This is a genomic window from Salinimonas sediminis, from assembly GCF_003429285.1.
Lineage (GTDB): Bacteria > Pseudomonadota > Gammaproteobacteria > Enterobacterales > Alteromonadaceae > Alteromonas > Alteromonas indica.
On record NZ_CP031769.1, the window covers coordinates 4,242,501 to 4,357,843 of the forward strand.

The window sequence follows — 115,343 nt, forward strand, 5'->3', positions numbered from 1 at the left end:
CATGTGTTAGGCCTGCCGCCAGCGTTCAATCTGAGCCATGATCAAACTCTTCAATTAAATATATCGAAAACTTTTTTATGAATCTTCGGTTGACACTCTTAACGAGTGCCCACACAGATTGTCTTGTTTAAATTGTTAAAGAACAGTGCGAGGTGTTACCCTTCGCTGCTTCGTTTCTCCCCGAAGCGGGATGCGCATTCTACGCGTTTCGTTTTCTGCGTCAACACTTTTTTGAAAGTTTTTTCTAAAAGCGTTTGAAGCTAAAAACCGTTACCAGACTTGCTCTGAAGCCTTTGCTGATAACCCTTCTTCAGTGCTGGCCGTTGGCCTGTCCCGTCGAAGTGGAGCGCATAGTACGCTTCTTAAAATTTTGATCAAGTACTAATTTAAAAAAAATGACATTTTAGTGACTGTTCGCTCAATATGTGTGCGATCAGCTTATTTTTTGTATAAAAAGGCTGTTTTGTGGGGGTTACAGGTAGGTTTCATAATACGTTTAATAGCAGTTTCAGGCATTGATCATCCCTATCGATACGCATAAACAAGGGTTTCACTGTTATTCCGCTGTGTTCCTTACAATAGGACTATTTAGTGCCATTGAGTATAGGTGAAATATCAGTGCTCTTATTAGGTGGTATATAACGCTGCCATACCGCCTAAGTTAACCGCCCAGCTGTCGTCCTGTTTTATAACGTAGCCAATTGCAGACCAATAGCGCCTAGCACTACGGCGTTGAGACGGTTGAACCAACGCCAGAATTTAGGTTCGCGCATCCAGTTTGCACATAACGACGTTAAGGTGCTTAAACCGACGAACCAAACTATCGAGGCAGCAATCGCTCCGGCCACGAACCACCATTTGTCTGCATGCCATTGGCTGGCGAGGTTGCCCATGAGCAATAGTGTATCTAAATAAAAATGAGGATTTAGCCAGGTAACAGCTAATGCAGTCAGTATAGCCCGCCTAAGAGGCATCGGTTGGCTACTTAGTTTAACAAGCATAGCGTCACTGGCCATAGAAGCTTTAATTTTCTGGGCGGCAAACAGAAGTAAAAATACCACGCCCGCCCACTTAGTTGCCGCGATAAGCAACGGATACTGTTGTAGTAGTAAGCCAAAGCCCAGGGCGCCCAACGTAATACCGGCGGCATCACTGACGATAAACAACACAACAAACATAGCAGTCCACTGTTTCTTTAGCGACTGCTCTATCAAAAAGCTGTTTTGCGCGCCTATTGCGATAATCAGTGTACCGCCCATCAAAAATCCACTTATTGCAGCTAACATAGCTCTCTCTAACTTACTTACTTTTTGAAACCTCAGAATTAGCTTGATCATAGAGCGAACAATCGAATAAATTAAATTAATCTTATTTTGTTTAAAGTAATTATTTTAATGTTGGATTATTCAGGTTTGCACTGTTTAAGCGAGGTGGTCCGTTATGGCAGCTTTGAAAGAGGCGCCCAGGCGCTGAACCTGACGCAATCGGCGGTATCGCAAAAAATTAAACGCCTTGAACATAAAGTTCACGGGCCGGTTCTAGTCCGTGCTAAACCGCTGAAAGCGACCGATTTAGGTGCGCAACTGCTCGCTCATTACCAAAAGGTGTGTGTTCTGGAAGAGCAGTTAGCCGGACATACCGGCCTGGCAGAAGAAGTGTCTGCACTCAGTGTGGCGGTAAACAACGATGTGTTGGCGACCTGGTTTAGTGAGGTAATGGCGCAGTTTACAGCTGAAAAATCCAATCCAGTACATATTTACAATGCTGATCAATCTCAAACCCGCAGTTTATTACAGCAAGGTAAGGTTATGGCATGTATCAGTCAGACTGGTCTTGCGGTAGCGGGGGGGCAATCAGTGCGCTTGGGCACTATGGATTATCAATTATATGCGTCGCCCGCTTTTATTGAGCAACATTTATCTCAAGGGATTAACCCAGAAACAGTTAACCGGTCGCCCGGCTTAATTTATGACGAATATGATGTTGCTTTATTGAGCGACTATCAGCAGCAGTGTATGAATGTCGCTCCCTCAATCAATAACTGCCATTGGTATCCTTCGTCACACGGCTTTGTCCAAATGGCGGTATCGGGTGCCGTGTGGGCGCTACTGCCTGCGCTGCAGGTAAAAGCTCAAACCGCCGCTGGACAACTGGTAAACTTATTTCCGGGCAAGCAGCTAAGCGTACCTTTGTTTTGGCACTGGTTTGATCTTGAATCAGCGGCGTTAACCGCCTTGACGCAGGCAGTTAAGCAGGTCAGTAAATACCAGTTAAGCCGATAATTACTTAATTTAGTACGCTGGGGATATTAAATGTGGGTGTAATCAGTAAACTCTTTTAACTGTAACGAAGACAAAGTAATCTTATAGACCTCTGAATAAAGCCCGTTCGATTTCTAGAAATATCAAATAAAAACGAAGGAATTCTAGTATGAATTTATTTTACTGAATCCCACATGGACTTAGCAAAACCCGTATTTCATCGAGATGTTTTTGGTGTCTCGCGATACTTAACTACTGAAAAATTCGTGGTTGAGCCAATCATCTGGAAAGCCCATAGGAAATTTTGGAACTTCGGGGTGAAGTGTAACTAGCGCTTTTACTTTGTTATGCCATTGACTATCTGGACTAACCTGTCTCATTAGGTGGCCTAACATAAGTAACACCATATAAATACGACGCTTAGGCTGAACTTGGCTGGGCTCAAGTCTGTCTGGTAACTGCCAATTATCACCATTTGGAATCTTAGGCTGAACAGACAGTTCTCGATTCCAAAGTCGACTATGATGTGCGCAACAATTCCTCACAAAGTTTAGCGTATGCAACCAACTTTCAAGAACCTCTTGAGGTAAGTTAAATCTTCTAGCGATGTCTTTACGGTCATTATCTTTTGCTAGCCCTCGATATAGGTGAGATATACTCCCAAGAGTTAATTCTTCCACCATCGCCCAACCTGGCATTAGCTTAGGAGAATCATATGTATGTTGGTAAAAGCGGGCGTAATTCTCTCGGACTCTTCTTTCAATCCGCCGGTCTTTAATTTCGGCAGAAACGGAAGTTCGTTCAATCTTTTTTACATCTCTCTGAAGATCGTTGGATTCTTTTGATTGCTTGTCTTCGATTTCTTTCAACAGTCGTTTGTGCTGGTATGAGGATTTAAATAATGATTCATTCAAGTACCAGTGAGAGCCACTACATACATCATCAGTTTGATGCTTGTTAGCCATAACGTTATTCAAGGTAGCTCGGATTGCAACTTCTACTCTCTCAATAGCGTCCATAATGAGCAGCCGCAATTCTCTATCAAAAGCGTACAAGTCCACTATTTGTTTAAATTCAGTTCCATCTTTGAATTGATGATCTACAACTTGTTCGCTTATATTCTTTTGGAATGGTCGCATATATGCGCTGAGGCGAAAATAGCTTATTACTTCTAAATATCTTCCCGCACGCTCTGGATTTTGAATGGCTAGACCGCGATGCTGAAGAATCCCGATTTGTTCTGTAATACTAACCGCGGGTTTGTTGAATTGATTCATTATGCCTTATCTTCCATGGCGTAGAATTCAGGCATAAAAAAGCCCGCACAATTTGAGCATTGTTAAGAGGCTTGGCGGGCGTGTTACTTATAATAGTAGTGATACAAATGCCGCCCGTCAACCACATTCATCTATTCTCTTAAAAGTATTAACTCACAACACAACGAAAATTTCAAACATAACCCCATGTATATTCGAGCAAAACAGCAAGACCTATTCAGCGATAAGAATACTGAGTTTAAAGCCAGATTCCATGGATGCGGATGTAGGTAATATCAGTGACTCAGTATTTGTTCGGTGTAGATAATGATACGGCTTTTAAGGCAGCTTGAACTCAAAGCATGCAAAACTCGATAGGACGTTAAGTAAAAAACGAAGGCAGAATTTAAAGCTTATCTATCAATGGTTAAGCCTATTAAGATGAAATTTAGCTTAGAGGTTGTCTTCGCTCTAATTTCATCTGTCTTCGATTTAATTTGCTTCGTACATCAGACGTGTTGTCCGGCTACCCAACCAGAACTCCAGGCCCACTGGAAGTTGTAGCCACCCAACCATCCTGTCACATCTACCACTTCACCAATAAAATATAGTCCAGGGGTGTTTCTGGCTTCCATTGTTTTAGAAGACAACGCATTGGTGTCGACGCCCCCAAGGGTTACTTCAGCCGTTCGATACCCTTCGGTTCCCGCTGGTTTAATCTGCCACTGATGCAGCTGGTCGGCGATGGCCGTGAGCTGTTTTTCGTTAAGCTGCTTTAACGGTACATTTGGCAATGCAAGGATATTGACCAACGTTTCAGCCAGCCGTTTCGCAAAACAGGTCGCCAGATAATTTTTTAACGAAAGATTCGGTTGTTGCTCCCTTGCCTGAACCAGGGCCTGGTGTAAATCTGTTTGCGGGCTAAGATCGATGTCTACGGCCTGCCCTTCCCAGAACGAGGAAATTTGTAAAATGGCCGGGCCTGATAAGCCCCGGTGGGTAATCAGCATATCTTCAACAAATGCGGTATTGTTGCACTGTGCTCGCACAGTTTGTGAGATACCGGAAATTTCGGCCAGCGGGGCTTTTATTTCAGGTGGCAAGGTAAAAGGTACCAGGCCGGCACGGGTGGGCAATACCGGAATACCAAATTGCTGCGCTACTTTGTATCCAAAGGGGGTTGCGCCCAATTTAGGCATGCTCAAGCCGCCTGTAGCAACCACCAGCGATTCACACTGATACTCACCCAAACTGGTGTTAAGATAAAAACCCTGGTCGTTTTTTTCTACCTGCAGAATTTCGCAACGCGTGGTGACCCTAGCATTCGCTTTACGGCACTCGCTCATCAATAAATCAACGATCTGCGAGGCACTATCATCACAAAATAACTGGCCCAGGGTTTTCTCATGGTAGGCGATACCATAGTCGTTCACCAGTGCAATAAAATCCCACTGGGTGTATTGATTGAGAGCAGACTTACAAAAGTGAGGGTTTTCAGAGAGGAAATTTTCGGCGCTGGCGTACATGTTGGTAAAATTGCACCGTCCCCCGCCAGACATTAAAATTTTTCGTCCGACTTTTTTAGCATGGTCCAATACTTCAACATTTCTGCCACGTGCAGCTGCCTGTGCTGCACAGAATAATCCCGCAGCACCTGCACCTATAACAATTACATCACGCTTGTTCACCCGATTCCCCACTGAAAATTTGCCCGGCGATTATACGCGCGGCTTTCAGCGAATGAAATAAAGCTTGTCAACAACCCGCGTTATAATTGCTCGTTCATAAAGTTTTGTGACCAAGACAGCAGTTCAATCCGGTTCCGGGATTGCGTTTTACGGAAAATACTGTAAATGTGCGTTTTTACGGTATTCACACTAATATGCAATTGATCTGCAATTTCCTGGTTTTGTGACCCTTTGGATACCAGCTCAATGATGGTTATTTCCCGCTTGGTCAACTTTGGATGACTACCACCCTGTAAAGACATTGTTGGCCGTTTAGCACGCAGCGCTGGTCGACGGGCATACTGACGCATGCGCCGTAATGCTTCGTTAATCGAACCGCGTTTAAACCACACATCCATTTTACTTAAGCGACGCACGCCTTTGAGCAACAATTCTGGTGAATCGGATGCATAAAACGTCCCCTCAACCCCAGCGATAATGGCTTCACACTCATCCAGTTCACCAGGTTGAAGATTAAATAAAATCCAACGTGCATTACCATTGCTGCCATAAAAATCTGATAGTTTGTTAGAACTACCAGCAGCATCATAAAACACCAAATCCTGGTTAGACGTTTCTGGAAGCGCTGCTGCACTACCCAGAAGATTCACCTCATAACCGCAGGTTTGTAATAAATTTTTAAAAAGGTTTACGTTCGGATCCTGTTTAGCGTCGCTATAACAGGATGGGGAAATTAGGTATACATTGAACTTTTGGCTCTTTGCCATAAGAACAACCCTCCATGGCCCAGCGAAAAGAGGAACGTCATCTCTTCCTGTATGACTCGAATGCGCACTGGGTAACGGTTTACAATACGTGAAGTACTGCTTTATCTTCACCGCTCTATTTTTGTTTTACTGGCTTGAGTGTAACAGACTCCAATAAGGCGTACAGCCCTAAAAGATTAAATTTGTTACAATTGCGACAAACGTATGAGTTTTGCCTAACCACACTGTCATACGTTGCCGCAGGGGGAGATAGATCGTTTTTATAAACTATCGAGCATAGTTTGTGCGTCGCTCACTTCAAAGCGGCCCGGATCTTCAATATTTAATTTGGTCACTACGCCGTCTTCAACCAGCATCGAATACCGCAGAGACCGCGTCCCACCGAAGTCTCCGGTGTCCATGTCCAAACCGATATTTTTAGTAAATGTGGCATTGCCATCCGCTAGCATGGTTATATGCTCAGCGTTTTGCGTCTGCTTCCACGCCTCTAACACAAACGCGTCATTAACCGAAATACATACAATATCGTCGATGCCTTTAGCTTTAATTTTGTCCCCGATGGTAACGTAACCGGGTAAATGAGCAGCCGAGCAAGTAGGGGTGAACGCGCCCGGAACAGCAAATACCACGACTTTTTTGTCCCCGAAAATGGCATTAGTATGAGGGTTGGTCATTTCTCCATCTACTAATCTTCCAAATGATACTTCAGGTAATGAACTACCGATGCTAATCATGACATTCTCCTTGTTATTGGTGAGTAAGGTACACATCAAAACGATGCTTTTTACTGGTAATGGCCATAGACGCTGGCGTATTCGCCAGGTACGGCGCGCTATTGGGTCGTTTTACTACCACTCGCTTTTGGGCCAGTGCTAATGCCGGTGAAAGTAGTTCATCGGCATCCGAGTCTGCCCCTAACAGGGCCTGAAACACCTTCATTTCCTTTTTAACTAAAGCAGATTTTTTGCGATGTGGAAACATCGGGTCTAAATAGACGGTGTGAACTTGTGTATACGGCCAGTTTTGCAGTACATCTATACTGTTTCCATGCACCAGCGTAAAGCGGGCTGCCAGCTCATGATTGTGCGCGTGTAACCGCCGGATACCATCTTCTAGCAAGGCGGCAACTATAGGAGAGCGTTCTATCAGGTACACTTGACACCCCAACCCCGCCAGCACAAAAGCATCGCGGCCCAAACCCGGAGTAGCATCAATGACCACCGGTGCGGTTAGCCCTTTTAGCCCAATTGCCTTGGCGATAGGTTCTTTTTTACCACCGCCATGCGCGCGTCGGTATTCGCTGGCACCAGATAGAAAATCTACCATAACCCCTTGCTGTCTGGGTTCGGCAAAATCCATTAACTGTAAGCAGTCGTCCTCCATAACCAGCCCCAACCCAGCGGGCGCGCTGGTGACCAGTGAAAACCCCCAGCGCGCGGCCAGCTCGCTGGCTTGCGGTGACGATTCAACCACATAAAAAGGAAAATCAGGCATGTCCATACTGCTCCTTATAGCCCACCCAGCGGTTAATAATGGCTTGGGCATGAGACGGGTACTCCTGCCACAGGCGTTCTGCAATATCCTGCACCTGCGGGATAAGACGGGCGTCGCGTACCAAATCGGCAATACGAAGCTCGGCTATACCAGTTTGCCGTGTTCCCATTAGTTCACCGGGTCCACGGATTTCCAGATCGCGCTGGGCAATATAAAATCCATCGCTGGATTCTCGCAATACCGTCAGCCGTTGGGTGGCGGTTTTTGATAACGGGCTTTGATAAAGCAGCACACATTGGCTTTCTACGGCACCCCGGCCCACCCGGCCGCGTAGCTGATGCAGTTGCGCCAGCCCCAGCCGTTCAGGGTTTTCAATAATCATAATACTGGCGTTTGGCACATCGACCCCGACTTCAATAACGGTGGTGGCCACCAGTAGATCAAGTTCGCCGGCTTTAAACTGGGCCATTACCCCAGCCTTTTCCGCTGGCTTTAACCGCCCGTGGACTAACCCCACTTTTAACGTGGGCAACGCTGTGCGTAATGTGATGGCGGCATCTTCTGCCGCCTGGCACTGCAATACTTCAGATTCGTCAATCAGGGTACATACCCAGTAGGCCTGACGCCCGTGGTTTTGGCAGGCATCCAGTACCCGGCTAATAATATCTTCGCGGCGGGTATCGGGAATAACCACCGTAGTGACCGGCGTTCGCCCGGGCGGCAGCTCATCTATTACGGAGGTATCAAGGTCGGCATACGCTGTCATGGCTAATGTCCGGGGAATCGGCGTGGCGGTCATGATTAATTGGTGCGGAAAGCGCCCTTGCACTTCCCCCTTTTCACGCAATGCTAAGCGCTGATGGACCCCAAAACGATGCTGCTCGTCAACAATAACCAGGGCCAGTTGCTGGTAGGTAACATTCTCCTGGAAAATAGCATGGGTGCCGACCAACATTTGAATATGGCCACAAGCTAGTTGTTCAAGCACCTGCGTGCGGGTTTTACCTTTTAGTTTGCCGGCCAGCCAACCGACTTCAATACCTAAGGGGGCCAGCCACTCACGAAAGTTATTAGCATGCTGTTCAGCCAGCAGTTCGGTGGGCGCCATCAACGCGACCTGATACCCTGCCCCAATAGCTGACAACGCCGCTAAGGCGGCCACCAGGGTTTTACCAGAACCGACATCGCCCTGGACCAGGCGCATCATCGGGCGGCTACGCTGCATATCGTTTTGTATTTCACTGACGACGCGTTGCTGCGCTCCAGTGGGGCTGAACGGCAAGGCCTCGAGTAACTGGCTAACTAACCGGTTATCGACTGCAATGGGTATACCTGGCTGAGCATCAGACTGCTGACGCACTTTTAGCACACTGAGATGATGCGCCAACAACTCTTCCAGGATCAGCCGCTGCTGGGAAGGGTGACGACCTTCCTCCAGCAGGGTCAGCCCGGCATCAGGTGGCGGCCGGTGAACTAAATGTAGCGCTTCGGCCAATGACACCTGCTGGGCATACATTCCCTCGGGTAATAAATCTGTTAGTGCCCCCTGGTCTAGCAGCGCCAATGACTGGTCGGTCAGGTTTCGCAGGGTCAGTTGTTTGACCCCCTCGGTGGTAGGGTAAACCGGCGTGAGGGCATCTTCTTGTAAGTCGCTGTCTTCGTCGATCAGCGAAAACTCAGGATGCATCATTTCCAGGCCCCATTTGCCGGTGCGAATCTCACCGAAGCAACGCACCTGGTTACCGGGGCTTAACATCGTTCTTTGCAATGCGCCAAAATGGAAAAACCGTAACGTAATAGTGCCTGTACCGTCACTAACCTTAACTGCCAGCATGCGTTTTTTGCCATACTGAATGTCCGCGCTTTTCACTTCACCCTGAATACTCACATGGGTAAACGGCTGGCAACTGTCGATACTGTAGATACGCGTTCGGTCCTCATAACGCGAAGGCAAATGAAACAGAACATCCTGAATAGTGGCAAGACCTATTTTTGCCAGCTTCTGCGCCACCTTGGCACCAACACCTTTAAGTGTGGTGATAGGAGTTTGAGCCAGAGACTGCATGGTATTGTTGTTGTCCTAATAAAGTAACGCTGTTGCTGCGAGTGTAAACCACCCGCATAGCAATGGCGAGTAGCGTCCGCCACCAGGCACATTTCAACCTGTAACATGTCCTGAGTCGTTGCTATTTTTAACACTTTATTTACGATTTACCATACTGCTATTGTACCTTTTTGCAGCACCTTTAAGGTAAACACATCTTTTTTCACCTTCGGTACTATCATGAAAAAAACCTTACTGGCCATCGCGGTTAGCCTTAGTTGTGCAGCGTGTAGCAATAGCGTGTCTTCTTCTGGAACGTCCTCCCCAGCCGACGCTACTTCGCCGTCTTCCAGTGTTTATCTGGATACGTCTGTAGATATTCAAACCAGAGTAAAAGACCTGGTAGCTCAAATGACGCTGGAAGAAAAAATCGGTCAGATGTACAACGATGCGCCGGCTATTGAGCGTCTTGGCATTCCTGCCTACGACTACTGGAATGAAGCATTGCACGGCGTGGCGCGAGCCGGTAAGGCTACCGTATTCCCACAAGCTATTGGTATGGCAGCAATGTGGGATAAAGAACTGATGCACTCTATCGCTACTGCGATTTCTGATGAAGGCCGGGCAAAACACCACTTTTATTTGAACGAAGGGTTAAGCTACCGGTACACCGGCTTGACGTTTTGGTCGCCTAATATCAATATTTTTCGCGACCCCCGTTGGGGCCGGGGCCAGGAAACTTACGGTGAGGATCCCTATCTGACCGGTGAGCTAGGTGTTGCCTTTATTACCGGCTTACAGGGAGATAACCCTGATTACCTGAAAACAGCTGCCACTGCTAAACACTTCGCGGTACACAATGGCCCGGAAATCAGCCGCCATTCCGACAACTACGTAGTATCAGATAAAGACTTGTATGAAACTTACCTGCCGGCCTTTGAAAAAGCGGTGGTAGAGGCGGATGTAGAAGCGGTGATGTGTGCCTACAACCGGATTAATGACCTGCCCGCCTGTGGCAGCGACATGCTGCTTAAGGATATTTTACGCGGCCAGTACAAGTTCGACGGGCATGTAATGTCAGACTGTGGCGCCATTCGCGATTTTTACGACCCCGAAGCGCATGACGTAGTCGACGCGCCCGCTGCGGCAGCAGCCTGGGCGGTTACCAGTGGCACCGATCTTAACTGCGGTACGGGGCGACTAAGCACATTTGCCAATTTGAATTTTGCTGTGCAAAAAGGCCTGATAGACGAGCGCCTGATTGACCAGGCTGTAGAACGCTTATTTATGACCCGTTTTAAACTGGGTATGTTTGATGATGCCAGCAAAGTGGAATATGCCGGTATATCAATGGACGTGGTTGGCTCATCTGAGCACCAGGCCCTGACTGAAAAAGCCTCGGCTGCATCAATGGTACTGCTGAAGAACAACGGGGTATTACCGCTTGATAAAAACCTGAAGGTAGCGGTGATTGGCCCTAATGCAAATAATGAAGACGTCCTGTTGGGGAATTATAACGGCCTGCCGATAAACCCGGTGACGCCTCTTGAAGGCCTGCAACAGTATCTGGGTAAAGAGCAGGTAACTTACGCCGCAGGCAGTGCGGTTATTGACGATATTTACGGCCATGCAGAAATTCTTGATAGCCGGGTGTTATTTCATGAAGCAGACAATGGCAAGCTGCAGAGCGGCCTGCAAGGCAAGTACTACAAACTAGCCAGTAGCCCGATTACCGACTTTACCCAATTGTCTTTTCCCACCGAGCTGAGCGGCGACCCGGTACTTACCCGTGTCGATAATGCCATGGACTTTTACTTCGACCGTTCGCCGGTTGATGACACCGTTTTAGGTAATTTTGGTGTAGTCTGGGAAGGTGTTATCAAACCTGAGCGCAGCGGGCAATACCAGTTCGACAGTCAGGCACAGATCAGTATCGATGGTAGTGCGGTTACCGCACCGGTCACCCTCAAAGCAGGCCAGGCCTATCCGATTAAAATCACCATGCATTTTGCTGATGACAAAATCAGTAATACCTCCGCCATTATGCGGCAGCAATTTACCGTGCGTTGGGTAAATACCAGTGAAGATTTGCAGGCCCGCGCGCTAGCCAACGCCAAAGAGGCCGATGTTGTCGTGGTCATGGCCGGTATCACCCCGCGGATCGAAGGCGAGGAAATGCCTGTTAAGCTTGACGGTTTTAACTATGGCGACAGAACCGACATCGATTTGCCGGATGAACAAAAGGCTTTGCTGAAAGCGTTGAAGAAAGCTGGTAAGCCAATGGTATTGGTAAACTTTTCCGGTAGTGCAATGGCGCTAAACTGGTCGAACGATAATGTGGATGCCATTGTGCAGGCATTTTACCCTGGTGAGGCAACCGGTACGGCGTTAACCAAGCTACTGTACGGCGACATTAATCCGTCCGGCCGACTTCCTGTTACCTTTTACCGTAACTTAGATGGTTTTGCCGATTTTGATGATTACGCCATGCAAAACCGCACCTATCGCTACTTTACCGGTGAGGTACTTTATCCGTTTGGCTATGGTCTGGACTATAGCAATGTTACCTACACAGACTTACAGTTACCGAAAACTCTGAACGTGGGCGAGGATTTGTCTTTCTCTGTGACCCTGAATAACAACAGTGAGCACACCGCAGGACAGGTAACACAAGTTTATTTGCATATGCCTGATGCACCGGTTCGCGTTCCGCAAACTGAGCTCAAAGGGTTTAGTCATGATGAGGTAAAAGCCGGTAGCAGCACCACCCTTAACATGACAATAGCCGCCGATACCTTAGTGTATATTGATGATAACGGGGCTAAACAACCGTATACCGGCACCCTGGAAGTATCAGTGGGCGACGGGCAGCCTCAGTACGCCAATGCCGATAAGGTACAAAAGGCCAATATCACTATTCGTCGCTAACCAGGCGTTTCGCGCCCTACCGTGCCGCGAATAACCAGCGGACTGAAAACCACAAAGGCCAGCATAATGCTGGCCTTTGTAATATACGAATTAGTGCGCAATAACGTTAGCTCATTCGGGCAGTTCCATAATGCCATCAATTTCAATTTGCGCGTCCTTCGGTAATGCCTTCACGCCAATCGCCGCGCGGGCCGGATACGGTTTATTAAAGTAACTGCTCATGATGTCATTAACCATCGAAAAGTAAGATAAATCTATAAGGTAGATATTTACTTTTGCCAGGTCGTTGATAGTCCCCCCAGCAGCTTCACATACCGCTTTGACATTTTCAAACACCTGACGGGCTTGTGCTTCAAAGTCATCAGACACCATTTCCATGGTCTCTGGTACCAGGGGAATCTGACCTGACAAATAGACTGTAGTACCGGCTTTTACCGCCTGGCTATAGGTGCCAATTGCCTGAGGCGCCTTATCGGTCTGAATAATTGCTTTTGACATGAGAGAATCCTGTATAAATTGAGAAATTAATGCCTTGACTGACTGTGTCTTGAGACTTTTTGAACTTCAGGCATAGTACGAATTTTACGCATTATTCTTGCTAAGTGAATACGATTATGGGTAGTCAGTTCAATATCAATAAAATAGATATTGCTTTCTTTTTCCTCGGTCTGCAATCCAACAATGTTGGAGTCGCAACCTGATATCATATTCGTTAATGTCGCCAGTGTTCCTTGATGGTTATACAGCTCAATGCGCAACGAGGCTTTAAACTCACCCTGAGGTTTATCGTCCCACTGCATTGGCAGTACGCGTTGAGGTTCTTCTTTGGTTAGCTTACGAATATTGTTACAACCAGTTTGGTGGATAGTCATCCCCCGGCCGGGGCTCAGTACCGCTACAATTTCGTCATCAGGAATCGGATGACAACACCGCGCGTAATGAACCAATAAGCCTTCTGTGCCGCGAATGGCAACATTTCCTTTGCGCTCGGGCAACTCCTCGCTTTCGCCCAGTAAGCGGCGCGCTACAATAGCGCTTAGTTCATTACCCAGGCCAATATCTACCAGCAAATCGTCAAAGCTTTTGTGTTTGGTTTCCGCGACCACGCGCTCGATATCGCTTTTTGCAATATCGTCGAGCTTGGCATTACCCAGCGCATGGCGCAACAACCGGTTGCCCATATTCACCGCTTCTTGCGAGTGCTGTTTACGCAGATACTGGCGAATTCGTGTACGGGCGCGGGCGCTAACCACAAAGTTTAGCCAATTGGCATTGGGCTTAGCTTTGGGCGAGGTTATTATTTCCACCGTTTGGCCGTTTTCTAAAGGCTTACTTAAACTGTAGTTACGCCTTTCTACTCTCACACCTACACAGGTGTTACCAATATCTGAATGCACCGCATAGGCAAAATCTACCGCGGTGGCGCCCATAGGCAGCTCAATAATACGACCATCCGGGGTAAACACGTAAATTTCGTCTGGAAACAAATCGGTTTTTACCGATTCGATAAATTCAAACGAAGAGCTGGCGCTTTGTTGCAGTTCCAGCAGGGTTTGCATCCACTTACGGGCGCGCAGCTGTGCGGTGGTATCACTATCGCCAGGGGCTTTATACAACCAGTGCGCGGCCACCCCTTTATCGGCCATTTGATCCATAGCATGGGTTCTGATTTGCACTTCTACCGGAATCCCGTGTGGGCCAATTAGCGACGTATGCAAAGACTGATAGCCGTTAGTACGCGGGATGGCGATATAATCTTTAAAACGGGTTTCGATGGGCTTGTACAAGCTATGCATGGCGCCCAGTGAGCGGTAGCAGTTATCGACTGTTTTTACCACAATCCGAAATGCATAAATGTCCATAACTTCATTGAACATCAGCTCTTTATTGCGCATTTTGCGGTAAATAGAGTACAGGTGTTTTTCCCGGCCAATTACAGTGGCCGCAATACCATACTCGTCTAAACGGGTGTCCAGTTCCTGCCGAATGTTTTCGATAATTTCTTTACGATTGCCCCGGGCCTGTTTCACTGCCGACTTTAATGCCCGATGTCGCATAGGATACATTGCCAGAAAACCTAAATCTTCCAGCTCGTTTTTGACATCGTGAATACCTAGCCGATGGGCAATAGGCGCATAAATTTCTAGGGTTTCGCGCGCAATCCGGCGGCGCTTATCCGGGCGAAGGGCGCCCAACGTGCGCATGTTGTGGGTACGGTCGGCCAGCTTAATCAGAATAACTCTGATATCCTGCACCATTGCCATCATCATTTTACGGAAGTTTTCAGCCTGAGCTTCCTGCTTATTACTAAATGCCAGCTTATCCAGTTTGCTCACGCCTTCTACCAACTCCGCCACAGTATTACCGAAGGCGCCCGCCAGATCTTCCTGGCTAAAGTGCGTATCTTCAATAACATCGTGCAGCAACGCTGCCATCAAGGTTTCGTGATCCAAGTGCATGTCAGCCAAGATCCCCGCCACCGCGACCGGGTGGGTAATATAGGGATCGCCGCTTGAGCGCATCTGACCATCATGGGCCTCATGGGCAAGCACAAAGGCATCTTGTACCAGCTGTACCCGATCCGGCGACAAATAGTCAGAAATTTTCTGTTTTAAACCCTCGAACAAATACACGGTTTTATGCTGGTTTCCAGTAGTAAAAAGATGAGTTTACAGAATACGGGGAATTGGCCTTGTTGCCAATGGCAAAACGCCAGTGAACCCAAACAGGCCACTGGCGCTTTTAAAAACAGACTATCCGGGATGCTTACTGATCAGACAGAATATTCGCTACAGAAGAGAAATCTGTACGTTCCTGTTGTTCCTGATCGCGCATTTCGTCCTGCTCCAGAGTGGCAGGGGTAACCAGGCCTTCTTCGATTTCCCGAAGGGCAGTTACCGTCGGTTTGTCGTTAGCCACATCAACCATGGCGTCTTTGCCTTCGGTTGCCAGCTGGCGAGCACGACGGGCTGCAATCAGCACCAGGTCAAAGCGATTACCAACCTTATCTACAGCATCTTCTACGGTTACGCGAGCCATGTATATCTCCGACAATCAATTTAGCAAGTATTAAAAAACGGCCGCGAAGTATACCCCACAACCCGTTTTCGTCATAGTATTTTGTGCGATTTTACACCATTTATTCGGCGGCGTCAGTGCTTTGATCGCCCAATAGATCCCGCAGCAGATCCGGATAGCGCATTTTCTGTTTAACTGTACGCTGGCGCTGGCCGCGTACAATCGCTTCCAGATCGGCCAGGGCAGTAGCAAAATCATCGTTGACCAATACAAAATCAAACTCTGCGTAATGCGACATCTCTGAGACTGCCTCTAGCATGCGGGCGGCAATTACTTCTTCGCTATCCTGACCACGTTTGTTCAGCCGCTCTTTGAGCACTTGTGTAGACGGCGGTAAAATAAATATGCCCTGGGCGTCAGGTAACAGCTTTTTGACCTGGCGGGCGCCCTGCCAGTCGATGTCTAAAAAAACATCTATTCCCAGGTGTAAGGTTTGCTCAATAGTTACCCGCGAGGTGCCATAATAATTTCCGAATACCTCGGCCCATTCAAAAAACACCCCTTGTTCGATGAGTTTTTCAAATTGGTCGCGGCTGACAAAATGATAATGTACGCCGTCTTCTTCACCCGGTCTGGGCGCCCGGGTAGTATGTGACACCGATACCTGCATAGGGTAATGGTCGGCGCTTTGGTGTTTTTCCAGCAGGGCTTTGATCAGACTGGACTTGCCGGCACCAGAGGGCGCGGCCAGAATAAACAGATTTCCTAATTGAGCTGCCATAATCGTTGTTTTTTAACTATCTGGGTGGTGGTCATTTTAACCTGCAATGGTAGCATAAACAGATTCATGCCGTAATCTTTACCTGTGGACAGGCAGATCGCTTGTCGGCGTATCAGTGTATTTAGTTAAGTAAGGTGCTTATGTCCCAAACTCTATTACCATTTGTTGAAGTTAATACCGGAGAAAACCCACAGGCCTGCGTTATCTGGATGCATGGACTGGGCGATTCTGGCCATGGTTTTGCGCCTATTGTGCCGGAGCTTAAATTACCCGCCAGCCTACCGGTGAAATTTTTGTTCCCTCATGCACCCACCCGGGCCGTAACCATCAATAACAATATGCAAATGCCAGCCTGGTACGATATTAAGTCGCTGGATTTTAATAGCCGTGCCGACTTAACCGGTGTAGAGGAAAGCGCAGACAGTATTAAAGCCTTATTTAACGCTCAGCTTGAAGCTGGTTTCAAACCGGAAAAAATCATTCTGGCTGGATTTTCTCAAGGCGGCGTTATTGCGTATCATTTAGGCCTGCGATTATTCCAGCGTATTGGCGGTATCATGGCGCTGTCCACCTATATGTGTGAGCCGGATTCACTAGCCCAACAGGCCAGCGACGCGAACCGCTCAGTGCCCCTGTTTGTGGCCCATGGTGATCAGGATCCCGTAGTACCTCCTATGCTTGGCCAAATGGCGGTGGACACCCTTAAGCAGAATGGTTACCAACCTGAATTCCATCGCTACACCATGCAGCACAGTGTGTGTCTGCAAGAACTCGAAGATATTAGTGCCTGGCTGCAACAGCGGCTAAGCTAAACTATAGTCACCCCGGGGCTTAGCACCATGCCTGGTAGCGGGCCCGTTGATTTATTAACCACAGGATTAGAATAAGTATGTCTGCTGAAAATCGTACTATCCGCATTGCCACCCGTAAAAGTGCATTGGCCATGTGGCAGGCAGAGTATGTGCAGTCACAGCTGTTACGTCATCATCCCCACCTTACGGTGGAGCTTCTTCCCATGAGCACCCAGGGCGATAAAATTCTGGATACGCCGCTGGCTAAAATTGGTGGCAAGGGCTTGTTCATCAAAGAGCTGGAAATAGCCATGCTCGAAGGGCGCGCCGATATTGCCGTGCATTCAATGAAAGATATTCCGGTAGAGTTTCCTCATGCCTTCGGCCTGCACGCAATCTGCCCGCGGGAAAACCCGTTTGATGCTTTTGTGTCTAATAGCGTAACTCAGCTGGATGATTTGCCCCATGGAGCGGTGGTCGGCACCTCCAGCCTGCGCCGGCAAAGCCAAATTCGTAAGTACCGCCCGGATTTAACCATTCGTGATTTACGCGGTAACGTAAATACCCGTTTAGCCAAACTGGATAACGGTGATTATGACGCCATTATTTTGGCTGCTGCCGGACTTATCCGTCTCGGAATGCCACAGCGTATAGTGCAACAATTACCGGCAGATATTTCATTGCCCGCCGTCGGCCAGGGTGCAGTTGGTATCGAGTGTCGTAATGATGATGATGAACTTATCGCTCTGTTGCAGGCACTGAACGACCCGCAAACGCATTTACGGGTAAGTGCAGAACGGGCCATGAATGCGCGCCTGGAAGGCGGTTGCCAGGTGCCTATTGGTAGTTTCGCCACACTGGATGGTGACACCCTGACCATTACCGGTATGGTCGGCAAACCAGATGGCACCAAACTTATTTATGCTTCTGCTACCGGTAAAGCGCATCGGGCAGAGGGTTTGGGTATTGAAGTGGCCGAGGCTTTATTAGCTCAGGGGGCTAAAGAAATCTTGCAGGCATTATACGAATAGCTATGTACCTACTCACCCGGCCAGCTCCTGCTCTGGCCCGTAGCGAGCAGGCGTTTGCCGCCCACCAGTTGAACGTAAGTGTACTGGGGTTAGTCGATATAACGTATCACCGCGCCCCGGTAGACGCACTACACCAGCAATTAACGGCGGGCCAGGTAGATATATTAGTAGTCACCAGCCAATATGCGGTAAAAGCTTGTACACCGGCAATCCGGCTGCTGCCCTGGAAGGTGACGGTACTGGCGGTAGGGCAAGGTACCGGGCGCGCTTTACAACAGCTCGGTCTCAACGCGATAGTGCCGGCTCAGGCTACATCTGAAGGGCTATTGGCATTAACCCAGTTAAAAGATGCAAAAAATAAGCAAATCGTTATTATAAAAGGAGTTGCTGGTCGAACCACTTTGGCTGATGCGTTGAACCGGGCGGGTGCTCATGTCACCTCCCTGGCGGTGTATGAGCGCACTATTCCCAACGTTTACCAGCAAACAAACTATTGGCAATGGTCTGACGTAAAAGGCATTATCGCCACTAGTGAAGAAATGGCCAGGCAATTGTTTGCCCGTTTGAATAATAGCAAGCTAACCGAGCAGCGCTGGCTTACTGTTAGCGCTCGGGTGGCAGATGTGATTCGCGCTTTTGGAGTCACAGATGTTGAGGTTGCCACCGGTGCCAGTGACGATGAACTGGCGCAGTGGATAAAGGATAATTGGGAGTAAACATGGCGGATAACAAACATCAGACTCAGGGCAATAGTACCCCGGGCAATAAATCGGGCACACCTGCGCCAGAAACCAAGCCTGCAACAGCATCAACACCTGTGCCGGATGACAAGCCGACGGCGAAAACAAAGCCGACAGCCACACCGCCCACGGGGGGCCGCAGTGGTGCAGCAAAAAGCACACGCCGAAACCCGAGATCGTCCACCAAAGGGTTGTGGCTGGTCGTTATTATTATTTTCCTGCTGGTATTGGCGCTTGCCGGCGCCGGTTATTGGTATTGGCAACAGCAAGGTGCTCAGCGCGCCCAGATAAACGCCCAGCTAAATGAACATCAGCAAGCCCAGTTAGATCGGCTGAAGACGGTAGAACAGCAAAATCGGGAACTGCAACAACAGCTCGCCCAATTAGATGAAAGCCGCCAGCAATTAACGAGCGTGGTTGAACAGCTGTCTAGTAAGACACAGCAAATTCAACGTCAAAGCCAGCAAGCCCTGGCCGAGCTCGATAATATAGAAGGTAAGCGTCCTTCAGATTGGCTATTAGCAGAAGCAGATTACCTGGTGCGTATGGCGGGCCGTAAAGTATGGCTTGAAAAAGACATTCGCACCGCCACTATGCTGCTGCAAAACGCCGATACCCGGTTAAGTGAACTGGCTGACCCGTCGGTCATCCCGGTGCGCGAATTGCTGGCAAAAGATATCCAAACCTTGCGTCAGATTAACCCGGTATCGCGTACCTCCGTGGCATTAGCTGTTTCTGGCATGCTGGCGCAGGTAGACAATTTACCCCTGGATACTTTTGAGCAACCGGGTGGCGAGCAAAGTTCTGAGTTATCCGATTCTATTGATGAATGGCAGCAAAATTTAAAACAGGTTTGGCGCAATATTGTAGATGACTTTATTTCGGTCAGCCGCACTGATACGCCAATTGAACCAGTAATGAGTCAGCAACAGCAGTGGCTGAACCGTGAACAGCTGAAATTACAACTTATGCAAGCGCAGTCAGCCGCGGTAGGCGCCCAGCAAACCTTGTATGAGCAGTCGCTGCAGAACGCCCTTAAGCAGCTTATTAATAATTACGATATTGAAGATGCCGCAGTAAAAGGGTTTGTAGATAGCGTTCAAAACCTGCTGGAGACCGATGTAAGCCAGCAGTTACCCGAGTCTTTGCAAAGCACTCAGCCGTTACAGCGTTTGCTTGAACAGCGGGTACAGGGCGCGTTTGGTCAGGGAGACCGCGCATCATGAGACGCCTGATTGTAGCAATTGTACTAATTATAGCGTTACTGGCGGCCTTGCTGGTGGCCCCCCAAGTGGTGGGCGATAAAGGCTATGTGCTTATTAGCATGGGCTCGATGCTGATTGAAATGACCGTAGTAAGCCTGGTGATTTCGCTACTTCTGGCTGCCTTGGTACTGTGGGTAGCGATACGGTTAATAAGCCGCCTTAAAGGCTGGCTTACCGGTTCTCGCCAATGGTTTGGCAGCCTGAGCCGGCGTAAACGTCAGCGTAATTTCTATCGGGCCATCCAGGCCTATGCCCAGGGCGACCTAGCCCTGGCTAACAAAGCATTTAGCCATACCCTGGATGGAGATTTTGACGGCGTAAACCTGTTATTGGCGGCGCAGGTTGCCCATGACTTGGGCGAACAAAAGCGCGCCGGTGAATTGTTGGAACATGCCAGTGATTATCCCCACTGTGTTAGGGCTGCCCGAATCCAACAAGCGCGTGTGTTACTGGCAAACCACCAGCCTGAAGCCGCTTTGGCTACGCTTGAACGGCTGGAAGACAAAGACGCTAACCATAAACAGGTGGTGCAATTGAAAGCCGATTGTATGGCCCGGGCTGGACAATGGCAGCAAATTCAAACCCAGCTACCACAGTGGCGCAAAACGCTTAAAGCTGATGCTATCCCACTGGCGCAACGTGCCGCCAAAGGTAAATTTGCTGAAATTGCCAGTAAACAGGGCGCCAATGCATTAAAACAATATTGGCAGGAGCTGCCGCGCAATAAGCGGAACGACAAAGCATTTCAGGCGGCTTATGTGGAACAGCTACTTGAACAAGGTATGCATCATGATGCGCAGGATTGTTTAGTTCAGTGGCAAAGTAATGGCCCGGATACTACCTTAATGCCGTTCTTCAAGGACCTGCGTATGCCGAACCCGGCGGCGTCAATTAAGCTGCTTGAAAGCTGGATAAAACAGGATAGCAACAACCGTCAGTATTACTCTTTGCTCGGCCATGTAGCATTTAACGCAGGTGATTTAAGCCTTGCGGAGCGAGCGCTACTAAAAGCCATTAAGCTGAAGGAAGACCGGCAAGACTTACTTATGCTGGCGCAAATTAGCGAGCGCCAAAACGATGATGGAAAAGCCTTGGCATTTTACAAACAGGGAATGACCCAGGCTTAAAATCAAAATACCCCTACCCTTGCTACCAAAAAGCCGCGTATTTAACGCGGCTTTTTTTAGTCTAGCAAAGTGCCAGGTGCTTGGTTTACATAATTAAATTGACCGCCACGGCAATAACATAGGCAAGTAACCCATAGGCCACATACAGCCCCCAGGCCAGCTTATTACTGCCGGTTTCCCCTTTAAGCATGGCCACCGTGGCTACACACTGAAGGGCAACGACATAGAACAGCACTAAGCCCAGTCCCGCGCTAAGGGTCAGGCCGTCAGCCTGAATTTTTTCTGAAAGCCCGGCTACGTTGTCATCCGCATCGTCCATACCAAACAGGGTTCCCAGCGCACCTACAAATACTTCACGGGCTAAGAATGACATTAAAATAGCAATACCATAGCGCCAGTCGAGTCCCATAGGAGTAAAAACCGGCTCAATAAACTGGCCTATCTGGCCCAGCCATGAGGTTTGCAAATTGCTGTTAAGGGGGAAATAGCCCAGCACCCAGATACCTACCGAAACCATAAAGATAATGGGCGCGGCGCGGCGGATAAACGCTGTCCCACTGCCGAGCACCCGGTGCATCAGTGGTTTCCAATGTGGCATCCGATAGGTGGGTAACTCCAGAATAAATGGCATGTCAGAGTCTTCCAGATCCCGCGGCATAGCTTTGTTCAACACCTGGCTAACAATCAGCGCGGTTATAATTCCGAAAAAGTATAGGCCGAAAAACGCGGCGCCCTGCAAGTCGAAAATACCTAAGAAAGTACCGTCACGTGGCACCAACACAGCCACCAGCAATGCATAAACGGGTAAGCGTGCAGAACACGACATTAATGGAATCGTCATCATCGTAATCAGACGTTTATGCGGCGACTCAATTGTGCGGGCTGCCATAATCGCGGGTATCGCACAGGCATGTCCCGATAAATAGGGAATAAAACTACGCCCGGATAATCCAAAGAAACTTAGCGGCCGATGGCACATCAGTGCCGCCCGGGCCAGGTAGCCACTGTCTTCCAGCAACCCGATAATCAGGGTCAATACCATAATTTGCGGTACAAACACTAAAAACGAGCCCAATCCGCCAAAGATGGCGTCGTTCATGAAGTCAGCAAAAATCCCCACCGGGGTAACTGCACTGACTTTTTCCGCCACATCCGCAATTAAAAACTCCACCCCATCCATTAACGGGGTAGCCAGGGTGAAAATACTTTGGAACAAAACAAACATCGCCGCCAGAAAGGCGATACTGCCGGTCCAGCTATTTAATAAAAAACGGTCAACGCTATTTTGGTTTTTCAGTACGACATCCAACTGCATGCCGAATTGGTTTGCTAGCTGGTGGCTACGTTTGGCTGCCAGTTCACCTTCTTGTAGTGAACGTGTGGGCAGAATTGACTGCGGATCAGCCGCGTAGCCCAACATGGCTTGTTTAAACTCGTGAAGGTTTTCCAGGGTGCGGGCCGACAATGCCACCACCGGGCTGCCCAATTCGGCGGACAAGGCATCGGTATCAATACTTTCGCCTACCCGGTGTACCTCATCAATAAAATTAAGGGCAAACAGCACCGATTTATTGCGTTCACGAGCCAGCTTTTGAACCTGTAAACCCAACACCAGGCTACGCTCAAGGCGGGTGGCATCCAGCACACATAGCACCAGCGCAGTATCGTCCCGGTCTATGGCACCTTTAATTTCCTGTACTGCAATCTCTTCATCCCGGGACAAGCCCCTTAATGTATAGGTGCCCGGTAAATCGACAATTTCATAGTTCTGGCATTGGCCGCGTTTAACTTCAACCGTTACCCCAGGGTAATTGGCGACCTTTTGTCTTAGTCCGGTTAACTGATTAAACAGTAAGCTCTTACCGGAGTTGGGTTTCCCCACCATTAAAATGCGTTGCATGAAGAAATAAGTTCCTGCGTGTCGGTGTATTGGGTAAGTGTTATGCGTGAGGGGCGACTTCGATCTTACTTGCCAGATCCTGCTCTATCGCGAAAATACTGCCGCCAAGTTGCAGCACCACCGGCCCACCGAGCGGTCCTTTGCGGACACACTGCACATCACGACCCTCTTCCACGCCCATCTCGCTAAGGCGTTCTATAACATTGGCGTAGAGATCGTTGTGGATCTTGGTGATCACTGCCAGCTTTTTGCTTGGTAAATCCCACAGAGTCATAATACTTCTCTTGATGCGTTGGTTTTATGGTTATCCGTCAGGCTTTATACCCCAGCCCAAAAGCTGCCGCCAGAGAAATTAACTATAAAACTAACTGAAATAACAATCATTCCTATTCAGACTACCAGAATCTCGGCTTTATCACTAGCCCGGCCGGGTGGTTGCCGCTATTTTAATCTTATTATTAATATGTTTTAGCCTGTTACAGGGGTTGATGTTAACGCCGGTTTGTTCTTATACTGAAAGCCAACTTCTTGTCGGAGTGCTCCATAATTATTTGCTACGGCCTTTAATTATGAGCTGAGACCGCAATTGCGGGATCCGTTGAACCTGATCAGGCTAATACCTGCGAAGGGAACAAGACCAGTTTACGCCAGCCATCGTCGTATTGTTTATTCGACTACTTTTCGCGCTATGGTGTAAACGTCTTTTTCAACTACTCCTGACAAGCATTTTTTTAACCCTGAATGTAGGAATAAAATGCTATGTCACACCGTCGTCAACAACGCCAGCAGGCGCAAGACTTTATTCGCCAACTCGCCGGCGAAGCCTATCCGAACGCTACCCGTCAATACCATACCGGCTCCCGCGCTGATATCCAGGTGCCCATGCGCCATATTCAGCTAAGCGACACCCGTATCAGTGATACCGAAAGCGAGCCGAACTGTGCAGTGCCGGTTTACGACACATCAGGCCCGTATGGCGATCCTCAGCAGCACATAGATGTAAATCAAGGTTTGGCCGCGATGCGCCACGGCTGGATAGCCGAGCGTGGTGATACCCATACTATGGCCGGCGTAAGTTCCACCTACGCCCAGGCTCGCGAACGGGATATCAGCCTGGATGAGCTACGTTTTTCCCGCCGCCGGGCCCCGCTTGTAGCCCAACAAGGCAAATGCGTAACCCAGCTACATTACGCTCGCCAGGGAATAATTACCCCGGAAATGGAATATATTGCTATTCGGGAAAATATGGGCCGGGCCAGCGTTACCGACCCCATGCTGACCCAACAGCACCCCGGCGAAAGTTTTGGGGCGCATTTGCCGCCACAAATAACGCCGGAATTCGTGCGCCAGGAGGTAGCTGCCGGCCGTGCGATTATCCCCGCCAACATTAACCACCCTGAATCAGAACCGATGATTATCGGCCGCCATTTTTTAGTAAAAGTGAACGCCAATATTGGCAACTCAGCGGTAACCTCCTCGATTGAAGAGGAGGTCGAAAAGCTGGTGTGGTCCACCCGCTGGGGCGCCGACACGATTATGGATCTGTCTACTGGCCGCAATATCCATGAAACCCGTGAATGGCTGCTTCGTAACAGCCCGGTCCCGCTGGGGACAGTCCCCATTTATCAGGCCCTGGAAAAAGTGGGCGGGGTAGCCGAAGCGCTCACCTGGGAAGTGTTCAAAGACACCCTCATAGAGCAGGCTGAACAGGGCGTAGACTACTTCACGATTCACGCCGGGGTGCGCCTAGCCTTTGTGCCAATGACCGCCAAGCGGGTGACCGGGATTGTGTCGCGGGGGGGAGCGATTATGGCCAAATGGTGCTTAAGCCATCATGTAGAGAGCTTCTTGTATACGCATTTTGCGGAAATTTGTGAACTTTGCGCCCGCTATGATGTGTCGCTTTCGTTAGGCGATGGCCTACGGCCCGGCTCCGTGGCCGATGCCAACGACGAAGCTCAGTTTGCTGAGTTGCGTACCCTGGGTGAGCTCACCAAAATCGCCTGGGAACACGATGTGCAGGTAATGATTGAAGGCCCTGGCCACGTGCCAATGCACTTAATCAAACAAAATATGGAAGAGCAGCTCAAGCACTGCCACGAAGCGCCCTTTTATACATTGGGGCCGCTTACCACAGATATAGCGCCCGGTTACGACCATATTACCTCCGGCATCGGCGCGGCAATGATTGGGTGGTATGGCTGCGCCATGTTGTGCTACGTCACCCCTAAAGAGCATTTGGGCTTGCCGAATAAAGAAGATGTTAAACAAGGCCTGATTACCTACAAAATTGCAGCGCACGCGGCTGATTTGGCCAAAGGCCACCCTGGCGCGCAAATTCGCGACAATGCTATGTCTAAAGCACGTTTCGAATTTCGCTGGGAGGATCAGTTCAACCTTGCTCTGGACCCACATACCGCCCGCGCCTACCACGATGAAACGTTGCCCCAGGCGTCCAATAAAGTGGCACACTTTTGTTCAATGTGCGGACCTAAGTTTTGTTCCATGAAAATATCCCAGGAAGTGCGCGATAGTGCTGCCCAGCAGGCGCAACAAGGGATGGAGCAAATGGCGGATACGTTCAATAAAACCGGAGCCCGATTGTACGTGGATGCCAGTGAGGTAAAAGCGTGACTGCCCACCCCGCCGTTATAGGGTGTATTGGTGGGATAGATACCAGCGGGGGCGCGGGCCTGGCCCGCGATGCTATTACTGTGGCCGGCTTACACGGGCAGTGCTGGCAGGTGCCTACATTGGTTTCGCAACAATCCCACCAGTACCACCATGCTACATATGCACTGGACTGCCAGGTCTTAGCGCAGGCGCTGAGTATACTGGTGGATGCGCTACCTGCGGCCATTAAGCTGGGCGCTATCGCCAACGATGCCCAGGCGCAGTGTATTCTTGATCAATTAACCGCAATACCGGCCACAGTACCGGTAATCTGGGACCCGGTGCAGATTAGCTCGGCGCATGGCAGGTTAGGCCAATTAAGCCAGTCGCTTATTAATACTTTATTAACCCGCTGTACGTTAGTTACCCCCAATCTACCGGAGCTGGGCCTGCTTAGCGGCCAGTCCGATAGCACGCTGGCGCTTAGCTGGCTGCGTGCTAACGGGCCACAATACCTATTGGTAAAAGGAGGCCATGCCCAGCATGCCCAGGCCACCGATATATTGTATAGCCCGGCACACACCTGGCACTTTGCCGGGCCACGGGTGCCGGATATTGATATGCGGGGCAGTGGATGTATTACGGCAACAGCCATCGCCTGCTTTATGGCAAAGGGGTATAACTGTGAAGATGCGGTCTGCCTGGCTAAAGCCGTACTCTCGGAGAGTTATCATACGGCCCGGCCCGTTGCAGCAACACAGGCGCTGGCCCCGGCCCCCCACTGGCCAGAAAACGCCGATTATTTTCCCGTAACCCAGCGCAACACCGCACTCGCCTCCTCTGCTACTGGCTTTGGTCCCTTAGACCAGCCGTACTTTGGTTTGTACCCGGTGGTAGATTCTATCGACTGGTTGCAACGTGTATTAGCAGCGGGCGTGAGTATTGCCCAGTTACGCATTAAGGCCACCAATCCTGACATACTTCACCAGCAGGTTCATCAGGCGGTGGCTCTGGGCCGGAAATACCAATCTCAGGTGTTCATTAATGACCACTGGCAGCTGGCTATAGAGGCTGGTGCCTATGGCGTGCATTTAGGCCAGGATGATTTAACAACCGCAGATTTAGCCGCTATCGCCAATGCTCGTTTACGCTTAGGCGTATCCACTCACGGCTATGCTGAACTGTGCAGAGTACTTCCGTTAATGCCTTCGTATATCGCCCTGGGCCATGTTTACCCTACCTCCACCAAACGCATGCCATCGCAACCCCAAGGCCCGGCCAGGTTGGCGGCTTACCAGGCCCTATGTGGCAGTATACCTACGGTGGCTATCGGGGGCATTGGGCCGGCACAAATTCCCAGCGTACGCGCCGCCGGTGTGCATAATGTAGCGGTGGTCAGTGCCATAACCCGGGCGGCAAATCCACCCGCGGCGATAGCTCAGTTGCAGGAGGCCCTGGCAAATGTCCAACGTGCCTGATGCACCTCAGCAGTGGTACTCCCGCTACAGCCGTCATTTTCTGCTGGAAAACTTTGACGAAACCCATCAGCAACGTTTGCAGCAGAGCCACTTGACCGTGATTGGTATGGGTGGTTTAGGCACTACCGCTGCACAGCACCTTGCTGCCAGCGGCGCCGGTACACTCAGTCTTGTGGATGCTGATACCGTATGTATCAGTAACCTGCCCCGCCAGTTGTTATACAGCGAAGCGGATATCGGCCGCCCCAAGGTGTTTGCCGCGCGCGAACATCTGCAGGCCAATAATCCAGGCTGTATTATTGAGACCCATGTTGGCCAGGCCTCTTCTTGCGAGCTGCCGGGTCTATGCGGCCAGACCGACGCCATTTTAGATTGTACCGATAACATTCAAACCCGTTTGGCCCTTAGTCGGTATGCCCGCAGCGCCGGGCTACCTCTGTTCAGCGCCGCGGCGGCGGGCTATAGCGCACAGGTAATTGCATTTAACCCCGCGCCAGGACATTGCTGTTATGGCTGCTTATATGGTTTGAATGCTATCGCTCCCCAGCACTGCCTTAGCCACGGCGTACTAGGACCGGTGGTAGCGAGCGCTGCGCTGTTTCAGGCCTTGCAGGTACTCTATTTTGTTACCCGCCTTGCGCCTGTGAGTTGGGGTAGCCTGTATCGCTTTGACGCGCGCACCCTGCAGTGGCTGAATCATCAGCTGCCGGTTAATTTACATTGCGAGGTATGTCAGTCATGACCATGACCATTTATGTTAATCAACAACCCTTGCCCTGCCCGATGAATACCTTGCTGGCAGACGTGCCCGCGTTGTTGCAGCTGCCCGCGCAACATCTGGCTTTTGCGGTCAATCATACTATTGTACATCGTCAGCAATGGGCTGATTTTGCACTCAACCACGGCGATCAGCTCGATGCCTTCACACTGGTCGCAGGAGGGTAACCCCATGCTATGTATAGCAGAACAAACCTTTACCTCGAGATTATTCACCGGTACCGGAAAATTCTCTAGCCCCGCGGTTATGCAACAAGCGATTGAGGCCAGCGGCAGCGGATTAGTGACCCTGGCAATGAAACGCATAAACCTTCACCAACACAGCGACCCCACGGTTGAACACCTGCAACAACTCGATATTCGGTTACTGCCCAATACAGCGGGGGCCAAGGATGCCGCCGATGCTGTGTACGCTGCACAATTAGGCCGCGAATTATTGGGTACCCATTGGGTAAAACTTGAGGTGCACCCGGACCAGCGTTATTTGCTGCCCGATCCGATAGAAACGTTAAAAGCCGCAGAGCAACTGGTGGCCCTCGGCTTTGTAGTATTGCCTTATTGCAGCGCCGATCCGGTATTGTGTAAGCGGTTAGAAGAAGTCGGCTGCGCCGCTGTAATGCCCTTAGCGGCCCCCATTGGCTCAAATCGCGGGCTGTTAACCCGGGAATTTTTACAGATCATTGCTGAGCAGGCAACAGTGCCGGTGGTCGTGGACGCCGGTATCGGCAAACCAAGTGAGGCAATGGCGGTGATGGAGATGGGCATTGATGCTGTGCTGGTGAACTCAGCCATTGCCAGTGCCCGCCAACCAGTAACCATGGCGCGCGCATTTGCTCAGGCTGTGGCCACCGGCAGAATGGCGTTTGAAAGCGGCCTTGGCCCGGTCCACCGCCACGCGCTGCCATCCAGCCCCGACGCTGACTTTCTGGAGCATTTATGACACCGGTAGCTGATGCTTTACAACGCATGGACTGGGATGACTTATCTTTACAGGTCTACAGCAAAACGCCTCAGGATGTCGAACGCGCGCTGGCGGCCGAAACGCTGCAGCTGGATGATTTTATGGCACTGGTGTCGCCGGCGGCGCAGCCCTATCTTCCGGCTATGGCGGCCCGCGCAGGACAACTTAAGCGGCAACGGTTTGGCAATACCATCAATATGTTTGTGCCGCTGTATTTATCTAATTTATGCGCCAACGAATGTACTTACTGCGGCTTTACCATGAGTAACCGCATAAAACGTAAAACACTGGACATGGCAGAAATTGAATCTGAAGCGCGGGCTATTAAAGCGATGGGGTTTAACAGTGTATTGCTGGTCACCGGCGAACACGAGACCAAAGTCGGTATGTCGTATTTTGTTCAGGCCGTGACTCTGCTGCGTGGCTACTTCGACTATGTGATGATGGAAGTGCAACCATTGCCCACTGAAGATTATGGAAAACTACGCCAGGCAGGGGTTAACGGGGTACTGGTGTATCAGGAAACCTACCATCGACGCACCTACGCGCAATATCATTTGCGCGGCAATAAGCAGGATTTCGACTGGCGTTTACAAACCACGGACCGGCTTGGCCAGGCCGGTATGGATAAAGTCGGTATCGCGGCTTTACTCGGCCTTAATGACTGGCGTGTCGATAGCATTATGACCGCCCAGCATGCCGCACTTCTACAAAAAACCTATTGGCGCTCGCGGGTCTCGGTGGGGTTCCCCCGTTTACGGCCCTGCGCTGGGGCTACAGATAGCAGCCCCCAGACTGACTTTATCAGTGAACGGCAGCTGGTTCAGCTGATATGTGCCCACCGGCTGCTGCATCCTAATATTGAGCTGTCTATCTCAACCCGAGAGTCGGCTTATTTTCGCGATCACATTGCAGCGCTAGGTATTACCAGCATGTCAGCGGCATCGCAAACCCAACCTGGCGGTTACAGTAACAAAGATACTGCCTTAGCGCAGTTTGATACGCAGGACAATCGCAGTGCCCGGGAAGTAGCCAGCGCCTTGGCGCATGCGGGGCTAGAGCCGGTATGGAGCGACTGGTTACAGGGTTTTTCCGGCTAACCGGGTAAACAAATACTGGGGCCGGTGTAATCTTTATCTTTTCACTTACGGTAATCATTTAACACGGGTGTTTTATGAATTAATTTTAACCTTGCCGGGATGCGTACATGGCAGAAAGCAGAATTTATATTTATCTTCTTATTGGGCTAAGTCTGCTTGTTGCGGTGGGCGTACAGCGGCGATTAGTGAATACACTGATTCCTTTCCCACTTATTTACATTTTAATCGGCTGGGGGGTGTTTAGCCTGCCCATTAACCTGCCTGCCATCGACTTGGCAAATAATACTGCTCATGCTACCGGCGCTGAATACCTTACCGAATTTTTAGTGATTGCTTCATTGAGCGCTGCGGGGATAGCCATTGATCGGCCCTTTTCATGGCGCTGCTGGAACCAGGTGTGGCCCCTGCTACTCATAACCATGCCGCTGAGCATTATTATGGTGGCATTGTTCGGCTGGTATTTTATGGGCCTGACAGTGGCTTCGGCTATTTTTCTGGGTGCAGTACTTAGCCCCACCGACCCCGTACTGGCCAGTTCTGTACAGGTAGGGCCTCCGGGCGAGGAAGCGGAAAGACACGATATTCGGTTTAATCTTACCGTAGAGGCCGGGGCAAACGACGGGCTGGCGTTTCCGTTTGTTCACTTAGGCATTGCTGCTATCGGCATGACTGCGATGGGAAGCTGGGCCACCCATTGGTTACTTGAAGATCTTGTCTGGCGAGTAGCGGCCGGGGTCGGCGCCGGTTTGCTGGTCGGTAAGCTGGGTGGATGGTATGTGTTTACCTATTTAGCAAAAGGCGAACAGACTGAGCATGCGAAAAAGAAACCCATGTCTTACACCAGTGAAGGTGTGGTGGGACTGGGCGCCATTTTTTGTGCCTATGCGCTGGCGGAGATCATTCACGGTTACGGCTTTCTGGCGGTATTTATCTCTGCAGTGGTGGCTAAACAAGCCCAGCCTGACCACGATTATCACGCGTTTTCCCACCATTTTCTGGAGCAGGTAGAACGCGTCATGTTGATTGTGTTTTTACTTATACTGGGCGCGTACCTGGCAAACGGCATTTTAGATGCGCTTACCTGGTCCGGTGCTTTGTTAGGCATATGTGTGGTGTTTTTGATTCGTCCCCTCGCTGGTTTAATGGGATTAGCCGCTTGCAAGCTGCCCCTTTACGGCAAATTTACCATGGCGTTTCTGGGGGTGCGCGGGGTGGGTTCGCTGTATTATCTAACCTATGGCGAAAACCATGGCGAATTTGGAGATACGACGGCGCTGTGGTCGGCCGTAATGTTTACTATTCTATTGTCGATTGTAATTCATGGGGTGATGGCACCGGTTATGCTGCGCAAAGCCGAGGAAAAAGCTGCTCACCAGCTATCTGATGACAAAGACGTGCAGTAGTTTGGGTCTTTGCGGCAGGCTGAATCCATTGGTTTACCTGCCGTTAACAGATTATAAAAACTAACCCAAAAATAGTAAATTTGTGCATTGTTATTGTTTACTATTACCCCTACAATCCGCCTGATTTTTAATCGCTTCTAAACTAGGAGCCTGGCATTGTGAGTAGGTTGTGGACACCCGTGAATTTATCCAGATACGCAAATTTATTGTTAAGCTGGGCAAGATGTTACACCGTTATGGTACCCCTGCGTTCCGGCTTGAAGCCTATCTGACCGAAGTCGCTACCTACCTTGGCGTGCGGGCGTCTTTTATTTCCACTCCCACCTCACTTACCTTTGTATTGTGGAGCGATAAGCACGAAGAGGAATACAACTCTGCGGCTCGTCTGCAACCGGGAGATCTTGACCTTAACGCCCTGTCGCGCACCGATGAACTGGCTATGCAGTTACTTAACGGCCAGCTTACGTTGAGTGAAGCTGACCAGCAGCTGGACGAGATTGATGCTATGCCCAGCCTGTACGGTAAGCTAATTACGCTGGTGGCATTTGGGCTGGCTACCAGTGCTTTTGCTATGTTGATGGGGGCCAGTGTAAATGAGATCATGTGGTCAGGTGTACTGGGCCTGGTAACCTATATCTGGGCGGTCTGGGCAACCCGCTCAAAGCGTGTGAATCTGATGCTGGAGCCGGTGACCTCGTTTGGTTCAGGCTTGCTGGCCTGCGCTATTAGCCGTTATCTGGACCCAGGTATCAACATCCCGCTCATTGTTCTGTCTTCGGTAATTATTCTGGTGCCGGGCCTTGCTCTGACTATGGGCCTGGCTGAATTAGCCTCCCGCAATATGGTGTCAGGCACCGCCCGCATCATGGATGCACTGATGCAGTTATTTAAACTGTACTTTGGGGCTTTCTTAGGTGTCGCCATCGGCTTTACCCTGTTTGGCGAGAACCAATACCAACCTGCCGTATCGTTGCCTTACTGGGCGACCTGGTTATCAGTACTATTACTGAGTATTGCCTTGGTCGCTATTTTTCGTACCCGTCCCAAACATATTGTATGGGGAATAGCGTCATCTTTTGTGGCTTATGGCGCCACTGTGGGCTCATCGTTACTGATGGACCAAACCCTGGCCACCTTTATTGGCGCCTTTGTGTTAGGTATATTTTCTAACCTGTTTACCCGTATCGCTAACCAACCTGCCACGATTGTAAGTATGCACGGCTTAATTGTGCTGGTGCCTGGCTCTAAAACCTATATTGGTTTGAACTCGTTTATTTCAGGCAAAAATTTCGTTCAGGCCGATCACATTGGCCAGGAAGTGTTTCTGATATTTATGTCCTTGGTGGCCGGCCTTATTTTTGCCAATGTGGTGATGCCAACGAAAAAGGCCCTTTAACGCAGTAAGCGAATAAGCGTTCTACCCAACCGGACATTAAGTGCACCCGCGGCGACGGCCTCGGCGGAATTTTCCACAAAGCGGGCGGTAAGCGAACCACTAATTTGATTCGCAATCTCATCCGTGGCCAGGTCGAAAATGCTTTGCGCAGCAAGATTTTGGGCTAACAAGGTAAGCAGTTTCCAGTTCCCTGCGGTAGCAGGGCGCAAACCAAATACCTGGGCTACCCGGCGCACTGTCCTCAGGCTTATCCATAAAATGGTCAGCGTTTGAATGAGATGATTGGGGCTCACAAATGCCAAACTTCCACTGATCAGCGATTCGCTTTTTACCACACTATGCGCTTTTTGAGCGACCGGTTCGGTAACCGTACGCTGGTATAGCCGAATGAGTTCCGCTGCGCTCATATCAGCGCTGCGGGTTTGCTTAAACTGACGATACTGGTGGGCGGCAAAACTGCCCTTGGAAAACGTCGCTGCATGTTTGTCCAATGCCTGGATAACCATGGCGGGCGGCTGCTTTTCCAACGTTTCTACTACCACACTCTTTTCCAGATACTGGTTCACAGCGGTAAAGCCGCGAACCTCACGGCCGATTAACCAGACTAAGCAGAACGTAAACAAGCTCAGTAAGCCTGCCAATACCACCGTACTGATTGGCGCGCTGGCAAAGCGCTCAAGCAAATAACGGGTTGCTTCTACAATACTGAACGCAAGATAGGTCATCACTCCTAATAGTAAGGTCATAGTAAATAGCGACAGACGGGCGCGCTGCTGTTGGGCTTGCCAGCGCTCAGTATTTACCTTTTGGGGCATAACCTGGGTGGGCGGTGCCTCACTTACTTCGCGCTGAGTTATCTTTGCTTTATACCCTTCAACTGGTTCGTTCATGATGATGGTCCTAACAGAAACTGGAATAGCCGGTCCAAGCCGCGGCCATTCAATATACGCGGCAAATAATCTTCAGGCACCTTTGCTGGTAACACCGGAAAGTGCTCATCAGCCGACATCGCAGCAATGCTTTCAGGTAAAGGGTCGAAGTCGGCTTCAAGATACTTATTGTCGGCATTCCGATAGCGCAAACTGGTCGCACTGCTACCTGGATCGGTAGCCTGAATGGCGCTAACCAGAAAGTGTTCAAATGTGACAGGTTTATCGGCAAACCGCGCTACTGCGCCAGCGGTCACCTGTTTCAACAGCCTCAGTAAGGGTTCACGATGGGCCTGAGGAATTAAATCGGCTTTGGCAGCAACAAACGCAACTTTACTGATGTTTTGCTGGCGTAGCACATGGCGAGCTACCCACGAATCATCGCCGTAGGTGAAGGTTTCCGCCAAATGGCTCATGGTTTCTTTAAGCTGATAAAGATGCTGTTTACTGTGGTTTAGCCCTTCAAACAGGTCGATTAGAACAATTTGCTTATCAGCCTGCCGAAAGGTTTTACGTTTAAGCGGTTGCAACCAATGCTGCTGAAAATGTTTGAAATTGTTGCTAAACAGTACCGTCCACGGGTGCGTAATATCACTGCTGACGCTAGACGGTAAGGGGGTAAATCCGTGCTGTTGCCAGTCATAGCTGTTATTTCCCAGCAAAAAACTGCCCGGTTGCAGCAACGTTATGCCATTGTCTTTGGCATGCTTTAAGTAGTTACGGTACAAACCCACCAGTGTAGCTACATTTTGCGAAGTGGGCGCGGCGTCAAAATCAAATGCTTCTACGCCTTGATGCCAGGCATGGGCATAATCGCGCTGCGGACGGTTCATTTGTTGCGCCCAGGAAGAGTCAGACCACTGGGCGTACTCCCGATTCAACAGCGGCAAATCGGTTAGCCACTCACCAGGATAATCGATAAACTCAAAAACAACGTCGGTATACGGTAGTAAGTACTTCTTAACCCCACTGATCTGCTTTAATCGAATAACCAATTTAAAGCCATATACATCTTCGGTTGGAGTGGGCCATTGCCCCTGGTGCAATGTTTCGAGGTGCTCTTCCACCGGGAACATGTTAAACCCGTCAATAGGTTCTACCCACATATGCTCAACCAAATTCATCGGCAAATGTTCGAGCAACGGCAGACATTCGTATTGCCCTTCACTGCGGTATTTAAGCATTGTCATTAGGCTGGTAAACAGCATAGATTTCCCACTACGGCTTAAGCCGGTAATGGAAAATCGGTGACGTTCTTTTAAAAACCAATTTGCCCAGTGATTATGCTGGGCAGGCGTAAACCATTGTTGTATCAAAGTCGCCTCGGGCTAAAACCTGTTCTTTATGATGTGGCCTTATTGCTGGCGATTTCAATACTATTACAAACTTTGTTACATCTAAGGAGCCGGCTTACCCGTTCATACACATTACTAAAACGGGCAAACCGGCTGCATTTAGCCTGTTACTGGGGGGCCGGGGTAGGCGAGAATACGTACTCTTCATTTTCACTGGCAGCCAGCTCGGGAATCTGGCGCTGATCAATAGAGAAGCCCAGCTTACGTAAGCCGGCAAGGACTTCTGAGTTCGCCATAAACGCCTGCCACAATAAACCGCTGCGATGGTTTTCAATCATGCCTACTATGGGGCCCTGATCGATGGCCAGATAGGTATACCGAACCTGCTGTTGAGGGTCTTGCGATACGCTGGGGTTAAGCCCATCATAAAAACCCATTTCGCCAAACAGATGTTTGCCGTAATTACGGTATAAATTGCGCAGTACTGATAAGGATTCACTGGGCGTATAGGGCATGGAAGATAGTGCCGCAGTAGGTTGTATGGTCCCGTGGTCGCGCTGGGCACCGGGGGCATGGGCAGTATAGCCAGCCGGTACCATGTCGCCAGCAGAAAGCCCCCAAAGCTGCTCGCCATAGCCCTGCCAGCCGTATGGGTTATCGATACAATAGGCCCGGTTTATAAGGGTATGGCGCTTGTTTTGTTCCCAGTAATTCGCGTAATCATCACGCAGGCCTCGAGGATCAAGCCCCATAAAGCTGTAGTGGGCAAAAAAGAGCGGGCCACCTTTGGTAAGGTGCTGTCCCAACGGCAATGCCATACCGTAATAATCCTGATAATTTCTGAAAGTATCAGCCTCCCAACTGGCCCAGCCTTCATGGTAAACCTCAGCCGAAATAGGATGGGTGGGTGACGACGCGGCCAGGATGTACACAATCAGCGCTTCGTTATAACCGGTAATTTTATGATTCATCATCCAGTCATAGTTTTTCGACCAGTGCCAGTACAGTACATTCTCTCCCTTGGTGTACCAGTCCCACTCCATGCCTTCCCACAAGCGGGTGATGGTATTACGCAAAGCGGTTTCTTCCGGTGTTTGCTGATTGAAGTATTCACGCGCGGTCAATAACCCCTGCGCCATAAAGGCCGACTCAACGATGTCACCGCCATCGTCAAACGAGCTGAAGTTAAACACCTCGCCGGTATCTGCATCGTACCAATGCGCCCACATACCATGAAAACGTTCCAGCCTGTCCAGGGTGTCGGTTATTTTGGTAATCCGCCCTATCGCTTGGGCCCGGGTGATCCAGCCGCGCTGTGCGCCGGTGATAATTGCAGCAATCCCGAAACCGGTCCCGCCGGAGGTTACAATATCAACAGTGGGCAAACGTGGCTTACGTTCTCGTGCCCACCCGGTCTGCGGCTCAGCATATTCCCAGAAATACCTGAACGTGTACTTTTGCACCATATCCATAAGTTCATCGTCGCTGAAGTCGCGGATTTGTGCAGAGCCGGTGGCAATCACCTTGGCGGGGGCATTGTCCTGTAATAACTTTAAGCGATACTGCAAAGAAATGTTGCTGCCCATTTCCCGCACAAAATCCAAAACCCGGGTATCATGGGTGGTCAGCCTATGCTCCCAGTTCTCGCCATCCAGGCTGGCTTCTACCTGATATTGATTGCCTTCACTATGCAGTTTTGGCCAGGCCAACTCTATATGACTATCGTAGCCAGTCAGTTCGAACTCGCCCTGCGCCCACGCACCGGACATGGTAAAAACAAACAGGGTTAGTGCTTTGAGGAGTGGTTTAAACATAATTATCGACTTTTATTGGGTAAACAGAGTGTTGTCTGGCGCCCGGCCAGACAACTTTAGAATGTAATGAGGGTCAGCCCCATCTTAGAATTGCCAGCCCGCTGACAATTTAAGCTGACGCTTGCCTCCTTCGGTGGAACTGTTCAGATTAGCCTGCTCGAAATTATCCTGATTAGGGTCAAGATAAAAATCGCGGTAATTGGTGGCGTTAAATAAATTCTGAACATCAAAGCGGACCCAGAATGTGGAGCCATTCATGATGTAGTCAGTGGCAAAGTCTTTGCTTAAGGCTAAGTCAAACCGGTGATAATCACTGTCTTCTGGCTGGGTGCGTTGATAGCTACAGCTATCGTCTGCACATACCAGGTTTTGGTAAGTGCGGGGAGATGACCAGGTAAACTTACCCGTAGCAATGATATTCCAGGGCAGGTCATAGGAGCCGGTAATAACTACGCGGTGGTCAGACACACCAGAGGCGTCGCTCCATCCGTAGTCATCAACGGTTTCATAATCCAATGCGAACACTTCGTTATAGATACGGTTTTCTTCGGCATCGGTGAACGTGTAGGCTAGATTAACGCTCCATCCATCTTTGAAGCCCCGGTTAAGTTTGAAGTAAACATTGTTAGCCCGGGTCTGGCCGTCATTTTCAGCCAGCAATAAATTACCCCACCCTGGTACGCCAAAGCCCCACGGCGAGCCCCAATCGGTGCCCGGTTCAAAGAAACTGCCATCTTCGCGACGATTACCCAGTACCCAATTGAAGCCGTTTTTGCTTTTTATATGAGCAATGCTGAGCTCAGAGTTCCAATCACCCCAGAAGCTGCGTACACCGATACTAAACTGGTCTGAATACGGCACTTCCATATCGTTTTTTAATAAAAAGCGCTCACCTTTCACATCGATATTGCTAATCAGTCCATCCAGCCCCTGCTGGGTTAAATAAGATGGATCCCAAGCCAGACAAGAAGGTGAGGCAGAGTCACAAGGGTTAGCCGCGTCACCTTCAAACAAATAGCTTACCGCAGCAAACGAGCCGGCACTTTGCTCGAGCTGTAAAAAATCGAACTGGTTGCGATCGTAGGAGCGGCCATACCCACCAAACAGCATATGGTTTTCAGCGTCATCCATAATATAGCTAAAGCCCAGGCGAGGCTGCCAGGCGCCGGTGAAGTAGTCCCGTTCACTGCCGGTGCTGATGTAGTCTTCTATAGCATAATTAGCATTTTCAATATTTGGCCAATCGCGGAGCGCCTCGACCAAATCTGGCGGTGTTTCAAAATCTTTATAGGAAGGAAATTCTTCATAATCCCAGCGTACCCCAATGTTAAGGGTCAGCCGATCAGTTACCTCCCAGTCATCCTGCAGGTAAATACCAAACTGGCGGGTATCGGCGACGACAGCTCCGCCGACCGAACCGGTAGCCGGAACGCCCCACTCTACTCGGTAAGGCTGCACCACATCGAAGGCGCCTGGGCCATTAAATTCCACATTGTAGTAATATTGAGGATTGTAAGGTTGCTGTTGTAACGTGCGCAGCTCAATATCTTTGTATTTAAAGCCAGCTTTGATGACATGGTAACCATGCCATTGCAGATCCAACCAGGTAAAATCGTTTTGAATACCCCAGCCCTTTTGTCCTTTATCCTGAAAATCCCGGCCACCGCCCAGGTTCAATATGCTTTCCTGCGCGGCAGTTTGTAGCACAATACCTGGCTCCAGCGAGACCGGCCGTGGGCTCCAGGATGAGTCTTCATACGTCATTCTGAATTCGTTTTGCCAGGCATCTTGGGTAAACGTGTGCTTTAAATGGTAGCGATTGTCTTCAACCTCACGGTTTACCCCGTAAGACATTACACTGGCGCCACCAAACCCGGAAACATCCGACTCGTCACGTATTTTGGCCGACAGCTCAAGCGCCTGGTCCTGGCTTATTCTCCAGTCGAGCTTGCCGAAAAACAGATCTTCTTCAAAGCCAGAAGTAAACCGACCTAATTGCTGGGCGTATTCGCTGGGTACCGAAACAAAATCAATACCATTGCCGCCGTTCACATCAAAGGGTTGGTCGATGGTTTTGCGTTCAAATGCGGCAAGGAAATGCACCTTGTCTTTTAATATTGGGCCAGCCAGCGTTACGCCGGTATGTCGAATCATAGACGGTGATTTACCGTTCACTTCATTAGGTTCTGCTTCGCGCAGCCCCTCGTCGGTATAATCGACGAACACTTCGCCTTCAAACTCATTGGTACCAGATCGGCTAACCGCAGTAATTGCTGTACTGCCAACCTGATCGTATTCTGCTTTATAGTTCTGCGTGATGACTTTGTATTCACCAATGGCGCTTTGCGGGAACGGGTTGCCGCGGCTGGAGTCCTGTCCGGTTACCCCACCTTTAAGCACATAGTCTTTTTGACTGACGCCATCTAAAAATACGTTAACGTTACGCTGGTGCTGAGCCCCACCGCGTAAGCTAACGCTGCCATCGGCACCGGTATTAACCTGTACGCCTGGTGCGAGATCAGCAAATGCCAGAAAGTTTCGGTTGTTCTGGGGCAGGCGCTTCATTAACTCAGGGGTAATATTGGTACCAACTTCACCGCCAGTGAAGTTTTGAATTCTTGAGCCCGAGACAGTAATGCGCTCTACGCTATCCGGGGCCTGCTCGTCTAAACCAAAGTTGAGCTTAGCGGTTTGCCCTACCCGTAGCGTTATGGTTTCTGTTTGTCCATCTACTGATACTTCATAAGTTCCCGGCTTCAAGCCTACAAAAACATAGGAACCGTCTTTGCGGGTAGTGGTTTTGCTAACGTAACCACGCTTGCTGTCTTTGGCGGTAACTTGCTTACCCTGGGGGGCAGCGGGCGCGCTGAGTTTACCGCGTAGGGTAGCCCCCTCTATTTGCCCATAGGCCGGAATACTCGCCACCCCAGCGGTGGCAAGAGCTAAGGTTAATGCACTTCTTTTGAGCCACGCAGAACTTGTTTTCATCTGTATCTCCAGTGTCCTTGTGGCGCTGCTACCCCACTATTGCGTGGTTTTACAGGCGACATGCCACAACGTTGGTTATTTGTTTTTATTAGCAGATCTTAACGCCTGCTCGATGAAACCGATTTCCAAATTAATGTAATTAGACTAAAGTGCAAAGTCAATAACAAACCATTAACGTTTTATTGGCAAAATTGAATATATGGGTTATCTGGTTTGATGAAATGGGTTACATTCTTTATTTATCAGTTAGTTATAAATTTAGAAATGGCGCTAAAAAATCAATAAATTTTTTGTATTTAACTAAATATTTTTACATTTATGAAAAAAAGAGAATATCCGAACTATGGCCAATGAAACCGATTTCCACTATCATGCCTGTTAATGCTTTAGCGGGGTGCGTGGCATCCACGTTTATGAATATGAACAAGAGGCAAATATGGCAGTAAAAAGCCTTAACGATGCAGTGGCAATGCAAGATATTGCCCGCCGTGCCGGGGTTTGCAAAGCCACCGTATCGCGGGCTCTGAACAATCCGCAGCGGGTGTCTGCTAAAACACGGGATAAGGTGTTGGAGGTCGTAGCGGAACTGGGCTATACCCCGAACAAGCTGGCCTCAAGTCTGCGACAGGGTCGCTCCAAACATATCGCCGTGATGCTACCCGATATTACTAATCCCTATTTTGCGCCAGTGGTGCGAAGTATTGAACAAACCGCAATGCGGCGGGGTTATTCGGTTATTTTGAACGATACTCAGGACAATCCTGACCTGGAACGCACCTTCGCCGCAATGGTGCATACCCGGCAGGTAGATGGCATTATTACCAATTCAGCCCGTATCCCATTTGATTTAGCCAGCGTGGGGGGCGATGTGCGCCGTTTACCACCCATTGTGAATGCATCAGAATTTTGCGACCTGCCAGAAATTATTAAAGTGGGCGTGAATAATTATCAAATTGGCAAACAAGCTACGGAACATTTATTGAACCTGGGGCATACCCGCATTGCCGCATTGGCCGGTCCGGGTGGACTGGATAGTAGCGATCAGCGTATGCGGGGCTTCACTGATGCATTACAACAACAGCAGTTAACGGTTAACACCAATTGGGTTTACCACGGCGACTATTCAATGGCGTCAGGTGATCTGGGCGCCCGCGCCCTGATGCAGTGGCGCGAACGACCAACCGCGATTTTCTGCTTTGGCGATCTGGCCGCGTTTGGGGCATTGCATGCACTGCGGGAGTTAGGTTATCAGGTGCCGCAGGACATTTCTGTGATCAGCGTGGATGGTATAGCTTTGGGCGAATATACCTCTCCGCCCTTAACGACGGTGGCACAACCACTGGAACAAATCGGTAGCACTGCTGCAACCTTACTGATAGACCTGATTGAAGGCGAGCGCCCCCCTAGTAATGAAAATGTGCTGGCCCATCGGCTGATTATACGTAAAAGCACCGGTAAGCCAGCTTAGTCTGTCCCTGGATAGAAAAGCGGGGCCAAGGAGTGCACTAGACCTGGCGGGTAAGGGACTGCAACCGCTGTCCCGTCCGCCCAGTGATGAGCAAGACAGTAACTATAAGCGCGACCAGCGCAGCCAGTGCGCTTATGATAAAGGTAAGCGCCGGCCCCAGGTGCCAAAGATAGCCAGCCAGCGCAATACCTACAGCCTGGCCGGCAGCTGCACAGCCGCCGGCAAATAATGCCTGCCCCCGCCCTTCAAGGGCGCCGCTAAACAATTGCTTAAACAGCAAGATACCCACGCTGTGAACCCAGCTAAAAGAAAAACCGTGTAATACCTGTATAAAGGCTAATGCCCACCACGATTGGGGTTCTCCTGCCATGACCGCCCATCGAAGCACCGTCATAGTGAGGCTGATTAACAAAATATGACTATAGCTGAAGTGCCTGAGCATCAGTGGCATTAAGGCAAACATGGCCAGTTCAAATACCACTGCCACTGACCATAAATTGCCAATTGCGCCCTGGCTATAGCCCTGTTCTTCCAAATAAAGACTGAAGAAACCGTAATAGCTGCCGTGGCTCAGATTAGACAGAAAAAAGATAGCGATGGCCATGACCACCAGTGGCTGGGCTAAATGCGGCAATAAAGCGGGTGGCTGCGAAGCGCTCAGCCTGACCTCGCCGCCGTAATTAACCAATGCCATACCCAGCAGCAAAACCATTAACAGCAAAATAATAGCGGGCAGTAAGTCGATGCTCGCCCACTCCAGAAGGTGTCCCGTACCCCAGACACTCAGTACAAAGCCCACCGAACCAACCAGTCGGATTAAACTGTAATTAGCTTTGAACCGGCCAAGATGCCGTAAAGTGATAACTTCAAACTGCGCGTTGACGCCTTGCCAGAAAAAGCTACTACCAGCCAGTATCAGCATGACTCCCAGATAGTGATCGGCAGCCCAAAAAATAGCGGCAAAAACCATTACCGCAAGTAACACGCCAATTCTTACCATCGTTAGCGGTTTGCCTGTCTTGTCGCTCAAAGCGCCGAACACGTACGTGCCCACCACCGTCATAATAATCTGGGCGGAAGTCACGCTACCAATTTCTACCGCGCTATACCCTTTATCCCGCATCCATAAAATCCAGTAAGGCAACATTGCTCCGTACAAGGCGCAGCCAAAAAAATAATAGGCAGACAAGCGGGTATAGGGAACAGGTTTATTTTCAATAGATTGCATTACGCTGGACACAGTACGGCTACAACATAATGGCAGTGTATAGTTACCGATTGATAATTCACACCCCCTTTACGTTTAGCCATTGCAAATACTGTCAAACAGGTTAGTTTATTGGATATTGGCATGGGCGTTGCCGCCGTAACTGTTTAGGAATACGTTGTGAAAAAGTTTGGAACAGGGATTGTATTGGGGTTTATCGGTTTATTGCTGATCATGCTTATACGGACATTCTTATTTACGCCGGAGGCAACCGATACCGTTACCACCCGCCAAGTCTCAGTACCCGAGCTTCCCCAGGTTCTCGCGCATCTATCCGAAGCCATACAAATAAAAACATTATCTACCGAAGAACCTGACTCCCAAACCCGGGCTGCCTTTACGGCCTTTGGTAAGTGGCTACAATCCAGTTATCCATTGGTGCATCAACACGCCCAGCTTACCCGCCTCAATGAATTTACGTTACTTTATCGCTGGCCCGGTAGCGATAAATCCGCCCAGCCCGTGCTGCTTTCGGCGCATTATGATGTAGTGCCGGTTAACCCTGACACACTCAGTCAGTGGCAATATCCCCCTTTTGCCGGGACGGTCACCGAACAGGCAGTATGGGGGCGCGGAGCGCTTGACGATAAGGGTTCAGTAGTGGCCTTGATGGAAAGTGTAGAGCACGCCATCAAAAATCATTCTACGCCTGGCGCAGATGTATACATCGCGCTAACCCATGATGAGGAAGTCGGTGGTGAACGGGGCGCAAACGCGGTCACTGATTATTTCAGGCAAAAACAAATTAAGCTGGCCTGGTCGCTGGACGAGGGGTCGTTTGTGTTGGCTGGCTTGGTACCGGGTATCGACAAACCGGTGGCCAGCATTAATGTAGCAGAGAAAGGCTTCTTAACCTTGGAGCTGGTGGCTAAAGGTGAAGGTGGTCATAGCTCTATGCCTCCTAGCGAAACCGCGGTAACGCGTTTAGCGCAAGCAATTATCAATGTCCAACAAGCACCGGTACCCGGCGCGCTTGAAGGAGTCACCGCCACGATGTATTCCAATATTGCCCAGCATATGGATTTTTCTAAACGGTTCTTGTTCGCCAATACCTGGCTATTTAAACCCGTAATTGAACACGTGGTGAGTAATGGTGCCAGCGGTAATGCGATGCTGCGAACCACTACCGCCGCCACTATGTTAAAAGGCAGTATAAAAGCCAATGTTTTACCCGATACTGCCACGGCGAAAATTAATTTCAGGCTTCACCCCCGTGACTCCGTCGACAGCGTAGTGCGGTGGGTGACGCAGGCAGTAAATGACGAATTGATTACCATTAACATTGAAGAAGCGTTTGAACCTTCTACTATTGCCAAGGCGGACGGTCCAGGATTTACGGCATTACAGAATGCTACAGCCCAGGTCTTCCCCCGCGCTATCATTACCCCGGGCCTGACTATTGCCGCTACTGATAGCCATTATTATTCTACCATTACCCAATCCTACCGCTTTACGCCAATGGTAATTACCCCTGAAGACTTAGCTGGTTTTCACGGTATGGATGAGCATGTCAGCCATCAGAATATGCGTAGCGCAGTTACTTTCTATAGTCATCTGCTTCAACAGCTATAGTCAAAAATAGTGGCTGGGTACCGGCGACGATGAGCACTGTTACAGTAACATACGATAATTATAAACACTGGAGTCGATAGCTAACAGAGGCCACGGCATGTTACTGTAACAACGCAGTGCTTTTGCAATGTTACAAATAACATTTCGCTGGCAAGATTGGAATGTTACCTGTAACATTCAGGTTTTCCTTTTTGTTGCTCTATTATGTCGACCACCCCTTCAGCGCGGACTAAACGCGTTTCTCTACAGGATATTGCCACGCAGGTGGGAGTCACCAAGATGACCGTCTCACGCTATATGCGCAATCCCGATTCCGTGGCACAGGCAACCCGGCAAAAAATAGCGGAGGCCATCGACACCCTTGGGTATATTCAGAACCGAGCGCCGTCAATGCTCTCGCGCGCCTCAAGTAAGGCAATAGGTATTGTTATTCCGTCGTTATCTAACCAGGTCTTTGCCAGCCTGGTTCAAGGTATTGAAAGCATTACCGGGGAGCGCGGCTATGATACTTTGCTTGCCCATACCGGCTATGATGCTGCCACCGAGGAGGAAAAAATTGCCACCCTGTTGTCTTATCAGGTTGATGGATTGATCCTAACCGAAACCCACCACACCCCACGAACCTTACAAATGCTGGCCCAGGCAGGCATTCCTGTAGTAGAAGCCATGGAACTTCCGCCCGCACCTATTGATATGGCGGTAGGGCTAGATCACCGCCAGGCGGCTTATACTGCGGTTAACCGTTTAATTTCCAGCGGTTGTGAGCACATCGCGTACCTGGCTGCGCGCTTAGATACCCGTACCCTGTTACGCCGCGACGGTTATCATGCGGCCATCAATGAAGCAGGTCTTACGGCGATGGTTATCGAAACCAGTGCGTCATCCAGTTTCTCGGTAGGCCGCGACCTAATGAACGAATCTCTGGCGAAATACGGTACCACCGATGGTATTTTTTGTACGAATGACGACCTGGCTGTAGGGGCAATGTTGTGTTGTCTGGATTATGGTCTGCAAGTACCACAGGATATTCGCATTATTGGCTACAACGGGCTGGATATCGGGCAAACCGTCACACCCGCATTGACCAGCGTGCGTACCCCACGTTTCGACATAGGCCAGCATAGCGCCCGGTTGCTGCTGGATACCCTGGCGGGTCTACCGATTAAGCAAAAAACCATTGATGTAGGGTTTGATTTCACAGCAGGAGACTCGGCCTAAAGACGCTATATACTTTATTTACCGCATGGAAGCTGACCGATAATTTGCGCCACCAACTGCTCGACCGGTTGCGCGATATTAACCTGAATAAAGTCAGTTTCATCCGCCGCTGGGGTTTCCAGTGCTGCAAACTGACTGGCCAGCATATCAGGCTTCATAAAATGTCCCTGACGCTGCTGCATACGCTGGGCAATTAACGCCGCATCACCTTCAAGAAATACAAAAACCACTTGGCGGTTATCTTTTCTAATCGCGTCCCGGTAACGTTTTTTAAGTGCTGAACACACCACGACCCCGGTTTCGTTTTTGCTGGTAAAGCTAAATACGGCATCATTAATGCGCTCCAGCCAGGGTGCCCGGTCATCGTCATTTAGTGGCTTGCCCGCCGCCATTTTTACTATGTTTGCTCGCGGATGCAAATCATCGCCATCAATAAATTTTGCCGACAACGCTTTAGCTAATGCCTCGGCCACGGTACTTTTTCCTGAGCCACTCACGCCCATTACCACAATACTGCAGTGTTCCATGTTAAGCCCCTCAATGGTTAACCTTTTGATAAACTCAGCCAATACTGTTAAAAAGATGTTTACGTATGCGCTGTTATCGGTAACATGTTACCGGTAACTTAACAGATTGTGAATTCATAAACAGGATAATTCATGGATGCAATAACAATTAGTCAGGCTCCTACTGCGTTATTAATGCTGGGCGCAGGCGCCATTGTGGCGCTAATGGTGCTGATTATTTCTTTCAAAGTGCATGCCTTCGCTGCGCTCACACTGGTGAGTCTGGGTACCGCGCTGGTGGCAGGTATATCGCCGGAAAATGTGGTACCGACCATGATGTCGGGTTTTGGTTCTACGTTGGCGGCGGTGGCGTTGCTGGTGGGCCTTGGCAGTATGATTGGCAAAATTCTGGAACAGACCGGTGGGGCCCGCGTGCTGGCAGACACCCTGATAGCCCGATTTGGCGAAAAACGGGCGCCACTCGCTCTTGGTATCGCATCGTTAATGTTCGGTTTTCCGATTTTTTTTGATGCCGGGTTAATTGTACTTATGCCTATTTTGCTTACCGTTGCTAAGCGGGTGAACGGCTCGGTACTCCACTACGCCCTGCCCGTCGCGGGCGCGTTTGCTGTAATGCACGCATTTGTGCCCCCGCATCCAGGACCCGTGGCAGCCTCTGATTTATTGGGGGCGGATATGGGGCTACTGTTACTGGTGGGGTTAATTATTGCAGTAATCACCTGGTACTTAGGGGCCTACCTGTTTGGCCTGTATGCCGGCAACCGTTTCAATATTCCGCTGCCTGCGCTGTTTGACTCTGCGGATAACTCACCAGATGATAATACGCCGCCTCCGGCATTTGGTACGGTACTGGCAATATTACTGGTACCAGTATGTCTGATTTTTCTAGATACCGGTCTGAACAGTTTACAGGTGGCTGGCTATCTTGAAGGGGAAAGTGGCTGGGTAGAAACATTGCGTATGCTAGGCAAAACTCCGGTGGCCCTGCTTATCACCCTGCTGCTGTGCCTAATGCTATTTACGCGACGCTTCGGCAAGCAAAAAATGGAACAGCTTTGTACCGACTCGCTAGCGCCGATTTGTGCTGTAATCTTGGTAACCGGCGCCGGGGGAATGTTTGGTGGTGTGTTACGGGCATCCGGTATAGGCGAGGCGCTGGCTGAGCTGCTTTCTGCTTCGGGGATGCCGGTGATTGTGGCAGCGTTCGTCATTTCTACCTGTTTGCGGGTAGCGCAAGGCTCAGCTACCGTGGCGCTCACCACGACCGCCGCGCTGATGGCGCCTGTAGTCTCGGCCACCAGTGGACTGTCAGAGCTTGATCTGTGCTTTATCGTTATTGCTATCGCCGGTGGTGCTACCGTCCTTTCGCATTTCAACGACTCAGGGTTCTGGTTGGTTTCAAGGCTATTAGGGATGGATGAAAAAACGACCCTGAAAACCTGGACGGTAATGGAGACCCTGCTCGGTTCAATTGCATTTATTCTGGCGGCAGGGCTAAGTATCGTTTTTTAAAATTGATTATCTAACGCTATTGGCCTGCAAAGCAGGCGAATGGCGATAAAGCAGTGAAAAACAATAGCCTACAACCAAGCTCATAATGGCCATTTCACCGCCGTCTTCGATTAGGGCAAACAGGCTTTTACCCCATGGTAAAGCCACATGCAACATATCCACAACAATGCCGAAAAAAGCAATGCCCGCCACCAGTAAAAGCAAATAATGGGTTACCCGGCGCGCGGTAGGCGAAGCAAAGTAATAGGCAAGAAATAAGAATGAAAATAGAACCGCGGCGACTAAACCGGTAATAAGTAACTCGCCAATATCCTGCGCGCGCAGCCCAAACACCGGTTGCAACTGATAACTACGCGTCAATATGCCACCCACCATTTCATGAATGCGCATTGAGTCATCCGCCAGCATATATAAAAAGATAAAAGCCCAGGCTAAATAGATTACCGCTTTTTCCCGAACAGCAATTAGCAGTAGCAGGCAGACAATCCAGAATTCTTTGAGATATTGGTACACTTCGGCATAGCTGCCATCACGGTCGATAGAAAAATGCGGGTGGCTAAGATAATTAAATTTATACACCACATGAACCAGCGCAAAGCCCAGATCAGCCATTAGCAACAGCGCAAATAGGACAGTAACTGGGTAAGTAAATTTCCACTTTAACAGGTTCACGGGTACTCCTTTACATAAACAATCTGACGGCAGCCCTCAGGCTGTCACAAAACTTTAACCAGATTGACATATAAAAAGATCACTGGGCAGCGAGCTTTTTCTCTCTCATCATGGTGGCAGTACGCTCAAAGGTTAGCGACAACCGTTCAAACACCCCTTCAACCATATTTAAATTATGTTGCGCCTGACAATCCTGACGCAGTAGTGCCAACACCCGGTCACAGGCTGGCTGAAAGTGTGCTGGATTGTGGCCTTTTGCAGCCTCCATGTAGGCATCGGCCAGGGCAAATTGCCAGTCTTTTAACACCTGGGTCATATCGGTTTCGGTAAAACTTTGTACCAGTGGCCGAAACCGTATAGACACATGCCCAAGGTTAAGCCCGGTAAGCCCCAGGTCGGTCAGCACCCTGGCCTCACTTACCATTCCCTGGTCGTAACTGGCTAAGCGTAACAAGCGATCGCCCATGCGGGCATTAAACCAGTGTTCAGGCGCTTTTCTGCCTATAAGACGCTTCAGATCGCGTCGGGTAGCAGCAAGCAACCGGGCCTGTAGCATAACCACCCCGGGGCCGGTAATAATACGAAAAATCCAGTACAAAATGCTTACGCCCAACAAAATCGCTATAGCACTGCTTAAGGTATAATCGACAGAAAATGGCCGGCTCATATCGTTCGATGGCTGCACCAATATGGTAAAAGGTATGCAAAAACCCATGCCATAAGGCAAGGTGGACCGGTCGGCAATAGGCATCAAGCCAAGAAAATATGGGCCGGCAAGAATCATGATAAGCAAGGCAAAATCGCCGGAGCTCTGAGCTAACAAATTCAATGCAAAGAAGATTGCCACAGGAATTGCCACACACACACCCACCAGCATTTTCTTCAGTGCTCTTTTCACTTCAATAGAGGGAAGTCGGGCAAACATAATGGAATAGATAACAGGCAGTATCATCAGCATAACGGCTGCTGGGGAGCCGGTGTGCAGCCAAATAAAAGCGCCAACACTAAACACCAGCGAGGTACGTAAACCCGTAGCAAGGCCAATAAGGGGATCGCGATACGGCCGCTGCTGAGGGGCTTTCAATAACGATTGTTCGTTGCTGCTTAGCGCGTTAAATGCTCTTAACACCAATACCAGTTCCGCCACCATATGTTGCGCGGTCTTAAGCAGGCGTGTTTCCAGTGGCGTAAGGTTATCTTCATCCTTAGTACTACGCAGCAAGCTACGCCGCTGCTTTTGCGCCAATTCATAGCAGCGTTCAAAGTCACTGGAGACGGCGATATGTTGAAGATCGGTACGCAGTAGGTCCAATAACCGGGACAAACGCGGCGTAATAATATCTGCATGATTACGCTGCAATCTGCCAAATATCTGAATCACCGCCACCAGCGAAAGAATCTTATTACCGATAACGGTAGCCGCCCGCGAACGCCCCGGCCCATAGGGGCCTTCATAAGTAACCGCACTGGCATCATCATTGAGCGCAGCGAGGGATTCCAAAATAGTATCGATACGTTCATGGCGGGCTTCATGGGAGCCATTGGGGTCCAGTTCTAAAACCAGGTAATCCATTGTTTGGTTGATCGCCGTTCTGGCCTGAATTTTTAGCTCGGTCTGAACGCGGCGCGGCCATACCAGCATACTGACGGTCATGGCACACAACGAGCCAGCAATAATCTCGGTCACCCGCGACTGAGCAATTTCGAAAATAGTAAAACTGGATACTGCTTGCGGCTTAACCATGGTTAGTAAAACAATAATACAAGGTGTAACGCAGGCCATAGCAAAAAAATAGATAAAATTAACCCGGCGCACCATGGCTGATAATGTCGAGTTTAGCCCTAACCAACAGGCCAGCGCGGCCATCGCCGGGATAGGGGCAGCATGCAAATAGTTGAGCACAAACATACCATAGGCCCCGCCAATCAAGGTTCCGCTGATTTGGCTAACGGTTTTTTCCACCACCATGCCGCCCTCAGGCCGGATTTGCAGAAAGACTGCCGAGACTACCGCCCAATAGGGTTTATCAAGGTCAAAATACAGCGCGATATACAGCGCCATGACCATGGATAACACCCCTTTAGTGGCAAAAATCAACGCCTCTTTGGATGGTTTTATGTAGGTCAGTGCTAACGGATGCAGTCGCACAAGCGTTATTCTTTATTCAAATGTACCGACACCGTCGACCCTGCGACCAGTCGAATATCTTTGGGCACCGGATCAAGTTCAATATCCACGGGAATTCGCTGGGCTAACCGTACCCAGTTAAACGTTTGCTGAATTTGCGGAAGTAACTGTTCATTGTGCCCGATACTGGTATCGGCTATCGCCTGTCCGATACTCACCACCCGTCCGGTAATATTTTTCTCGCTGCTCATCAGTTTTATGGTGGCCCGCTGCCCAATATGCACCAATGGCAATTTTGTTTCTTCAAAATACCCGGTCACATAGTAAGAGTCGCTTTTCACTATGGCTAATACCGGGCTGCCTTGTTTCACGTAATTACCTTCACGTAAATCCAGATTCACTACCGAGCCGGTGTGTGGTGCTTTTATGCGTGTACGGCGTAAACTTAATTCCAGCATATGCAGCTTAGCGACCGCCTGGTTGTAATCTGCTTTAGCGACTTCCGCGTTAATCCGTCGGCTTTCAAGTTGCTCGGGGTCCACGGCCTGGTCGCCCTCTTGTCCGCGGCGACGTTCATATTCATGCCTGGCCAGCTCCCAAACCTGCTGTTTATGCTCGATGGCCGCCTGCTGCTCAGCTACCGCACCCTGATAACGGGCGTCGTCGATAGAAAACAGCACATCATTTTTACGTACCTGCTGATTGTTTTTCACTGCCAGGTTAGTCACCCATCCAGCCACATCGGGGGCAATAACCGTAATGTCTGCTCTGACCCGGCCATCCCGCGTCCACGGCGAATACAGATAATGATCCCACACCCAGCGCCCTGCCAAAACGGCCAACCCCACCACCAGCAAGGTTATAATAATCCGTATCACGGTACCCATATATAGATTAACTCCCCGCTATAAAAACCACTGCCGCCAGATAGCAAACAAACAACGCCACTTCGAACCAGGCCGGACGCCAGATTCGCTGGTAAAGATCTGTTTTATAAAGCCCCAGCCGGGTAATGACAGATAACAAGAACGCAATTGGAATCAACACGACCAGCGGGCTGAATAACATGCCGCCAAGTGCAACTTCTTCAAACATAATGATTGGTGAAAAGAAAAACCTAATAAGAGATTAGCCTACAACGGCTATAAGGATCATTCACTATATTTTCCCGCGGCCGATAGAATCGCTATAGGCCCTGTCTGGCCAGCCTTGCAAGCTGGCCAGACCATTTTAACCTGGGATTCGACCGTGAGGCTTATTAAGCAATAAGGTCGTGAATATAGTTAATTGAAGGTAGCTGGAATTCCGGCTGATAAAACAATCTGTTTAAACGCCCCAGAAAATTCACATGGCGGCTCGGATCATGCGCTTTAACCCGGCGTTCACTAGTGGTTTGCATAAATTCCCAGGGTTGCAGGTTCATCTGTTCAATTTCTTCAGCGCTACTACCCAGGCCCATCACGGTGGATAGAATACGCTCTGTTTTGCTCTCCTGCGACGGAATGATATGGGGATGATAATGCTCATCCAATGGGCTACCTACGGCCTCTAACGTATAGTTAATAGCATGCCAAATCTCGTCGTGCGACAGGTAGGCATCGCAGGGGGCGTAGTAACCGTTTATTTCCCACTCCAGCTCGGCATTACTGGCCGCAATTGAACTTTGAGCTTGTTCGCTATAAGACAAGTCAGGCCGGGCGCCAATATTGTAAGCATCAACGGATAGCGCTACACATATAGCAATATCACCAAGTGCAGCCGGGTTATAATAAATGGCTTCGAACGCTGCCCGTTTCACCCCCATCCAGCCATGCACCCTGGCAGGTTGTTGTACGAACTGGCGTACCTCGAGGGGTAAGTCTTCCCCGTAGCGCTCAATGAATAAAGGCAATGGGTTCTGCATAGGATCGTCATCCGGCATCCAGACTTCGTATTCCAAACGATTATCTGCCTTACCCCGGCTTTTTATACCAAACGATAAATTCACCGGTCGGCAAATACTACGGTCTTCATCTACTCGGTGAAAATACTCTGAGCGAAGCCGTTTAATAAACGGGGCATCGGTGCCTGCTAATGCTGCGGTGGGATATCGATAACCCACGTCACTATGCGGTACGTCGGTGAGCTTCGGCACTGCGCGCTTAAGTACCTGGCGCACATCTTTAAGCGTATCCAGCTCTGGTAGTACAATGCTGCGTTCTGGCTCCACCGTGAGGCGTTCACCGTTTGGGCCATAAAACTTGGGGGTTTTATGGAACTGATAACCGCTTAACCCCATTTGGGTGATAGCCTGATCGCGCAGGCTGGCCAGTTCAGTAAACAGCAGCGAATGGTCATGTATATGTTTTAATAATGGGCGTTGCGACATCGACGAGGGGATTCCTTTTGCCACGGTTAAAGCCAGTGTGCCACAGCAGTTTAGGTTTGCAGAAGCATTTTTAACCCTGGGGTTGCACCAGGCACAAGAAATACTGCTGTCATATTGTGTAGCACTTTTTTTTCAGACAACCGAAAGGTCTATACTGGATATCCGCGAAATTGGTTTTGAATAATAGTAAGCAAACACCGATAGCCCTATTACCGAGCCTGCGTTGTAGGCCCTGCTACTGATATTCTAGGGTTCAAAAATGCTCAATACTAAAAACTTTGCGCAATTGCTGGGCCTGACGTCGGCTTACTTCTATTACACTGCCATCTTTTAAAAACAGGCTGAATGTACCCGCAGCCATACCCTCTTCAATACGGCTAATACTATTAATACGCACGATATCGCTACGGCTGGCTTTAAAGTAAGCAGAAGGATTAAGACGACTTTCCACTTTGGATAACGAGGCATGTATATACGACTTGCCCGCCGAGGAATAAACCGCCACATGATTACCGATAGACTCAAATCGGCTGATCTCTGCCAGCCTTACAATATTAAAGTCATGCCCGAATTTAAGTAACAGGCCATGGTCGTCGGGCAAATAATCGGGCTGGGGTTGGGGCTGCACAGGCTGGACGCCGTGTGTAAGCCGGGCTTTATTAATAACCGCTTCCAGGCGGGCCGGCGCCACCGGTTTTACAATATAATCGAAGGCATTAAGTTCGTATGCCTGTACAGCGTGCTCACTATAAGCGGTGCAAAATACAAAATGGACCTTGGGATCTACTGCCCTGGCGAAGGCCAAGCCATCTAGCTCAGGCATTTTGATGTCAACAAAGACCAAATCAACAGGGTGCACCTGTAATGCGGCTAGTGCCTCGTTGCCGTTGGCTGCCTGGGCGGCAATCACGACGTCATCAAACTTCCCCAGCATACGCTCAAGCTCCATCCGGGCGAGCCGCTCATCATCAACTATCAGGACTTTTAACATACGGCAACTCCATTAGAACTCGATACTGCTGATTGTCGTCTTCGGTCGTAAAGCGACTTTGGCGCCCATAGACTAACTCCAGGCGTTTTTTAACATTATGCTGGCCCACCTGGGTGCCCGGCTGTCCCGGGCTATTAAAATGCGAGTTAGCCACTTCCAGACACCAACTGTGGCTGGCACTGAGGTAACTGGTCAGGCGAATATAACCGGGCCGACTGCTTTGGGAAATACCGTGTTTCACAGCATTTTCAGCTAACGTAAGCAAAGTTAGCGTAGGCACTTCCTGGCCTAAAGTGGCAGGTGCTAAATCGACCTCAAGCGTTAACCGCTCATCAAACCTGACTTTCTCAATTTCCAGATACTTACCGGTAAGTTGCCATTCTTCTCCCAGGGTGGAACGGGTTTTTAGCTGTGAATGCATCTGGCTACGCAGCAAGTCTGATAACAGCGTCAGTACCTCCGCTGCGCGTTCCTGATCAGCAAAGATAAGAGCGCGGATACTGTTGAGGCTATTAAACAAAAAGTGCGGACTAAGCTGATTGGTTAATTGCTGAATCTGGCTTTGGTTTATCTGGTGTTGCAACTCACGTTTGTTCTTCTGAAAATGCCATACCAGATAGGCTACACTCCATAAACTTAACGTAATTAACGACTGGGCGCTGCCCATTACTACCATGGCAATAAAACCTAATTCCCGTCCCATCTGCCCTGACTGTACCTGGATCTGGCTCATATCGGTGGCGGTCAAAAAATCTAACTTACCTAATGAGTAAGAGATATAAAAATAAACAATGGAAACCGCCATTAAATAAAACACACAGAGCGTTATGGAAGTGGCCTGTAAATTCGTGCCTACCAGGTTCATCCGTAAATACGGGCGTACCAGAAAATGGCAGACTGCAATAAACAACGTGGCTTCCAGTAAGGCCCGCGCAATCACCGCATTCACGTACTCGCCGGTACCGGCCAATAGCGACTGCATAGCCGCCCAGGTTAGAATAAAGTGCAACCCAAATAGTAACAACATTACTACCCGATAAGGCTTACTGGTGCCTACCGCGTACGTACCAAACTGGCGTAACCAAGATGGCGCCCAGGCCAGGTTATTCACGGTGATACCCCGGGCGATATAGGCTCAGGCTTAACCAATTGTGCGCAAGTATCATGGCAAAACCTACCCCGGCGGCAATACTGGTCAAAATCCCCCATAACGCTTCTTTTACAGGAATAGCCAAATGCGGACTGCCAGGAAACCACCACCGCAGCGCCAGGCTGCTGCCATAGACTACGGCAATACCGGTTATTGCCGCGCACAGAGTGACACTCGCTGCCTTCACACCCAGCTTTAGCGGTCCGTCAACGCTATGACAAGATTTTGTTAAGCCCGCAGGTAATCTGTACTGCCATGCTGAAAGTCGGATAATCTGCATAATAGCAAGGGCTCCGGTAAGCCAGCACAACCCGCCCGCCAGCATAATCAACATCTGTTTTATACTGTGGTGATGTTTTGCATGTGAGTGCTCTCTGCCGGCGGTGGAAATAAAAGACGGCGGGATAGCCTTATTGACAGTATTCAGCGGCGACCCTTTTGATAGCGTCAAAGGTGTATTCAGGCTTTGCAGATTACTGTTTTTTGAGGCGCGAAACAATGCAGTATCCGCTTCATAACGACGGTGCCTACGCGCTAACGTTAGCCCCTTATGAGCCAGGTTCAGGGCAAGTGTGAACCCAGCCTTTGCCGGTAACGGATAACTCATAGCAATACAAATGTGAGGTTGTGAGGGCCAGTACGTATGCCCTGTTACTGGCCACACCATCCCCTGCCATGGTACATCGGGGCTCTTCAGGGGCGCACCAACATGGGTTAGCGCCCCGGCCAAACCGGCACCAACAACTGCCAAAGGACACCAAAGCCATACGCCTTGCATAATCAGATAACCGCCCGCGATAATACTTCGCCAATGCCATATTCGCGTTTTTATCGCCAATTTACCGCCAGTCCTCTTAAATAAACATAAGCAGTAATGGTTACAGCGGTGTTTATCAACGCGATAGAAACGATGGCGAAAGTACGATAAACGGCTACCCGCAATAGTGTTGAATTAACGATGGGGTTTACTCATGTGGCGATTATCCTGCTCAGGCAATACCTGCCCACGCTACAGCTAACATAGCATAGGGGATTGCCGCAAACACAATACTGGCAAACCAGCTAACATGCAGACACCGATGTACCGCTGTAGCGACCAGTCCGAGACTCCAAAAATGAAATAGATTAATTTCACTGGCCAAAGGGTATAAGGCCGTATGGGGGTCTAAATGCAGGAACAGCTGATTTAATGAAGCATACTCCAGCATCGACAACGGCAAATTATGATCTGCCGCACTTAGTGTTAATAGAGCCAAGCCCAGATAGTTGGCTATCCAGGGTAACTGGCACACAATCACGACATTAACCCATTGCCACAAAGTGAACTGGGCCTGGCGCAACATAAACGATTGCAATAGCCAATAGGCCAGCCCCAACAATAAAATTTGCGATACTATCGCCAGCACATTACTGATGCCCATATATATGCCGGTGTACGGTAATAGCGACTTAAGCATGGCTTCAACCTGGGGGCGCTCGCTGGCACTTAAATAGCCTGCCTGGGCCATTTGCTGGTCTAACAACCATTGCGATGACATCATACTGAAAAAATAGATATTACTAAGTAGCACCACGGCAAATAACATCACTGCACCCCATTTAGCCCAGGGTAAACTGGTTTTAAACCGGGCAAAAAGTTCTGTCGGGGCCACGAAAGTATCGATGAAGGCGTGTCCTGGAGAGTAAGACGAAGGCGTAGTTTTCATGTCAAGGCATCCTTTTTTTAACAGCATAAGCCTAACGAGATCCGATCCAAGCTGGAATCAGAATGTGAAAAACGGAAGAAATGGGTGATTTTTGGTGTAGGCGAAGGATAAAAAAAGCCCTGCAACAATCCGTGTTGAGGGCCTTGCGTGGAGCAAAAGTCTTACAGTGGTTGGAACACATTGTCTACCTGGTCTGCACCTGTTTGATGCCGGCAAGGTAAAATTCGTTTATGGTGCTATTACTAACTCAATATTGTTAATTCGCGTCTAACTTCATAGCAGTGCAAGCGAGCGAGCATGTTCATAGGCCATCGACCGCACCAGATTTGATCCCGAACTAAAGCCGTACTCCTGCAATGTGGCGAGTTTGCCTTCCGGGCTGTCATGCATTGCCGTCATCGCTTTCACTGCTTTAACCCGGTCTTCTTCAATAATACTGTTACGCGCCATATTTTCTAAAAACTGCTGCCCTGCTTCACCGCCGCAGCGCGCAATGAAATGCATGGCAGGCTCGGTAGAAGAATTCGATGTTGCCGTCGGCCGCTCTATCTTCGTACACTGCGCATTAAATACATACTGCGGCTTAAGGTGAGCAAACATATCTGAGGGCATAATATTGAGCGACACAGATAACTCATCCGCCGGTAACTGCTTGTGGACATCTTTGTGCGCCCGGTACAGCATGATTTGTTCAGGCTGCAACTTTTTGCGTTCAATAAAACGCAAATCTACTGGCTCGCCGGGATAACCTTCCACGTTATAAAAGTCATATTCGTAATAGTCACTTTCATAACCTGACCCCAAATAGCCGGCAGTCAGAAAATTGAAATTATGATCGTGCGGCACATGATAAAAAAACGACTTTTCCCCCGCCAGCTGTAGCATAGGATCATCTTTAGCCAGCCAGATATTGGCTCTGATAAAAAAATTGGTTGCGCTATTTGGCGCTTTTAGCAACAGTACCTGCGGTGTGTACTGATTATGCTGGCCGGCGAGTTTACTGGTGCCCGCTAGCTCATCTATCAGGGTCTCGGCCAAAAACGTTTTGTTGTTGTTCAACTTTTTCAGTAGCGGCGCAACAGCTAGAAAGCTTTCCTCGTCAGCCGGATCAAATTTACTTTCAATGAGCAACTCATAACATTCGTCTAATGAAATAGACTCGGTAATATGGTCAAGATTCACACTAACAGGCATGCTCATACCCTTGCTGTTGAATCATTAATAAGGTTTCTTTAGCAGCCTGTCTTACTTCCTGGTGCGGGTCGCGGGTAGCCATATCGGCCAACTCGCTTAGTGCTTCAAGGGCGTCCAACGCTAAAATTTGCTGCATTGCATACCACCGAATAAAGTGTTGCGGGTGGTCTAAAAACGTTTTTAGTGTCGGTATTGCTTTGACATAATCAAGTTTGGTTAATATCGCCATGCACAACTGAATACGTGAGTCTGCCTCGTTAGAGGGGTTTTGAAACCGCAATGTATGGTCTGCAGCACTAAAAATCAGGCTGACCGGTAACATAGCGCGTTTAATTTCCAGGGTCATAATAACCGCGCTACTGGATGCGTTATCAAACATAAAAGTCTGGTTGTTCTGGCAATGCACCACATCACCATCGGTAAGGGTCTGCTGTTCTTGCAGTTGGCAACGCATGCCCTGTAAATCAGTAATTGCTTTAGGATGGGTCCACTTACTAATGGTCATATCGCCAGCATGAATAAAATAACTCAATGTTTCGCGACCAAAAAAGGTAATACCGCGCTGTTGTAAATTAGCTTTGCTTTGCGCTTTGTATTTTTTAAGCAACGCCGGGTCGATAAAATCCAGGCTTAGGTCATAATCTGCGGTGCTTTTTATAATGATCCGGTGAGCAAAATAAGTTGAGTGGCCGGCCATCGGCAAAAAGTAAAAGCTATCCTCACTCATATGCTCAATAGTGGTTGTAGTTAGGTACGCTAAGGTGTCGGTTGAGTGCGTGGCCAGTAGCGTCTTTAACGTTTCCGGCTCTGGGGCGACGGCGCCGTCGAATGCTTTATTTAACGCTGCTACAATAGGTAACCTGCCATTACGTGTACGTATACTTTCGACCCGTTCCTGGCTGCTTTTACGCGCTGCATGGTGGCGGAAAAATTGTTCTATTTGTTCATTTTTTTTCATTATTTTACCCCCCACGTCGTAACTTGTCGGTCAGCCCTTTGGTTCCAAAAGCAGGCGCAATGTTAAACGCCCCCTTCGCACCGGGGCTGACCGGCAGACTTCGTTTTACGTTATGCCGGTATAACTATCATCACTACACAAATTGGGCCGCCAACCACTTGTAGCTGCGCAGTGCCAGCCATGCCAAATGGGGTTTTAAGTGCTGCTGTCTGGGTAACTTTCATCTTGTAGATCCTTTTTAAGTTGGTTTCTTACCAGGGTTATTTCATCTTTTAAATGAATACTGGCAGCCAGGTAGTTGTTAACCCAATTCCATTTATTACCAAGCGCTCTAGCAAACAATGTCAGACCGCTTAACCGAAAATCATTTTCGTGTTTAAAACTGTGGCTGGTACAAAACTTTTTTTGTTATTAATTACAGATGCCGGGCTGTGCGCCCTGACACCAAATTCATACTAATAAGGCTAGTTTTTATTGGGAGGATAAAGTGAAATGCGGTCGTTAGACGTGATTAATGGTCTTTAAATACGATAGCGAATGCGGCGTTGTAGAAAAACACAGCTGGTCTGACCGGCGAACGGGCTGAACCGATGTATAAACCGCATAAGCCTCGCTAACCGGCCATTTTTATTTTCTTCCAAATACGGTTCTTCGCCGCATGCCAATGGTTTTTTGGCAGTACGGGTGCATTGGCAATAATGGTTTCAAAAGGTATTTCCTGCACATCGAGCGGAGATACATGGGCACAAAACAAAGTGTTAGCTTTAAGCTGTGACACTTTTAATAAAGAACGACGATACTGATTAGGGTGGCATATGGGGTACGGCGGGTGTAATTGCCCTTTCACCCGCACTAATAAATCGGCTATGTACAGTTCACCTGTGGGCAGATGATGCAGCGATAAATCATGGTCAGTATGCCCGGGAGTATAAATTACCTGCCAGTTAGTAAAGCCGGGAAGCGGTTGTTCATCGGTGAGCAAAATATCGGGCGTTAAAATCGGCGCATACCATGCTTTACGACGGGTTTTGCCGAGACGCTGGGCCACCCAGTACATTAAAGCAACATCAATAAGATGCGCCGTGCGTCCCGCAATACCGGCGTACCAGACAGCGGCTTTTGGGTGCGCCGCCAACGTCGCCCCGCTTAACCTACGAAGCCGATGCGCCCCGCCAGCATGGTCCGGGTGCATGTGGGTAACCACAATGAGTTTCAGATCGGTAAGGGGCCTGCCCATATCGTGGGTAATAAACCTACATACCTTATCTACATCTGCCCGGCTACAACCGTCCAGAAGCAATAGCCCCTGCGGCTCTTCAACCAGAAAAATGTTTTGTATATACCCTTGCAGCGTATGGATGCGCATAACGTCAACATGATTATTAACAACATGTTAACGTTAGCAAATTATCATTGGTTAGACCACTAAAACCAGTTGGCTTATTGGGCTGACACTACCTCCAGCTCTCCCAACATCATGCTGATATGGCCTGGGTAAGAGCAAAAGAATGTATATGGCTGGTCAGATTTTAAGGTATCGACATCAAAAGTGACAGAGGCCTCTTCACCGCTGCCAATAACCTTGGTGGCAGCGATAACCCGCTTATCGTCAGCCACCAGATAGTTATTGGCGAGCCCTGCACTGATCCCATCAGAGGCTACCGCATGCGCCTGATCAGGTTGGGTTAATACCCAGTTATGCCCCATTACGCTTTTTGCCAGGCGGCCAGTATGTTTTAGTGTCACAGTAAATGCTTTGCAACTGGCAGGCACGGCAATATGCTTGGTATCATATTTCATCGCGTCGGTGGCCAGCACCGTTGTTTCACACGCTTGACCAAACGCCGTACCCGACAGCATCAGCACCCCAAGCGCCGATGCTATTTTCAATACTTTCATTATCCTACCTTCATAATTAACGCTAGGAACAAGGGTAAAATATAATGAAATATGAGCGGTATTACCCGCCGGTTTTTTCGATATTGCCAAGCGGATAATACGATTACCCCTTACCGGGCAGGCCTTGGGGTTAGGATAGCGAAACGCTATTTAGCGGCTTTGCACGCCTGCGTAATTTCATCCCACTGGCCGTCTTTCACCCACTGTGGTTTAACCACCCAAGTGCCGCCCACAGCAAATACATTATTCAAGGCTAGATAATCTTCATAGTTATCACCTGAAACGCCGCCCGTTGGACAGAATCGGGTATCCTGAAACAGGCTTTGAACGGCTTTCAAGAAAGCTGGCCCGCCAGCAATACCTGCTGGAAAGAACTTCAGTTCGCGATAGCCATGCTCGCGCGCCACGATGATTTCAGCCACACTGGCCACCCCGGGTAACGTAGGAATTTCACTGCCGGATAAAATGTCCAGCAATGCCGGACTGAACCCTGGTGTAATAATAAAATCAGCGCCTGCGTTTACCGCTTTTACGTAACTGGCTTCATCTACCACCGTACCTGCACTGACAATCATCTCGGGCACGTTTTGCTTGATGGCCGTGATGACCTGCGCAGCACGCTCGCTTCGTAAAACCACTTCGACTGCGTTAATACCGGCCGCATGAATGGCTCGGGCAATATTAAGACCTTCGTCTTCGTTATTGGCCTGTATGATAGGCAGTACACGCTGCTCCCCCATCATGGAAGATATTGTATTCATAGGTATCCTTTACAGTTAAATAAACAGAGGCACAGTGCTTATGCTTGACGCAGCTGTGCAACAAAAGTCTGGTACTGAGAGGCGTCGACAATGGCACCGCGATGCTGAATAACAAAACCGGCACATGCTGCGGCCTGTTGGGTTGCCTGTTCCATTGTAAAACCGCTTAGCCTGGCCCCCAGATACACGCCGTTAAATGCGTCACCTGCAGAGGTGGTATCAACAACCTTTTTTACCGGCTCAATAGTCACGGTGCGCGCGGAATCATCGCCATACAAATGTACTTCCTGAGCACCATTTTTTAAGACAATCTCGGTCGCTCCACCGGCCTGGCAAAAAGCCATAATGTCGGGCAGTTTTGTCAGTTCAAACAACTGGCTGAAATCTTCCACGCCGGGCAACAGAATATCGGCGTATTCAATACCGCGTTTTACCGATTGCTGCGCTTCTGTACGATTGGTCCACAAGGCTGGCCGATAATTTATATCAAAGACCAGTTTTACATTGGCCTGCTTCAGGTTATCTAACAAAGCCCACAACGCTTCGCGCTCTGGCGGCGGCAATATAGCAAGAGTAATACCGCTAAACATCACCATATCCATACTGCACAATGCGTGTTTGGCATCCTCATTCATCAGCGATAAGGTTTGCCGCGCCGCAGAGTTACTACGCCAGTAGGTAAACGAGCGCTCCCCTTGTGGGTCGGTATGTATTTGATACAAGCCAATGGTTAGCTTATCGGTTCTGCCAATAAGCTCGGTACCCACCTGCTCGGCAGTGGCGCTATCTAACATCGCCTGGCTAATACTGTCGGTGCCCAGGCCACTAATAAACTGTACATCACACTGGCTAAACGTGCGTTTTAAATAGACCGCGCTGTTGTAGGTATCGCCTGCAAATGCCTGCCTTAACAAGCCGTCGCCGGCTTGGCTCAGCTCGGCCATGCACTCGCCTATAAATCCTATTTTCACGGTTGTTTCTCCGAATTAGTTTCGTCTGCGCGAGTATCCACTGGCAACGTTCCTTTAGGCCCTACCGGGCGAATGGGGCCAGCTATAAACCATACCGCAAACAGCATCAGCGGTACCAGGCAAGCGCCCAGAATAAAGAACGGTGGGTAATACGTACCGTCCCGGGTAATAATAGGTATAAGCTGAATCGCCGTGATAACACTAATAACCCCCACTGCTCCGCTTATCCCAGCGAGTGAAGCCACACTGCGGCCAGTGAAAAAGTCGCTGGGCAATGTTTGAATATTATTAATGGCTACCTGAAAGCCAAATAGTATGACGGTAATAAGGGCAATAGCGACCCCTGGGGTGCTGGCTACTGACGTAGCAATAAGTGCCGGCAACATGGTAATTGCGCCCAGTGAAATAACTGCACGCCGTGCTTTAGTGACACTCCAGCCTGCGGTAAGAAACCGGCCCACTAGCCAGCCACCAAATAAGGCTCCCACGGCAGCGCCGCAATACGGTATCCAGGCAGAGGCGCCGATAGCTTTAACATCAAAGCCAAATTTGTCGTTCAGGTACAATGGCAACCAGGCAACAAACAACCACCAGATTGGTTCAATGAAGAAACGCGCACCGATTACTCCCCAGCTTTGACGATGTGACAATAGCTGTTTCAGCGTAGGAACGTACTCGTCGTGGGCTTGTGCAGACTCTGCAATCTGGCCTTTCAATATATAATTGCGTTCGTCTTCAGTGATCCAGGGATGGCTATCTGGGCCGCTTTTTACCAAAATAACCCACGGAATTATCCATAAAGCACCTAAACCAGCAATAATCATAAAGGTCGCTTGCCAGCCATAAAAAGCATATAAAAAGGCTATAAGCGGAGGAGCGATGATGCTTCCCATAGATGCACCGGCACCAAATATCCCCTGGGCTAGGGCACGCTCTTTTACCGGAAACCACTCGGCATTCGCCTTGGTCGCGCCAGGCCAGTTACCCGCTTCACCCAAGCCAAGTAATACCCGAAAAATGGCAAATGAGGTAACCGAGGTAGCCACCGCGTGCAGGGCAATGGATACCGACCACACAACAATCGATAGCACAAACCCCAGACGGGTGCCGATAGCATCAAAGATACGCCCAAACAGCGCCTGGCCAACCGCGTATGCGACCAGGAAAACGCTCATAATATTGGCATAATCTGAGCTATCCATCCCCAGATCATCCGCTATTCCCGGCCACATTACTGAGATTGCCGTACGATCGATGTAGTTAATTATGGTCGCCAGCGCAACCAGCGATATTACGCACCAGCGTAATCGACGTAATTTCATGGTGTCACTCCTTAAGGAAGTCTTCTCTGGCCGGGCTAAATGTATCAATCAGAATGCCACCGGTAGGACATACTGCACCGTGATCTTCATGGGGCCGAACAAACAAGCTATCGCCCGGGCCCACTGTCTTGGTTTCACCATTTACCATCACCTGGAACTCGTCCACTACCAGCGAGGCCTGTGAATGACGGTGAGCGTGTACGTACCCTTCCGCCCCCGGTGCAAACCCAATCTTTACTGCTGTTAATTTATTGTTGTATCCCAGCATTTGACGCTTAAGGTCGTTACCCCGGTCTTCCACCGGAGGGGCGCTGGCAAACCTACATAAGGCACTTTGTTGCTGCGTCATCCGTGTTGTCCTTATTTAATGTTCTTGAACAGCTGGGCATGCTTGGTAAGTGTGTATTGCTGACCGTTCACTGCAAAGCTAACCTTGTTGGCAGCCTCTGCGGTGCGATAGGCCAACATATGCTGCTGGTCATCTTTTAACGTAATTTGCACCCAGCTTACGCCGTTGTTTTCACCATAAGCGACTGAGGCAACGTCTGGCGTACTAGCCACCGTCTGTTCTTTGGCGGCATCGTAACTACCATGGGGTTCTAATACCGAGACGACCCGGGCAGATTGTCCGCGCTGGCGTACGATTACCGCTTTTTCATTGCGTAGATTAAAGTTGGGGTCGCCCGCTCCAATTTGGGTAAACATGACTTTGCCTTGCAGGGGTGCGGTGGTCAGCGTATAGAATTTACCATTGTCATTTAGCCAGCTAACTTGCGCGGGCTGATTTTCAAATGGCGCTTCTCCTTGTAACCATAGATGCTGATAACCATTCGCATCGCCCAGCGCAGACATGGTTTTGCTGTAGCTATTTACCGCTTGGTTGATATACGTCAACTGGCCTTGATAATGCAGGGGAACATCGTATTGATGTTCAGACGGGCTATTCCCGCTAATAATATCTACTGCCAGCGTCTTACCTGGAGCAACCGTTACTAACGCGATAACCCGTTGCAACATCGTATCTTGGTAAGCGGTATCGATATTGGCCGCGGCTATCTGAAGGTCATCGCCATGCTGGTCAAATAACAAGGTGGGCGCATAGCGGTCAGCCACATTTACTTTGCCATTGAAATGACTGGTTTCATCCACCACCATCGTGTTGTGGGCAATCGACTGTTTGCCGTAAGACGTGTTTTCAGGTAAATAGCGCCCGCCTTCTTTTGTTACCACGTTTAAAAAGCGTACCGCACCATAGTCACTGACGATTTCATTGCCTTTGTCGTAAAACTGCCAGGTTAATTTGTCGAAATGGCCGTGGCCCATACCCTGCGAGGTAGCTTTAAACACAACCGCGGGTTTATCTTTGGTATGTGCCCGCAATACTGCCAGCGCACCTTGCTTTCCGTCAGGCCCATCAAGATATACGCGAGAGGGCATGGTGTAGGCAGTCGCTTCGTTATTATCCAGCGCTTGACTGACCGCTAACCCGGCAGGAGTAAGTAATACGGTGTCCTGTTGCTTCGCAATATCCAAAAAGCGCGTATCGCCGGTTAACTGATAGGCCAGCGCAACGCCGTGCACTAGCTCTATCGTACTGATACCTTTAGATTTGATGGCATCATTCAAGGGGAAAAACAAACCGTTGTAGCTTAACTCGATGGTGGTTTGAATGGCCTTTTCCAGAATGCCGTTCCGGTACTCAAAAATCTTACGCTCGGGCTCGTTTTGTTCAATGGCACTGGCAAAGGTTACAAACGGCATTAACGCATAGCGCTGGTAATAAGGCCCCTCTGTGTAATAGCCGTCTGGCGAAAACAGCTGTTGAAGTTGCTTAAGGAAGCCGCCCTTACCGGATTCGTTCAAATCGTACAACGCCCATTCAACCCATTTAGGTTCGCCTATCACATAACCTGTCATGCCCACCGCCGCGTTGGCCCAGGTGCCATGATTATGTACTTTGTTGAAGGTATGGGGAGACTCTACCGACAAAAAGGTAGCCACCGGCCGCAGGGCACCTTTTTCAATAGTCTGGCGCTGTGCCTCGCTCAGAGAGTCCTTGATAAAATCGTATGCCTGGATGGTGTGCACCAACCACACCGCTTCATTCAATCCTTGCCAGAATAACTTGCCTTCATTGCTGCTTTTACGTTGAGGGTGACGAGGTAGCGTGGGATAGAGTGCCGCATAGTCCAGCAACATTTTGGTGACATAATCAGCATATTTTTTATCGCCACTCAGTAAATATAACTGCCCGGCTTGATACATATTCTGATAATTACGTTTGTGCTGCTCATGGGTATAGCCGCCACCTGCGTCTACTGGCACAGGAACATCTGTAGGTTGTGCTATCACCTTATCCATTTGCTTACGCAACTGCTGATAAGCCTCGGCAAACCGACCTGATTGGCCAGCCGCTTCACGCATCGCTTTGACATCCTCATTATCAATTAACACGGTGGCTTTTGCCTGCCAGCTAAGCACACCACATAACATAAGCAATAAGAAAAAATTGATCACCGCATTTAGCATTGTCTTAGGCTGTTTCATTATTTGCCCCCTGCGGTAGCTAAAAAGTTAATGACTTCGGGCTGACCTGTTTGTTTAAAACTATTTTTACTCAGCTCGGTGGTTGGTTCGCCTACCGTTTCCTCTACCCGTAGCGCCGCCGCCGATACAAAGTTATTTTGTTTAACCATCGCTTGCTGCACACCGTGAAAATATAGGCTGGCCTGCGCTTTGTTACGCTTGCCGTGCCCCACATTCGTTAACGTATTCTCGGTTATATGAACCTGCGGCCCGAATGTGCTTTCATCAGTGCCACCGCGATAAACTAACGCCAAGGCCCCCTGTATATCGGTAAATTCAGACCCGGTTATGGTGAGCTGCTCAACATTATATATGCCCAGATCATCCTGCTCCTGATTCAAGCGCAAAACGTGGCCGGTAATATTCTCGAAGGTACTGTTTTGGATATCGATTGAGGTGGCAAAGCTGCGCGCGCCGGCCGCAAAAAAATCAAAGGAGTGATTAATGTCTAATGCTTTTACTGTGGTGTTTTTCACCACCAGCCGGTAGTTTTTCAACATGCCCCATTTGAGCGTGCGTATCAGGGTATTGCCTGCGCTATCGGGGGCATTTTCTCCGGTAAGGGTAAGACCATCGATGGCAAGGCTACCGCCATTGTCAATTTCAAATAATGTGCCGCGGGCAGGCGCAATAACGACCTCCTCTCCTTCGGCGGCGCGGATGGTCAGCGTCTTATTTACAGGGATGATTTTTTCTTCATTAAAATGCCCTGCTGACAGAACTAACACATCCCCATCAGCGGCACGTTCTACCGCATCGAACAGCGCATTTTGCCCCGGCGTTACAGTGTGGCTGGCGCCACTGTCAAATTCGGTCTGCGCAGCGGGCTTGGCATACCACGACGGGCCAACTTCATCTTTGTGCATGGCTTTGGTATCTGCACTGGCACCCACCTGCTGACGATTTACCGACTGAGCAGCCGGCCATCCTTTATTGGGAGCATCCACTTCAACCTGGGTGAATCCCTGCGCAAAAGGTTTAACTGGCTTAAAGGTTGCCAGATTGTCAGCGAAGGTAATGCCGCTAACATCATCAAATGCTGCAAATTCGGTGGTGGCATCATCTGCGACGACCAGATTGTGGGTAAATTTACTGCTTACCGGCACGGCACTGCGCTCATCGTCAGAACCGGCAGCAAACTGTAAATTGCTTACGTTATAAAAGGTATTGTGATGAATATTGGCATTTTCTACCTGATGGTAACGGTTGATGGGTGAATCTGGCACTCCATTCATGACGGTTAATGCGCTTCCAAAACGGTAGCCGGTCACCCCTACAAAAACATTGTTGGCAACTTCCTGGCCTTTATTAATCACCCGTACGCCTCCGGTATTGGCCACCCCATTGCCCAGGAATACGTTGCCGCTAACCGTATTATTGTTGCCATGGCGTAGCGTAAGCGTGCCACGCGACTCAATAAACGTGTTGTTCAGCAGTTTATTATCACCAGATTTCACTGAAATAATTTCCACTTCACCATTACACCGGTCGAACACGTTGTTCTCAACGGTAGTGAACGATGATGTAAGCGAATAGTGGCTGGTCCCTATACGTAAGGTTTCCCCTCCATTCGAACCTAGCTCCGGCCGGGGGCCAAAGTAATTATGATCAATACGGTGATAATTCTGTTGGCTTTGTTCACTGTTAAGACGAACCGCTACCGTTACGCCCTGGTTGCGTTTACCCGCCAGATGGCTGTGATCAAGACGATTATGCTTGCCATAAATTCCTACCCAGTAATCTGACTCAAAGCGATCCGGGTTAGAAAAGTTGTCGATGACCAGCTCAGTCACTCGCACATGATTACTAACGGTATCTTTATCTATGCGGAAAGAAACCACCTCACTGGTAGGCGAATGCCCTTCGGTAAACACCAGTCCTTTAATAATCAGATGCTCGCCGCCAATACGCAAATTCGACACACCTTTGATAAGCACTTTACCAGGCGTTTGCGCCGTAAGAGTAATAGGGGCATCAGCAGTGCCTTTGGCTTCAAAGCGGGCTTCAAAGTCTTTCCAGTCGCCATCTGCCAGAATCATGGTATCTCCAGGCTGTAACTGCTTTTGCTGCTGTCTGAAGTCTTGTGGATTGTCGACCAGATAGTCGGCGGCCATCACAGTATTTGAACCAAATGCTGTGGCCACACTCATCGCGACTACCAGTGGTTGAAACCATGCTCGCATAAAATGTCTCCCTGAAACCCTTGCGCACCGAATGGTGCAAATTCAAATGCGGTAGGTGGTGGAAATTGGCATCAGCACCTACCCGAATAAATAACATGTGTGTTACATTCTCTACATACAAATCTAACCAATGAAATTCAACAATACAACCAATTTCTTTAACTTATTTTACAATATGTGCTATATCTGTATTACCAATTTGGTTTATCGCATGGGCTTAGCTATTAGAACCCTTGCCTGACCGCGCTTTGCGCTGGTAAAAGGTTTCGGACTACAATTGTAGAGAATGGTTATGACCACCGGTTTTTAAGATAGGTATTTAGCATGAAAGCGCGTCGGCTTTTCTGGTCCATCGTAGATAATTTAGAAGCAATGATTGATGCTGGCGTGTACCCCGTTGGCAGTCGATTACCCCCTGAGCGGGAATTGGCCGAGACCAATAACGTCAGTCGTCCCACAGTTCGTGAAGCGATTATTGCGCTGGAAGTGCGAGAGCGGGTGGAAGTTAAAACCGGCTCGGGCGTGTATGTGCTCAAACAGAAGAAACCTGACCACTTAAGCAAACCAATCAGTGCGTTTGAGTTAACCCAGGCCCGGGCATTAATCGAAGGTGAAGCGGCCGCGCTGGCGGCCACAACTATTCAGGATGGCGAGCTTAAAGCGCTACATCAAACCCTGGTTGAGATGAAAAACCCGAAACTGGCAGATGCCGCTGATCAGCGGTTTCACGAGATTATTGCAAATGCTACGCGTAATAATGCGCTACTTAATAGCGTTGAAAATTTATGGAATCTACGGCGCAATGTGCCGCAAATTGTGAACTCTTATGACGGCGTATGCTCGCAAAGCAGCGAACAGCGTATGGTAGAGCACACCCAGATTTACGATGCCATAGCCAGCCACGATTCAGCGGCCGCTCGCAAAGCTATGCATAATCATTTTAATCGTCTCATCAATGCTTTATTTGACGCTAGCGAAGCTAAAGCGCTGGAAGAGATTAAACGGAAGACGGATGAAACCCGCGGCTTGTATTCTATTTCACACTTACGGTAATACGATAAGAACAGGTGTACCTGTTTATCTGGCTGTAAATAATAACAAGGCGGGTATAAGCGTAGTATGGGGTTTAGAACAGGCATAGTGCATCACCGGCGCCGCAATAAACGTCTCAGACTCCATTCTCTGCTGCATTTAAGCATATTCAATACAATAGCGATGTAGAAATAAAACGGGCTTCCTGTAGGAAGCCCGTTGCTTACGTAGGGTACTTCTATGAGTACTATTTTTTAATTTCGCTATTATCTAGTGGGTATCGCTTGCTACCTGTGCGTCACTGCGCATAACCTAATTATCGCTAAAATACATATAGCCGCTTTTTCATTTGCGCGTAATGTGCGCGACATAACAGGAAATTACAGCCAATGACGGCCATAGCCTGTTAGCATTCCAGCTCAAAGCAAAGTCAGTATCAATGTCAATAAGTCAGTGAGCATGCTGTAACTGTATAGCCAATTTAATAATTGGGCGACAATTTGTCAACCAATTTCACATTAATAATATTACCAATTATGCGGCGAGTATAAAAAAGCCCTTCTGAAATAGAAGGGCTTACTTCACACGAAATTGCAGGGGACACCTGCATTACACACTGCCTGTTGTTGAGCCGATGTTAAGAGAACACCAGCCCGCCATTAATGTCGATATTGGCACCCGTAATATACGAGGCTTCATCGCTCAATAGAAAGGATACCAGAGAGGCCACTTCCGAGGCTTCGCCTTCCCTTTTTAAAACCGTGGCCTGGGCCACATTTTTACGGACTTCATCGGGGGTAAAGGTATCGTGAAAGCCGGTACTGATCATGCCAGGACACACGCTGTTAACCCGAATATCTGGGCCTAACTCTTTTGCCAGCCCGCGTGTAAATGTCATGATTGCGCCTTTAGAGCTAGCATAGGGAACTGCCCCGCCGCCGCCATCACGTCCCGCCTGCGAGGCAAACGTGACAATACTGCCTTTGTTCGAAAGATGCGGGATTACCGCTTGCGACATTAAGAACAGAGAGGTCATATTAACGTCCATTACATGACGCCAATGCTCCAGGCTCATTTCAGTAATTTTCTTTCTGGCAATCAAGCCACCCGCGACATGTACCAAGCCATCTATTTTATTAAACAGCTCCAGTGTTTGTGCTACGCAACTGGCCACCTGTTGCGGGTTGGTCAGGTCGGCTTGAATCGCTTCTGCCTGGCCGCCACTTTGTTTGATGTTATCGACTACCTTATTCGCACCTTCGGCGCTGGCGTGGTAGGTAATTAACACTTTCGCGCCTTTTTTAGCAATGTCATAAGCACAGGCGGCGCCAATATCACGTCCACCGCCGGCAACAATAATGACCCGGTCTTGTAAAATCATAGCGGGATCTCCGTAATGAAATGATGGAGCAGCATGTATAAGCCACCATGACTGCTTAAGTTAAACATAACCAATACGCCCCGGTTTCAACCGGGGCGTATACTTATCGCGGTTAATAGCGATACTGTATGCCAGCAAACATCCGCGGCCCGTAGACATTCACCTCAGAGAAATTCTCCATTTGAGGATTGTATTGACGACGTGGCTCATCAAACAGGTTGATTGCTTCCACAGACACTTTTAAGTGCTCGTTAATACGGTATGACATACGCGCTTCAAATACGCCGGTATCCCCTACATAACGCAAGTTGCCGGGGGTTGATATAAATTGCTGGAAATACTCGCTACGGTACTTGTAGTTCAGCGCGGCACTAAATCCACCCATCTCGTAATACACCTGTGTAGACAGGACATGTTTGGAGAAACCGAATAGGTTTGCCGGTGGCACAATACCGACGCGTTCCACTTCCGTGTCGCCGTCGTAAACAGATGAAGCTCCAAACTGGGCATCTTCAAACTCAAAGTCTGAATCTGAATAGTTGTAGCTAATCTTGGCACCGAAGCCACGTAGCCAGCTATCTAAATAGCTAAGTGAATGAGAGGCGGTAATTTCTACGCCATAGATAGTACTGGTGTCATCATCTTTTTGCTGCGTAGTAACGATGGTATCGATGTCCTGCCCGTCAACGGTAAAAGTTTCCACCGCAGAGGTATTTTCAAAACCACCTTCAAAGCTTTTGTAATAAAGCCCCAAAGCCAAAATAGTATCGTCATTGGCGTACCATTCAACGGCGGTATCCGCATTCCACGATAACAGCGGCTCTAACGATGGGTTACCGTTGGCCACTGCCAAGCCTACTGCATCATTTAACGAGTCGTTTGCGCTATCAGAGCTTAACCCAGAAAAGCTACGTCCATAGCCCAAATCCGACGGGCTCGGTCTGGATAACGCACGGTATAGAGCACCACGCACAATAACTTCTTCGGTTAAATCGACAACTAGGTTAAAGCTGGGTAAAAACTCGCTGTAGTCGCTTCCGCCTTCAATCCGGGTCAGTTCGCTGCCGTCTTCCACAATATCGCTTAACCCGCCTTCATCATCATACACCGCGGTCAGCGCACCACGTAAGCCTGCCGAGTTAACTTCAGTCTGCACATAACGCACCCCGAAATTACCTCTAACGCCATAGCCTGAAATAAAGGTGTCGTAGTCAGCCTGTAAATACACAGCAAACGTATCTTCTTCAACCTCTACATTTTCTATAGTATCGCGCGGGGCAGGTACTGAAGGATCATCGCCAAGCAGGTTACTGGCAAGACAAAGCGGGTCAAACGTGGCATAGGCATTACCGGTACCCTGCTCAATGACATTGCCGCTTTCATCCACGTTGGTAATTAGTGGCTGGCCACCGGAAACTGCCGATAAAAAGCCTGATTCAGGGAAACTGCTGTTACGGCATGCTTCACTGGCACCAGCGATGGCTTCATCATCAAAAGTAAATTCATCTCTTACCCGCGGCACACTTTCATATTCCAGTTGTGAATAGCGCAACCCCCCTTTTATGCTTCGTAAGAAATCAATGTCGGGAATGTAGTCAAAATCGGTTCTAAAGGCGTCAATTTTGTTATTTCTAAACTGGTTTAAATCTACCCGGGTGCGCGCTGCATCTGCAAATAAGTCAGCGTTAGTTACGTCAAAGTTCTGTACAGTGAAAGTAGGTATCAGCGCACCGTTTTGCATAATATCCGTGCGGGTTTCTACTCTGCCATCATCGTCAGCGCCTACTACCTCATTGCCATAAATATCAATAGGCTCTGATTGCAAACGGGTTTGAATGATGTTCTCTCGACGTTCCGTTTTAGACGTAGAAAAGTCGGCCGATACGCGCAGTACATCACTTACATTGTATTTAATGTTGATGCCGCCGCCGGTGTATTCTTCCAGCCTTTCTTGGTAATGACTGTGCGTTTCAATCCGTTGCTCGTTGGTAAAGCTACGCAATGCTCCGCCCTCAGTTACCACCAGATCACCGGCAATATGGTCTTCAGCGGCGACATTGGGGGCATCAATCCGACGGCTTTCAGCAAAGACTAAATCATTTCGTACTTCGGTGAACACCCGGTCGGAGTACTCGCCATCAATATTGATTTCCAGTTTATCATTGGGCCGCCACTGCACCGCGCCAAACAGTGACTCACGGTCATCATCTGTAATATTCTGACGGTACGAATACGAGCTGGGCACAAATACATAAGGCGTATTAGCATCGGGTGCTACGCCGGTAGCCGGATCGACTTCCAGTGCTAGGTCGCCCGCGCCTGAGTCACAAGTGCCAGTACTGTAGATCCCCTCTTCAGATGCCGGGTCAAAGCGGCAGTCGCGCCAACCACTGGTGGTTCGGGCTTCTTGCTCAGGATTGGTGGCCAGATTTTTCTGAGCTCCGACTGAAATGCCGATTTCCCCAAACTTAGCAGATTCATACTGGTCAATAAAACTGGCCGTAATACGAGAGCCTAAATCGCGCTCTGGATCTTCTAAGTCTGAGTTATCCGGATTCCAATTAGCTTTATATTCAAACTGAAAACTGCGCTTGCCATAGTCTAATGGTTTAACCGTTTCCAAGGCTATCTGACCCGACACACCACCCTCAATCAGGCTGGCTTCCTGCGTTTTATAAATCGCAATTTTGTTGAATAATTCAGAAGGAAATTGGGAAAAGTTAACCGAGCGATCTCCGCTACCATTAGAGGCTTCACGGCCGTTAAATACGGTACTGCCTAAATAGGGTCCCAGACCACGAATAGATATTTCGGTGGCACCGCCCTGTTCCCTATGCGACGACGCACCGGTAAGGGTTTCAAGTGCCTCACCAATAGACAGCGCGGGAAGATCACCAATATCGCTGGCTGAAATACCATCCACAATAGTGGTAGATTCGCGTTTAATGTCGATCGAATCCTGAATCGTACTTCTAATGCCTTTTACTTCAATAATTTCTGTAGTGTCTTGATTGGCCTGCGTTGACTCATTTTGCTGTTGCGCGTAAACCGCCCCGCTGGCCAGCACTGTGGTAGTGCAAAACGCAGAAGCCAATACAGGCTTCCAATAGGCAAGTTTAATCGCTTTGTAGAGTTTATTTTGTTTTATTTGTGTTTTCATAGTCCCTTTCCAAATCACAAGCTTAAGTAAAGATCTTGTAAGTTTTATGTAAGCAACTATCCAGACCAGAGTCAACGAATAAATTTGACCAAATAAAGATTTAATACATTACCAATAAATTTAAATTGGTATAACAAATGAAATATTCTATATAATTTATAGTAACTTAGCGTATATCAGAAGTTTATTAATCTGAGTTACATTATTTATACATTTTTGTAATAAGCTATGCTATCCGCACTAGAACGAGATAAAACGTATTGACCAAAAGTATAATATTACTCGCAAAATGGATGACCAATTGTTTGACTATGGCCCAGGATGGGTTTATTGGGGAACGCTTCTTGTGGAAGGGGGCGGCTAAGAAAAGACTAAGAGAAGGCTAAAAAAGGGTAGCGTTTATAAAGGGTAGAATACTGGTTAATGCAGGCCAGCGATAGATAGCTGGCCTAACGGTTAGTATGTTGCGTTCATCCTACGCTTAGCGTTCCTTTCATCATGCTAATATGACCAGGAAACGAGCAGAAGAAAGTGTATTCCTTATCGCTGGATAGTTTAGCCACCTCTACGGTTACCGAGGTCTTCATACCACCTCCGATAAGTTTAGTCGCGGCTAATATCCGGCTGTCGTCCGGTTTTAAATAGTCGTTGTCTATGCCTGCGGTCATGCCGTCGGTGGCGACAGCCTGCGCCTGGTTCTTTTCACTCAGTACCCAGTTGTGGCCCATAATGTCTTTGCCCATTTTACCGCTATGGGTAAGTGTGACAGTAAAGGTTTTGCAGCTTGACGGTATAGACATAGCGCTTTTATCAAACAGCATACGATCAGTGCTATCGATTGTGCTTTCACATTCATTAGCCAGCACTGGATTGATGCCGGATAACAAAAACAGTGTTGAAATTAACTGTTTGTACATGGTCGCCTCTTATTTTTATTAAAATTTTGTAACATTTCAATATACCGTATAACCGCCTGTGAGTACGCTTTTTTCTGCGAAATCGGGAGTGGTCGGAACACCAAAAAATAGACCTATGACATAGAAAAAACCCGCGATACTGGCCGCGGGTTTTATAATTTTTTAGGTGTTGTCTTTTAACTTGCGCCGCAAAATTTTACCCACCCCGGACTTTGGCAGTTCGTCTACAAAGTGAATTTCTTTAGGTACTTTATAGGCGGCCAGGTTTTCCCGGCAAACCTGAATAATAGCTTCTTTGGTTACACTTTCTTCCTTACGCACCACAAACACCCGTACACGTTCTCCCTGATGGGGATCGGCCCCGCCAACGCAGGCTGCCTCAAGCACCCCATCATGCTGACAAACAGCATTTTCCACCTCATTGGGATACACGTTAAATCCTGACACCAGAATCATATCTTTTTTACGATCCACAATGTGGTAGTTATCGTTGCTGTCTTTAGTGCCAATATCGCCGGTTTTGAAAAAGCCCTCGTCAGTGAAGCACTGAGCGTTGGCCTCTTCATTTTGCCAATAACCTTGCATTACCTGGGGGCCGCGCACGGCAATTTCTCCGGGTTCGCCAGCAGCTACCTCATTATCTGAGTCATCCAACAGTTTAAAGACAGTATGAATTACCGGTTTACCAATTCCACCGTTTGGCTCACCACAATTTATTGAAACCACCGGCGCGGTTTCCGATAGACCATAACCTTCAAATAAAGTGACGCCGGTCAGCACTTGCCAGTTTTTAGCGGTGGAAGACAACACGGCGGTTCCGCCCCCGATAGCCAGATTAAGCGAGTCAAACGACAAGGCGCGGAACGGCTCGAAGTTTATTAATGCATTAAACAGAGTATTAACCCCGGTAATTGCCGTAACCTCATGCCGTTGCCACTGCTGGACGATATGCGGGGCATCTTTAGGATTGGTTATCAGCACGTTTTTTCCACCCAGCGAGAAGAACATCATGACATTCACGGTTAAGGCAAAAATATGGTAGGCGGGCAGTACTGTAATGATCACATTATCGCGCTGGCCTAACTGACGCCCCAAGCGTTCACTGCTTTGGTCTATATTCGCCACGATGTTGCGGTGCAATAACACCGCACCTTTGGAAAACCCGGTAGTCCCGCCGGTATATTGCAGGAACACCGGATCTTCAGCTGTAACAGAAACCGGTACCAGGCTGCTATTGCTACCCTGGCTCAGCGTTTGCGATAAACTTACCGCAGGCTGGCCAATCTTATCGCAGATACTGGCAAGAGTGGCTTGGCCGGTGATGCATATCAATTGGCAATGTTCGACCGTTTGCAGCGCCTGGCCGACTGTGTCTGCGGCGCTTTCATCAAATACCAGTAACGACACGCTGGCATCACTTAGCTGATGTGTGAGTTCGCGAGCGGTATAATTGGGATTCGTATTTACCTGCACCGCCCCGGTACGTAATATTCCCCACATACACACCATAAAAGACAATGTATTCGGGCACATTAGCGCAACCCTATCGCCTTTTTTGATCCCCTCGCTTTGAAGATACGCACAAAAATGTCCAGACTGCTCAGCCAACTGGCCGAAAGTGAGGCTGTCGTCGCCCTGTACATAACAAACACGGTCTCGGTAGCGCTGGGTGGCATCGTTAAACATGGCCAGTAGCGTGGTGTCGTATGGGTGTGCACCCGATTCGGTCATCAGGATATCTCCTTTAAATACGGATCTTGCAAATCACGACCGCACCCTGTACTTCAGTGCAAGCTGTATTTGCCGACAAAGCTCTACAGTAATCAAGTTGTTAATAAAATGATAGCGATTCATTACCAGCGTTGTGGATAGCAATGCGGGGTATGGGATAATAGTGGGTTAATCATAGCGATAGGTATTGGCAAAATTCTGTTTATCCTGTTCGGTAGCAGACTCATTGCACTCACCTAGAAGATAAAAACGTCGCTGCGCTTCGTAAGTATCTATTTCTATAAAACCTTCACGGCAATACTGAGTATTGGTTAGTTTCTCGTTCAAGCGGGCGTATAGCGCCTCTCGCTTTTTACTGTAACTATCCCCCCTTTGGGTACCCGCATTACCCACAGTGCTACCTGAAGATTGCGATGCGCCCGGTGGTGGCCCCTTACGGCCGCCGCTACGTTGGCCGGGCCCTTCCCCGCGTGGCTCATCGGTAGGCGCAGTTGCCATACTAAAGCGAAAAATCTTTGCCCCAGAGTCCTTAATATTGGTGACAAACATATCCTCCTCAACCGGCCTGGGCGGTGGCTTGTGCGCACAAGCAGTTAATAGGAAGGGGCTACAAAATAGCACCGGCAGCAGGGTTTTCATCATCATATTCATGGTTACTTAGTCGCGTTAAAAACAGTGATACACATTCAATACGACCCTACCTATATGTAGATAGTTGCGCTGGGTAATGTAAAGAAGGGTAAAGGGCTGAGCACAAGCCAAACTGGAGTGATGGGTAAAAAAAGGGCGATTGTTCTTTCAGCTTTATTCGCCCTTTACCAAAATTAACTCTATAAGTTCATCTGTTAGTTGAACATTATTAGCACCATAACCCTAAGCTAGTTTAAGAAGCGAATAAGTTAATTCGAGAAGCGTACATATTTTTCAATCCGGCTCAAGAAGGCCACCTGTTCCGAAAACCTGGCCCTCGTAAGCTCGGGTAGAACTCCTTTCTTAACGAAGCTGTTAAATTAGATGAAGAATGACTCCCAAGATATCTAGGCTCTTATTTGTATAGGAGAGCTTTGTACGTGAAACAACAAACTTTCTAATAATGGTGAAAAGTTCCTCTTTCAATAATCTTTATTGTAGGTTTACATAAAAAAACCAGCAATCTGCTGGCTTTTCTACATCCTCACACACAACCTAAATCCACCAGCCTAACTATCTACAAACTTGCGCCAGCTGCCAATGTCGGTAATGTCGGTTGCGCCTTCCAAGCCGTATTGTTCGCAGATAAAACCGCTGGCCTGAGTGCCATCGGCGAGCTGAACTTTGCCGATGCCCAGTGGCGACGGTATGTTGGCCACAAAACTGCCGAACTCAGCGGCGGGAATTTGCCAGACTTCCACTTCGATAGTAGCGCCATTTTTATCGGTATATTGCAGGCCTGGGCGCTGCGGTGGGCCGCCTGCCAGTGCGTATAGTCGGTAATGCGGCGCGGTGGTGGTGGTTTGTTTAAGCGTGGCTCCGCGTTCGGTGAGCTGCCAATTCAGCGGTTGGCCCTGTAGGTGCGCTCCACATACCACAACATCAACATACTGGGTTCCCACAGGCTGCTCGCACTGAGGCGTGGCGGGTGCTTCCATCGACCCTTTGGGTAATGGAAAGATGTGCTGTAACCGGTTGGCAATAGACAGCAGTCTGCGGTCGCTAAATGTGGGGCCCACCAAAGTGATACCAAATGGCATACCACTGCGGGTTATTTGCGTCGGTACGGCAATACTGGCCAAGTCGATAAGGTTCATAAAGTTGGTGTAGTATCCCAGCTCGCTATTATGTTTCACCGGCTCTTTAAGCATTTCATCAATAGTAAAATGGGTGCCCGCGGTGGGGGTTAACATACAATCTACCGCGTTAAGCTGGGCCAGGCAGATTTGCTTTAATTCGTTAATGCGATACTGGGCTTTAAACAGCGCGGTGGCCGAGGGCGCGGCCCCCTGCTCTATAATCTGGCGCACCACCGGGAATATAGCATCGGGGTTTTCATCGATTAGCGGCTGGGTTGCCAAATATCGCTCGGCAACCCACGGGCCTTCGTAAAGTAGCTTGGCAATTTCATCAAAAGGCGCGTAGTTAATTTCCTTAAACTCAAAGCCCTGACTGCTAAGCTCTGCCAGTGTTTTTTGATAAGCTTCCTGATAATCATCGTCACCAAAAAACTTAAGCTGATCAGGCGCAATAATGCCCACGGTTAATGGACCCCGTCGCATACCGTACTGACGGCTTTGATTAGCATAAGGATTTTCACGGCTGTAACCATCGGTGCAATCAAACCCTTCGGCAATGGCCAAGGTGTGATTCGCATCATCAGTGTTATAAGCAAACAGCGTAATACAATCTAGGCTGCGACATGCTGGTACCAAGCCGGTGGCCGACAGCAAACCTATAGTGGGTTTTACGCCTACCAAATTGTTAAAGCAGGCCGGAATGCGCCCGGAGCCTGCGGTATCTGTACCCAGACTAAAACTCGCCAGCCCCAGCGCTACCGCCACAGCGGAACCGGAACTTGAGCCGCCGCTGATATAGGCATAATCAAAAGCGTTGTGGCAGGCGCCATAGGGCGAACGGGTACCATTTAGTCCGGTAGCAAATTGGTCAAGATTGGTTTTACCAACAGGGATCGCCCCGGCATCAATTAGTTGCTGTACCACATACGCAGACTGGTGCGGGGTATAAGCAAATGCGGGGCAACCAGCGGTAGTCGGGATACCGGCTAAATCAATATTATCTTTGATGGCAAACGGGATCCCCCACAATGCATGGGTAGCTGGGTCTTTGTGCGCTAGCGACGTTAAAAAAGGCGCTTGTTCCTGCTCGCTTAACAGGTGGATCCAGATATTGTGTTCACGGTACTGGCCCGCCCGTTGACGTATTTCCTGCATAACTTCAGCAGGCGTAGTACTGCCATTCAGGTAGGCGCTTTTAAGGGCATCGAAACCCATATCCCGGGTTGTGTTTACCGCTGCATTTAAACTCATGCCTGCTCCTCCATCACTACCACAGCCTGGCCGGCGTTAACGCGGCTGCCATTGTTTAATAATACCTGCGACACCACACCATCACAGGTAGCATGTAAGGGTATTTCCATTTTCATTGATTCCAGTACCACCAGCAGTTGGCCGGCTTTTACTGACTCACCAATTTTCACTTGGGTTTGCCACACGCTCCCCGACACCGGGCTGTCGACTACAATGGCATCATCAGCCCAGGTGACTTCCTGCTCATCGCTATGCGCTTCGTCCTGGTCAAAATGGAACTGACCGTTGGCATGCCAGCGCGCCAGCTCTTCATCAAAGGCTTGATTACGGCGGTTCACAAAGCCGTCGATGTCACTTTGGTGGTCTGTCACGAAGGCTTCGTATTCAGCTAATGAAAAGCTGCTTTGCTCTATTTTTATGGGGTAGTTGTCGTGAGGGAAATCTGCCCGAATTTGTTGTAGCTCATCATGGCTGACTTCGTAAAAACGAATTTGGTCAAAAAAGCGCAATAACCAGGGCTTCTCGAAGACACTGGTCTGGCGATAACGATTCCACATTTGCAGGGTGCGTCCAACAAACTGATAACCACCGGGGCCTTCCATACCATACACACACAGGTAAGACCCCCCAATACCCACCGAGTTTTCTGCTGTCCAGGTTCGTGCCGGGTTATATTTAGTGGTGACCAGACGGTGACGTGGGTCAACCGGCGTGGCCACCGGGGCGCCCAAATACACATCCCCCAGCCCCATCACCAGATAGCTGGCGCTAAACAAAATATCTTTAACTTCATCAATACTGTTAAGGCCGTTTATGCGACGAATAAATTCCAGGTTACTGGGGCACCAGGGCGCATTGGAACGCACTGACTGCGCGTATTTATCGATGGCTTCCTGACAGGCTTTATCATCCCAGGAAAGCGGTAAATAAACCGTTCGCGATGGGACTGTCAGCTCATCTAAACGCTGCCCAAGCTCGCGTTCTGCCTGTTCTAAAATTGTAAGTAAACGGGTATGGCTTATTTGCTGACTGTTGTAGTGGATTTGCAGTGACCGAATACCCGGCGTGAGCTCTCGCATACCGGTAAAGGGTTGTGCTTCCAGCCACTGCATCAGTGCATGGGCGCGAAAACGCAGCCTAATATCCAATACCTGTTCGCCGTATTCCACCAGCAGAAAATGGTCGCCAGCGGCGCGATACACAATGTCATCACCATACTCACTGGCCGGCAGAGTTTTAAGAATGGGTGTGGTGATCCCCACACATTCTACCTGCTGCGGTGTGCCGCTTAGGCTCTCTAGCTGAGCATGCTGTTCGGCTTCCAGTTTTACCGCACCATCCAGGCTAACCGGCACAAACCGCACCTTATCACCGGCCCGTAACTGGCCGAGCTTCCACAAATCAGCGGTGATCACCGTGGCCGGGCATACAAACCCGCCCAGCGACGGGCCGTCCGGGCCCAAAATTACCGGCATATCGCCGGTAAAATCCACACTGCCAAACGCATAGGCATTGTCATGAATGTTAGATGGGTGCAGCCCTGCTTCCCCACCGTTGTTTCTGGCCCACTGAGGTTTCGGGCCAATCAGACGCACACCGGTACGGCTGGAGTTGTAGTGAATCTCCCAGCTCGTCGCAAAAAATTCGGTAATATCATCTGCGGTAAAAAAGTCCGGACAGCCATGAGGGCCATAAATCACCCTGAGCTCATGTTCGTGGGAAAGCGCTGGTACCAGCGAGGCTGGCGCCGTGGTGCCTTCAATAGCCTGGGTGCTACCAAAGGTACTCAGCACATCGCCGGTGGCCAAGGCGCGGCCATTATGGCCACCAAAATTGCCCAGCGTAAATGTCGAGCGGGAACCCAGATACGCTGGGCAGTCAAATCCGCCCGCGACGGCTAAGTAAGCCCGCGCACCGGTTTGGCGGATACGGCCAACCGACAGTACCTGACCCTGTTTTACTGCCACAACCTGGTTATACGGCACTGATGTGTCGTCCAGTTTCACCTCGGCATAGGCCCCACAAAGGGCTATACAGGTATCAAAGCTGAACTGCAGCACCGGCCCCTGCAGGGTAATTTCTATTACCGCCGCGTCGGTGGGGTTGTTCAGTACCCGGTTCGCCAGGCGGCTGGCGTAATTGTCAAACGGCCCTGAGGGCGGCACACCCACATTCCAGTGATGCTGTCGACCGGGGAAATCTTGTAACGTGGTTTGAGTACCACCACTTAGCACATCAATACGTTGGGGCTGATAATGAAAGCTGTTCAGATACCGGGTACTTACCTGGCCTTGTTGCAACGTAGGATCATCCAGCAGTTGTTGTAGATAATCCAGGTTAGTTTGGGTGCCATACAATACACATTCGCTTAAGGTATGTTGCAACAGATTAAGAGCGGCTTCACGGTCAGCCTCATGGACGATAACCTTGGCCAGCATGGGGTCAAAATACGGTGAAACCTCAATGCCGGTTTCTACCCAGTGGTCAATGCGTATCCGCGCACTGTCCTGCGTAGTATCGCTTGCCGGTAAGCTCACATGGCTGAGTAACCCAGGGCTGGGGCGAAAGTTGTTGAAAGGATCTTCGGCATACACCCGCACCTGAATGGCATGGCCAACGGGGCGCAGCGTGCTACGCAGGTTATTAAGCTCCATAGGCTCGCCTGCAGCCAGTTTTACCATCCATCCGACCAGGTCAACCTGATACACTTCTTCGGTTACACCGTGTTCTACCTGCAAGCGCGTATTAACTTCCAGAAAATAGAACAGGTCGGTGTCCATGTCATAAATAAACTCCACTGTACCGGCGTTACGGTAGTTAACCGACGCCAGTAACGACTCAGCAGTCTCGTGTAGCTGGGTACGTACGGTTTCGGTTAAGTTAGGGGCCGGGCACTCTTCCACTACTTTCTGGTTGCGCCGCTGACTGGAGCAATCCCGCTCACCCAGGGCAATTGCAGTACCTTTACCATCACCGAATATCTGCACTTCGATATGTCTAGCCCGGGCAATAAACTTTTCCAGAAACACACCGTCGTCGGCAAAGTTACTGGCACCTAACCGTTTTACTGAGTCAAAGTGCTGGCGCAACTCTGCTTCGTCGTGACACAGATGCATACCAATGCCACCGCCACCGGCGGTACTTTTTAGCATTACCGGATAACCCACGGTCGTTGCGTGCTCGCAGGCGCTGTCGATATCAGTAAGTAGTTCTGAGCCTGGTAGCAGAGGCACGCCGGCCTGCTCGGCTAACGCTCTGGCACGGTGTTTCAGGCCAAATGCCTGCATGTGTTCGTCAGTGGGGCCAATAAATGCGATGTGCTGGGCTTCACAACGGCGCACAAAGTCGGCATTTTCGCTTAAAAAGCCATAGCCTGGATGAATAGCCTGAGCCCCAGCTTGCCGGGCAATGGACAGAATTTTATCGACATCCAGATAAGTTTGAGAGGCATTGCCCTCGCCCAGTGAGTAAGCCTCGTCAGCCAGTTTTACATGGCGGCTGTTTGCATCAGAGGCAGCATACACAGCCACCGCTTTAATGTTCATTTTTTGCAAAGTGCGGATAATACGGACAGCAATGGCGCCACGGTTGGCAATCAGTACGGTATGAAACATGACAAAACCTTGGCCGGGTCGTCCCGGTAAAAAGATATGACAGCGGTCGTCCACTGAAAGAGTAAGCAGTTAAACAGAAATCAGGCGTCCCATACCAGTACATCTACCGGCGTTGGGTTATATCCGTTACACGGGTTATTCAATTGCGGGCAATTGGAAATCAGTACAATCAAATCCATTGCTGCACGCATTTCCACATATTTACCGGGCGCTGAAATGCCGTCTTCAAAAGTAAGCCCGCCGGCGTCGGTTACCGGTACATTCATAAAGAAATTCACATTGTGGGCAATGTCCCGTTTGTGCAGTCCGTACTCCGGATGTTCCGCAATAGCCAGCATCCAGCTGTCACGGCAGGCATGCATGCAGCGCTTTTCCAAATCGTAGCGCACGGTGTTACTTTCACTGGCACAGGCGCCGCCCAGCGTGTCATGCCGGCCACACGTATCTGCCACAATTTCCAGCATGGGATTATTCAGGTTTGAGCGTAATACCGAACCGGCTGTTAAATAGATATTGCCCTGCTCGCGCATAGTGTCGGTGGCGCTGTAGCGCTCTGCCGGATTTTGGGCGTTATAAAACAGGGTATCGGCAGCCTGGTTTCCTTGTGAGTCGACAAACCGAAAGGTCGCACCGGCCGCAATGCGATGGATGAAATAATCGCCCGAACCAATAGTATATTGTTGAGTGGCGTTCGCCGCCTCTCGGGTACTTTCCTGAATCATGGGTTAAGCCTCCAGACCAAAGTGATAAAGGGCATTATTTGCAAACCCGCGCTGGTTTTCAGGGCGCAGATTTTTACAATAGTCATCGTCCTGGACGGGGGCAGCACGCTTCATCAGTAACGATACCGGCTTGCGTGGGTAGGTATCCGCCTGGCTAAGCGGATGAGGGCAGGTGTGCAAGATAACCAGCGTATCCATCTCGAAGCGCAGCGTAACGTTGCTGCCTGGTTTACTGTGCCCAGGGGCCAGCGCCATGTTGCCGCCGGTATCCGTATGAACTTTGCTAAACAGATTAAGATTGGCCGCCATGTCGGCTTGGGTCAGACCATACTTAGCCATTTCCACCAGCATGGCGTCGTGACCGTTTTGCAGCCACTGGTTGCGATCTTGCTGATAATCGCGTTTGCCCCATTTTTGCTGTACATGGCTGGCGTGGCAGTTACCGGCCATGGTTTCATGCCAATCCAAAGTGTCATGCGTGATTGAGGCAAAAATACGCCCCATATCCGAATACAGGCAATGCCCGCGAGTAAGTTTAAAGGTATGTTGGCACTTTAACGTATCGGGTGCGTTATAGCGCTCCAACAGGTTTTCCGGGTTGTAAAACATCATGCCCACGTTGGCGTCGCCTTCGATGTCGGTCAGGGTAAGCTGTACCCCTCGGCGCACCCGCAACGACCAATGGCTGGCGGCAGGAATGATGGTTTCATAACAGGTCATTATGCGGTTTCCTTATACGGTATGGTGGGGCGAGAGGCGCCGAGTTGTCGCGTAATCTCATCCAGTGTGTCGCGGCCCTCCTGAGATACGGGCAGGTCGTAGGTTATCGATGCGCCATAGGCATTAGGAGCCTGCGGGTCGTGGCGCAGTTTGTCGAAGACCCACAGCCGGGTACCCAGATAAAAGCCTTCTTTAAGATCATGTGTAACCATAAAAATAGTGAGTTTGTGGGTTTTCCATAAATCCAGAATCAGGGCGTGCATGTCGGCCCGGATCCCCGGGTCCAACGCCCCGAACGGCTCATCGAGCAACAGAATTTTGGGTTTGCAGATAACCGCTTGCGCAATGGCCAGGCGCTGCTTCATGCCACCGGATAGTTCATGAGGGTAACGCTTAAGCGCATGGCCCAGCCCAACCTGTTCTAGGATGGCAATAGCATCATCACGAGCCTGCCGTTTTTGCCGACCAAACAACAAACCGGTAAGAGAGGCTTTTTGAAAGCCGCGGGCCGCCACTACGTTATCTAGCACGGTCATATGCGGGAAAACCGAATATTGCTGGAACACAATGCCCCGGTCGGGCCCCGGTTCATTGGGCATGGGCTTGCCGTTTAACAGCAAGCTGCCGGTGCTGGACTGTTCGGTACCCAGAATCATTTTTAAAAAAGTGCTTTTACCACAGCCGGATGCGCCCACTAACGTGATGAATTCGCCTTGATGCACATCAACATTCACTCGCTCTAAAATCACATCCTGGCCGTAGGTTTTGCCAACATTGGTAGCCTGAATTAACGGTTCGCTCATGCGTTAGTTCCTTCACTCCATGGGTGTAAACGCCGGTTGAGTAAGCCCAGCAGATAGTCAAATAGAAAGGCCAATAGCGTGATCCACATAACGTAAGGCAAAATAATGTCCATCGACATATAGCGGCGCACCAAAAAGATGCGATACCCCAGCCCGTCAGTTGAAGAAATGGCCTCAGCCGCGATTAGAAACAGCCAGCCGGCCCCCAGCGACAGGCGCACTGCATCAATCAGTCTGGGCATGATCTGGGGCAGTAACACCCGCATTAGAATCTGTAATGTACTGGCGCCCAAGGTCTGGGCTTTAACCAGTTGCTCGGTGGGGATCTGCTGGGTGCTACGCTGTATATCCCGGGCAATAAACGGCGCAATACCAATCGTAATTAAGGTAATTTTTGATGCCTCGCCCAGGCCGATTGCAATAAACAGAATGGGCAGCACAGCCAAAGGCGGAATCAGCGATATAACGGTTAGTAAGGGGGCCAGCCAAGCATTTAACACCGGCAATGCGCCGGTTAATAGCCCTAACACCAGGCCAAACAGCGCGGCAATAGCCACCCCGGATAACAAACGAATAAGGCTGCTTTGGGTATCCTGCCAGAACGTCAGTTCGCCGGTGCGTTTGCTGGGCTCCATGGCCAGCCTTTCAATAGCGTCTCCCATCTGTGTAAGCGAGGGGAGTAAACGGTCATTGGGATTTTCAGCCAGGCGGGCTTCAGAGGCTCCCATGTATACCAGCAACAGCAGCGCAAAAGGTAGCAACCCTAAAAACAGTCTGGTGGCCGTAGACGGTGTATAGTTAATCAATTTTTTCATACTGGGTCTTATCTTAGGTAGCGCTAAACAGGCATATAAAAAGCGGCATACACCGCCCTTCAGGTATTTATAGCTCGCCTTTGGCGGCCATTTGCATGTAGGTATCATCAAAACGCAGTTTGATGTAACCCGCGTTGCCGTAAACCCCGGCAGGCGTTTCAATACCTACAATATCTGCGCTAGGCGCACCTTCACCCAGCAGGCCATGTTCAAAAGAAAATTCTGCGACATGCTGCATGGTATCGATAAGCTTTTTATCTGTGGTGAATGCCGCCGCATCCTGGGGAGAATAGAACATGAGGGTTTTGTCGAGCTGGCCATCATAGTTTGCCAGGTCGGTTTGCGCCGCTTCTGCCATGTGCTCGCGCACCGCTTTGGCTTTGGCAGAGTCCCCTTGCATTTTTTGCAGCGTTTCGAACCAGGCGCCGGTCAGGGCTTTGGCAAATTCAGGGTTGGCGTTCAGTACTTCTGTATTGGCCACCATGCCGTCAATAATTTCGCCGGGGATCATCGACGAATCAAACACGTTGTAGGCTTTGTCCATAGACAAGATATGGTTGGTCATGGGGTTCCAGGTGACCACTGCATTGACCGAGTCAGTGGTAAATACCGAGGTAATATCTGCATCCGCGGTATTCACGCTGCTAATGTCCCGCTCAGATAAACCGGCTGAATCCAGGGCCCGGGCCAGTAAATAGTGCGACACACTAAATTCAACAAAGTTAACCCGCTGGCCTTTTATTGCACTTAACTCAGACTGGTTTTTCAAAATGACCGCATCGTTGCCATTCGAGTAGTCGCCGACGATAAACATGGTGCTGTCCAGACCGCCCACTGCCGGAATTGTCAGGGCATCCATATTGGTCATTGCGCAGGCATCAAACTCACCGGCGGTGTACTGATTGATCGACTCGACATAGTCATTTACCTGCACTACCTCAATATCGATACCGTATTTGTCGGCCCATTTATCAATAATGCCGGAGTCGCTGGCGTACGCCCACGGCATCCACCCGGCATATACCGACCAGCAAACTTTAAAGGCATCTTGGGCTAGGGTTTGAGTAGAAAAAAGAAGAGCGCACAGTACAGCAGAAACTTTTTTGTGGGTAATGTTCATGAGGTTACCTTTTCAGCTTGTTTAGTCACACATGGAGTACCCTTGGCCATATCGCCATGTGGTCTCCCGGGCTTTTATCCCGCCGTGTAACCTTGAAGCATCAAGGTCGAAAGCTCTTGGACCAGTCACATCATAATAATGCCGGAACCCTAGCCTTCTATTTTACCAAATTGTAGCGCCCGACTTTCCAAGGGTACGAACGTATGAATGATTTTGCATAAGCCATGCCAGCGAAAGAATGCGGGCTGTAGAGGGGTTACGACGGGCGCAGTGCACCAAAAACAGGCAATAGGAGCAGTTTTGGTGCAGAAGATTTATTCCGCAGCCAATCTATTTGTTGTTCAATGACCCGCCCCGATCTTGGGGGTTAGCGCAATACTGAAGAAACTACATCCTGAAAATAGACCGCCACCAAGCAAAACTTAATAAAAAATTAATATTTGATGAACTTATGTGCATCCGATCTTTAAATTACGGGTTCATAACTAAAAATTCGTTTAAGAAGAGGCCAAGGCGTCGGTAACGAAGGCGGAAGTTATGCTCTTCAACCCTATAGCTATGAGCCTGGTCTGACACTTCTGTCGTATGCACATGCTAGCATTCGCATATTTTATTAACTTACGAGAAGTGGCATGAAAAAACGAGCTATACGCTATATGGCAGGCGCCCATTTGATGATGTTTTCATCGTTATCCGTGGCCGCAGACTTTGTTTGCGATGAAAATATCGATACCTCCACGCAAAACGCCGAACACACGCAGCGCCTTTGGCAGCAAACGCTTACCTATTTGGAAGGTGTAAAAGAGATACTGACCAAAAACCAGGGCTGCGAAGTTGGCCCGCTGGCTGTAACGGAAACCAACGATGGTAGCGGCGATATTGCCCGAGACTGCACCGCCGGTTATCAGGACGTGCAAAAAGTCATTAAGCATGTTGACGCCGTGCTGAACAACCCTGAGGATGCGAAAGCCTGCTTCGATACACAGAAAAATTACGACGCGTCTGCGCTTTATACTGCCAACGAACAGTTAAAAATCACTTATAAAGTGGCTGACTGGCTCAACCGCCCCACCCTAACTGAGTTTTACAGCAAAAAAACCGGCGCTATAAAAGAAGCGGGCTTAACCCTGGCCAATGAGTTCTGGCCTATTGTTAGCCAAAGCCATATGCCCGACTATTTGAGTACTGACATTACCGCTAACGCGTTGCCGGAATTATGGGCCGCGGTAGGTTGGTTGCCGTTTTATGCGGATGCCGAAAAAGCCCATAATGACCGGTTTCGGGGTGGCTACGCCTACGCCGAGGTTATGGGCCCATGGGGAATGCTACGCATCAACACTATCGATGGCGAAAGCGTGGGCGCCGAAATAGGCATGACAATTCAGCTTCAGGATACGTTTTACCCTTATCACTTCCACCATCCTCAAGAGTTTTACCTGCCGCTGACCGCCCCCTCGTGCGGAGTGGAAAACCGCTTTTTCGCCGCCCATGCAGACAGCGCCCTGTTTGAGCATAGCAGCGACGATGATTCTTTTATTATTGATGCCGAAAAAGACACCGACCTACCTGCCTGGTTTATCCAGAAATCGCCCAACGGCAATAACTTCACATACTTTGAGCGCAATACAATTCATGCTTTTGAAGCAGCTAAAAGCTGTGGCGACACCACCTCAGGCCTGGTTTCAGTATGGGGAAGAACCACCGCACGGGATAATGTACAAACCACTCAGGTGTGTGAAGTCGTAGAGCAACAAGGCGGCGAACGCAACGCCGAACCTCACTCTCGCTACCGTTGTACACCCACACAGTGGGAATATTGAGGGAAGTCTTTTTTGTATGCTATAAAGAATTAAAACGTTTGAAATTTCGCAGAAGATGGGATGCACCGAGCAAATATTTTCATGAACTGATGAGCCTTGCGCCTTGCTTGCAAAAAGTGATAAAAAATGAAGGAGCTAGTTACGTACAGGCTCCTTTCTTTTTATCGACATGTAAATTTATGGAACGTTATTTAACTTCAAATGAAATAAAATCACTTCTTCAACTTTCTAATCGCGAACTAAAGCATATGAGAGAAAACGGCCTATTACAGTTCAAGAAAGTCAAAAATAGATTTCTCTATTTTGTCCCATCAACGAATAGTATCTTGAACTATTCACTAGGTGAGCAGTTAATAAATTGGCACCAAAAAAAACATGGCTCTAAAATTAGTAATTCGCCCCACAATGTTCAAACCATTCGCTCTTTGGAAAAATTAGTTTGGGATTTGCTTCTTCCCATTGAACGTCATTTTGGAAAGGAAACCGTTCATGTTACTTACGGCTTCACATCAACTGAACTCAAACGATACATATCCAAGTATTCATCCGCCAACACTTATCCAGCATTAGATCAACATGCATCCTATGAGAAAAATGCTAAAGATAACTCAATTTGCTCGCGAGGTGGTGCGGCCTGTGACTTCTACGTTTTGGGCATGCCTTCGTCAGATATAGTGAAATTTATCTCCAAACATCTCGAGTATGATCGAATTTACTATTATGGCGCAGACAGGCCTTTGCACGTAAGTGTCAATTTGAACGAATCCACTCGTCATCTTCAGATCATGCGAGTTAGTGAAAAAGGCAGAAGATATCCGTCAAAAAAAGCTTTTGGTGAAGCAGCGATTAAATTAGCAAAGGAACTCTAAATGGATGCAACCAAGTTTCATTCTTTAGTCAACGGTTTAGAATGCGGGAAAAAGCTACCAGATGCTATATACCTTCATGACAGTTTATTGGAATCAATACCTTCTGATTTAAGCAAAGTTATACGGGCTATCGGAAAAGCTTTAAAAATTCCAGACAATAGCTGGAACTTAGTAAAGCTGTCCCGCCGAAATTTTTCACTAAGCTTGCTTCACTACCCCACCTTCTTTGAAGAGTCTTATCCAGCGCTAAAACAAAGCGTTACGGTAGACTTAAATAAGCTTTCACACAAAATCACCGACTATTCGAACTACGACAACCCCCCAATCCTGCATCGAAAAGAAACTTTGGTAGCTTCTAGTAACCCTTATTACGAAGAGTTTAAACAAATCACCGATGAAGGTGTTCAAGCAGGCCTATATGAAAATTCTCGCCATATTGGATTTAAAGCCTCCTGGGAAGCCTTAATAAACAAACATGGGTACGAACTCGTTGACGGCCGATTGTTTCGAAATTCGGCACTTCTGTTAAGCCAGAATGAAAAAGAAATCGCGAGGGATAAAACAGCAATAGTTCGTTACGAACTCTCTGCGCCTATGAAAGCGCTAGCGAAGCATGGCTTCTTAGAAGGGCAGTATTCCATATTCGATTATGGCTGTGGAAGAGGCGACGACCTTAGAGATCTCGAGGCGCATGGGCTTGATGCGTTAGGCTGGGACCCAAATTTTCTGCCTGACGCTGAAAAGGTAGGTGCTGACCTAGTTAATATAGGCTTTGTCATAAACGTAATAGAAGACCGTAACGAGCGTATGGAGGCTATTCAAGGGGCCTGGGAGCTAACGGATAAATTACTGGTAGTATCAGCTATGCTTGCCAATGAAAGCTACTTGGCAAGGTTCACGCCCTATAAAGACGGTATAATTACCAGTCGCAACACCTTCCAGAAGTACTATAACCAGAGCGAGCTGAAAATGTTCATCGAGTTAAGTCTTGATGAATCTGCTATCGCGGTAGCCCCGGGTATTTACTTTATTTTTAAAGATAGGCTCCTAGAACAAAACTTTCTTCAAAATCGTCATAAACGAAAACATGATTGGAATCATAAATCCCAACCTGTGGACGTTAAGAAAGCCAATACTCAGCTTCTTTTCACTAAACACGGCAAACTATTTGAAGCATTTTGGGAGACCAGCTTACTATTGGGCCGCTGCCCCATTAAAGAAGAATTCGACCAGGCCGAAGAATTAATTGAGTTAGTCGGTACAATAAAAAAAGCCTTTCGACTGTGCCAAACCTACTACGGGCCAGAGGATTTGAAAGTTGCGCAGCAAATGCGACGAGAAGACCTGCTGGTCTATTTTGCAGTAGGTTTATTCGGTAAGCGTAAACCCTATAAGCATCAATCCGAGCAAACTAAACGCGACATAAAAGCCTTTTTTGATACGCACAAAAGGGCGCAAGCTCAGGCGACGGAGCTTCTTTATCAAATTGCTGACAATGACCTTATCGAACAAGCGTGTTTAGAAGCAAACGACTATTTACCCAAGAGCGTGCTCGCGAATGAAATTGGGCGCCCCCACTCGCTAACTCTCCATAAGCAATATCTTGATTTGCTCTCTCCTTTGCTTCGAGTTTACGTTAGCTCAGCTCTACAATTGTATGGCGAGCTAGAAGATATCCAGCTCGTGAAAGTTCATACCACATCAGGTAAGCTGACTCTCTTAGGCTATGAAAATTTCGAAGAAGAAGATAGCCCAAAGCTGAAAGAACGCGTTAAGATAAAAATGGCTGAGCAAGATGTGGACTTTTTTGATTATATGGATGAGCAATACATGGCTGTTTTAGAAAATAAAAAAGATTATGTCATTTAGCCCAAATAACTCAGCTGCTGCAATTCAGTATTACGAAGAAAATGCAATTGAGTATTTTGAGAAAAGCTTAAAGATTGATATGTCGAGCATTTACCCGCGTTTTCTAAAATATATTCCAAAACAGGGACGGGTTCTAGATGCAGGCTGTGGGTCCGGTAGAGATACAAAACACTTTCTTCAAGGAGGCTACAGTGTTAAAGCTTTCGATGGTTCAGAAGAGCTGGCTAAGCTCGCCTCAAAATTCACCGCTCTTAAGGTCAACCATCAACGCTTCCATGAGCTAAATTACGTTTCCAAATTTGATGGTATCTAGGCATGCGCTTCACTAATTCATTTAACAAAAAGCGAATTCGCGGTAGCCCTCAAGCATTTCATACAGGCCTGCCGTACCTCTGGTGTTATCTACATATCTCTGAAAACGGGAAACTTCAGTGATAAAAGGCCATTTCCACTTCGTAACACGGATGAAATTGAGTCCATAATCAAAGAGGACAGCTTTTTAAATGTTATTGAAAAGTGGGAGTCGGAGGATATTTTGTTACGAAATGACACTCGTTGGCTAAACCTTATTCTAAAGGTTGATAAACTTTGACGTTTGTCCAGGATTTTATAGCATTATTCAGGCACACGACCAATTCATATAAATATTTATTCCTGAAATCAGTAATAAATAGAGCAAAGAATGGCGAGTTCGTTTTATCGATTGATGATGTGGTATTGGATATTTTGGTGTATGCCTGGTATCCCAACCAATATTTTAAGCTCTCTTTTGGGGTACAAGATAAAGTTGGTAACCTGTTTCGCAACCAAGACTTTAACTTCAATGATATAGGTGCAATTACATCAACAGGCTTTACTACAAGCTTGAGGGATGCCCTCTCCAAAGAAGTAAACAAAGTAGAGCTCAAAAAAGAACTAGCACGATATGTTCAGTACAGGCTGCTTTCACCATTCTTTGCCGAAGAGCTGCGGGGGCAGCCAGATGGCAAAAAGAATCGGATGATAAAAGAATCTGCAGCAGCTCGATACGACTCCCGAAAGCCGCTGTACCGAATAAGTGAATGTTCAAAAAAAATTGAAACTCACCCTGAATGGGGCCGTTTCATTCAGGATAATTACCCGCTGTTGTTGCAGTACTTAGAAAGTAGGTGGGTAGCATTCCTACAAAAGCAAAATCCCGAAGTTCCAGCAATTATTCACAAAACAGCCCCACCTGCATCACGTTCATCTCTGTCTAGACAAAGAGCTTACTGGGGTGAATTCCTTAAGAAAAACTGCAAAAGTTCATGTATTTACGCGGGCACACCATTACCGTTGGACAATTTCTCTCTTGACCACTTTCTACCTTGGTCATTTGTCTGTCATGATAGAGTCTGGAACTTGGTACCCACAACAGTAGGTATTAACAGCAGTAAAGGTAACTCCCTTCCAAACTTGGAGCTGTACCTAGAAAATTTTATTGATTTTCAATTGGCAGCAATGAGATACCACTCCAAAAACAACCATAAATGGGAGCTTATCGCAGCAGAAATTGCTTCCGACCTAAAGATTTCACCTCAATTAATTACCATTAAAGAAAGTGTTGTTTCCGACAAGTTGTGCAGCTACATCAGCACTCAGCATCAAGTTGCTGAGCAACTAGGCTTCACTACGTGGGCTTTGTGTAATTGATCTAGAAAATTACGTTAAATTTTAAAGTCAGACTTTACAAAACTCACATTTTACGTAAAATTTTTACGTAAAGACTTATTTGGCCGCTTTCATGAATACCATCGACAATGACTTTTGCTACTCATTCCCAGCTGTAAGGGGTGTACAAGCAGGGCGCCCTTTCTACATTGCAACATGCCCACTTCGTATAATACCCAAAATCTTTATTTATGATGAAGAAGAGGTACCGCCTGAGCTACGTGCGCAACGGACTTTGAACAAGGCCCGTATACCAGAAATGTCGAGATACTTAGTCGATAATCCAGATGACTATGTCTTTTCTGCGTTAACTGCTTCTGTAGGTAACGATGTTGCGTTTATTGAACACGACGAGCACGCGCCCAATATTGGTACGCTCAAAGTGTCGATGAATACGAGCATTTTGATAAATGACGGTCAGCATCGCAGGGCTGCTATTGAAGAGGCGATTAAGTTAAAGCCAGAACTTGGTCAAGATAATATTGCAATAGTGTTTTATGTAGACGAAGGATTACACAGAAGCCAGCAAATGTTTGCCGACTTAAATCAACATGCAATTCGCCCTTCTACATCTTTATCAACACTTTACGATGACAGGGACCCTGGTGCCAGGATTGCAAAATATTTAGCTACTACCGCCAAACCATTTGTTGGTTTTACCGAAATGGAAAAGAGCAGCATACCTATTAAAAGTAATAAAATTTTTGCGCTGAGCGCGATTAAACACGCTACGAGAGCACTGCTACACAAAGGACCAAAGGACGACATTTCAGGTGAAGAAAAACAGCGTGCGTTGAAGTTTTGGAACGACATCAATGATAATATGCCCGAGTGGAAATTAGTACAGGATAAAAAGCTCGCAGTAAGTGAATTCAGACAAGAATACTTAACTGCGCATGGCATAGCATTACAAGCTATCGCAAACGTTGGTAGTCAGCTTCTCAAATGCTCAGACCAAGAGCAACAAGCCATGTTTCAGCAAATGCGGAATATAGACTGGCGCAAGTCAAACCCGGAATGGATAAAGCGTGCAATGATGCACGGCAAGTTATCGAAAGCCAGCTCAAATATATTTTTAACTGCATTGGAAATTAAACGACAGTTAGGTCTCCAGTTACTGGAAGAGGACCTGCTTAAAGAAAAAGATTTGTTAGCATCATGACATTAGCTAAACAGTTTGAACTCGATGAGTACATTGACTTTATCGAGCAGGAAGATTTTGCGGGAAGTGCATTATCGGAATATGTAGCCAACGTACAGCGAGTTTACCTAAAGGATACGCGCCCTTGGGTTATTGGCTATAGTGGAGGAAAAGACTCTTCTGCTGTGATGGTATTAGTTTACCTTGCTTTACTTGGTCTCAAACCAGACGAGCGACACAAGCATGTGTTTGTAGTGGCCTCCGATACCCTGGTAGAAACTCCCATTGTAGTTGACCATGTAAATCGGTCTCTTGAAGCCATCCAGAAAGGCGCAGCACGCGATAAGCTGCCGATCACCTCTCATAAGGTGGTCCCCAAAACCAATGATACGTTTTGGGCGAATCTCTTGGGTAAAGGCTATCCCGCACCCACGCGTAACTTCCGCTGGTGTACCGAGAGAATGAAAATTGATCCTGTTAGTTCATTCATCACTGATAAGATCAGCCAGTACGACGAGGTAGTTGTGGTACTTGGTTCACGGTCTCAAGAAAGTGCATCAAGAGCCCAAGTTATTGCCAAGCATAAAATTGATGGCTCTGACTTGGCGAAGCATACTACCCTCTCCAACGCCTTTATCTACACTCCGATAGATATGTGGGCAGTAGATGATGTGTGGAAGATCTTACGCTTTTGTCATTTACAGACCCAAGAAACAGCATTTGGTATTAAAAATAAGTGGTTTGATAAGTACGATCTCGAATGGGAAAACCCCTGGGGTGGGAAGAACCTTGTGTTGTGGAATCTGTACAAAGATTCATCCGGCCAAGGCGAATGTCCCATGGTTATTGATGAAACTACTCCCTCTTGTGGTAACTCAAGATTCGGCTGTTGGACCTGCACGGTAGTAACTAAAGATAGAGCAATGGAAAGTTTAGTTCAGAACGGCGAAAGCTGGATGCTTCCGCTACTAAAATTCAGAAATATTCTTTCTCGAAGTACCTCACCTAAACTTAAGAAAAAATACCGCAGCCATATACGTAGAGATGGGCGCCTGGCATTTAAAACACTTCGTGAAGATGGTGAAAAGATCCTCACTGACGACTACACCACCGGCCCTTACAAACTTAAGTATCGCAAGTTAGCGATGAAGTTACTGTTGACCATTCAGAAACGCTTGTCGGCGGTACAGAAAGATCTTGAGCTGATCACTGTACCTGAGCTCCACGCGGTGAGGCACGAGTGGTTAAATGACCCTAACGAGCCAGATTGGGACGATTCGCTGCCAGCTATTTTTAAGGATATTTACGGCTACGATCTTGACTGGGCGGTAGATGATACTAATCAATTTTCTCAACAAGAATCTTCCTTACTAAATCGGGTTGCTCCTGAGCATGGCATTTCGCCGCAGATGCTGAAGAAACTTATCGACCTAGAAGTATCGATGAGTGGTCTCACTCGGCGTGTCGGAATTTTTAATAAAATTGGCCGCCTTGTTCAGCAGGATTGGGATACAGCAGAAAACATCATACGAGAAAACAAAGGTACTAGGCAGAAACAAATCGATCAATCTCGTGAAGTTCAAAGCTTGATGGCAGAGTTAGAAATGATCAACGCCTCTTTAGAGCAGGAGGCAAGCTTATGATTTTTAAAACACTGACTGTGAATAACTTTCGTGTGTTTAATGCCGAACATACTATTGAGTTAGCGCCACGTAGAGACGGGGTCTTCACTAAGCCGATTGTGTTGTTTGGTGGCTTAAACGGAGCTGGAAAAACAAGTATTTTAACTGCAATACGACTGCTACTTATGGGTAAACGTGCTGTTGGGGCTGCCGTCTCAGCAAAAGACTACGCGGACTATCTTACGGCGCAAATCAATAACAAAGCCCAGGCTGATGAATCTTCGGCCACAGCTAGTATACGCTTAGAATTTAGTCACACTCATAAAGGAAAACATAATACCTTTGTCGTTACCCGGCTGTGGGATATTGCAGGTAAAGAAACCCTTACGCTTAAGTTAAATGACGACTTATTAGATGTACTTACTGGCGAGCAAGTGCAAGCAATTTTGTCTGAGATGATCCCACCAGGGATAAGCGACTTATTTTTCTTTGACGGTGAAAAAATCGCTGAGCTAGCGGAAGATGATACCGGAGCCTACTTAAAAGAAGCCGTTCAAAAGCTGTTAGGCATTGATATTGTAAATCGCTTAACGGACGATTTAGATATTTACCTTAAACAAGTCACCAAAGATACTATTGATAAGAAATCACTCAATCAAATAACTGTTCTAGAAAAAGAAAAAAACCAAGCTTACAAAGAAGCACAGCAAGCCCAAGATAGTGCGGAACAAATTCGCCCCCGTTTGACAGAGCTGAGAAAGGCAGTTGAGCACCTAGAAGCGAAAATTCAGGAACGCGGCGGTGCTTGGGCAAAAACGAAAAGCCAAGAAAAAGAGCGGGCTGAACAACTGATTAAAGAAGAGAACCAACTAAGCGGGGCAACCCTCCAAGAATTAGATGGTGCATTTCCTATTTCACTAGCTCCTAATGCTATAGCAGATTTAATAACTCAACTCGAGAAAGAACAAGAATTTAAACAGCATCAAGCGTTTATAAGGAAATTTGAAGCAGCTACAAATGATTTGGCTCATTCTATTTCTGGAAAGTTTAACGCTCAGCCAGAAGATATATCAAGCTTACTTAGTGATTTTGTTAAATCCCAAAACAGTGCGTCGTCAGATGACGAAGTAAGGTTAGATATATCTGACTCTGATTTTTATCGGCTGAAAGCAAACGTCGACTCGGCTATAGACGCCAAGAAAAATGTTACCAGTTTAATGGAAGACCTAAACGCGGTACAAAATGAATTGGCTTCACTATCAATCAATATTGAACGAGCACCTGATGAGCAGGAGTTGGCGAATAATTATTCAAAATTGCGTGAACTCGATAAAAATATTGCATTAGCAAAAGACAACTACAAGTCTTATCTCACCAATGCAAAGGAAAAGATGAGCAAAGCGTTAGACATTGCTAAACGATTGGAGAAGCTTTTTAATCAGCAAAAAAACGAAGCCACAGTGGTTAAAGCACTAACCCGTGTAGAAGCCGCTCAAAATGCCCTGGGTGACTTTTCTAGCCATTTAACAGCCTTGCGTGTAACCCAGTTAGAAGACCTGTTCGCCACATCTTATCGAAAGCTTGCCCGAAAAGGGGATTTAAAGCTAGCTGCAAAGATTGACGCTAAAACATTCGATGTTTCATTAGTAGACCAAGAAGGCATAGTAATAAACCGCAAGTCGCTTTCTGCAGGTGAAAAGCAAATCTTTGCGTTTGCAATACTTGAGGCTTTAGGGAAATTGTCCGGTAAAGTGCTTCCAGTGGTCGTCGATACCCCACTTGGAAGGCTTGATTCCAAACACAGAGATAAACTCATCACGCATTACTTCCCAGAGGCAGGCGAGCAAGTCATTCTGCTATCAACTGATACTGAAGTGGATGAGGAGTTCTATACCCTACTGTCTGATAAAGTTTCACACGCCTATGAAATTGACTTCAACGAAAAAACTCGTTGCTCGAGCGTTCAAGAAGGTTATTTCTGGCAAGAAGCAAAGCAAATGGAGGCTGTGTAATGCTACCTAATAGAATGCAGCTTTCACGTACTGCTGAAGAGCAACTTAAAAAACTCAAAGGCTACACGGGTGTAACACCCAATGTATCGGCACGCATCGCCTTCTTCCGATCGATAGAATCTGACTTTAAATATGACCCCGTCACGGAGTACGCCACGAACGGTAGCTTAACGTTAGACAAGATTACTTGGTTAGGCCGCACCCAGGAGGTAACGGAGCTCTTGTTAAAGCATACCTACCCTGATTTGGAAGGTAAGCAGCTTCAACAAGCTTGGGCTGCTCATGTAGAGCATGGGATAGCTTCGTTGAGAACCCAAAAGACTCTTTTTGGTCTGATTGAAAGAGCCAAAACTAAGTTTTAATAGGAAATGATATACTAAAGCTTCCACCAGGGCTGGCTGTAAATGATTAACTGAATCGCCACTGATTTCCTAGACACCTCTTAGTTAGATAAACTAACTACAAATAGAGAGGTGCTTATGAGCGGAAGACGCTATCCAGAAGAATTCAAGCAAGAAGCGGTTAAACAGGTTGTTGACCGTGGTCATTCCGTCGCAGATGTTGCCAAACGTCTCGATGTCACGACGCATAGCCTTTATGCCTGGGTTAAGAAATATGGCTCTGATTCCACGAAGCACAACGAACTGACTGACGCTCAAGCCGAAATCAAGCGACTACAAAAAGAGCTGAAGCGGGCTACTGAAGAGCGGGATATATTAAAAAAAGCCGCTGTAGATTCAAGTGGTCAATGCAACAGTTATACTAAAATACTGATTTGCATGAGGACTTTGGATGAAGCGAATAAAACGTACATTTACTCAAGATGAGCAAACACTTGTTTTCGATTTATGGAAGCAAGGCGCTGGGTTCAGCGATATTGGCCGTATCATTGAGGCAAAGCCGGGATCAGTATTCACAATTTTACGTGAAGATGGTGGCATTAAACCTAGATCAAGGCATCGTAATATTTCCCACTTAACTCTTTCAGAACGCGAGGAAATCCGCGTTTCATTGTCTGCAAAGATGAGCATTAGAGCGATAGCTAAACAACTAGGTCGCTCTCCCTCGACAATATCACGTGAAATCGCCAGAAATAGAGGGCGTAGATATTACAAAGCAGTTGATGCTGATAACCGTGCAAAACGAATGGCTAAGCGGCCAAAGCCTGGTGTCTTAGAACAATACCCTGAGCTGAGAAAGCTGGTTATAGAGAAGCTAGAGTTGAAGTGGTCGCCAGAGCAAATATCTGGTTGGTTAAGTGTCGAGTATTCTCGGCGTAAGAAAATGCAGGTATCACACGAAACCATTTATAAGTCATTATACGTTAGGGCAAGGAATATCATTCATCACTCGTTGACTGAGCATTTACGAAGAAAACGGCCTATGCGACACAGTCGCTTTCATAGCCGTAAAGGTGACAGAGGCTCCATCAATATAGTTAACGGCATTTCAATTCACGAACGCTCTAAACATATCGATAATCGACGTTCCCTCGGCCACTGGGAAGGCGACTTAGTAACCGGCTCTAAAAACACTCATATTGCCACATTGGTAGACCGGAAATCGCGTTTCACAATCATCTTGAAGTTAGCAGGAAAAGACGCTGATTCGGTGAATACGGCATTATTAGCGGTGTTTAAAAAAATGCCTTCTAAATACCGCAAATCGCTTACTTGGGATAGAGGAATGGAACTGGCTAAACATAGCGTTTTAACAGCTGAATTTGGCATGCCAGTTTACTTCTGCGATCCGCAATGTCCATGGCAACGAGGTACGAATGAAAACACTAATAGCCTTATTCGACAATACTTCCCTAAAAAGACGGATCTATCATTGCACTCACAAGAACGACTCAGTGAAGTCGCAACTCAACTAAATGAACGACCAAGAAAAACATTGAAATTTAAAACACCGTCACACATGATTGAAAGGGGTGTTGCGATGTTCACTTGAACTTACAGCGGCGTACTTCGCAAAAGAGTTCGACTGAGGTACGCCTTTATCAGGGACGAAAGCAACTGTTGGCCTGTCAGATGGTTGTGCCGGATGCTCAACGTTCATCCTAGCGGTTATTATGCCTGGCCCAAGCAACTTCACTCGAAGCGAGACAAAGCCAATCAGCGAGTTACTGGTCTGATAAAGCAGTTCTGGCTGGAGTCTGGTGGTGTGTATGGCTATCGCAAAATCCACTCCGACTTAAGAGACATTGGCGAGCGCTGCGGTATCAATCGTGTCCACCGTTTAATGCGTGGAGAAGGCTTACGTGCTCAGGTCGGCTACCGGAAACCCAGGCATCGCAGTGGTGAGAGCCATATCGTAGTGCCCAACCGCCTCAATCGTGAATTTAATCCCGTTGCACCGGATGACGCATGGGTAACGGATATAACGCATGTCAGAACGCACGAGGGTTGGCTGTACCTTGCAGTCGTCGTCGACCTGTTCTCACGCAAAGTGGTGGGCTGGTCGATGCATCAGCGCATTACCAAGGATATCGTACTCAATGCATTACTTATGGCTGTCTGGCGGCGTAATCCCAAACAGCAAGTCACAGTCCACTCTGATCAGGGAAGTCAGTATACCAGTCACGACTGGCAGGCCTTTTTAAAATCAAATGGGCTGGAAGGCAGCATGAGTCGACGCGGAAACTGCCATGATAACGCTGTAGCCGAAAGCTTCTTCCAGTTGCTGAAGCGGAAGCGAATTAAGAAAAAGGTCTACTCAACCCGAGATGATGCAAGAAGCGACATCTTCGATTACATCGAGATGTTTTATAACAGTAAACGAAAACATGGTTCCAATAATCTACTGTCACCAGTAGAGTATGAAAATCGTTACGAAGAACGACTGGGAAATGTCTAGGTTAGTAGTGGCGATTCAAATTGTCAGATTAAGTCGAGACTAATTCACTTAATTGCTAAACGTTACGCGCATGGCAATGTAATCGTCACCAGTAACTTGCCGTTCTCACGATGGTCAACGGCCTTCGCTGACGGTCAAACCCTGACTGCGGCTCTACTTGATAGACTGTTACATCATGTACATATCGTCCAGATAGCAGAAAATAGTTACCGTCTACGGCGCAAAAACACGGCTGGGATAGCCCCGGTCACCAATAAACAAAATGAAGTATAGATGTTAATGGAGGGTCAATTTTATTTTACCGCTAACTGGGTCAAAATTAGATTGCCGCTGACAACCGATAAAACTTGTCGCGGGTTGCACCCATTGCTATACAGGCCTTAAGTAAGTAGCGCAGTTCTTGAGCCAGCTTTAACCTTCCTGCTTTCTGGTTGATAATTGGATTACTAGCTGCAACATGAGAGTTACCTATTTCATTTTGAATAAATTTTCGACACTTTTATCAAAATGTGTAACTCTCATTTCTTCTTGAAGAAGTGTTACATTAAGGCTGAGACTAATACAAGTAAAAGCTATGCTAGTTCGCTTTCTATTTTGTCAATCAATTCATCTTTGAATCTAGTTTGAGTCATTTTCCTAACATCCGTTGTTTCCTTCTCTACTTGATAATCTAAAATAAACTTTTCTATCAAATCAACCTTGTCTATCCGAGAAATTTCGGGGTACTTGGCATCTAAATAAATCATATAATAATGTTTTATATCGAGACTTTCATAGGAAGTATCTTCGTAGATTTTCTTAATATCCATATAATCTTTAATTATATTGAATGCATCGTCAAGATAACTTCGATCATCAGGGAATACTTCATTATATTTTTTACCAAATATACTTTGCTTAACACTTATAGCTTTTTCTGGGTAGCCCTTCAAGGAATACAACAATTGACCAAACTTTACCATCGAAATGCTAAAGGCATATTTACGGTCACTTTTACCAAGATCGCCTGATTTTCTTATATAATTAATGCCCTTTTCTTTCAAGAAATTTTCAAGCTCTAATTGCTTCTCATTCAAAGACTTAAGATCAGGCGGGGATATAGTATTTTGGCTATTTGTATACTCAGCAATCTTATTTACTTCACCACTGTCACGTTTTATTTGAAAAATACGAACTAACACTTCGCTTTTGGATAGATAGTCTTGAATATTCCTTTCATTGTCTTCATTAAAATTATGAATTGTTCTTAATGTCTGACCACCATTGAGAACCTGAAAGTTACTCATGCTCAACTTCATTTGAGTCTGGCCGTTAACAGGCTCAGCTTCGATTTTTTCTGCTACAATAGTGATTCCATTATTGTACATAAAAAACTTTTCTGGGTGTTCTTCAAGTGACTTATAGATATTATCGTTGTATTTTGACTTAATCACGAACCCTCTAACATTATCGAACAAAACAGCGTAATCTAGCTTAACGCTTTTAAGTTTATCGTAATCCTCTAAATCGTATTTCTCTCTTAATTTTTCATCGTCACAAGTAATTCTAATCAGCTCACTACTTTTTAATCTAGCAATGTAAGACCTTGCTGTTGCAAGTGTATTCTCAGAATATGACATCAATGCATCATTTGGTAGTATGAGCGTCGAATTTATTGGTTCTGGCCTTATTGACATGAAGCCATTAAGCTCTTCGAGAGAAACCGGGATAATTTCAATATCATAACCTTGTGTAAGGTTTTTTATATGCTTATCATTAACATCAACTGGCTTTGAATCATTGCTTACGATATATAGTTTTGTTTTCCATACTTCCTTCGAGTCATATAGCTCTTTAATTTGCTCTGCGAATAATTTTGGCTTTCCAGCAAGCTCACTTACATCACTAGAATAAATTGCATTAATATATTTTGAAGATGTTATGACATCATTCAAACTTTGTTTGGAATCAACACTGTATTTTGATCTATACTTAAAGTTAAATAGATTTATATTTTTACTTTCTTCATCAATAAAAACTGCATCGATCCCACAATCATCGTGAGCATTACCTTCCATTAACTTATTAAATTCAGTATCCGTAATAAATTGAACAAGATCTCCAGGCTCACTGATACCAAATAAATTATCTAAGGTAAAAAAATAAAAACCAAGTCTCTCTTGATCGATTCCTTCATTTACCTTAAATTTAAAATTATTATTCATTGCTTGAAAATAAGTATTACATTTTAAACCTAAAAGTTTAAAATCATTGATATTTGCCACTTTAACCTCTTATTTTTTAATTCGATTTAAGGAAATCACTTAATATACTTTCTTCTATATTTTCTCTGATTTTCCATGTCCCTTTGTTAACTTTTTTATATATATCATATTTCCCACCGAAGAGCTCAACATCAGAGGAATTGGTGTAAATAGCCCGTCTCACACTTGTTTTCCAGGCAGAATACAAGGTCCTCTTGGATGTTTTTCGAACCTCAATATATATCTCATTAAGAGTCGCTTTTCCTCCTAGACCTTTTACAATATTGTAAACTTCATCATTCCATGTGTGATTGATCTGCTCTTTAAAGTCTAAGACTCTATTTTCCAATTCATTTATGTTTTCATCAGAGGGCGATGTTTCAGCAGTTAACTTAGCTTTTAAATTGACTAGCTCAATAAAACTATTGAGCGTTTTCTTCTGTATATCGGGGGAACCACTTAAGTTATTTATTACATTCTCAATTGGTGTATTTCGTGTATCTCCAGCGCTATTTCTAATATAACGTTCACAAAGCTCTATCTCTCTAAACAGACCACCAATTTTTGAATCTAAGTTTGATACTATCTTTTCACGCTCATCGCTTTCTATTTTAAGCTTTACTGACTGATCAAAAGCATCATTCAGTATAGGTTTTAACTCGTCGAAAATTTCTTCAACTTCATCGTACTCCTCTTCAGTAAAATCCGCCGAGTGAGCGACTCGATTTCTTAGATCCGTGAGCTTTTCCCACCTTGATTTTAAATAAGACGCTTCTACGTTAATGCTATCTTTAAAAAAAATATTCCAGTTAGAAGTTGGTATAAAACTTTTGAGCTTTTCAATATTTACTTGTTCGCTATCGCTTAAGGAATTTATTTCGGTATACAAACTCTCATTGGTTTTTGTTTGGTAGCTCTTAAAGAGAAAGTCAGCTAAATGTCCAAAGTCCAACTTATGTAGTTCAGACGCATATTCGTGACCATTGTTCGACCGGTCTCTCGCGAAATTTTTTTTAACAGCATCCGGGGAGTTATTTTTCGCCCAATCTTTTCCAACCTTTGTTACCATGAAGAAAGTAATCAATCGCCGCATTAGATTCTCTATTTCATGAATTTTACCGTAGGCGTTACAGGCGCTGTAGTGAGATAAATCACTTGTCAACGTTTCAACATCGAAGCTGTCTGATTTACACGCTCCTCTAACTATTTTTAATAGTTGTTTATATTCTTCGACATAGGCCTTAGAACAAGAAATTGCAATATAAAAGTACTTCTGTACTTTATCACTGACATCGCCGTATCTAATTTCATACTTAAACTTTATATCTTTATATTCAATTTCTTTTTCATTAAAAAAAAACATGAGCTTTATCTTCAACAAACTCAATAAATCTATCTGTCGACTTTAGTAAATTAAAAAGTCCAGACTGACCTTTAGAGTTTTCTATTACAACCAGATATTCGGTCGTGAATCTTCTAGAATTACTCACTAGTTAGCTCCCAAAAGGACTTATCTTTAATTTTTGTTATTTTCTTACTACCATCTACATACAAACTATGGTGTTTTTCTAACTCGCGTATAGACTTCATCAGATACTCTTGATCAGTTTTATCGTCTTTGTTGAAAAGTGACTTAATATCTTGATTTCTAATCTGAGAAACCCGATGAACAATCCAGCTTAATATGTAAGTAGAGTAATCGTTCTCCCCTGTTTTAAAATGGGTAATATCTTGAGTAGACAGGATTACGCCGACACCATACTCACGACCTTCTTTGAGAATTCTCCTCAAGCTTGAGAAGTTTTGTGACATAAAGTTATCGGCTTCGTCCACAAGGATAAGCTTTGTAACTTGCCTAAAATCACCATCTACTTGTGGCTTACCTTGCTTTTGCATTTGTGAATAAAACAAGTCCAATGCCAATGCTACAACCAAATTCTGGACTTCAGTTGGATAACCAGCCAACTCGATGACTGTTACACCGCTGACCAAGTCGTACAGGCTGAACATTTTTTCAGGATTTGTTTCAAAGATTTTGAAACGCGCAAGCTTAGAAAGCGCGGCGTATAGCGAATCCTCTTCTACTTTTTCTTGTTCTAAAAAAATGTCCCAGACGTTCTCTATAGTTGGCGCCGTTCTTTTCCAAGTAGATGGGTCTTCAGGTTTTATTCCTGCTAGCTCATAGGCTTCTAAGATAATGTTTTCTAGTTTCAGCTGCTGTTTTTTCCCTAAGCCATACGCTTTTGCCATTGTTTCTGAAAAACCTGCTGCCGTATGAATGGGCAACATCGGGGTGTCGCCAAAAAGACTTAGAGGGTTAAAAGGTAACTTAAATAACTTAAACTTCTTGGCAGCAGTCGCACTGATGAACTTATCATCCACATAATCTGATTTATAATCGAAAATAAGGATACCAATTGGCTTACCATCTACATTGTTCTTTTGGTTTCGATAGAGCTGCGTAACGACTGACTTCGTACACTGGGTTTTACCTGTACCCATGGTGCCGATAATGCCAGAGTTAGTGTTCATAAACTTGGCAGTATTGGTTGGCTCCCAAAAAACAAGCTCTTCGTTTTGTACGGAATGGCCGACTAGGACTTTTAAGGTTTCATCTGTTTCTGTACTACTCTCGCCAGGAACAACAACTTCAGGTGGCACTGCCTGGTTGTTAGCGTTATTACCATATTGGGATTTCTGCTCATCTACATTTATCGCATTGGCTGCGTTTTGCTGTATATGGCCGCCTACAAGTAGCGTTGTATCTCTTAATATATATTCGCTACTTATATGGCATAGTTTTTCGGGCTGCTGTTCAAAAAGCTGTGATAACGGCGTTTTTATAAATTTCGATAAAGTACTTATGGGTAGCTCTATCTTGAGAATATTTTCTTTTAGTTCAAAAGCAGGCTCAAAGAAGGTGTCATTCTCTACATGTGATACCAAGAAGCCTGCTGGATAATTCGCCAAATCAGCAATTGCATATTGGCCCTGTAGCCACCATTCACGACGAGAAAGTAATTCATCGAAGTAGCTATCGCTATAGAGGTTGTATAGCTTGTACTTATCTATTTGCATCAATAACTGTCTTACAAACAAGCCACGATACAGCTGAGCAGCTAGGCTATCACCTTTGAGGACGTCTTCTTCAAGATATCGCTTGAGCTCTTTGGCTTGCTGAACACCTTTATTATGCGTTTGCTTCTTACCTGTTTTAACCTCAACCGGCAGCAATACCATTGTATCTTGCTTGAAACCCACAAATAAAATATCGTCTGAGATTGCGCCTTTGATAGTCCCAGCAATGTTACTTTTCGAAAAATCGCTTTCTGACATTTTCAGGCCAATATTGCCCGCGACTCGCAACATCTCAGCCACAGACAGTGGTACCCAGGTAATATCTGACTTATTGAGTAAACAGTTTACAAACTTGTATGCACCAATGATTCCGCGTTTTTCTTTACGCTCGTTATCATTTGCGGTAATCATCTTAAGGAGCCACTCACCATTGAAAGCGTTAAACTCCTCGATGATTCCACCCTGATCACACTCTAGTACTTTCTTATATAAGTCAGATTCTTCAGTAACCGTTATCGCATCATAGTTTATTGAATTGGTGTAATTATCTGAATAGTGAATCAGTACCACGTTTTTGTCGTTGTCAAAGAAATCTAACGTAACCTTAGGGTCGATAATTGTGGTCCAAATTGAACTTGAATAGGCGCACTGTAGAAGCTTTCTAAACTTACCGCTTACTACCAAGGCTGTAGATTTAGAGCGCGAGTACTGTTCATCAGGTTTACGCGCTGGTTTTATAAGACCATTTAGGCGTTCCGCAATTTGCAGGTGAGGCTTATCGTTATATTCGATACCTTTAAGGCCGAAGGCGGTTGAATAACTATCTTCCTCACTAGAGGATGCTTCGCCAGCCATTAGGCCATCAGCAACCACACCACTCAGCTCTTCGTTAACGTTTCGGTCTCGAGATTGTACCTTGTCATTATTCTTGAAAAACGAGATATGGGCATAGTGATGTGGCTTAAAAGTACCGTCTTCCAACTTATGATTTTCAAACTTACTGTAAGTTAATCGTGTTCGAAGAAGGTCGATTACGGTGTCAGCAATGTCCTTATCTCTTCCTTTACTTAAGCCATACTCTGCTTTAATAACATCGTAACTTGCGGTGTCAGAAAAACGATCAAACTCACAATACTCGATTTCATCATCATAAATATTCACGTGAATCTGACAGGCTTTATTTTTGTATTGCTTAATGAAGTCTACCAGGCCAAGAAAGAGCTCTCTGTTTTGTCCGTTGTTTATCGAATTGATAATTAACTTTGAACGCTCTCCATTTTCAAAAAGACTAGAAAATGCATCCCTGAACTCGGATACCTTGTCTCTGACTAGTTTCTGTACGTAGTCGTAGCTTGTTTCTTGATGAGGGACAATACGCAACCACATAGCATTGTCTGATTCATGCTGACAGTAACCAAACTCATTACTTGGATCATATATAAAGGGCATTAATCCTTGAGCATTCAAACGTGAGAGAGTGACTTTGGGTAAGGTTTTGAAACTATTAGTTTCGTCTTGAATTACTCGTTGAACAAGATACAGGTGATAAGCCAATACCATAGGGTGGAACGGCGTAATGAATTCCACGCCATTGAACGCAGCAAATCCAATGTTTACAAGTTGCTTCTGTTGCTGGCTAAGCAAAGTATCATACTGGATACTTCTTAGTGCTTCGTTGTAAGCGCGTACTACACGCTCAACAAGCTCTTGATAAGTTTCACCCCATCCGCTCAAACTTGGCAATGTGTTGTTATTAGTTAGGTAGGCGAAATAAGTAGAGTACGCTGACGATAATTCAGGGTAACTTACAGCGATATCCGCAACGGCTACATGCAAATTTTTAGATGCTGGACAATAAAGGCTACTACTATCAAGAAGCTCTTGCTCCCATTGTAAAAGTGTTAATCGCTTTCCTTTCGGTGCTATTTCATGATTGTCGAGTTGAATCTTGTTCTTACGCTTATTAAATACAGCAAAATAGTCGTTACTAAAAAGTTTATTAAAACGCTCTTGATTGAACAAAAGAGGTAGTGACAACGCATCAGTTGCTACTGCTCCCTCGATACTGAACTTTAACTGTTTTTCATTGCCTTTTACTACAAACTCAACATTGTCAGATTCTGAAGCTAGCTGTTCGAAGTCGACCACACCTACGGTGCTGTTTTCAAACTCTTGCGCGTTTTCAGTGAGCGTATCTGCTTACCATGCTCAGCAATTTGAACATTATTTTCTTCGGTTTGAATAGTAATTAGCTGTCGCTTGGGATCTATGAGGAAGCTGTTTTCTATTGAGTTTAGATAAAACTCTTTTTCTTTAAGTACTAACACCTTAAAGTTGTGAGTTTCAGCAGATTTATCTCGCTTAATGCGGAACGTGAAGAAAGTGGCAGTATCGTAGTAATTGCCTGTAACAGTGATGCGGCTGCGCTTTCCACCAGCGTTATCGGGGGAGCTATAATCGATACTTGGCTGACTAGCGTTGAGTATTTTGCACTCTTTTTCTCAACTTTTCCGCCAATAAAGCTTATTTCAAGTTCAAATGTATCCCTTCCTTCGGGCAATACGTAAATGATGTTCTTAGTGCGTCTTCCAGCTTTTGTATCTGCTTGCGTTCTAACTAGTAATTTACCCTCTGAAATAGATTCTTTTTCAAGCTCTAAAAGGTTTTCTTTATTCTTCTTTTGTTCTTGTAAGCATGCTTCTAACTCTAATTTAATTTCCATGCTTCTGGGTCTTGTTCATCGAAATACTTTTTAACGAAAGAGGGGCTAAAGTCTTCTTCCCCAAGCTTTTCTTCTAAGCTTGTTGGAAAGTGATGCGTAATATAGTCCAGCTTTTCGTACATTTGCTTGTTTTGCTCAAGCCTGTTTGCAATCTGATTGGAGAGTCCCATCCTTTTAGGAGAGGATCGTTTAGCAGCGCTATTTCATGGAAGCTGATTTCACCATCATCAACAAGTGCATTAAAGAGCTCTTCAAACCCGAACATCGTTGCACCGTCATCTACAATTTGCTCGAAACGATGACTTAATAAGCATCGAGTAACGAGTCTATTATCGTTCAACGGGTCGATTTCCCCTCTAACGCTTCTTTAATTTTTAGCGGATGCCAAACCCAGCCTGGCTGCGCAATGTTCTCTGCTGAATTTATCAATGTATCAAGCATTGAGTTATGGATAATCAGAAGACAAGAGTCTTTCACTTCACTTTGTTGGGACGCGACTACATCTCGAATATGAGAAAAATAAAGTTTTCGCTACAGCCTTCCCCTTCGTCTTCGCTGTGTAAGACAACTAAGAGCTTATACCCTCCAACTTGAATAAAGGGCATCTCTACTTGTCTGATAGCAATGTGGCCCGCTTTTCTGGCGCATAGGGCATCAAATAGCTTTTTGCTGTTGCTCTTATCTGGTGATTGGAATTGGTAACGATAACCTTTGTAGAAATGTTCAGCGCCCCAGTTTATAAGCTTTTCAGCTAAAAAACCCTCAAACTGTTTTTCTGACATAAACTGCATCTCCACTGTCACTCATTCTCTCTACATTCCCTATGCGCTCATAAAATTCTACAAGCACTTTTTGTGTTTGCTTATCAAAGGAGATCCCTCTAGCTTGAAACTCCATAAGTAACTCATGAAGTCGCAAGCGCTCCCTTTTTCCTATAACTATATTGGTCAAAAGCAATATATAGTCTTGATTGAATACTAAAACTCGCCCAGCTCTACCACGGCTTTGAACAAAGTGCCCACACAACTCAGACTCTATTGCTTTGCAAAAATGAACATTAACTTCGTGCCGTGTTTCACTCCTGCCAAATTGCGCATAGAAAAGTGTCAATAGGTTATCTACGGCACCTGCTACGCTGCTTGCTTCTTTGATGTCCGTCCCCAGCTGGCGCTCTTCTTTGAAATCAACCGCATAAGCGTTCAGCGCATCTAGCGCGCCTTGGGTATCTTCAAGACTAGTGATAGACCATAGGGGCTGTTTAACAGCTGCACTATCTTGGAGGCTTTCATTCATTGCTAAGTATGGGAAAACTTTATCAAAATTCTTAGCTAGCTGACGATAACCGTAACTTTTAACATAGCTGCGTTCATCTGAAGCTTTTTCGGTATCTAGAATGAAATAGCATGGTTTAGCAGTGGGGACGCCGGCTCTCCACTCACTCAAATTTAGTGTGATCTGCGCGGTATAAAGAAAGGCATAAAGCTTTAAAAAGTCTGTTATGTTTTCTATGAAGTACTTTGGCTTCGATGCAATGAAGTCCAAGTCTTCGATAAATAGCTCTCTTAGAAAAGGGAGGTAAGGCGCTTCTGTCGGCGCTTTGGAAACTGTTCCAGCTCTTGAACCTGAGACTGTGAAACTATTGAACGTATCAACTAGCTCTTTTTCCAAAAAATTCAGGCTTAAGCTGGGCGATTTCTGCAGATGATGGTCCTGCAATAAGTTCAAAAACAAGTCGCCCAACCTTTTATTTGCCGAGCCACCTTTAACGTCTTGCGCTTTGAAAAGCAGCAGCTCTGGACTTATTTTGTATAGTTCATCACCTGTGAAATACATACTTTCAAGGTGTTGCCAGAACTGAGCTTCGTCCAATTTTGATTCGAAGTTCTCTTTGCACTTCAACTTGAATTGTTCGAATTGATTACTTGCGACACTTTTTCGATAAGCATACTTTACGAAGTGACCAAGTACTATGTCCCAATCGAAAATGCCTTTCCTGTCCTTAGTGTTAATTGGAAAAAAAGACGTCAGTTTGTTGTTTTGAGGTTTTAGCTCTGCTTTGAGTTTGAACATATATCTAAACCCCACTTACTTCTATTTCATCATCATCGTTACGTAAACTTATGGTTAAGCCATCTTTAACTATGGTGAGCTTATCTTTGCTTGATGCTATGTCAGCTATGTGATCAGCAAAGTCATCTAAAATAACGATGGTATTTTTGTCATGCTTGTTTGGCCTATATCCGCCAATAATTCTATTCATCATATTAAGGAGGTTAATATTAATCGGCATTGAAACACTTTTACCTTCAACGGATATATGCGCAACAAAGTAAGATGTACTTGTTGGTAGTGCGTGTTGAACTGCCGTGAAATCGGGCTCCATATCGACTTCAGTCATAATTTGGTAGCCATTATGAGATGAGATAAGAAAATTCCCTTTAGCGAGCGCCTTGGCGTTTCTATTAATATAATTATGCATTGCAGTGAATATTATTTCTTTATAGAATGCTTTTAGTTCTCTCTTCTCATCTCTATCCCCTACAAAGTGGGTGTGCAGATTCCACACTTTCGCGTATTTGTCTAACAAAGGCTCATTAAAATCGTCGAGAAAATCTTTGTGATAATTGTTGGCAAGATCTGCTTCTCCCAGAAGATAGAACAGTCTCAGATATGAGTGTGAATTTTTAGACTGGCGAATGCCAAGTTCAGAGGATAAATAAGAGGTGAATTCTTCGAAGCGTTCATCGAATAAACCCAAGCTAGTACTTAAGAGGAACTTATCGACGTTTTCAGTTCTAACATCAGCAGGATCAAAGTCTACAATTTTGAACGAGATTTCGTTATCCGAGGCATTAAACATGTTGTCAAACAGATAACACTCTGGTGACAGTAATGTGTGAACAAAGTCCAGCAGCGTTCTGGTAGTAAGAAACTGGTCTTTAATCAGTCGAGCTTTAAACAGTACATCGACAATTCGATCTTGAACTTGTGGAATAGAAAGAAGCTGGTAATTAGTACAAAGGACTTTGTTACCATCATGACTCGCTTTTTCTCTATCGAAGTACTGCCGTACAATATTGTCTTCACGCTTAGTTATGCGTTGCAATATTGCTTTTACAAAATCAGAAGAGTGACCTGTACTTGTTAGATTGAACTTTGGATAGTCTTCAAAGTTTAGGAACACATACTCTGAAGTTGACTCTTTTGAGTCTAAATAATTGGTGATCGCGTCGCGTAGATTTTCATTGCTCCCCTCTTCGACATAATTCCCCATCATGCCTATATTGATACCAACTACTAGCGCTTTATCACCATTCTCATAATTAGCAAAAACTTTATCGAGTGTTGATATTGCAGATTCATCAGGTTCAAAGCTATGCGTTGCGTCTAAATGAAAGGTAGCTTTGTGAGAAAAATCTGTAGAATATTGAGTGAGAATTTCAGACTTACCATCACCACTACTACCACAAAGAAAGATAATTTTTTTGCTACCGGGAGACAATGAAGTTAGGTGTCTTTCAAAGTCTTTTTGTATATCTGTTTCGATGTAAAGATACTTCTTTACTTCATCAAGCTCTTTAGAAATAGAGTCTTGACGTTCAGTGGAAACAGCATAAGGGGAAGATTTAGACAATACGCTTAAAACGTCGACAAAACGCATTCTACATCCTTATAGTTGGTCTTTAGTCTAACAAAATACCATTAATTAGTTCAGGGCAACAATATGAACCAGTCTTTTTCCGTATGACTTACAAAGTTAAAGTATACCTTTGAACATTATTATCTGAGCTTTGTTAAAAAATACGATAGGTTCGTCTTCCCTTATATTTCATAGCTAAAGGTTTTATACAAGGCAGATATTTCTCCGCTAAAGGCGTATTTGGCGCAGATTTTTATTCGCTACATATTTCGAAAAGGGAGTTTTGCGAAGAGAGGAGTCGGGCTGCAGCCCTTTAAAAATGGCGCACCCGATAGGATTACTCGGCGCGTCCTGCGCCTCGCCCTACGGGCTACGCTAAAGCGTGTTCAAAATCGCCCGACTGTTGGATCAGCCTAGCGATTTGGTCGAACCAAGGCTCTCATCCACGGAGTACTACAGACATAAAAAAACCGACTCAAAGGAGTCGGCTTTTTGTATATGGCGCACCCGATAGGATTCGAACCTATGACCTTTGCCTCCGGAGGGCAACGCTCTATCCAGCTGAGCTACGGGTGCGTACTTTAAAAACTTTGTTCTGACCCATCCATGGTGGGTCATTCCAGCCGCAACGTCCTGTTGCGGCGTTGCGTGCCTTTCGGCGTGACGTTAAGTCACCCCTCATCGCCTGCGGCGACCGGTACTCACCCAGCTGAGCTACGGGTGCGTACTTTAAAAACTTTGTCCAGGCCCATTTAGGAGGGCTGGTCTATCGCAAAAAATGTTGCTTGCGATAGAGATAACTATTTCAACAAGGTGTGCGGCTTCGGTGAGCGCAGCGATTTTGCCGAGGTGCGCTATAATACTTATCCATCGGCCCCGCATCAACCGTTTTGTTGAACAAAGTTCAGCTAGAGATTTTTTGGAACCGGGCTGATTAAAATTTGGTTAATTATACGTAAACTATTGTAGTAGCTCAGTAACCGTTATAATCTTTTGATAATATCGCGTTTTACTGACATGCCTGGAGGCAGATGTGAGATTAACACTTTGGTTTGGTGGTGCAGCTGTAGCTCTGGTTGCTGTCGTTCATGCTCAGGATATGAGCGATGAAGCGATTAAAGAACGAATTAAACCAGTAGGCTCGGTGCATATGGCTGGCGCGCAAGCTGAATCTGCCGATGCTGGCAGTGGCGGTGCCCGCTCGGGCGAGGCCGTATATAACAGTGCATGTGTTGCCTGTCATGGTTCTGGGGTGCTTGGCGCTCCTAAATTACAGGTTGCGGCAGACTGGCAACCACGCATTGATGAGCGCAGCCTGGATGGCTTGCTTAAAAATGCCATTAATGGCTACAACGCAATGCCGCCTAAAGGCACTTGTGGGGATTGTAGCGATGATGAAATCAAAGCCGCCATCGACTACATGATTGAAGGCGTTTAACCGAATTTGGGCTGCTAGCTCACCTATGCAGCCTCTGTTTTACTCACATTGTCCCTGTTTACGCTGCTACGCTTATTTTGCCCCTTACCGATGCTTGTTCAACGCATAATTAATAGCCTTTCCGCTAACTTATCGTTAATAGCCGTAAATTTTTTGCTGCTGTATTTTTAAACAAAATCTAGCCTTTTACAGGTAAATAAGTTAGGTTTATCGCTATAATGCCCACTACTATAATAATCTGGCTAACTTAATGTCGACAGAGTCAACGCAGTATGAGTTGTCGGAGGATGAGCTTCGCGAGCTCATTCCTCAGCTACAGCAACTTACTGACAAATATAAGCGCTCCGAACGTGTACAGAAGGCGCTGTTTAATATTTCAGAACTGTCGAGCTCTGTAAGTAACCTTAATCGTCTTTATAGTGCTATTCACGAAATTATTGGCGACTTTATGAACGCCGATAATTTCTTCGTCGCCTTTTATGAGCGTGACGTTAACCTGATAAACTTTGCCTATTTTGTGGACGAGTACGATGAGCAAACTATTAAGCAGGTGCCAGCTGAGAAGCTAATGGACGGCATTACCGGCTACATATTGCGTTCTGGCCGCCATGTGTTTTTGCAAAAAGACGATACCGATGCATTTGCCCGGGAAACCGGGGTCACCATGGTTGGTGCACCGCCCCATCAGTTTTTAGGTGTACCGCTAAAGCGTGGTACTCAGGTCATAGGGGCCATGGTGGTGCAAACCTATGACGAAGGCGTGTTTTATTCCCAGGAAGATTTAGAGGTTCTGCTGTTTGTATCACAACATATTGTGACCACCGTAGACCGGGTAAAAAGCCGTGAGCTGACTGAACGCACTATTCGTGAGCGCACCCGCCAGCTGCGCAAAATCAATGATGACCTGCAAGAAGAAATTCTGGAGCGCCAGAAGGCCGAACAGTTACAACAAGCCTTGTTTGAAATTTCCGAACTGGCGGCCAATCTTGAAGGTGACATGTGCAACTT

Annotated in this window: 89 protein-coding genes, 1 tRNA gene, 1 rRNA gene, 3 pseudogenes and 2 riboswitches (2 of these 96 cut by a window edge); of the genes and pseudogenes, 35 read left to right on the forward strand and 59 right to left on the reverse strand. The window is 47.4% G+C overall.

Annotated elements, in window-relative coordinates; translation table 11 throughout:
• A 16S ribosomal RNA gene (locus D0Y50_RS18580) occupies positions 1-57 on the reverse strand (it extends 1,478 nt beyond the left edge of the window).
• 629 nt (positions 58-686) lie between these two features.
• Positions 687-1,286, reverse strand: a complete 600-nt coding sequence (locus tag D0Y50_RS18585; protein ID WP_232366308.1) for a LysE/ArgO family amino acid transporter — start codon at positions 1,284-1,286, stop codon at positions 687-689.
• 108 nt (positions 1,287-1,394) lie between these two features.
• Here D0Y50_RS18585 and D0Y50_RS18590 point away from each other — a divergent pair, with 108 nt between their 5' ends.
• On the forward strand, positions 1,395-2,282 hold the full coding sequence (locus tag D0Y50_RS18590; RefSeq protein WP_108568715.1) for an ArgP/LysG family DNA-binding transcriptional regulator: 888 nt from the start codon (positions 1,395-1,397) through the stop codon (positions 2,280-2,282).
• Positions 2,283-2,509: 227 nt separating this feature from the next.
• Here the strand turns inward: D0Y50_RS18590 and D0Y50_RS18595 are convergent, their stop codons facing one another.
• The 6 genes from D0Y50_RS18595 to recG all read right to left on the reverse strand — a co-directional run bounded on the left by D0Y50_RS18595 (position 2,510) and on the right by recG (position 9,531).
• Complete coding sequence (locus D0Y50_RS18595; protein WP_108568714.1) at positions 2,510-3,538, reverse strand: Abi family protein; 1,029 nt, start codon at positions 3,536-3,538, stop codon at positions 2,510-2,512.
• A gap of 488 nt (positions 3,539-4,026) precedes the next feature.
• Positions 4,027-5,205, reverse strand: coding sequence for a BaiN/RdsA family NAD(P)/FAD-dependent oxidoreductase (locus D0Y50_RS18600; protein WP_108568713.1), 1,179 nt, complete (start codon positions 5,203-5,205; stop codon positions 4,027-4,029).
• Positions 5,206-5,285: 80 nt separating this feature from the next.
• Complete coding sequence (locus D0Y50_RS18605; RefSeq protein WP_108568712.1) at positions 5,286-5,972, reverse strand: response regulator transcription factor; 687 nt, start codon at positions 5,970-5,972, stop codon at positions 5,286-5,288.
• 260 nt (positions 5,973-6,232) lie between these two features.
• Complete coding sequence (locus D0Y50_RS18610) at positions 6,233-6,706, reverse strand: peroxiredoxin (RefSeq protein WP_108568711.1); 474 nt, start codon at positions 6,704-6,706, stop codon at positions 6,233-6,235.
• Between the two features lie 13 nt (positions 6,707-6,719).
• A complete protein-coding gene (locus D0Y50_RS18615; protein ID WP_117318852.1) occupies positions 6,720-7,466 on the reverse strand; it encodes a class I SAM-dependent methyltransferase in 747 nt (248 codons plus the stop codon).
• The gene (gene recG / locus D0Y50_RS18620) at positions 7,459-9,531 is read right to left on the reverse strand and encodes an ATP-dependent DNA helicase RecG (protein WP_108568710.1); all 2,073 of its coding nucleotides are present in this window, start codon (positions 9,529-9,531) and stop codon (positions 7,459-7,461) included. The genes D0Y50_RS18615 and recG overlap by 8 nt, the downstream gene beginning before the upstream one ends.
• A 219-nt stretch (positions 9,532-9,750) precedes the next feature.
• Between recG and D0Y50_RS18625 the strand changes: the two genes are divergently transcribed.
• Positions 9,751-12,438, forward strand: a complete 2,688-nt coding sequence (locus D0Y50_RS18625) for a glycoside hydrolase family 3 C-terminal domain-containing protein (protein ID WP_117318399.1) — start codon at positions 9,751-9,753, stop codon at positions 12,436-12,438.
• Between the two features lie 111 nt (positions 12,439-12,549).
• Here D0Y50_RS18625 and D0Y50_RS18630 read toward each other — a convergent pair whose 3' ends face one another.
• The 4 genes from D0Y50_RS18630 to gmk all read right to left on the reverse strand — a co-directional run bounded on the left by D0Y50_RS18630 (position 12,550) and on the right by gmk (position 16,237).
• Positions 12,550-12,936: a RidA family protein gene (locus D0Y50_RS18630; protein WP_108568708.1), complete on the reverse strand. Its 387-nt coding sequence runs from the start codon at positions 12,934-12,936 to the stop codon at positions 12,550-12,552.
• Positions 12,937-12,962: 26 nt separating this feature from the next.
• Complete coding sequence (gene spoT, locus D0Y50_RS18635) at positions 12,963-15,071, reverse strand: bifunctional GTP diphosphokinase/guanosine-3',5'-bis pyrophosphate 3'-pyrophosphohydrolase (protein ID WP_108568707.1); 2,109 nt, start codon at positions 15,069-15,071, stop codon at positions 12,963-12,965.
• Between the two features lie 133 nt (positions 15,072-15,204).
• Positions 15,205-15,477: a DNA-directed RNA polymerase subunit omega gene (gene rpoZ, locus D0Y50_RS18640; protein ID WP_108568706.1), complete on the reverse strand. Its 273-nt coding sequence runs from the start codon at positions 15,475-15,477 to the stop codon at positions 15,205-15,207.
• A gap of 100 nt (positions 15,478-15,577) precedes the next feature.
• On the reverse strand, positions 15,578-16,237 hold the full coding sequence (gene gmk, locus D0Y50_RS18645) for a guanylate kinase (RefSeq protein ID WP_117318401.1): 660 nt from the start codon (positions 16,235-16,237) through the stop codon (positions 15,578-15,580).
• Positions 16,238-16,377: 140 nt separating this feature from the next.
• On the opposite strand from gmk, the gene D0Y50_RS18650 reads away from it, so the two are divergent.
• The 5 genes from D0Y50_RS18650 to D0Y50_RS18670 all read left to right on the forward strand — a co-directional run bounded on the left by D0Y50_RS18650 (position 16,378) and on the right by D0Y50_RS18670 (position 21,191).
• Complete coding sequence (locus D0Y50_RS18650) at positions 16,378-17,049, forward strand: alpha/beta hydrolase (RefSeq protein ID WP_117318403.1); 672 nt, start codon at positions 16,378-16,380, stop codon at positions 17,047-17,049.
• A gap of 77 nt (positions 17,050-17,126) precedes the next feature.
• On the forward strand, positions 17,127-18,059 hold the full coding sequence (hemC, locus tag D0Y50_RS18655) for a hydroxymethylbilane synthase (RefSeq protein WP_108568703.1): 933 nt from the start codon (positions 17,127-17,129) through the stop codon (positions 18,057-18,059).
• Between the two features lie 2 nt (positions 18,060-18,061).
• Positions 18,062-18,775, forward strand: coding sequence for a uroporphyrinogen-III synthase (locus tag D0Y50_RS18660; protein ID WP_108568702.1), 714 nt, complete (start codon positions 18,062-18,064; stop codon positions 18,773-18,775).
• Between the two features lie 2 nt (positions 18,776-18,777).
• On the forward strand, positions 18,778-20,025 hold the full coding sequence (locus D0Y50_RS18665) for a uroporphyrinogen-III C-methyltransferase (RefSeq protein WP_117318405.1): 1,248 nt from the start codon (positions 18,778-18,780) through the stop codon (positions 20,023-20,025).
• On the forward strand, positions 20,022-21,191 hold the full coding sequence (locus D0Y50_RS18670) for a heme biosynthesis HemY N-terminal domain-containing protein (RefSeq protein WP_108568700.1): 1,170 nt from the start codon (positions 20,022-20,024) through the stop codon (positions 21,189-21,191). The genes D0Y50_RS18665 and D0Y50_RS18670 overlap by 4 nt, the downstream gene beginning before the upstream one ends.
• An 85-nt stretch (positions 21,192-21,276) precedes the next feature.
• Here the strand turns inward: D0Y50_RS18670 and feoB are convergent, their stop codons facing one another.
• Positions 21,277-23,091, reverse strand: a complete 1,815-nt coding sequence (gene feoB, locus D0Y50_RS18675) for a ferrous iron transporter B (RefSeq protein ID WP_117318407.1) — start codon at positions 23,089-23,091, stop codon at positions 21,277-21,279.
• A 40-nt stretch (positions 23,092-23,131) separates the two neighbouring features.
• A complete protein-coding gene (locus tag D0Y50_RS18680; RefSeq protein WP_108568698.1) occupies positions 23,132-23,365 on the reverse strand; it encodes a FeoA family protein in 234 nt (77 codons plus the stop codon).
• A gap of 248 nt (positions 23,366-23,613) precedes the next feature.
• Positions 23,614-23,739, forward strand: a riboswitch (TPP riboswitch).
• Positions 23,740-23,850: 111 nt separating this feature from the next.
• On the opposite strand from D0Y50_RS18680, the gene thiC reads away from it, so the two are divergent.
• From thiC to D0Y50_RS18720, 8 genes are all read left to right on the forward strand, one after another.
• Positions 23,851-25,725 carry a phosphomethylpyrimidine synthase ThiC gene (thiC, locus tag D0Y50_RS18685; protein ID WP_117318409.1) on the forward strand — a complete coding sequence of 625 codons (1,875 nt, stop codon included), beginning with the start codon at positions 23,851-23,853 and terminating at the stop codon, positions 25,723-25,725.
• A complete protein-coding gene (thiE, locus tag D0Y50_RS18690) occupies positions 25,722-27,182 on the forward strand; it encodes a thiamine phosphate synthase (RefSeq protein ID WP_117318411.1) in 1,461 nt (486 codons plus the stop codon). The genes thiC and thiE overlap by 4 nt, the downstream gene beginning before the upstream one ends.
• On the forward strand, positions 27,166-27,924 hold the full coding sequence (locus tag D0Y50_RS18695; RefSeq protein ID WP_117318413.1) for a HesA/MoeB/ThiF family protein: 759 nt from the start codon (positions 27,166-27,168) through the stop codon (positions 27,922-27,924). Before thiE ends, D0Y50_RS18695 begins: the two co-directional genes overlap by 17 nt.
• Positions 27,921-28,127: a sulfur carrier protein ThiS gene (thiS, locus tag D0Y50_RS18700; protein WP_170145553.1), complete on the forward strand. Its 207-nt coding sequence runs from the start codon at positions 27,921-27,923 to the stop codon at positions 28,125-28,127. The genes D0Y50_RS18695 and thiS overlap by 4 nt, the downstream gene beginning before the upstream one ends.
• 4 nt (positions 28,128-28,131) lie before the next feature.
• Entirely contained in the window at positions 28,132-28,899 is a 768-nt protein-coding gene (locus D0Y50_RS18705; RefSeq protein WP_117318415.1) for a thiazole synthase, read from the forward strand.
• The gene (gene thiH / locus D0Y50_RS18710) at positions 28,896-30,020 is read left to right on the forward strand and encodes a 2-iminoacetate synthase ThiH (protein WP_117318417.1); all 1,125 of its coding nucleotides are present in this window, start codon (positions 28,896-28,898) and stop codon (positions 30,018-30,020) included. The genes D0Y50_RS18705 and thiH overlap by 4 nt, the downstream gene beginning before the upstream one ends.
• A gap of 107 nt (positions 30,021-30,127) precedes the next feature.
• Positions 30,128-31,423 (forward strand): cation:proton antiporter, encoded by a 1,296-nt coding sequence (locus D0Y50_RS18715; RefSeq protein ID WP_108568692.1) that lies wholly within the window; start codon positions 30,128-30,130, stop codon positions 31,421-31,423.
• 169 nt (positions 31,424-31,592) lie between these two features.
• A complete protein-coding gene (locus D0Y50_RS18720) occupies positions 31,593-32,819 on the forward strand; it encodes a threonine/serine exporter family protein (protein WP_117318419.1) in 1,227 nt (408 codons plus the stop codon).
• Here the strand turns inward: D0Y50_RS18720 and D0Y50_RS18725 are convergent.
• The 4 genes from D0Y50_RS18725 to D0Y50_RS18740 form a co-directional block, all read right to left on the reverse strand.
• Positions 32,816-33,709 carry a YcjF family protein gene (locus tag D0Y50_RS18725; protein ID WP_117318421.1) on the reverse strand — a complete coding sequence of 298 codons (894 nt, stop codon included), beginning with the start codon at positions 33,707-33,709 and terminating at the stop codon, positions 32,816-32,818. The two genes, D0Y50_RS18720 and D0Y50_RS18725, sit on opposite strands and share 4 nt — an antisense overlap.
• The gene (locus tag D0Y50_RS18730; protein WP_117318423.1) at positions 33,706-35,064 is read right to left on the reverse strand and encodes a YcjX family protein; all 1,359 of its coding nucleotides are present in this window, start codon (positions 35,062-35,064) and stop codon (positions 33,706-33,708) included. The genes D0Y50_RS18725 and D0Y50_RS18730 overlap by 4 nt, the downstream gene beginning before the upstream one ends.
• A 146-nt stretch (positions 35,065-35,210) precedes the next feature.
• On the reverse strand, positions 35,211-36,857 hold the full coding sequence (locus D0Y50_RS18735; RefSeq protein WP_232366309.1) for a glucoamylase family protein: 1,647 nt from the start codon (positions 36,855-36,857) through the stop codon (positions 35,211-35,213).
• Between the two features lie 84 nt (positions 36,858-36,941).
• A complete protein-coding gene (locus D0Y50_RS18740; protein ID WP_108568688.1) occupies positions 36,942-39,845 on the reverse strand; it encodes a TonB-dependent receptor in 2,904 nt (967 codons plus the stop codon).
• Between the two features lie 436 nt (positions 39,846-40,281).
• Between D0Y50_RS18740 and D0Y50_RS18750 the strand changes: the two genes are divergently transcribed.
• Positions 40,282-41,313 (forward strand): LacI family DNA-binding transcriptional regulator, encoded by a 1,032-nt coding sequence (locus D0Y50_RS18750; RefSeq protein WP_108568686.1) that lies wholly within the window; start codon positions 40,282-40,284, stop codon positions 41,311-41,313.
• 37 nt (positions 41,314-41,350) lie between these two features.
• Here the strand turns inward: D0Y50_RS18750 and D0Y50_RS18755 are convergent, their stop codons facing one another.
• On the reverse strand, positions 41,351-42,541 hold the full coding sequence (locus D0Y50_RS18755) for an MFS transporter (protein ID WP_108568685.1): 1,191 nt from the start codon (positions 42,539-42,541) through the stop codon (positions 41,351-41,353).
• A 159-nt stretch (positions 42,542-42,700) separates the two neighbouring features.
• Between D0Y50_RS18755 and D0Y50_RS18760 the strand changes: the two genes are divergently transcribed.
• Both D0Y50_RS18760 and D0Y50_RS18765 read left to right on the forward strand, forming a co-directional pair.
• Positions 42,701-44,152: a M20/M25/M40 family metallo-hydrolase gene (locus D0Y50_RS18760; protein ID WP_117318425.1), complete on the forward strand. Its 1,452-nt coding sequence runs from the start codon at positions 42,701-42,703 to the stop codon at positions 44,150-44,152.
• A gap of 204 nt (positions 44,153-44,356) precedes the next feature.
• Entirely contained in the window at positions 44,357-45,370 is a 1,014-nt protein-coding gene (locus tag D0Y50_RS18765; protein WP_117318427.1) for a LacI family DNA-binding transcriptional regulator, read from the forward strand.
• A gap of 14 nt (positions 45,371-45,384) precedes the next feature.
• Here D0Y50_RS18765 and D0Y50_RS18770 read toward each other — a convergent pair whose 3' ends face one another.
• The gene (locus D0Y50_RS18770) at positions 45,385-45,897 is read right to left on the reverse strand and encodes a gluconokinase (protein WP_117318429.1); all 513 of its coding nucleotides are present in this window, start codon (positions 45,895-45,897) and stop codon (positions 45,385-45,387) included.
• A 132-nt stretch (positions 45,898-46,029) separates the two neighbouring features.
• Here D0Y50_RS18770 and D0Y50_RS18775 point away from each other — a divergent pair, with 132 nt between their 5' ends.
• Positions 46,030-47,409 carry a GntP family permease gene (locus D0Y50_RS18775; RefSeq protein ID WP_117318431.1) on the forward strand — a complete coding sequence of 460 codons (1,380 nt, stop codon included), beginning with the start codon at positions 46,030-46,032 and terminating at the stop codon, positions 47,407-47,409.
• Between the two features lie 6 nt (positions 47,410-47,415).
• On the opposite strand, the gene D0Y50_RS18780 is transcribed toward D0Y50_RS18775, so the two are convergent.
• The 19 genes from D0Y50_RS18780 to D0Y50_RS18870 all read right to left on the reverse strand — a co-directional run bounded on the left by D0Y50_RS18780 (position 47,416) and on the right by D0Y50_RS18870 (position 68,298).
• A complete protein-coding gene (locus D0Y50_RS18780; protein ID WP_117318433.1) occupies positions 47,416-48,081 on the reverse strand; it encodes a hypothetical protein in 666 nt (221 codons plus the stop codon).
• Positions 48,082-48,160: 79 nt separating this feature from the next.
• A complete protein-coding gene (locus tag D0Y50_RS18785; RefSeq protein WP_108568679.1) occupies positions 48,161-50,230 on the reverse strand; it encodes an FUSC family protein in 2,070 nt (689 codons plus the stop codon).
• 5 nt (positions 50,231-50,235) lie between these two features.
• Positions 50,236-51,096 (reverse strand): efflux RND transporter periplasmic adaptor subunit, encoded by an 861-nt coding sequence (locus D0Y50_RS18790; protein WP_117318435.1) that lies wholly within the window; start codon positions 51,094-51,096, stop codon positions 50,236-50,238.
• A gap of 7 nt (positions 51,097-51,103) precedes the next feature.
• A complete protein-coding gene (locus tag D0Y50_RS18795) occupies positions 51,104-51,304 on the reverse strand; it encodes a DUF1656 domain-containing protein (protein ID WP_108568677.1) in 201 nt (66 codons plus the stop codon).
• Positions 51,305-51,467: 163 nt separating this feature from the next.
• On the reverse strand, positions 51,468-52,577 hold the full coding sequence (locus D0Y50_RS18800; RefSeq protein WP_108568676.1) for a hypothetical protein: 1,110 nt from the start codon (positions 52,575-52,577) through the stop codon (positions 51,468-51,470).
• A 253-nt stretch (positions 52,578-52,830) separates the two neighbouring features.
• On the reverse strand, positions 52,831-53,568 hold the full coding sequence (locus tag D0Y50_RS18805; protein WP_108568675.1) for a LytR/AlgR family response regulator transcription factor: 738 nt from the start codon (positions 53,566-53,568) through the stop codon (positions 52,831-52,833).
• Positions 53,546-54,679 carry a sensor histidine kinase gene (locus tag D0Y50_RS18810; RefSeq protein WP_117318437.1) on the reverse strand — a complete coding sequence of 378 codons (1,134 nt, stop codon included), beginning with the start codon at positions 54,677-54,679 and terminating at the stop codon, positions 53,546-53,548. Before D0Y50_RS18810 ends, D0Y50_RS18805 begins: the two co-directional genes overlap by 23 nt.
• Positions 54,672-55,556, reverse strand: coding sequence for a hypothetical protein (locus D0Y50_RS18815; RefSeq protein WP_117318439.1), 885 nt, complete (start codon positions 55,554-55,556; stop codon positions 54,672-54,674). Before D0Y50_RS18815 ends, D0Y50_RS18810 begins: the two co-directional genes overlap by 8 nt.
• Before the next feature lie 151 nt (positions 55,557-55,707).
• Positions 55,708-56,424, reverse strand: coding sequence for a YIP1 family protein (locus tag D0Y50_RS18820; RefSeq protein WP_170145554.1), 717 nt, complete (start codon positions 56,422-56,424; stop codon positions 55,708-55,710).
• Between the two features lie 273 nt (positions 56,425-56,697).
• Positions 56,698-57,624, reverse strand: coding sequence for a transposase (locus D0Y50_RS18825; protein ID WP_147318263.1), 927 nt, complete (start codon positions 57,622-57,624; stop codon positions 56,698-56,700).
• On the reverse strand, positions 57,608-58,576 hold the full coding sequence (locus tag D0Y50_RS18830; protein ID WP_108568670.1) for a HEAT repeat domain-containing protein: 969 nt from the start codon (positions 58,574-58,576) through the stop codon (positions 57,608-57,610). Before D0Y50_RS18830 ends, D0Y50_RS18825 begins: the two co-directional genes overlap by 17 nt.
• Before the next feature lie 613 nt (positions 58,577-59,189).
• On the reverse strand, positions 59,190-59,942 hold the full coding sequence (locus tag D0Y50_RS18835) for an MBL fold metallo-hydrolase (RefSeq protein ID WP_108568669.1): 753 nt from the start codon (positions 59,940-59,942) through the stop codon (positions 59,190-59,192).
• A 74-nt stretch (positions 59,943-60,016) separates the two neighbouring features.
• The gene (azu, locus tag D0Y50_RS18840) at positions 60,017-60,475 is read right to left on the reverse strand and encodes an azurin (protein ID WP_117318443.1); all 459 of its coding nucleotides are present in this window, start codon (positions 60,473-60,475) and stop codon (positions 60,017-60,019) included.
• Positions 60,476-60,621: 146 nt separating this feature from the next.
• Entirely contained in the window at positions 60,622-61,236 is a 615-nt protein-coding gene (eda, locus tag D0Y50_RS18845) for a bifunctional 4-hydroxy-2-oxoglutarate aldolase/2-dehydro-3-deoxy-phosphogluconate aldolase (protein WP_108568667.1), read from the reverse strand.
• 38 nt (positions 61,237-61,274) lie between these two features.
• Positions 61,275-62,180, reverse strand: coding sequence for a sugar kinase (locus D0Y50_RS18850; RefSeq protein WP_232366311.1), 906 nt, complete (start codon positions 62,178-62,180; stop codon positions 61,275-61,277).
• 23 nt (positions 62,181-62,203) lie between these two features.
• Entirely contained in the window at positions 62,204-63,529 is a 1,326-nt protein-coding gene (locus D0Y50_RS18855; protein ID WP_108568665.1) for an MFS transporter, read from the reverse strand.
• A 4-nt stretch (positions 63,530-63,533) separates the two neighbouring features.
• Positions 63,534-63,878 carry a cupin domain-containing protein gene (locus D0Y50_RS18860; protein ID WP_117318447.1) on the reverse strand — a complete coding sequence of 115 codons (345 nt, stop codon included), beginning with the start codon at positions 63,876-63,878 and terminating at the stop codon, positions 63,534-63,536.
• Between the two features lie 11 nt (positions 63,879-63,889).
• A complete protein-coding gene (locus D0Y50_RS18865) occupies positions 63,890-66,076 on the reverse strand; it encodes a heparinase II/III domain-containing protein (protein ID WP_232366319.1) in 2,187 nt (728 codons plus the stop codon).
• A complete protein-coding gene (locus D0Y50_RS18870) occupies positions 66,076-68,298 on the reverse strand; it encodes a polysaccharide lyase 6 family protein (RefSeq protein WP_117318449.1) in 2,223 nt (740 codons plus the stop codon). Before D0Y50_RS18870 ends, D0Y50_RS18865 begins: the two co-directional genes overlap by 1 nt.
• 324 nt (positions 68,299-68,622) lie before the next feature.
• Here D0Y50_RS18870 and D0Y50_RS18875 point away from each other — a divergent pair, with 324 nt between their 5' ends.
• Positions 68,623-69,351, forward strand: coding sequence for a FadR/GntR family transcriptional regulator (locus D0Y50_RS18875; RefSeq protein WP_108568662.1), 729 nt, complete (start codon positions 68,623-68,625; stop codon positions 69,349-69,351).
• A 616-nt stretch (positions 69,352-69,967) separates the two neighbouring features.
• Here the strand turns inward: D0Y50_RS18875 and D0Y50_RS18880 are convergent.
• The 12 genes from D0Y50_RS18880 to D0Y50_RS18935 all read right to left on the reverse strand — a co-directional run bounded on the left by D0Y50_RS18880 (position 69,968) and on the right by D0Y50_RS18935 (position 87,333).
• Positions 69,968-70,711 (reverse strand): SDR family NAD(P)-dependent oxidoreductase, encoded by a 744-nt coding sequence (locus tag D0Y50_RS18880; protein ID WP_117318451.1) that lies wholly within the window; start codon positions 70,709-70,711, stop codon positions 69,968-69,970.
• Between the two features lie 112 nt (positions 70,712-70,823).
• Positions 70,824-73,871 carry a TonB-dependent receptor gene (locus D0Y50_RS18885; RefSeq protein ID WP_117318453.1) on the reverse strand — a complete coding sequence of 1,016 codons (3,048 nt, stop codon included), beginning with the start codon at positions 73,869-73,871 and terminating at the stop codon, positions 70,824-70,826.
• A gap of 470 nt (positions 73,872-74,341) precedes the next feature.
• Complete coding sequence (azu, locus tag D0Y50_RS18890; protein WP_108568659.1) at positions 74,342-74,788, reverse strand: azurin; 447 nt, start codon at positions 74,786-74,788, stop codon at positions 74,342-74,344.
• A gap of 162 nt (positions 74,789-74,950) precedes the next feature.
• The gene (locus D0Y50_RS18895; RefSeq protein ID WP_117318455.1) at positions 74,951-76,519 is read right to left on the reverse strand and encodes an AMP-binding protein; all 1,569 of its coding nucleotides are present in this window, start codon (positions 76,517-76,519) and stop codon (positions 74,951-74,953) included.
• A 168-nt stretch (positions 76,520-76,687) separates the two neighbouring features.
• Positions 76,688-77,068, reverse strand: a complete 381-nt coding sequence (locus tag D0Y50_RS18900; RefSeq protein WP_117318457.1) for a hypothetical protein — start codon at positions 77,066-77,068, stop codon at positions 76,688-76,690.
• 650 nt (positions 77,069-77,718) lie between these two features.
• Positions 77,719-79,539, reverse strand: coding sequence for an allophanate hydrolase (atzF, locus tag D0Y50_RS18905; RefSeq protein ID WP_117318459.1), 1,821 nt, complete (start codon positions 79,537-79,539; stop codon positions 77,719-77,721).
• A complete protein-coding gene (gene uca, locus D0Y50_RS18910) occupies positions 79,536-83,153 on the reverse strand; it encodes an urea carboxylase (protein ID WP_117318461.1) in 3,618 nt (1,205 codons plus the stop codon). Before uca ends, atzF begins: the two co-directional genes overlap by 4 nt.
• A gap of 80 nt (positions 83,154-83,233) precedes the next feature.
• The gene (locus tag D0Y50_RS18915; RefSeq protein ID WP_117318472.1) at positions 83,234-83,875 is read right to left on the reverse strand and encodes an urea amidolyase associated protein UAAP2; all 642 of its coding nucleotides are present in this window, start codon (positions 83,873-83,875) and stop codon (positions 83,234-83,236) included.
• Positions 83,876-83,878: 3 nt separating this feature from the next.
• Positions 83,879-84,595, reverse strand: a complete 717-nt coding sequence (locus tag D0Y50_RS18920) for an urea amidolyase associated protein UAAP1 (protein ID WP_117318474.1) — start codon at positions 84,593-84,595, stop codon at positions 83,879-83,881.
• A complete protein-coding gene (locus D0Y50_RS18925; RefSeq protein ID WP_117318476.1) occupies positions 84,595-85,398 on the reverse strand; it encodes an ABC transporter ATP-binding protein in 804 nt (267 codons plus the stop codon). The genes D0Y50_RS18920 and D0Y50_RS18925 overlap by 1 nt, the downstream gene beginning before the upstream one ends.
• Entirely contained in the window at positions 85,395-86,213 is an 819-nt protein-coding gene (locus tag D0Y50_RS18930; RefSeq protein ID WP_108568651.1) for an ABC transporter permease, read from the reverse strand. Before D0Y50_RS18930 ends, D0Y50_RS18925 begins: the two co-directional genes overlap by 4 nt.
• A 67-nt stretch (positions 86,214-86,280) precedes the next feature.
• Positions 86,281-87,333: a putative urea ABC transporter substrate-binding protein gene (locus D0Y50_RS18935; protein WP_117318478.1), complete on the reverse strand. Its 1,053-nt coding sequence runs from the start codon at positions 87,331-87,333 to the stop codon at positions 86,281-86,283.
• Positions 87,334-87,394: 61 nt separating this feature from the next.
• Positions 87,395-87,497: riboswitch (guanidine-I (ykkC/yxkD leader) on the reverse strand.
• Positions 87,498-87,965: 468 nt separating this feature from the next.
• Here D0Y50_RS18935 and D0Y50_RS18940 point away from each other — a divergent pair.
• From D0Y50_RS18940 to D0Y50_RS19000, 13 genes and pseudogenes are all read left to right on the forward strand, one after another.
• On the forward strand, positions 87,966-89,153 hold the full coding sequence (locus D0Y50_RS18940; RefSeq protein ID WP_117318480.1) for a dimethylsulfonioproprionate lyase family protein: 1,188 nt from the start codon (positions 87,966-87,968) through the stop codon (positions 89,151-89,153).
• A 38-nt stretch (positions 89,154-89,191) separates the two neighbouring features.
• Positions 89,192-90,022, forward strand: a complete 831-nt coding sequence (locus D0Y50_RS18945) for a hypothetical protein (protein WP_147318264.1) — start codon at positions 89,192-89,194, stop codon at positions 90,020-90,022.
• Complete coding sequence (locus D0Y50_RS18950) at positions 90,023-91,891, forward strand: DNA phosphorothioation-associated putative methyltransferase (protein WP_117318484.1); 1,869 nt, start codon at positions 90,023-90,025, stop codon at positions 91,889-91,891.
• Positions 91,881-92,204: a class I SAM-dependent methyltransferase gene (locus tag D0Y50_RS18955; RefSeq protein WP_117318486.1), complete on the forward strand. Its 324-nt coding sequence runs from the start codon at positions 91,881-91,883 to the stop codon at positions 92,202-92,204. The genes D0Y50_RS18950 and D0Y50_RS18955 overlap by 11 nt, the downstream gene beginning before the upstream one ends.
• A 275-nt stretch (positions 92,205-92,479) precedes the next feature.
• Entirely contained in the window at positions 92,480-93,562 is a 1,083-nt protein-coding gene (locus D0Y50_RS18960) for an HNH endonuclease domain-containing protein (protein ID WP_117318488.1), read from the forward strand.
• Between the two features lie 91 nt (positions 93,563-93,653).
• Positions 93,654-94,742, forward strand: a complete 1,089-nt coding sequence (dndB, locus tag D0Y50_RS18965; RefSeq protein ID WP_117318490.1) for a DNA sulfur modification protein DndB — start codon at positions 93,654-93,656, stop codon at positions 94,740-94,742.
• Positions 94,739-96,364 carry a DNA phosphorothioation system sulfurtransferase DndC gene (locus D0Y50_RS18970; RefSeq protein WP_117318492.1) on the forward strand — a complete coding sequence of 542 codons (1,626 nt, stop codon included), beginning with the start codon at positions 94,739-94,741 and terminating at the stop codon, positions 96,362-96,364. Before dndB ends, D0Y50_RS18970 begins: the two co-directional genes overlap by 4 nt.
• A complete protein-coding gene (gene dndD, locus D0Y50_RS18975) occupies positions 96,361-98,355 on the forward strand; it encodes a DNA sulfur modification protein DndD (RefSeq protein ID WP_117318494.1) in 1,995 nt (664 codons plus the stop codon). Before D0Y50_RS18970 ends, dndD begins: the two co-directional genes overlap by 4 nt.
• Positions 98,355-98,717: a DNA sulfur modification protein DndE gene (dndE, locus tag D0Y50_RS18980; RefSeq protein WP_117318496.1), complete on the forward strand. Its 363-nt coding sequence runs from the start codon at positions 98,355-98,357 to the stop codon at positions 98,715-98,717. The genes dndD and dndE overlap by 1 nt, the downstream gene beginning before the upstream one ends.
• 117 nt (positions 98,718-98,834) lie before the next feature.
• Positions 98,835-99,083: pseudogene (locus D0Y50_RS18985) on the forward strand (transposase); the annotation flags it as partial.
• Between the two features lie 73 nt (positions 99,084-99,156).
• The gene (locus tag D0Y50_RS18990; RefSeq protein WP_117318575.1) at positions 99,157-100,308 is read left to right on the forward strand and encodes an IS30 family transposase; all 1,152 of its coding nucleotides are present in this window, start codon (positions 99,157-99,159) and stop codon (positions 100,306-100,308) included.
• Between the two features lie 12 nt (positions 100,309-100,320).
• Positions 100,321-101,214, forward strand: a pseudogene (locus D0Y50_RS18995) (IS3 family transposase); the annotation flags it as partial.
• Positions 101,215-101,259: 45 nt separating this feature from the next.
• Positions 101,260-101,487, forward strand: a pseudogene (locus tag D0Y50_RS19000) (ATP-binding protein); the annotation flags it as partial.
• A gap of 299 nt (positions 101,488-101,786) precedes the next feature.
• Here D0Y50_RS19000 and D0Y50_RS19005 read toward each other — a convergent pair.
• From D0Y50_RS19005 to D0Y50_RS19030, 8 genes are all read right to left on the reverse strand, one after another.
• Positions 101,787-103,478: an AIPR family protein gene (locus D0Y50_RS19005; RefSeq protein ID WP_117318500.1), complete on the reverse strand. Its 1,692-nt coding sequence runs from the start codon at positions 103,476-103,478 to the stop codon at positions 101,787-101,789.
• Positions 103,479-103,494: 16 nt separating this feature from the next.
• Entirely contained in the window at positions 103,495-104,820 is a 1,326-nt protein-coding gene (locus D0Y50_RS19010; RefSeq protein WP_117318502.1) for a HEPN domain-containing protein, read from the reverse strand.
• A 119-nt stretch (positions 104,821-104,939) separates the two neighbouring features.
• The gene (dptH, locus tag D0Y50_RS19015; protein ID WP_232366326.1) at positions 104,940-108,683 is read right to left on the reverse strand and encodes a DNA phosphorothioation-dependent restriction protein DptH; all 3,744 of its coding nucleotides are present in this window, start codon (positions 108,681-108,683) and stop codon (positions 104,940-104,942) included.
• 172 nt (positions 108,684-108,855) lie between these two features.
• The gene (locus D0Y50_RS19835; protein ID WP_232366328.1) at positions 108,856-109,257 is read right to left on the reverse strand and encodes a hypothetical protein; all 402 of its coding nucleotides are present in this window, start codon (positions 109,255-109,257) and stop codon (positions 108,856-108,858) included.
• Between the two features lie 497 nt (positions 109,258-109,754).
• Complete coding sequence (locus tag D0Y50_RS19840; RefSeq protein WP_232366330.1) at positions 109,755-110,039, reverse strand: hypothetical protein; 285 nt, start codon at positions 110,037-110,039, stop codon at positions 109,755-109,757.
• Positions 110,020-111,327 (reverse strand): DNA phosphorothioation-dependent restriction protein DptG, encoded by a 1,308-nt coding sequence (gene dptG, locus D0Y50_RS19020; protein ID WP_117318504.1) that lies wholly within the window; start codon positions 111,325-111,327, stop codon positions 110,020-110,022. Before dptG ends, D0Y50_RS19840 begins: the two co-directional genes overlap by 20 nt.
• Before the next feature lie 4 nt (positions 111,328-111,331).
• Entirely contained in the window at positions 111,332-112,918 is a 1,587-nt protein-coding gene (gene dptF, locus D0Y50_RS19025) for a DNA phosphorothioation-dependent restriction protein DptF (protein WP_117318506.1), read from the reverse strand.
• A gap of 478 nt (positions 112,919-113,396) precedes the next feature.
• Positions 113,397-113,473 (reverse strand) — tRNA-Arg (locus D0Y50_RS19030).
• Between the two features lie 457 nt (positions 113,474-113,930).
• Between D0Y50_RS19030 and D0Y50_RS19035 the strand changes: the two genes are divergently transcribed.
• Complete coding sequence (locus D0Y50_RS19035) at positions 113,931-114,335, forward strand: c-type cytochrome (protein ID WP_232366332.1); 405 nt, start codon at positions 113,931-113,933, stop codon at positions 114,333-114,335.
• Positions 114,336-114,585: 250 nt separating this feature from the next.
• Positions 114,586-115,343, forward strand: partial view of a bifunctional diguanylate cyclase/phosphodiesterase gene (locus D0Y50_RS19040; RefSeq protein WP_117318508.1) — the 5' portion only. It continues 1,843 nt past the right edge of the window; the window shows 758 of its 2,601 coding nt (coding positions 1-758); its start codon is at positions 114,586-114,588; its stop codon lies beyond the right edge, outside the window.

What these genes read in the sequence shown, in the direction of transcription:
- D0Y50_RS18585 (WP_232366308.1), bottom strand. Translation starts at nt 1,286, where the DNA reads ATGTTAGCTGCAATAAGTGGATTTTTGATGGGCGGTACACTGATTATC.
- D0Y50_RS18590 (WP_108568715.1), top strand. Translation starts at nt 1,395, where the DNA reads ATGTTGGATTATTCAGGTTTGCACTGTTTAAGCGAGGTGGTCCGTTAT.
- D0Y50_RS18595 (WP_108568714.1), bottom strand. Translation starts at nt 3,538, where the DNA reads ATGAATCAATTCAACAAACCCGCGGTTAGTATTACAGAACAAATCGGG.
- D0Y50_RS18605 (WP_108568712.1), bottom strand. Translation starts at nt 5,972, where the DNA reads ATGGCAAAGAGCCAAAAGTTCAATGTATACCTAATTTCCCCATCCTGT.
- D0Y50_RS18610 (WP_108568711.1), bottom strand. Translation starts at nt 6,706, where the DNA reads ATGATTAGCATCGGTAGTTCATTACCTGAAGTATCATTTGGAAGATTA.
- D0Y50_RS18615 (WP_117318852.1), bottom strand. Translation starts at nt 7,466, where the DNA reads ATGCCTGATTTTCCTTTTTATGTGGTTGAATCGTCACCGCAAGCCAGC.
- recG (WP_108568710.1), bottom strand. Translation starts at nt 9,531, where the DNA reads ATGCAGTCTCTGGCTCAAACTCCTATCACCACACTTAAAGGTGTTGGT.
- D0Y50_RS18625 (WP_117318399.1), top strand. Translation starts at nt 9,751, where the DNA reads ATGAAAAAAACCTTACTGGCCATCGCGGTTAGCCTTAGTTGTGCAGCG.
- D0Y50_RS18630 (WP_108568708.1), bottom strand. Translation starts at nt 12,936, where the DNA reads ATGTCAAAAGCAATTATTCAGACCGATAAGGCGCCTCAGGCAATTGGC.
- rpoZ (WP_108568706.1), bottom strand. Translation starts at nt 15,477, where the DNA reads ATGGCTCGCGTAACCGTAGAAGATGCTGTAGATAAGGTTGGTAATCGC.
- gmk (WP_117318401.1), bottom strand. Translation starts at nt 16,237, where the DNA reads ATGGCAGCTCAATTAGGAAATCTGTTTATTCTGGCCGCGCCCTCTGGT.
- D0Y50_RS18650 (WP_117318403.1), top strand. Translation starts at nt 16,378, where the DNA reads ATGTCCCAAACTCTATTACCATTTGTTGAAGTTAATACCGGAGAAAAC.
- hemC (WP_108568703.1), top strand. Translation starts at nt 17,127, where the DNA reads ATGTCTGCTGAAAATCGTACTATCCGCATTGCCACCCGTAAAAGTGCA.
- D0Y50_RS18660 (WP_108568702.1), top strand. Translation starts at nt 18,062, where the DNA reads ATGTACCTACTCACCCGGCCAGCTCCTGCTCTGGCCCGTAGCGAGCAG.
- D0Y50_RS18665 (WP_117318405.1), top strand. Translation starts at nt 18,778, where the DNA reads ATGGCGGATAACAAACATCAGACTCAGGGCAATAGTACCCCGGGCAAT.
- D0Y50_RS18670 (WP_108568700.1), top strand. Translation starts at nt 20,022, where the DNA reads ATGAGACGCCTGATTGTAGCAATTGTACTAATTATAGCGTTACTGGCG.
- feoB (WP_117318407.1), bottom strand. Translation starts at nt 23,091, where the DNA reads ATGCAACGCATTTTAATGGTGGGGAAACCCAACTCCGGTAAGAGCTTA.
- D0Y50_RS18680 (WP_108568698.1), bottom strand. Translation starts at nt 23,365, where the DNA reads ATGACTCTGTGGGATTTACCAAGCAAAAAGCTGGCAGTGATCACCAAG.
- thiC (WP_117318409.1), top strand. Translation starts at nt 23,851, where the DNA reads ATGTCACACCGTCGTCAACAACGCCAGCAGGCGCAAGACTTTATTCGC.
- D0Y50_RS18695 (WP_117318413.1), top strand. Translation starts at nt 27,166, where the DNA reads ATGTCCAACGTGCCTGATGCACCTCAGCAGTGGTACTCCCGCTACAGC.
- thiS (WP_170145553.1), top strand. Translation starts at nt 27,921, where the DNA reads ATGACCATGACCATTTATGTTAATCAACAACCCTTGCCCTGCCCGATG.
- D0Y50_RS18705 (WP_117318415.1), top strand. Translation starts at nt 28,132, where the DNA reads ATGCTATGTATAGCAGAACAAACCTTTACCTCGAGATTATTCACCGGT.
- thiH (WP_117318417.1), top strand. Translation starts at nt 28,896, where the DNA reads ATGACACCGGTAGCTGATGCTTTACAACGCATGGACTGGGATGACTTA.
- D0Y50_RS18715 (WP_108568692.1), top strand. Translation starts at nt 30,128, where the DNA reads ATGGCAGAAAGCAGAATTTATATTTATCTTCTTATTGGGCTAAGTCTG.
- D0Y50_RS18725 (WP_117318421.1), bottom strand. Translation starts at nt 33,709, where the DNA reads ATGAACGAACCAGTTGAAGGGTATAAAGCAAAGATAACTCAGCGCGAA.
- D0Y50_RS18735 (WP_232366309.1), bottom strand. Translation starts at nt 36,857, where the DNA reads ATGTTTAAACCACTCCTCAAAGCACTAACCCTGTTTGTTTTTACCATG.
- D0Y50_RS18740 (WP_108568688.1), bottom strand. Translation starts at nt 39,845, where the DNA reads ATGAAAACAAGTTCTGCGTGGCTCAAAAGAAGTGCATTAACCTTAGCT.
- D0Y50_RS18750 (WP_108568686.1), top strand. Translation starts at nt 40,282, where the DNA reads ATGGCAGTAAAAAGCCTTAACGATGCAGTGGCAATGCAAGATATTGCC.
- D0Y50_RS18755 (WP_108568685.1), bottom strand. Translation starts at nt 42,541, where the DNA reads ATGCAATCTATTGAAAATAAACCTGTTCCCTATACCCGCTTGTCTGCC.
- D0Y50_RS18765 (WP_117318427.1), top strand. Translation starts at nt 44,357, where the DNA reads ATGTCGACCACCCCTTCAGCGCGGACTAAACGCGTTTCTCTACAGGAT.
- D0Y50_RS18770 (WP_117318429.1), bottom strand. Translation starts at nt 45,897, where the DNA reads ATGGAACACTGCAGTATTGTGGTAATGGGCGTGAGTGGCTCAGGAAAA.
- D0Y50_RS18775 (WP_117318431.1), top strand. Translation starts at nt 46,030, where the DNA reads ATGGATGCAATAACAATTAGTCAGGCTCCTACTGCGTTATTAATGCTG.
- D0Y50_RS18790 (WP_117318435.1), bottom strand. Translation starts at nt 51,096, where the DNA reads ATGGGTACCGTGATACGGATTATTATAACCTTGCTGGTGGTGGGGTTG.
- D0Y50_RS18795 (WP_108568677.1), bottom strand. Translation starts at nt 51,304, where the DNA reads ATGTTTGAAGAAGTTGCACTTGGCGGCATGTTATTCAGCCCGCTGGTC.
- D0Y50_RS18800 (WP_108568676.1), bottom strand. Translation starts at nt 52,577, where the DNA reads ATGTCGCAACGCCCATTATTAAAACATATACATGACCATTCGCTGCTG.
- D0Y50_RS18805 (WP_108568675.1), bottom strand. Translation starts at nt 53,568, where the DNA reads ATGTTAAAAGTCCTGATAGTTGATGATGAGCGGCTCGCCCGGATGGAG.
- D0Y50_RS18820 (WP_170145554.1), bottom strand. Translation starts at nt 56,424, where the DNA reads ATGAAAACTACGCCTTCGTCTTACTCTCCAGGACACGCCTTCATCGAT.
- D0Y50_RS18825 (WP_147318263.1), bottom strand. Translation starts at nt 57,624, where the DNA reads ATGAGCATGCCTGTTAGTGTGAATCTTGACCATATTACCGAGTCTATT.
- D0Y50_RS18830 (WP_108568670.1), bottom strand. Translation starts at nt 58,576, where the DNA reads ATGAAAAAAAATGAACAAATAGAACAATTTTTCCGCCACCATGCAGCG.
- D0Y50_RS18835 (WP_108568669.1), bottom strand. Translation starts at nt 59,942, where the DNA reads ATGCGCATCCATACGCTGCAAGGGTATATACAAAACATTTTTCTGGTT.
- azu (WP_117318443.1), bottom strand. Translation starts at nt 60,475, where the DNA reads ATGAAAGTATTGAAAATAGCATCGGCGCTTGGGGTGCTGATGCTGTCG.
- eda (WP_108568667.1), bottom strand. Translation starts at nt 61,236, where the DNA reads ATGAATACAATATCTTCCATGATGGGGGAGCAGCGTGTACTGCCTATC.
- D0Y50_RS18850 (WP_232366311.1), bottom strand. Translation starts at nt 62,180, where the DNA reads ATGGCCGAGCTGAGCCAAGCCGGCGACGGCTTGTTAAGGCAGGCATTT.
- D0Y50_RS18855 (WP_108568665.1), bottom strand. Translation starts at nt 63,529, where the DNA reads ATGAAATTACGTCGATTACGCTGGTGCGTAATATCGCTGGTTGCGCTG.
- D0Y50_RS18860 (WP_117318447.1), bottom strand. Translation starts at nt 63,878, where the DNA reads ATGACGCAGCAACAAAGTGCCTTATGTAGGTTTGCCAGCGCCCCTCCG.
- D0Y50_RS18865 (WP_232366319.1), bottom strand. Translation starts at nt 66,076, where the DNA reads ATGAAACAGCCTAAGACAATGCTAAATGCGGTGATCAATTTTTTCTTA.
- D0Y50_RS18870 (WP_117318449.1), bottom strand. Translation starts at nt 68,298, where the DNA reads ATGCGAGCATGGTTTCAACCACTGGTAGTCGCGATGAGTGTGGCCACA.
- D0Y50_RS18875 (WP_108568662.1), top strand. Translation starts at nt 68,623, where the DNA reads ATGAAAGCGCGTCGGCTTTTCTGGTCCATCGTAGATAATTTAGAAGCA.
- D0Y50_RS18880 (WP_117318451.1), bottom strand. Translation starts at nt 70,711, where the DNA reads ATGATTTTACAAGACCGGGTCATTATTGTTGCCGGCGGTGGACGTGAT.
- D0Y50_RS18885 (WP_117318453.1), bottom strand. Translation starts at nt 73,871, where the DNA reads ATGAAAACACAAATAAAACAAAATAAACTCTACAAAGCGATTAAACTT.
- azu (WP_108568659.1), bottom strand. Translation starts at nt 74,788, where the DNA reads ATGTACAAACAGTTAATTTCAACACTGTTTTTGTTATCCGGCATCAAT.
- D0Y50_RS18895 (WP_117318455.1), bottom strand. Translation starts at nt 76,519, where the DNA reads ATGACCGAATCGGGTGCACACCCATACGACACCACGCTACTGGCCATG.
- D0Y50_RS18900 (WP_117318457.1), bottom strand. Translation starts at nt 77,068, where the DNA reads ATGTTTGTCACCAATATTAAGGACTCTGGGGCAAAGATTTTTCGCTTT.
- atzF (WP_117318459.1), bottom strand. Translation starts at nt 79,539, where the DNA reads ATGAGTTTAAATGCAGCGGTAAACACAACCCGGGATATGGGTTTCGAT.
- uca (WP_117318461.1), bottom strand. Translation starts at nt 83,153, where the DNA reads ATGTTTCATACCGTACTGATTGCCAACCGTGGCGCCATTGCTGTCCGT.
- D0Y50_RS18915 (WP_117318472.1), bottom strand. Translation starts at nt 83,875, where the DNA reads ATGATTCAGGAAAGTACCCGAGAGGCGGCGAACGCCACTCAACAATAT.
- D0Y50_RS18920 (WP_117318474.1), bottom strand. Translation starts at nt 84,595, where the DNA reads ATGACCTGTTATGAAACCATCATTCCTGCCGCCAGCCATTGGTCGTTG.
- D0Y50_RS18925 (WP_117318476.1), bottom strand. Translation starts at nt 85,398, where the DNA reads ATGAGCGAACCGTTAATTCAGGCTACCAATGTTGGCAAAACCTACGGC.
- D0Y50_RS18930 (WP_108568651.1), bottom strand. Translation starts at nt 86,213, where the DNA reads ATGAAAAAATTGATTAACTATACACCGTCTACGGCCACCAGACTGTTT.
- D0Y50_RS18935 (WP_117318478.1), bottom strand. Translation starts at nt 87,333, where the DNA reads ATGAACATTACCCACAAAAAAGTTTCTGCTGTACTGTGCGCTCTTCTT.
- D0Y50_RS18940 (WP_117318480.1), top strand. Translation starts at nt 87,966, where the DNA reads ATGAAAAAACGAGCTATACGCTATATGGCAGGCGCCCATTTGATGATG.
- D0Y50_RS18950 (WP_117318484.1), top strand. Translation starts at nt 90,023, where the DNA reads ATGGATGCAACCAAGTTTCATTCTTTAGTCAACGGTTTAGAATGCGGG.
- D0Y50_RS18955 (WP_117318486.1), top strand. Translation starts at nt 91,881, where the DNA reads ATGTCATTTAGCCCAAATAACTCAGCTGCTGCAATTCAGTATTACGAA.
- dndB (WP_117318490.1), top strand. Translation starts at nt 93,654, where the DNA reads ATGAATACCATCGACAATGACTTTTGCTACTCATTCCCAGCTGTAAGG.
- D0Y50_RS18970 (WP_117318492.1), top strand. Translation starts at nt 94,739, where the DNA reads ATGACATTAGCTAAACAGTTTGAACTCGATGAGTACATTGACTTTATC.
- dndD (WP_117318494.1), top strand. Translation starts at nt 96,361, where the DNA reads ATGATTTTTAAAACACTGACTGTGAATAACTTTCGTGTGTTTAATGCC.
- dndE (WP_117318496.1), top strand. Translation starts at nt 98,355, where the DNA reads ATGCTACCTAATAGAATGCAGCTTTCACGTACTGCTGAAGAGCAACTT.
- D0Y50_RS19010 (WP_117318502.1), bottom strand. Translation starts at nt 104,820, where the DNA reads ATGTTTTTTTTTAATGAAAAAGAAATTGAATATAAAGATATAAAGTTT.
- D0Y50_RS19835 (WP_232366328.1), bottom strand. Translation starts at nt 109,257, where the DNA reads ATGGAAATTAAATTAGAGTTAGAAGCATGCTTACAAGAACAAAAGAAG.
- D0Y50_RS19840 (WP_232366330.1), bottom strand. Translation starts at nt 110,039, where the DNA reads ATGTCAGAAAAACAGTTTGAGGGTTTTTTAGCTGAAAAGCTTATAAAC.
- dptG (WP_117318504.1), bottom strand. Translation starts at nt 111,327, where the DNA reads ATGTTCAAACTCAAAGCAGAGCTAAAACCTCAAAACAACAAACTGACG.
- dptF (WP_117318506.1), bottom strand. Translation starts at nt 112,918, where the DNA reads ATGCGTTTTGTCGACGTTTTAAGCGTATTGTCTAAATCTTCCCCTTAT.